This is a genomic window from Corynebacterium sp. HMSC08D02 (assembly GCF_001807505.1).
In the GTDB taxonomy this organism is placed as follows: Bacteria; Actinomycetota; Actinomycetes; order Mycobacteriales; family Mycobacteriaceae; genus Corynebacterium; species Corynebacterium pseudogenitalium.
Map to the genome: position 1 here is coordinate 1 of NZ_KV789238.1, position 113,775 is coordinate 113,775.

104 protein-coding genes and 6 tRNA genes (1 of these 110 only partly in view) are annotated in these 113,775 nt (G+C 63.6%); 37 read left to right on the forward strand and 73 right to left on the reverse strand.

Going from position 1 to position 113,775, the window contains the following annotated elements:
- Positions 1–57 precede the first annotated feature (57 nt).
- Both murA and ramA read right to left on the reverse strand, forming a co-directional pair.
- Complete coding sequence (gene murA / locus HMPREF3170_RS04370) at positions 58–1,314, reverse strand: UDP-N-acetylglucosamine 1-carboxyvinyltransferase (RefSeq protein WP_070478231.1); 1,257 nt, start codon at positions 1,312–1,314, stop codon at positions 58–60.
- A gap of 24 nt (positions 1,315–1,338) precedes the next feature.
- Positions 1,339–2,181, reverse strand: a complete 843-nt coding sequence (ramA, locus tag HMPREF3170_RS04375; RefSeq protein ID WP_070478053.1) for an acetate metabolism transcriptional regulator RamA — start codon at positions 2,179–2,181, stop codon at positions 1,339–1,341.
- 261 nt (positions 2,182–2,442) lie between these two features.
- On the opposite strand from ramA, the gene cysK reads away from it, so the two are divergent.
- Both cysK and epsC read left to right on the forward strand, forming a co-directional pair.
- Positions 2,443–3,378, forward strand: coding sequence for a cysteine synthase A (gene cysK, locus HMPREF3170_RS04380; protein ID WP_070478054.1), 936 nt, complete (start codon positions 2,443–2,445; stop codon positions 3,376–3,378).
- A 51-nt stretch (positions 3,379–3,429) separates the two neighbouring features.
- Positions 3,430–4,029, forward strand: coding sequence for a serine O-acetyltransferase EpsC (gene epsC, locus HMPREF3170_RS04385; protein WP_070478055.1), 600 nt, complete (start codon positions 3,430–3,432; stop codon positions 4,027–4,029).
- Between the two features lie 6 nt (positions 4,030–4,035).
- Here the strand turns inward: epsC and HMPREF3170_RS04390 are convergent, their stop codons facing one another.
- From HMPREF3170_RS04390 to HMPREF3170_RS04415, 6 genes are all read right to left on the reverse strand, one after another.
- Positions 4,036–4,431, reverse strand: a complete 396-nt coding sequence (locus HMPREF3170_RS04390) for a GNAT family N-acetyltransferase (protein WP_246814910.1) — start codon at positions 4,429–4,431, stop codon at positions 4,036–4,038.
- Positions 4,399–4,471, reverse strand: a tRNA-Phe gene (locus HMPREF3170_RS04395). The genes HMPREF3170_RS04390 and HMPREF3170_RS04395 overlap by 33 nt, the downstream gene beginning before the upstream one ends.
- 22 nt (positions 4,472–4,493) lie before the next feature.
- A tRNA-Asp gene (locus tag HMPREF3170_RS04400) sits at positions 4,494–4,567 on the reverse strand.
- A gap of 186 nt (positions 4,568–4,753) precedes the next feature.
- A tRNA-Asp gene (locus HMPREF3170_RS04405) sits at positions 4,754–4,830 on the reverse strand.
- A 33-nt stretch (positions 4,831–4,863) separates the two neighbouring features.
- Positions 4,864–4,936 (reverse strand) — tRNA-Glu (locus tag HMPREF3170_RS04410).
- 256 nt (positions 4,937–5,192) lie between these two features.
- Positions 5,193–5,265: transfer RNA gene (locus tag HMPREF3170_RS04415), tRNA-Lys, on the reverse strand.
- A 181-nt stretch (positions 5,266–5,446) separates the two neighbouring features.
- On the opposite strand from HMPREF3170_RS04415, the gene HMPREF3170_RS04420 reads away from it, so the two are divergent.
- The 4 genes from HMPREF3170_RS04420 to cydC are packed head-to-tail and all read left to right on the forward strand — an operon-like array spanning position 5,447 to position 11,121.
- Positions 5,447–7,009 (forward strand): cytochrome ubiquinol oxidase subunit I, encoded by a 1,563-nt coding sequence (locus HMPREF3170_RS04420; RefSeq protein WP_070361957.1) that lies wholly within the window; start codon positions 5,447–5,449, stop codon positions 7,007–7,009.
- A 3-nt stretch (positions 7,010–7,012) separates the two neighbouring features.
- Positions 7,013–8,017: a cytochrome d ubiquinol oxidase subunit II gene (gene cydB, locus HMPREF3170_RS04425; protein WP_070361956.1), complete on the forward strand. Its 1,005-nt coding sequence runs from the start codon at positions 7,013–7,015 to the stop codon at positions 8,015–8,017.
- Positions 8,018–8,020: 3 nt separating this feature from the next.
- Complete coding sequence (locus HMPREF3170_RS04430) at positions 8,021–9,562, forward strand: ABC transporter ATP-binding protein/permease (RefSeq protein ID WP_070478057.1); 1,542 nt, start codon at positions 8,021–8,023, stop codon at positions 9,560–9,562.
- Positions 9,559–11,121 carry a thiol reductant ABC exporter subunit CydC gene (gene cydC, locus HMPREF3170_RS04435; RefSeq protein ID WP_070478058.1) on the forward strand — a complete coding sequence of 521 codons (1,563 nt, stop codon included), beginning with the start codon at positions 9,559–9,561 and terminating at the stop codon, positions 11,119–11,121. Before HMPREF3170_RS04430 ends, cydC begins: the two co-directional genes overlap by 4 nt.
- Before the next feature lie 6 nt (positions 11,122–11,127).
- Here cydC and HMPREF3170_RS04440 read toward each other — a convergent pair whose 3' ends face one another.
- On the reverse strand, positions 11,128–12,630 hold the full coding sequence (locus tag HMPREF3170_RS04440) for an acetyl-CoA hydrolase/transferase family protein (RefSeq protein ID WP_070361953.1): 1,503 nt from the start codon (positions 12,628–12,630) through the stop codon (positions 11,128–11,130).
- 198 nt (positions 12,631–12,828) lie between these two features.
- Here HMPREF3170_RS04440 and dusB point away from each other — a divergent pair, with 198 nt between their 5' ends.
- Together dusB and HMPREF3170_RS04450 are read left to right on the forward strand one after the other, a co-directional pair.
- The gene (gene dusB, locus HMPREF3170_RS04445; RefSeq protein ID WP_070478060.1) at positions 12,829–13,980 is read left to right on the forward strand and encodes a tRNA dihydrouridine synthase DusB; all 1,152 of its coding nucleotides are present in this window, start codon (positions 12,829–12,831) and stop codon (positions 13,978–13,980) included.
- A gap of 43 nt (positions 13,981–14,023) precedes the next feature.
- Positions 14,024–14,752 (forward strand): phosphate signaling complex PhoU family protein, encoded by a 729-nt coding sequence (locus HMPREF3170_RS04450; protein WP_070478062.1) that lies wholly within the window; start codon positions 14,024–14,026, stop codon positions 14,750–14,752.
- A 3-nt stretch (positions 14,753–14,755) separates the two neighbouring features.
- Here HMPREF3170_RS04450 and pstB read toward each other — a convergent pair whose 3' ends face one another.
- From pstB to mshD, 5 genes are all read right to left on the reverse strand, one after another.
- Complete coding sequence (pstB, locus tag HMPREF3170_RS04455; RefSeq protein WP_070361951.1) at positions 14,756–15,529, reverse strand: phosphate ABC transporter ATP-binding protein PstB; 774 nt, start codon at positions 15,527–15,529, stop codon at positions 14,756–14,758.
- Positions 15,530–15,543: 14 nt separating this feature from the next.
- A complete protein-coding gene (gene pstA, locus HMPREF3170_RS04460) occupies positions 15,544–16,437 on the reverse strand; it encodes a phosphate ABC transporter permease PstA (RefSeq protein ID WP_070361950.1) in 894 nt (297 codons plus the stop codon).
- Positions 16,434–17,396: a phosphate ABC transporter permease subunit PstC gene (gene pstC / locus HMPREF3170_RS04465; RefSeq protein WP_070478064.1), complete on the reverse strand. Its 963-nt coding sequence runs from the start codon at positions 17,394–17,396 to the stop codon at positions 16,434–16,436. Before pstC ends, pstA begins: the two co-directional genes overlap by 4 nt.
- 2 nt (positions 17,397–17,398) lie before the next feature.
- The gene (pstS, locus tag HMPREF3170_RS04470; protein WP_070361948.1) at positions 17,399–18,520 is read right to left on the reverse strand and encodes a phosphate ABC transporter substrate-binding protein PstS; all 1,122 of its coding nucleotides are present in this window, start codon (positions 18,518–18,520) and stop codon (positions 17,399–17,401) included.
- Positions 18,521–18,641: 121 nt separating this feature from the next.
- Positions 18,642–19,556: a mycothiol synthase gene (gene mshD, locus HMPREF3170_RS04475; protein ID WP_070478066.1), complete on the reverse strand. Its 915-nt coding sequence runs from the start codon at positions 19,554–19,556 to the stop codon at positions 18,642–18,644.
- Between the two features lie 34 nt (positions 19,557–19,590).
- Here mshD and HMPREF3170_RS04480 point away from each other — a divergent pair, with 34 nt between their 5' ends.
- Both HMPREF3170_RS04480 and HMPREF3170_RS04485 read left to right on the forward strand, forming a co-directional pair.
- Positions 19,591–20,328, forward strand: a complete 738-nt coding sequence (locus tag HMPREF3170_RS04480) for an LmeA family phospholipid-binding protein (protein WP_070478068.1) — start codon at positions 19,591–19,593, stop codon at positions 20,326–20,328.
- Positions 20,329–20,348: 20 nt separating this feature from the next.
- Complete coding sequence (locus HMPREF3170_RS04485; protein ID WP_070478070.1) at positions 20,349–20,972, forward strand: heme-binding beta-barrel domain-containing protein; 624 nt, start codon at positions 20,349–20,351, stop codon at positions 20,970–20,972.
- Between the two features lie 20 nt (positions 20,973–20,992).
- Here HMPREF3170_RS04485 and HMPREF3170_RS04490 read toward each other — a convergent pair whose 3' ends face one another.
- Positions 20,993–21,916: an aminodeoxychorismate lyase gene (locus tag HMPREF3170_RS04490; RefSeq protein ID WP_070478072.1), complete on the reverse strand. Its 924-nt coding sequence runs from the start codon at positions 21,914–21,916 to the stop codon at positions 20,993–20,995.
- Positions 21,917–21,947: 31 nt separating this feature from the next.
- Between HMPREF3170_RS04490 and HMPREF3170_RS04495 the strand changes: the two genes are divergently transcribed.
- Complete coding sequence (locus HMPREF3170_RS04495; RefSeq protein WP_141742200.1) at positions 21,948–23,033, forward strand: CAF17-like 4Fe-4S cluster assembly/insertion protein YgfZ; 1,086 nt, start codon at positions 21,948–21,950, stop codon at positions 23,031–23,033.
- 189 nt (positions 23,034–23,222) lie between these two features.
- On the forward strand, positions 23,223–23,429 hold the full coding sequence (locus tag HMPREF3170_RS04500) for a DUF3073 domain-containing protein (protein ID WP_070478076.1): 207 nt from the start codon (positions 23,223–23,225) through the stop codon (positions 23,427–23,429).
- A gap of 377 nt (positions 23,430–23,806) precedes the next feature.
- On the opposite strand, the gene purM is transcribed toward HMPREF3170_RS04500, so the two are convergent.
- The 3 genes from purM to HMPREF3170_RS04515 are packed head-to-tail and all read right to left on the reverse strand — an operon-like array spanning position 23,807 to position 26,781.
- Positions 23,807–24,880, reverse strand: a complete 1,074-nt coding sequence (gene purM, locus HMPREF3170_RS04505; RefSeq protein WP_070478078.1) for a phosphoribosylformylglycinamidine cyclo-ligase — start codon at positions 24,878–24,880, stop codon at positions 23,807–23,809.
- The gene (gene purF, locus HMPREF3170_RS04510; RefSeq protein WP_246814911.1) at positions 24,877–26,370 is read right to left on the reverse strand and encodes an amidophosphoribosyltransferase; all 1,494 of its coding nucleotides are present in this window, start codon (positions 26,368–26,370) and stop codon (positions 24,877–24,879) included. Before purF ends, purM begins: the two co-directional genes overlap by 4 nt.
- Positions 26,371–26,391: 21 nt before the next feature.
- Positions 26,392–26,781 carry a sterol carrier family protein gene (locus HMPREF3170_RS04515; RefSeq protein WP_070478233.1) on the reverse strand — a complete coding sequence of 130 codons (390 nt, stop codon included), beginning with the start codon at positions 26,779–26,781 and terminating at the stop codon, positions 26,392–26,394.
- A gap of 46 nt (positions 26,782–26,827) precedes the next feature.
- Here HMPREF3170_RS04515 and HMPREF3170_RS04520 point away from each other — a divergent pair, with 46 nt between their 5' ends.
- Together HMPREF3170_RS04520 and HMPREF3170_RS04525 are read left to right on the forward strand one after the other, a co-directional pair.
- Positions 26,828–27,808: an acyl-CoA thioesterase gene (locus HMPREF3170_RS04520; protein ID WP_246814912.1), complete on the forward strand. Its 981-nt coding sequence runs from the start codon at positions 26,828–26,830 to the stop codon at positions 27,806–27,808.
- Positions 27,809–27,816: 8 nt separating this feature from the next.
- Positions 27,817–28,410 (forward strand): hypothetical protein, encoded by a 594-nt coding sequence (locus HMPREF3170_RS04525; RefSeq protein ID WP_070478084.1) that lies wholly within the window; start codon positions 27,817–27,819, stop codon positions 28,408–28,410.
- Between the two features lie 10 nt (positions 28,411–28,420).
- On the opposite strand, the gene purL is transcribed toward HMPREF3170_RS04525, so the two are convergent.
- The 7 genes from purL to purD form a co-directional block, all read right to left on the reverse strand.
- Positions 28,421–30,694, reverse strand: a complete 2,274-nt coding sequence (gene purL / locus HMPREF3170_RS04530) for a phosphoribosylformylglycinamidine synthase subunit PurL (protein WP_070478087.1) — start codon at positions 30,692–30,694, stop codon at positions 28,421–28,423.
- 7 nt (positions 30,695–30,701) lie between these two features.
- Positions 30,702–31,373 (reverse strand): phosphoribosylformylglycinamidine synthase subunit PurQ, encoded by a 672-nt coding sequence (gene purQ, locus HMPREF3170_RS04535; protein WP_070478088.1) that lies wholly within the window; start codon positions 31,371–31,373, stop codon positions 30,702–30,704.
- Positions 31,370–31,600, reverse strand: coding sequence for a phosphoribosylformylglycinamidine synthase subunit PurS (gene purS, locus HMPREF3170_RS04540; protein ID WP_070361934.1), 231 nt, complete (start codon positions 31,598–31,600; stop codon positions 31,370–31,372). The genes purQ and purS overlap by 4 nt, the downstream gene beginning before the upstream one ends.
- An 87-nt stretch (positions 31,601–31,687) precedes the next feature.
- Positions 31,688–33,808, reverse strand: coding sequence for a S9 family peptidase (locus HMPREF3170_RS04545; RefSeq protein WP_070478090.1), 2,121 nt, complete (start codon positions 33,806–33,808; stop codon positions 31,688–31,690).
- A gap of 30 nt (positions 33,809–33,838) precedes the next feature.
- Positions 33,839–34,735 carry a phosphoribosylaminoimidazolesuccinocarboxamide synthase gene (locus HMPREF3170_RS04550; protein ID WP_070363439.1) on the reverse strand — a complete coding sequence of 299 codons (897 nt, stop codon included), beginning with the start codon at positions 34,733–34,735 and terminating at the stop codon, positions 33,839–33,841.
- Between the two features lie 11 nt (positions 34,736–34,746).
- Positions 34,747–36,195 (reverse strand): adenylosuccinate lyase, encoded by a 1,449-nt coding sequence (gene purB / locus HMPREF3170_RS04555; RefSeq protein WP_070478235.1) that lies wholly within the window; start codon positions 36,193–36,195, stop codon positions 34,747–34,749.
- Positions 36,196–36,221: 26 nt separating this feature from the next.
- Positions 36,222–37,469 carry a phosphoribosylamine--glycine ligase gene (purD, locus tag HMPREF3170_RS04560; protein WP_070478092.1) on the reverse strand — a complete coding sequence of 416 codons (1,248 nt, stop codon included), beginning with the start codon at positions 37,467–37,469 and terminating at the stop codon, positions 36,222–36,224.
- Positions 37,470–37,499: 30 nt separating this feature from the next.
- Here purD and HMPREF3170_RS04565 point away from each other — a divergent pair, with 30 nt between their 5' ends.
- A complete protein-coding gene (locus HMPREF3170_RS04565; protein ID WP_070361932.1) occupies positions 37,500–37,904 on the forward strand; it encodes an HIT family protein in 405 nt (134 codons plus the stop codon).
- Here HMPREF3170_RS04565 and HMPREF3170_RS04570 read toward each other — a convergent pair.
- The 4 genes from HMPREF3170_RS04570 to HMPREF3170_RS04585 form a co-directional block, all read right to left on the reverse strand.
- Positions 37,901–39,295, reverse strand: coding sequence for a sensor histidine kinase (locus HMPREF3170_RS04570; protein ID WP_070478094.1), 1,395 nt, complete (start codon positions 39,293–39,295; stop codon positions 37,901–37,903). The two genes, HMPREF3170_RS04565 and HMPREF3170_RS04570, sit on opposite strands and share 4 nt — an antisense overlap.
- 14 nt (positions 39,296–39,309) lie before the next feature.
- Positions 39,310–40,017, reverse strand: a complete 708-nt coding sequence (locus HMPREF3170_RS04575) for a response regulator transcription factor (RefSeq protein WP_070361930.1) — start codon at positions 40,015–40,017, stop codon at positions 39,310–39,312.
- A gap of 478 nt (positions 40,018–40,495) precedes the next feature.
- Positions 40,496–40,568: transfer RNA gene (locus HMPREF3170_RS04580), tRNA-Thr, on the reverse strand.
- Positions 40,547–41,296: a DUF364 domain-containing protein gene (locus tag HMPREF3170_RS04585; RefSeq protein WP_083290865.1), complete on the reverse strand. Its 750-nt coding sequence runs from the start codon at positions 41,294–41,296 to the stop codon at positions 40,547–40,549. Before HMPREF3170_RS04585 ends, HMPREF3170_RS04580 begins: the two co-directional genes overlap by 22 nt.
- 45 nt (positions 41,297–41,341) lie before the next feature.
- Between HMPREF3170_RS04585 and HMPREF3170_RS04590 the strand changes: the two genes are divergently transcribed.
- From HMPREF3170_RS04590 to HMPREF3170_RS04625, 8 genes are read left to right on the forward strand one after another with little or no spacing between them, the layout of a single operon-like run.
- Positions 41,342–42,805, forward strand: coding sequence for a threonine/serine exporter ThrE (locus HMPREF3170_RS04590; RefSeq protein WP_246814913.1), 1,464 nt, complete (start codon positions 41,342–41,344; stop codon positions 42,803–42,805).
- 55 nt (positions 42,806–42,860) lie between these two features.
- A complete protein-coding gene (locus HMPREF3170_RS11705; RefSeq protein WP_070361929.1) occupies positions 42,861–43,223 on the forward strand; it encodes a hypothetical protein in 363 nt (120 codons plus the stop codon).
- A gap of 2 nt (positions 43,224–43,225) precedes the next feature.
- A complete protein-coding gene (locus HMPREF3170_RS04600; protein ID WP_070478096.1) occupies positions 43,226–44,509 on the forward strand; it encodes an alpha,alpha-trehalose-phosphate synthase (UDP-forming) in 1,284 nt (427 codons plus the stop codon).
- Positions 44,506–44,910: an META domain-containing protein gene (locus HMPREF3170_RS04605; RefSeq protein ID WP_070478098.1), complete on the forward strand. Its 405-nt coding sequence runs from the start codon at positions 44,506–44,508 to the stop codon at positions 44,908–44,910. The genes HMPREF3170_RS04600 and HMPREF3170_RS04605 overlap by 4 nt, the downstream gene beginning before the upstream one ends.
- Complete coding sequence (locus HMPREF3170_RS04610; RefSeq protein ID WP_070478100.1) at positions 44,907–45,590, forward strand: trehalose-phosphatase; 684 nt, start codon at positions 44,907–44,909, stop codon at positions 45,588–45,590. Before HMPREF3170_RS04605 ends, HMPREF3170_RS04610 begins: the two co-directional genes overlap by 4 nt.
- 33 nt (positions 45,591–45,623) lie before the next feature.
- A complete protein-coding gene (locus tag HMPREF3170_RS04615; protein ID WP_246814914.1) occupies positions 45,624–46,505 on the forward strand; it encodes a metal ABC transporter solute-binding protein, Zn/Mn family in 882 nt (293 codons plus the stop codon).
- A complete protein-coding gene (locus HMPREF3170_RS04620; protein ID WP_070478104.1) occupies positions 46,505–47,185 on the forward strand; it encodes a metal ABC transporter ATP-binding protein in 681 nt (226 codons plus the stop codon). Before HMPREF3170_RS04615 ends, HMPREF3170_RS04620 begins: the two co-directional genes overlap by 1 nt.
- Complete coding sequence (locus HMPREF3170_RS04625; RefSeq protein WP_070478106.1) at positions 47,186–47,998, forward strand: metal ABC transporter permease; 813 nt, start codon at positions 47,186–47,188, stop codon at positions 47,996–47,998.
- Here HMPREF3170_RS04625 and rlmB read toward each other — a convergent pair.
- From rlmB to HMPREF3170_RS04650, 5 genes are read right to left on the reverse strand one after another with little or no spacing between them, the layout of a single operon-like run.
- Positions 47,980–48,918 (reverse strand): 23S rRNA (guanosine(2251)-2'-O)-methyltransferase RlmB, encoded by a 939-nt coding sequence (gene rlmB, locus HMPREF3170_RS04630; RefSeq protein ID WP_070478108.1) that lies wholly within the window; start codon positions 48,916–48,918, stop codon positions 47,980–47,982. The genes HMPREF3170_RS04625 and rlmB overlap by 19 nt on opposite strands.
- Positions 48,918–50,312, reverse strand: a complete 1,395-nt coding sequence (cysS, locus tag HMPREF3170_RS04635; RefSeq protein WP_070361921.1) for a cysteine--tRNA ligase — start codon at positions 50,310–50,312, stop codon at positions 48,918–48,920. The genes rlmB and cysS overlap by 1 nt, the downstream gene beginning before the upstream one ends.
- Positions 50,313–50,317: 5 nt before the next feature.
- Positions 50,318–50,809 carry a 2-C-methyl-D-erythritol 2,4-cyclodiphosphate synthase gene (gene ispF, locus HMPREF3170_RS04640; RefSeq protein ID WP_070478110.1) on the reverse strand — a complete coding sequence of 164 codons (492 nt, stop codon included), beginning with the start codon at positions 50,807–50,809 and terminating at the stop codon, positions 50,318–50,320.
- A gap of 10 nt (positions 50,810–50,819) precedes the next feature.
- Entirely contained in the window at positions 50,820–51,545 is a 726-nt protein-coding gene (ispD, locus tag HMPREF3170_RS04645) for a 2-C-methyl-D-erythritol 4-phosphate cytidylyltransferase (protein ID WP_070478112.1), read from the reverse strand.
- A 14-nt stretch (positions 51,546–51,559) separates the two neighbouring features.
- Entirely contained in the window at positions 51,560–52,156 is a 597-nt protein-coding gene (locus tag HMPREF3170_RS04650; protein WP_070361918.1) for a CarD family transcriptional regulator, read from the reverse strand.
- Between the two features lie 210 nt (positions 52,157–52,366).
- Between HMPREF3170_RS04650 and HMPREF3170_RS04655 the strand changes: the two genes are divergently transcribed.
- The 3 genes from HMPREF3170_RS04655 to disA are packed head-to-tail and all read left to right on the forward strand — an operon-like array spanning position 52,367 to position 55,340.
- A complete protein-coding gene (locus HMPREF3170_RS04655; protein ID WP_070361917.1) occupies positions 52,367–52,906 on the forward strand; it encodes a hypothetical protein in 540 nt (179 codons plus the stop codon).
- 6 nt (positions 52,907–52,912) lie between these two features.
- Positions 52,913–54,301 carry a DNA repair protein RadA gene (radA, locus tag HMPREF3170_RS04660; RefSeq protein WP_071573134.1) on the forward strand — a complete coding sequence of 463 codons (1,389 nt, stop codon included), beginning with the start codon at positions 52,913–52,915 and terminating at the stop codon, positions 54,299–54,301.
- Positions 54,294–55,340 (forward strand): DNA integrity scanning diadenylate cyclase DisA, encoded by a 1,047-nt coding sequence (disA, locus tag HMPREF3170_RS04665; RefSeq protein WP_070361915.1) that lies wholly within the window; start codon positions 54,294–54,296, stop codon positions 55,338–55,340. Before radA ends, disA begins: the two co-directional genes overlap by 8 nt.
- On the opposite strand, the gene HMPREF3170_RS04670 is transcribed toward disA, so the two are convergent.
- Together HMPREF3170_RS04670 and HMPREF3170_RS04675 are read right to left on the reverse strand one after the other, a co-directional pair.
- Positions 55,337–56,029 (reverse strand): hypothetical protein, encoded by a 693-nt coding sequence (locus HMPREF3170_RS04670; RefSeq protein WP_070478114.1) that lies wholly within the window; start codon positions 56,027–56,029, stop codon positions 55,337–55,339. The genes disA and HMPREF3170_RS04670 overlap by 4 nt on opposite strands.
- A gap of 5 nt (positions 56,030–56,034) precedes the next feature.
- The gene (locus HMPREF3170_RS04675) at positions 56,035–56,643 is read right to left on the reverse strand and encodes a carbonic anhydrase (RefSeq protein ID WP_070478115.1); all 609 of its coding nucleotides are present in this window, start codon (positions 56,641–56,643) and stop codon (positions 56,035–56,037) included.
- 19 nt (positions 56,644–56,662) lie between these two features.
- Here HMPREF3170_RS04675 and HMPREF3170_RS04680 point away from each other — a divergent pair, with 19 nt between their 5' ends.
- Entirely contained in the window at positions 56,663–57,565 is a 903-nt protein-coding gene (locus HMPREF3170_RS04680; protein WP_246814915.1) for an HhH-GPD family protein, read from the forward strand.
- Here the strand turns inward: HMPREF3170_RS04680 and HMPREF3170_RS11270 are convergent.
- Complete coding sequence (locus HMPREF3170_RS11270; RefSeq protein WP_071565885.1) at positions 57,544–57,714, reverse strand: DUF4236 domain-containing protein; 171 nt, start codon at positions 57,712–57,714, stop codon at positions 57,544–57,546. The genes HMPREF3170_RS04680 and HMPREF3170_RS11270 overlap by 22 nt on opposite strands.
- Before the next feature lie 28 nt (positions 57,715–57,742).
- On the opposite strand from HMPREF3170_RS11270, the gene zupT reads away from it, so the two are divergent.
- The 4 genes from zupT to HMPREF3170_RS04705 all read left to right on the forward strand — a co-directional run bounded on the left by zupT (position 57,743) and on the right by HMPREF3170_RS04705 (position 61,315).
- Positions 57,743–58,510, forward strand: a complete 768-nt coding sequence (zupT, locus tag HMPREF3170_RS04685) for a zinc transporter ZupT (RefSeq protein WP_070361911.1) — start codon at positions 57,743–57,745, stop codon at positions 58,508–58,510.
- A 41-nt stretch (positions 58,511–58,551) separates the two neighbouring features.
- A complete protein-coding gene (locus tag HMPREF3170_RS04690) occupies positions 58,552–58,866 on the forward strand; it encodes a hypothetical protein (protein ID WP_141742201.1) in 315 nt (104 codons plus the stop codon).
- A gap of 66 nt (positions 58,867–58,932) precedes the next feature.
- Entirely contained in the window at positions 58,933–59,883 is a 951-nt protein-coding gene (locus tag HMPREF3170_RS11275) for a lipase family protein (protein ID WP_246814921.1), read from the forward strand.
- A 40-nt stretch (positions 59,884–59,923) separates the two neighbouring features.
- Positions 59,924–61,315 (forward strand): lipase family protein, encoded by a 1,392-nt coding sequence (locus HMPREF3170_RS04705; protein WP_070478123.1) that lies wholly within the window; start codon positions 59,924–59,926, stop codon positions 61,313–61,315.
- A 430-nt stretch (positions 61,316–61,745) separates the two neighbouring features.
- On the opposite strand, the gene HMPREF3170_RS04710 is transcribed toward HMPREF3170_RS04705, so the two are convergent.
- The 5 genes from HMPREF3170_RS04710 to HMPREF3170_RS04730 all read right to left on the reverse strand — a co-directional run bounded on the left by HMPREF3170_RS04710 (position 61,746) and on the right by HMPREF3170_RS04730 (position 70,621).
- A complete protein-coding gene (locus HMPREF3170_RS04710; protein ID WP_070361908.1) occupies positions 61,746–64,505 on the reverse strand; it encodes an ATP-dependent Clp protease ATP-binding subunit in 2,760 nt (919 codons plus the stop codon).
- Positions 64,506–64,692: 187 nt separating this feature from the next.
- Positions 64,693–66,384 (reverse strand): phosphoenolpyruvate--protein phosphotransferase, encoded by a 1,692-nt coding sequence (ptsP, locus tag HMPREF3170_RS04715; protein WP_070478125.1) that lies wholly within the window; start codon positions 66,382–66,384, stop codon positions 64,693–64,695.
- A gap of 33 nt (positions 66,385–66,417) precedes the next feature.
- On the reverse strand, positions 66,418–67,245 hold the full coding sequence (locus tag HMPREF3170_RS04720; protein WP_070478127.1) for a PRD domain-containing protein: 828 nt from the start codon (positions 67,243–67,245) through the stop codon (positions 66,418–66,420).
- A 10-nt stretch (positions 67,246–67,255) separates the two neighbouring features.
- Entirely contained in the window at positions 67,256–69,343 is a 2,088-nt protein-coding gene (locus HMPREF3170_RS04725; protein ID WP_070478130.1) for a glucose PTS transporter subunit IIA, read from the reverse strand.
- Positions 69,344–69,451: 108 nt separating this feature from the next.
- Entirely contained in the window at positions 69,452–70,621 is a 1,170-nt protein-coding gene (locus tag HMPREF3170_RS04730) for a glycosyltransferase 87 family protein (RefSeq protein ID WP_070478132.1), read from the reverse strand.
- A 132-nt stretch (positions 70,622–70,753) separates the two neighbouring features.
- Here HMPREF3170_RS04730 and HMPREF3170_RS04735 point away from each other — a divergent pair, with 132 nt between their 5' ends.
- Positions 70,754–71,209 (forward strand): NINE protein, encoded by a 456-nt coding sequence (locus tag HMPREF3170_RS04735; protein WP_070478133.1) that lies wholly within the window; start codon positions 70,754–70,756, stop codon positions 71,207–71,209.
- A gap of 254 nt (positions 71,210–71,463) precedes the next feature.
- Here the strand turns inward: HMPREF3170_RS04735 and lysS are convergent, their stop codons facing one another.
- The 15 genes from lysS to dacB all read right to left on the reverse strand — a co-directional run bounded on the left by lysS (position 71,464) and on the right by dacB (position 85,973).
- Positions 71,464–73,014 carry a lysine--tRNA ligase gene (gene lysS, locus HMPREF3170_RS04740; protein WP_070478134.1) on the reverse strand — a complete coding sequence of 517 codons (1,551 nt, stop codon included), beginning with the start codon at positions 73,012–73,014 and terminating at the stop codon, positions 71,464–71,466.
- Between the two features lie 25 nt (positions 73,015–73,039).
- Positions 73,040–74,434, reverse strand: coding sequence for a DHA2 family efflux MFS transporter permease subunit (locus HMPREF3170_RS04745; protein ID WP_070478135.1), 1,395 nt, complete (start codon positions 74,432–74,434; stop codon positions 73,040–73,042).
- 13 nt (positions 74,435–74,447) lie between these two features.
- A complete protein-coding gene (locus HMPREF3170_RS04750; protein ID WP_070478136.1) occupies positions 74,448–75,734 on the reverse strand; it encodes a hypothetical protein in 1,287 nt (428 codons plus the stop codon).
- Positions 75,735–75,791: 57 nt separating this feature from the next.
- Positions 75,792–76,598: a pantoate--beta-alanine ligase gene (locus HMPREF3170_RS04755; protein ID WP_070478137.1), complete on the reverse strand. Its 807-nt coding sequence runs from the start codon at positions 76,596–76,598 to the stop codon at positions 75,792–75,794.
- Complete coding sequence (locus HMPREF3170_RS04760; protein ID WP_070478139.1) at positions 76,595–77,230, reverse strand: hypothetical protein; 636 nt, start codon at positions 77,228–77,230, stop codon at positions 76,595–76,597. The genes HMPREF3170_RS04755 and HMPREF3170_RS04760 overlap by 4 nt, the downstream gene beginning before the upstream one ends.
- On the reverse strand, positions 77,227–78,066 hold the full coding sequence (locus HMPREF3170_RS11825) for a DUF6779 domain-containing protein (protein WP_070478141.1): 840 nt from the start codon (positions 78,064–78,066) through the stop codon (positions 77,227–77,229). Before HMPREF3170_RS11825 ends, HMPREF3170_RS04760 begins: the two co-directional genes overlap by 4 nt.
- A 10-nt stretch (positions 78,067–78,076) precedes the next feature.
- Positions 78,077–78,544: a DUF3180 domain-containing protein gene (locus HMPREF3170_RS04770; protein WP_070361896.1), complete on the reverse strand. Its 468-nt coding sequence runs from the start codon at positions 78,542–78,544 to the stop codon at positions 78,077–78,079.
- Complete coding sequence (folK, locus tag HMPREF3170_RS04775) at positions 78,541–79,002, reverse strand: 2-amino-4-hydroxy-6-hydroxymethyldihydropteridine diphosphokinase (protein WP_070361895.1); 462 nt, start codon at positions 79,000–79,002, stop codon at positions 78,541–78,543. Before folK ends, HMPREF3170_RS04770 begins: the two co-directional genes overlap by 4 nt.
- Positions 79,002–79,382 carry a dihydroneopterin aldolase gene (gene folB / locus HMPREF3170_RS04780; protein WP_070361894.1) on the reverse strand — a complete coding sequence of 127 codons (381 nt, stop codon included), beginning with the start codon at positions 79,380–79,382 and terminating at the stop codon, positions 79,002–79,004. Before folB ends, folK begins: the two co-directional genes overlap by 1 nt.
- Positions 79,375–80,226 carry a dihydropteroate synthase gene (gene folP, locus HMPREF3170_RS04785; RefSeq protein ID WP_070478143.1) on the reverse strand — a complete coding sequence of 284 codons (852 nt, stop codon included), beginning with the start codon at positions 80,224–80,226 and terminating at the stop codon, positions 79,375–79,377. The genes folB and folP overlap by 8 nt, the downstream gene beginning before the upstream one ends.
- A 2-nt stretch (positions 80,227–80,228) precedes the next feature.
- Entirely contained in the window at positions 80,229–80,801 is a 573-nt protein-coding gene (folE, locus tag HMPREF3170_RS04790) for a GTP cyclohydrolase I FolE (protein ID WP_070478144.1), read from the reverse strand.
- A complete protein-coding gene (gene ftsH, locus HMPREF3170_RS04795; protein WP_070478145.1) occupies positions 80,791–83,097 on the reverse strand; it encodes an ATP-dependent zinc metalloprotease FtsH in 2,307 nt (768 codons plus the stop codon). The genes folE and ftsH overlap by 11 nt, the downstream gene beginning before the upstream one ends.
- Positions 83,098–83,115: 18 nt before the next feature.
- Positions 83,116–83,724: a hypoxanthine phosphoribosyltransferase gene (hpt, locus tag HMPREF3170_RS04800; RefSeq protein WP_176754803.1), complete on the reverse strand. Its 609-nt coding sequence runs from the start codon at positions 83,722–83,724 to the stop codon at positions 83,116–83,118.
- A 78-nt stretch (positions 83,725–83,802) separates the two neighbouring features.
- Positions 83,803–84,708 (reverse strand): tRNA lysidine(34) synthetase TilS, encoded by a 906-nt coding sequence (gene tilS, locus HMPREF3170_RS04805; RefSeq protein WP_070478148.1) that lies wholly within the window; start codon positions 84,706–84,708, stop codon positions 83,803–83,805.
- Between the two features lie 2 nt (positions 84,709–84,710).
- Positions 84,711–85,973, reverse strand: coding sequence for a D-alanyl-D-alanine carboxypeptidase/D-alanyl-D-alanine endopeptidase (dacB, locus tag HMPREF3170_RS04810; protein ID WP_070478150.1), 1,263 nt, complete (start codon positions 85,971–85,973; stop codon positions 84,711–84,713).
- 89 nt (positions 85,974–86,062) lie between these two features.
- Here dacB and HMPREF3170_RS04815 point away from each other — a divergent pair, with 89 nt between their 5' ends.
- Positions 86,063–86,539, forward strand: coding sequence for an inorganic diphosphatase (locus tag HMPREF3170_RS04815; protein WP_070361888.1), 477 nt, complete (start codon positions 86,063–86,065; stop codon positions 86,537–86,539).
- A 228-nt stretch (positions 86,540–86,767) separates the two neighbouring features.
- On the opposite strand, the gene HMPREF3170_RS11555 is transcribed toward HMPREF3170_RS04815, so the two are convergent.
- The 3 genes from HMPREF3170_RS11555 to HMPREF3170_RS04845 all read right to left on the reverse strand — a co-directional run bounded on the left by HMPREF3170_RS11555 (position 86,768) and on the right by HMPREF3170_RS04845 (position 90,896).
- Complete coding sequence (locus tag HMPREF3170_RS11555) at positions 86,768–89,170, reverse strand: hypothetical protein (RefSeq protein WP_168161621.1); 2,403 nt, start codon at positions 89,168–89,170, stop codon at positions 86,768–86,770.
- A gap of 123 nt (positions 89,171–89,293) precedes the next feature.
- On the reverse strand, positions 89,294–90,091 hold the full coding sequence (locus HMPREF3170_RS04840; RefSeq protein WP_070478155.1) for a hypothetical protein: 798 nt from the start codon (positions 90,089–90,091) through the stop codon (positions 89,294–89,296).
- A gap of 106 nt (positions 90,092–90,197) precedes the next feature.
- Positions 90,198–90,896 (reverse strand): sortase, encoded by a 699-nt coding sequence (locus tag HMPREF3170_RS04845; RefSeq protein WP_246814916.1) that lies wholly within the window; start codon positions 90,894–90,896, stop codon positions 90,198–90,200.
- A gap of 49 nt (positions 90,897–90,945) precedes the next feature.
- Here HMPREF3170_RS04845 and HMPREF3170_RS04850 point away from each other — a divergent pair, with 49 nt between their 5' ends.
- Both HMPREF3170_RS04850 and HMPREF3170_RS04855 read left to right on the forward strand, forming a co-directional pair.
- Positions 90,946–91,236 (forward strand): rhodanese-like domain-containing protein, encoded by a 291-nt coding sequence (locus tag HMPREF3170_RS04850; RefSeq protein ID WP_070478242.1) that lies wholly within the window; start codon positions 90,946–90,948, stop codon positions 91,234–91,236.
- Positions 91,237–91,278: 42 nt separating this feature from the next.
- Entirely contained in the window at positions 91,279–91,704 is a 426-nt protein-coding gene (locus HMPREF3170_RS04855; RefSeq protein WP_070478157.1) for a MarR family winged helix-turn-helix transcriptional regulator, read from the forward strand.
- Between the two features lie 235 nt (positions 91,705–91,939).
- On the opposite strand, the gene HMPREF3170_RS04860 is transcribed toward HMPREF3170_RS04855, so the two are convergent.
- From HMPREF3170_RS04860 to HMPREF3170_RS11710, 8 genes are all read right to left on the reverse strand, one after another.
- On the reverse strand, positions 91,940–92,785 hold the full coding sequence (locus HMPREF3170_RS04860) for a class C sortase (RefSeq protein WP_246814917.1): 846 nt from the start codon (positions 92,783–92,785) through the stop codon (positions 91,940–91,942).
- Positions 92,782–94,020, reverse strand: coding sequence for an LPXTG cell wall anchor domain-containing protein (locus tag HMPREF3170_RS04865; RefSeq protein WP_141742203.1), 1,239 nt, complete (start codon positions 94,018–94,020; stop codon positions 92,782–92,784). Before HMPREF3170_RS04865 ends, HMPREF3170_RS04860 begins: the two co-directional genes overlap by 4 nt.
- A gap of 11 nt (positions 94,021–94,031) precedes the next feature.
- Complete coding sequence (locus tag HMPREF3170_RS04870) at positions 94,032–95,561, reverse strand: SpaH/EbpB family LPXTG-anchored major pilin (protein ID WP_070478162.1); 1,530 nt, start codon at positions 95,559–95,561, stop codon at positions 94,032–94,034.
- Between the two features lie 5 nt (positions 95,562–95,566).
- Complete coding sequence (locus HMPREF3170_RS04875; RefSeq protein ID WP_070478163.1) at positions 95,567–101,314, reverse strand: CshA/CshB family fibrillar adhesin-related protein; 5,748 nt, start codon at positions 101,312–101,314, stop codon at positions 95,567–95,569.
- A 172-nt stretch (positions 101,315–101,486) separates the two neighbouring features.
- Complete coding sequence (locus HMPREF3170_RS04880; protein ID WP_141742204.1) at positions 101,487–101,993, reverse strand: DUF2335 domain-containing protein; 507 nt, start codon at positions 101,991–101,993, stop codon at positions 101,487–101,489.
- An 845-nt stretch (positions 101,994–102,838) separates the two neighbouring features.
- Positions 102,839–103,738 (reverse strand): polyphosphate kinase 2, encoded by a 900-nt coding sequence (ppk2, locus tag HMPREF3170_RS04890; RefSeq protein WP_070478171.1) that lies wholly within the window; start codon positions 103,736–103,738, stop codon positions 102,839–102,841.
- A gap of 135 nt (positions 103,739–103,873) precedes the next feature.
- Positions 103,874–104,002 carry a hypothetical protein gene (locus HMPREF3170_RS12035; RefSeq protein WP_256365840.1) on the reverse strand — a complete coding sequence of 43 codons (129 nt, stop codon included), beginning with the start codon at positions 104,000–104,002 and terminating at the stop codon, positions 103,874–103,876.
- Positions 104,003–104,052: 50 nt separating this feature from the next.
- Positions 104,053–104,226, reverse strand: a complete 174-nt coding sequence (locus HMPREF3170_RS11710; protein ID WP_168161622.1) for a hypothetical protein — start codon at positions 104,224–104,226, stop codon at positions 104,053–104,055.
- A gap of 685 nt (positions 104,227–104,911) precedes the next feature.
- Between HMPREF3170_RS11710 and HMPREF3170_RS04895 the strand changes: the two genes are divergently transcribed.
- Together HMPREF3170_RS04895 and HMPREF3170_RS04900 are read left to right on the forward strand one after the other, a co-directional pair.
- On the forward strand, positions 104,912–105,220 hold the full coding sequence (locus HMPREF3170_RS04895) for a type II toxin-antitoxin system Phd/YefM family antitoxin (RefSeq protein ID WP_070478173.1): 309 nt from the start codon (positions 104,912–104,914) through the stop codon (positions 105,218–105,220).
- Positions 105,221–105,222: 2 nt separating this feature from the next.
- Complete coding sequence (locus tag HMPREF3170_RS04900; RefSeq protein WP_070478174.1) at positions 105,223–105,792, forward strand: type II toxin-antitoxin system RelE family toxin; 570 nt, start codon at positions 105,223–105,225, stop codon at positions 105,790–105,792.
- A 99-nt stretch (positions 105,793–105,891) separates the two neighbouring features.
- Here HMPREF3170_RS04900 and HMPREF3170_RS04905 read toward each other — a convergent pair whose 3' ends face one another.
- From HMPREF3170_RS04905 to HMPREF3170_RS04925, 5 genes are all read right to left on the reverse strand, one after another.
- Positions 105,892–106,401, reverse strand: a complete 510-nt coding sequence (locus HMPREF3170_RS04905; protein WP_070478176.1) for a GNAT family N-acetyltransferase — start codon at positions 106,399–106,401, stop codon at positions 105,892–105,894.
- Positions 106,391–106,675, reverse strand: coding sequence for a type II toxin-antitoxin system TacA family antitoxin (locus HMPREF3170_RS04910; protein ID WP_070361871.1), 285 nt, complete (start codon positions 106,673–106,675; stop codon positions 106,391–106,393). Before HMPREF3170_RS04910 ends, HMPREF3170_RS04905 begins: the two co-directional genes overlap by 11 nt.
- Positions 106,676–107,117: 442 nt before the next feature.
- Positions 107,118–107,726, reverse strand: coding sequence for a 5' nucleotidase, NT5C type (locus tag HMPREF3170_RS04915; RefSeq protein WP_070478182.1), 609 nt, complete (start codon positions 107,724–107,726; stop codon positions 107,118–107,120).
- Entirely contained in the window at positions 107,716–109,953 is a 2,238-nt protein-coding gene (locus HMPREF3170_RS04920; protein ID WP_070478185.1) for a hypothetical protein, read from the reverse strand. Before HMPREF3170_RS04920 ends, HMPREF3170_RS04915 begins: the two co-directional genes overlap by 11 nt.
- A gap of 291 nt (positions 109,954–110,244) precedes the next feature.
- A protein-coding gene (locus HMPREF3170_RS04925) for a VWA domain-containing protein (RefSeq protein ID WP_070478187.1) crosses the window boundary here: on the reverse strand, positions 110,245–113,775 show its 3' portion. The gene runs 45 nt beyond the window's last position; the window shows 3,531 of its 3,576 coding nt (coding positions 46–3,576); its start codon lies beyond the right edge, outside the window; the stop codon is at positions 110,245–110,247.

Below are 113,775 nucleotides of genomic sequence, written 5' to 3' on the forward strand. Positions count from 1 at the left end.
TAACCACGAACCAACAAACAACACAAATCGCCTGGGAGGGACCGGTTTTTAAGCGTTCTAATCGTTTGCTCGTTGCACCTTCGCACCGAGTTCATTGAGCTGCTCCACAAATCGCGGGTAACCACGGTCAATGTGGTAGACATCGTGCACCGTGGTCTGCCCTTCCGCGACAAGGCCAGCAAGGACAAGGCCAGCTCCGGCGCGAATGTCGGAGCTCCACACATCCGTGGAGGAGAGCGTCGAAACACCACGAAGAGCCACATGGTGGCCATCGATGTTGGCGTCAGCGCCGAGGCGCATCATTTCGTCGACAAATCGGAAGCGCGCTTCGAAAACGTTCTCCGTAATGACTGAAACGCCGTCGGCTACCGCGGAAAGTGCAATCGCCATCGGTTGCAGGTCTGTCGGGAAGCCGGGGAACGGCAGCGTCTGGTAGTCGACAGCCTTTGGACGCTGGTTCATGCGTACGCGGAAACCGTTGTCGTAAGTCTCCACTTGCGCGCCAGCCAGCTTGATCTTCTGCAAAGGAAGGTGCAGGTGACCAGGGGCGATGCCGGATACCGTGATATCGCCCTGAGTAATTGCAGCTGCGTAAGCCCAGGTTCCGGCAACAATCCGGTCGCCAACCACGGTGTGTTGCGTCGGCTCCAGCTTTTGGACGCCATCGATAACAATTGTCGACGTTCCCGCACCCTCGATCTTCGCCCCCATGGCCCGGAGCATGTCGCAAAGGTCGACGATCTCCGGTTCACGTGCCGCGTTGGAGAGAGTAGTACGCCCCTCAGCAAGTACTGCCGCGGTAATGATGTTCTCGGTCGCACCAACCGAGGGGAAATCGAGCGCGATGTCCGCGCCGTGCAGCTGCTGGGCGCGGGCAACAACGGCTCCGTGCTCAATGTGTGTCGTCGCCCCGAGCTTCTCAAGGCCAGACTGGTGCATATCTAGAGGTCGGGACCCAATCGCGTCGCCACCAGGAAGGGCAACATACGCCTCGCCGCAGCGGGCGACAAGCGGGCCAAGCACCGCAACGGAGGCGCGGAATTGCCGGACGGCTTCGAAGTCGGCGTGGGGAGAAACCTCGGCAGGAGCGTGGATGGTGACCACGGTGCCGTCGATATCTACGGAGCAGCCGAGTCCGACGAGGACGTCCCGCATGAGGGGGACGTCGAGAATTTCGGGGCAGTTAAATAGCGTTGTTGTACCTTCGGCGAGCAGCGCTGCCGCCATGAGCTTCAACACGCTGTTCTTGGCGCCGTCTACCTTTACGACGCCTTCAAGCCGGGTACCGCCAGAGACTAAAAATCGTTCTTTCACGGAACCCAGCGTACCCAACAACGGTTACGGCAACGCCCCGATGCGACGAGCTGCGTTAACGGCCTCGTAGCGGGTGTGTGCCCCAAGCTTGCGCATCACGCTGCGGAGGTAGGACTTCACCGTCTCGGCACCGATACCCATCTCGGCCGCGGCTTCAACATTGGTATGGCCGAGCGCAACACAGGAAAGAACGTCGAGTTCACGGGCAGAAAGCTTCGTCGTCTGCTTCACGCGCACCGGGGAAACCATCTGGTCACACAGTTGCTCGATTTCCTTGCGAAGATTCTCATCGCCCACACGATTTGCCAGCATGCGCAGCTTCGAGTGCGTGGAGCGAACCTGCTCCCACTCCGCACTGTTCATAACGCGACCCGTCTTCTGTCCGGCGCGCGCGCCGTCGCCCTGCCTCAGGGCGGTATTGACCGCGAGGTCCTGCTCGAGACAGCGAGCCGTCATAGCAACCTCTTCAATCACCTTGTCGCCCAAACGCACCGGCGAGTGCACACCCACGTAAAGGACGCCACGGATCTCGCGCTGGGTAATTACCGGGACTGCAACGATGGAGTGCAGGCCTTCGTCTTGAATCTGCTTGTCGTACTCGTGGGAGATGACATTCGCGCGTGTGTAGTCGGAAATACCCACCGCGCGGCGCGTAGCGACGACCCTTCCACCTACACCGGCACCTGACTCAATGACAAGCTCCTGCAGAGCTGGAGTGCGTAGTCCGATCCATTGCGTGATCTGCAAACGGTTATCTGCCAGAAGGGTGCCATACATGGCTACGGGGATACCGGTTGCGGTTTTCAGCGTGGTCAACGCTGCCCGGATGGCGTCGTCGTCTTCCTTAAGGCACTGTGCGTCGGTCAATGATCTCTCGCTTTCCACCCGTTCGAGTGTCCCCTGTTTAGGGACACTGCTTGTCGAACTTGACTCAAAGCCCTTTCATCATAACGCGTTTTCGGGGGTAGCCAAACTTTGCACTTGCCACACATTCACAGAAACACAACCCCGGAAGTAGGTGAACAAATCGGTCTATTTGACAAAGACTAGCTGGTTCATGTCGCGAGTGTATAATCGCGCAACAAGAACGCAACGTAAGCGAAACATACAGGTAAAGGAGTTATTTTCATGGCAAAGATCGCAAAGTCAGTATTGGACCTCATCGGCAATACGCCGCTCGTAGAGCTCAACGGCATCGCTGACGGGCTCAAGGCACGCGTCCTAGCAAAACTTGAGTTTTACAACCCGGCAAATTCCGTCAAGGACCGTATTGGTGACGCTATCGTCCGCGCGGCGGAAGCCTCCGGCGAACTGAAGCCAGGCGGCACCATCGTGGAAGCGACATCGGGCAACACCGGCATCGCACTCGCGCTCACCGGCGCTGCGAAGGGCTACAAAGTCATCCTGACCATGCCGGAGACAATGTCGCAGGAGCGTCGCGTGGTCCTTCGCGCGTACGGGGCAGAGATCGTATTGACGCCAGGCGCGGCAGGCATGAAGGGGGCCGTCGATAAGGCGAACGAGATCGTCGAGACGACGGAAAACGCAATCCTGGCCAGCCAGTTCGAAAATGAAGCCAACCCGCAGGTCCACTACGAGACCACCGGCCCCGAGATTTGGAACGACACTGATGGGGAGGTCGACATTGTGGTTGCCGGTGTCGGCACAGGTGGCACGATCTCTGGCTCCGCGAAGTACCTCAAAGAGCAGAAGGAATCCGTCAAGGCCGTCGCAGTCGAGCCAGCTGCTTCCCCACTGCTGTCCACCGGCGAGGCAGGCCCGCACAAGATTCAGGGCCTCGGTGCGAACTTCATCCCTGGCACGTTCGACCGCAACGTTATCGACGAGATTATTACAGTCTCAAACGAAGACGCCGTCGCCACCTCACGCGAACTTGCGCTGAAGGACGGTGTCCTCGGCGGCATCTCGGCGGGCGCAAACCTCAAGGCGGCGCTCGAACTCGCCGCCCGCGACGAGAACGAAGGCAAAACGATCGTCGTGATCATTCCGGACTTCGGCGAGCGCTACGTCTCCACCGTGCTCTACGAAGACATCCGCGACTAGACCAAACGGGCACGACGCCACCCCGCGGGTGGTCGTTGATAGGATCGCCACATGATCAAAACGGCCATCCGCGTGATTCAAATGATCCGCGAGGACCTTGCCAACGCGAGGGACCACGACCCGGCGGCGCGAGGCGACCTCGAGAACGCCATCGTCTACTCAGGGCTCCACGCCATTTGGACTCACCGCGTGTGCCACTGGATGTGGCAACGCAACCTGAAAGGGCCCGCGCGTGTGCTCGCCCAGGCCAACCGCTTCTTCACTGGCATCGAAATCCACCCAGGCGCCACCATCGGCCGACGCTTCTTCATCGACCACGGCATGGGCATCGTCATCGGTGAGACCACCGAAATCGGCGACGGCGTCATGCTCTACCACGGCGTAACGCTCGGCGGACAGGTGCTTACACAGACGAAGCGCCACCCCACCATCGGCAACAACGTCACCATCGGTGCCGGGGCGAAGGTCCTCGGCCCCATCACAATCGGAGACAACACAGCGGTTGGGGCGAATGCCGTCGTCACAAAGTCCATCCCTGCGAACTCCATCGCCGTCGGCATTCCTGCCAAGGTCAGGGAGCGCCAAGAGTGCGAAACAAAGCACCTCGTCGACCCCGACAAGTACTTCGACCCGGGCAGCTACGTCATCTAATCCACGCTACTTGACGAGGTCCGCGTACTCCGGGTTCTGCGCAATGTAGCGCGCCACAGCGGGGCACGTCGGAATAACGTTGAGACCCTCGGAGCGGGCGTCGTCAAGCGCGTACCGCATCAGCGGGCCCGAAAGGCCCTGCCCACGGAACTTCGGATCCACGAAGGTATGTGGCAACTCCCGCGCACCGTCGACGTCAGCGTACGTGGCAAACCCGGCCAATTGCCCGTCGACAAATATCTCGTAGCGGGACTCCTGGTCATTCCTCTTCAGCTCGGGCTGTACTGCGTCGTGCTCCGACAAATCAACGCTCCAATCCTCGGGGACAGAAACACAAAACCCCTCCACCGCAGTGAAGGGGTTGGAGTGTGGCCAGAGCCAGGATCGAACTGGCGACCCCACACTTTTCAGGCGTGTGCTCTACCGACTGAGCTATCTGGCCAGAACAACACAAGTGCTGTTCGCGACCCTGACGGGACTTGAACCCGCGACCTCCGCCGTGACAGGGCGGCGCGCTAACCAACTGCGCCACAGGGCCTTATTCAGTTTCGTACTCACGGCCGCTACACGGTCGCTTGCACGAGTTGATACTTTACACAGAGCTCTCGAACACAAGCAAATCGCCAGCACAAACCATATTTTTCGACGCCACTTCACCTCTTCATGTAGGCAGGTTGGACAAAATAAAAAGAGCCGGAACGTTTCCGTTCCGACTCTTCAAACATGGCGACCCTGACGGGACTTGAACCCGCGACCTCCGCCGTGACAGGGCGGCGCGCTAACCAACTGCGCCACAGGGCCATATGTTTTTGTGTTTCAACCTTGCGGCTGAAGTACCCCCAACGGGATTCGAACCCGTGTTGCCGCCGTGAAAGGGCGGAGTCCTAGGCCTCTAGACGATGGGGGCCCGCTGCGTTAACAGCTCGACCATCATAAGCCGATGCAGAATAACATCACAAATCACCAGTACATAGCAAGTTTTCAAGGGTGATTCGTTAGCCAAAATTTGCAAAGTGTAGTAACAGGATTGTAGTAATCCTCGAAACGGGAGTGCGGACAAGAGTTACTACAATCCTGTTACTACACTTTGAGCTTCGCGCCGACTCAAGCCACTCTGCATCCAACAAAAAGCGCCACCGACCGAAGTCGCGTGGCGCTGAATGTGGGCCCTGCGGGGATCGAACCCGCGACCTGCGGATTAAAAGTCCGTAGCTCTACCAACTGAGCTAAAGGCCCGTGCGCAACAACTTAGCACAACTCAGGGGTGGGCCGAAATCGTAAACCCACCCCGAAATGACCCTTCAGGACGCTACCCCCATATATGGTCATACTCCCTGGAAGTTAGGGGTTTTCGGTGCCTGCTACGGTAAATATATGACCATAACCTTTATTGGTTGTTTACGTTGAAGGAGTCACAATGCCGCTAGATTTAGTCGATCTGTCAAGGTGGCAGTTCGGCATTACGACGGTCTATCACTACCTTTTCGTCCCACTGACCATGGGACTCGCGCCGATGGTTGCGATCATGCAAAGCATCTGGCACAAGACTGGCGACGAGCGCTGGTACCGCGCGACCCGTTTCTTCGGAAACATCTTCCTCATTAACTTCGCAATGGGCGTTGTCACCGGCATCGTCCAGGAGTTCCAGTTCGGCTTGAACTGGTCTGAATACTCCTCGTTCGTGGGAGACGTGTTTGGTGCACCGCTCGCCTTCGAGGGCCTGACGGCATTCTTCTTTGAATCCGTCTTCCTCGGCGTCTGGATTTTCGGTTGGGGCAGGTTGCCGAAGTGGGCACACCTTGCGTCAATCTGGATTGTTTCGATCGCCGTGAACATCTCGGCGTTCTGGATTATTACCGCAAACTCGTTCATGCAGCACCCGGTGGGCGCTGTGTTCAACCCGGAAACGAACCGCGCTGAGCTGGTTTCCTTCAAGGCGTTGCTGACGAACCCGACGGTGCTGTGGGCATTCCCGCACGCGGTGTTCGGCGCTTGGATGCTCGCGGGCACCTTGGTGTGCGGCGTCGCTGGCTGGTGGATGATCCGCGAGGCCCGCAAGGGCGATCCGGATGGGGATGCCGCGACGGTGTGGCGTTCCTGCACCCGCTTCGGTGCGTGGGTCATCCTCGCTGCGACGGTGCTCATCACGCTGACTGGTGACGAGCTGGCCAAGCTGATGTTTACGCAGCAGCCGATGAAGATGGCGTCGGCAGAGGCGCTGTGCCACACTGAGCTGGATCCGCACTTCTCGGTGCTTTCTATCTCGACGTACAACGACTGCGAGTCCGCAACCCAGCTGATCGGCCTGCCATTTGTGCTTCCGTTCCTGGCACAGGGCAAGCTTTCTGGCGTTGAGCTGCAGGGCGTGCTGGATCTGCAGCAGTACTACGAGTCGCTGTACGGCCCGGGCAACTACACCCCGAACCTGTTCGTGACGTACTGGTCCTTCCGCATGATGATCTTCTTCATCGTCGTTTCCGTCGTGATGGCGCTGGTAGGCCTGTGGGTAACCCGCGGCAAGCGCGTGCCTACTGCGAAGTGGCTGGGCACCTTGTGCCTGGTGGCGCTGCCGGCTCCATGGCTGTCGAACATTTCGGGCTGGATCTTCACCGAGATGGGCCGCCAGCCGTGGATCGTCCACCCGAACCCTGCATTCCAGGGTGGGGACCACCCGGGTATGGAGCAGAACATTCACATGCTGCTGGACTTCGGTGTTTCTGACCACCAGCCGTGGCAGGTGCTGCTCTCTATGGTGCTGTTCACGGTGCTCTACGGCATCGGTGCGGTGCTGTGGGTATGGCTCATTCAGCGTCAGGTCCGCAAGGGCATGGACCAGCCTGGACTGCACGAGGGCGACTCCAAGCGCCTGAAGGATGTGCTCTATGGCCCGAACGCCGAGACCGAGTTGGAGCCGTTGAGCTTCAAGTCTTCGCAGGAGTCCGGCGCAACCACAACCACTGCGGACAACAAGGAGCTATAAATCATGGACTTGCAAGTGCTTTGGTTTGTGATCATCGGAGTGTTCTTCACCGGCTACTTCGTGTTGGAGGGCTTTGACTTCGGTGTTGGCATGTTGTTGCCGTTCATGAAGGGCGATGAAATCGAGAACGACCGTCGTCGCACGGCTGCGATCAGGACAATTGGCCCGATCTGGGACGGCAACGAGGTGTGGCTCATTACGGGCGGCGCTGCGATTTTCGCGGCGTTCCCTGAGTGGTACGCCACGCTGTTCTCCGGTTTTTACCTGCCGCTGGTGCTCATCCTTATGGGCCTGATTGTCCGCGGCGTGAGCTTGGAGTGGCGAGTCAAGGTGGACACGCTGAAGTGGCGCAGGCTTTGCGACGCCGGCACGGCGTTTGGCTCCTACCTGCCTACGCTGCTGTGGGGCGTTGGCTTCACGAACATCGTGATGGGCGTTCCGCTCAACGAGCAGGGCCGTCTGGACTCCTTCTACGACGGCTTCCTTGGCCTGCTCAACCCGCTCGGCCTGCTGGGCGGCGTGGCGTTCGTACTGCTGTTCATGCTGCACGGTGCGACGTTCCTTGGGTTTAAGTCCCACGATCCGCTGCGTGCTGAGATGCACGCGTTTGCAAAGAAGTTCATCGCTGGCCCGGCGATTGTGGTTGGCGCAGCGTACCTGCTGTGGATCCAGCTCACGCTGGGCGCTGGCTGGACCTGGATCCCGCTGGCACTCGCGGCGGTCGGCCTGATCGTTTCGGTGGTTGGCATCGCTGGCAACCGTGATGGATTGGCGTTCTGGATGACGGCGTTTGCCATTATCTGCTGCGCGATTGTCCTGTTCGGCTCGCTGTTCCCGGACGTGATGCCGTCGACAAGCGATCTGTTCGCTGGTTGGGATATCCGCAACGCGTCCTCTTCGCCGTACACCTTGAAGGTGATGACGTGGGCGGCTGTGTGCCTCACCCCGATCGTCCTGGCGGGTCAGATTTGGACCTACTGGGCGTTCCGGAAGAGGGTGTCGGTCTAGGCTATGGCCTCGCCGATTGACCCCCGGCTACTTCACCTCGTTCCGCCCGTGCGCCAACTCATTGTGCGCACGGGCGTTGCGCAAGCTACAGACACGTTGCTGCTGGTGGCCCGGGGTATTTTGATTGGGTTTGTCGCAGCGTCGGCGGTGACGGAGCGCGCGGTTCCGCGTGCCTCGTTGCTGTTGGCGCTTGCTGGCGTTGTTGTGGCCCACGGCGTGTTGTCGTGGGTAGCGCAGCGCTGGTCCGCCGATGCGGTCGGCGGCGTTGTAGAGGACTTGCGGACGAAGGCGCTGCGGGCGTTGGCGAAGCAGGACCCGCGCGTGGTGGAGCAGGATTCGGCGACGTGGCGCCATGTGCTCACGCGCGGAATTACGGACTTCCGCCCGTATCTCACGGAGTTCCTCCCCGCCCTCTTTTCGACGGCCATCGGCACCCCAATCGTGGTGGCCGTCATCTTCTACTTCGACTGGATCTCTGGCGTGTTTTGCCTGATTACGCTGCCGTTGATTCCGATGTTTATGGTGCTGATCGGCAAGTTGACGGCGGATCACACCAAACGCCGACTCGAGGTCACAGCTGGGCTGGGTGCTCAACTGTCGGACCTGTTGGCAGGTGCTCCGACACTGCGCGCTCTGCACGCCACGAAGCGTCCTGCGCAGCAGATCCGCCAAACGGGCCAAAAACACGCGGACTCCACGATGGGAGTGCTACGACTGGCATTCCTGTCCTCGTTCGCTTTGGAGTTCATCGCGACGTTGTCGGTGGCGTTGGTCGCGGTGAGCATCGGCCTGCGGCTGGTGACCGGTTCGATCACGCTGCTGGCCGGGCTGACGGTGCTCATCATCGTCCCGGAGGTTTTCGCACCGATCCGTAGGGTCGGCGCAAGCTACCACGCCGCAGCCGACGGCCTGAGCGCTGCCGAGCGCGTCCTCGAGCTTCTCGACGCCCCCTCCGCCGCCACCGGCTCCTACATCGCCGAGGAACCCGGTGTGCAGGTACGCAACCTGAGCGTGCGTGGACGAGACGGAGTCCGCCCGGATGGGCTCACCTTCGACGCCCCGCGCGGCCAGATCACGGCGCTTACCGGCGCGAATGGTTCCGGCAAGTCCACTACGTTGTTGGCGGTGTTGGGCCAGTTGCCGGATGCGATGGTGGGAGGCGAAGTGGGCGTCGAGAAGAAGGTGGCGTATCTGCCTGCGACCCCGGCGATGGAGCCTGGAACCGTGGGTTCGAACGTGGCACTGTTTGGCGCGCGCGGGGACGCCCGTGATGTCAGTCTGGTGGGCGTGTCCGAGGCACATGCTGTCGGCCCGTACGGGGACGGCATTTCCGCAGGCCAGCGACAGCGCGTCGGCATTGCGCGCACCTTCGCCGCGGATGCGGACGTGTTCGTGTTGGACGAGCCGACCGCGCACCTCTCCCCCGAGTTAGTTGACGAAGTGATACGAAGGATGCGCGGGCTGGCGCAGCGGGGCGCTGCGGTGCTGGTTGCGTCCCATGACCAGCGGGTACTCGACGCCGCGGACCAGGTGGTGCAGGTATGAGTGACTTGAAGTTTTTGCTGCGCATCGCGCAGGTGCGTCCCCGCGACCTGATCAGCCCGATCATCGCCGGTGCGATCACGCTGCTGGCGGCGCTGAGCCTGACGGTACTGTCAGGCTGGCTGATTACGCGCGCGTGGGAGATGCCGCCGGTGCTGGACCTCTCGGTGGCGGTGACGGCTGTGCGCGCGTTGGGTATTTCGCGAGCGGTGTTCCGCTACCTTGACCGGTTGGTGGCACACAAGCTGGGCCTGCGCGCGCTGACCACGCTGCGCGCAACCATGTACGACGCCCAGGCGGCCGCAGGTCGTGTGGGCCGTGGTGAGGGCCAGGCGCTGCTGGTGGCGGATACGGAGCGAGTGACGGATTACATCGTGCGCACGCTCGTCCCGCGTGGCGTCGCCGTAGTGCTCACGGTGGTAGCCATCGTGGGCGCGGCGCTGCTGCACCCACTGGCGGCGGTGATCATGGCGGGGGGGTTCGCGCTCACGGGCCTGCTCATCCCCTACTTAGCGACGCGCGCTTCGCGCAACACCTTCCTGGTCGAGGCAGAAAACGCTTTCACGCTGCAGCTCGACTCGGTGCTGCACGACAGGGTGGAGTACGCCGTCGCTGGCAAGGGCGACGCGCTGATAGAGCAAGCCGCGCAGGCCTCGGCGGATGCGAGCAAGGCGTGGGCTCAATCCACGCGCCCGGAGGCCACCGCGTCTGCGATCCAGGCGTGGGCCACGGGCATCTGCGCACTGCTCATCACGTGGTTGGCCGTCGAGACGTATACGGGCAACCCGGTGTGGCTGGGCATGCTGGTAATGCTGCCGCTGGCGGCCTTTGAGGCGCACGGCCCACTCGCGGGGGCTGCGGTGCACGCGGACCAGGCGAAGCGCAGTGCCCACCGCCTGCGCGAGGTCGCGGACCGCGCCGAAGAGGCAACGAAGCTCAGCGGCGGCCCCCTCCCCCACCCGGAGACCGGCGTGGCCGTGCGGGCGGAGGCGCTGCGCACCATCTACGGCGACCAAGCATGGGACTTCGAACTTGCCCCCGGCCAGCGGATGCTGGTGCGCGGGCCTTCCGGCTGTGGCAAGACCACGATGCTGGAGACGCTCGCCGGCCTGCTGCCCGTCGCCGGCGGGACGGCGGCCATCGCGGAAGGTGCGCGCCTGTTCGCGGAGGACGCCTGGGTATTCGCCACGACGGTGCGGGAGAACCTGCTGGTTGCCAACGGCAACGCCAGCGATGCCCGCATGGCGGAAGCGCTAGCGGCGACCGGCTTCGAGTTCGGCCTGGATTTCATGCTGGATAACGGCGCGGACTCACTGTCCTCCGGGCAGCGCCGCCGCCTGTTACTGGCGCGCGCGCTGGTCAGCGACGCCCCGATCCTGCTGCTGGACGAGCCAACCGAGCACCTCTCCATCGACGCCGCGGAGCACCTCCTCGACGTCCTGTTGCACGAACCGCTACCCGGCGCGCTGCCACAGCGCACGGTGATTGCAGTCGTACACGTCGACGGGCCCGTCGGCATCGAGGTTGCTGCCTCGCCGACGGGCCCGGACGTGGTGTCGTAGCTGACGCTACTTCTTCATCGTGCCGGTTTCCATGATGCGGGTATGGAAGTCGAACGCGTGACGCAGATCGTGTGGCGTCTGCTGGAACTTGCTCTTCGACGCCAGCTCCACGTACTCCTCGAGCAGTGGGCGGTAGTCGGGGTGGGCAATCGCGATCATCTTGGCCACACGGTCACGTGGAGCGAGGCCGCGCAGGTCAGCGACACCGAACTCGGTGATGAAGACCATCGCGTCGTGCTCGGTGTGGTCCACGTGGGACACCATCGGGACGATGGAGGAAATCGCTCCGTCCTTCGCGGTCGCCGGGGAGATGAACGAGGAGATGTAGGCGTTGCGGGTGAAGTCGCCAGAGCCGCCCAGAGCGTTCATGATGCGGGAGCCGTTGATGTGGGTGGAGTTCGCGTTGCCGTAAATGTCCGCCTCAATCATGCCGTTGGAGGCAATCAGGCCGGTGCGGCGGATGACCTCCGGGTGGTTCGAGATCTGCTGCGGGCGCAGGATGATGGACTCGCGGTAGCGCTTGGCTTCCGCGTTCATCTTGTCTGCGTACTCAGGGGACAGCGAGAAGGACGTTGCGGATGCGACGGACATCTTGCCGGCGTCGATAAGGTCGACCATGCCATCCTGGATAACCTCGGTGTACGCCTGGATGTTCTCAAACTTCGAGTCCATCAGGCCCGCCATCACGGCGTTCGGCACGTTGCCCACGCCGGACTGCATAACGTAGCCGTCGTAGGTGAGGCGGCCGTGGCGCACCTCGTGCTCGAGGAAGTCGAGGAAGTTCGCGGCGATGCGCTCAGAGGTCTCGTCCGGAGCCTTGAACGGCGCGTTGCGGTCCTCAGCGTTGGTCTTAACGACGGCGACGACCTTCTCCGGATCGATCTCGATGTAGGTGGTACCGATGCGGTCGCCAGCCTTGGTAATCGGGATCGGGATGCGGTTCGGCAGTGGTGGCACGAGCCAGATGTCGTGCATACCTTCAAGGTCGAGCGACTGCCACTCGTTGACCTCGATGATGATCTTCTTCGCCGCGTTGAGGTACTCAACCGAGTTGCCGACCGACGAGGAAGGCACGATGTTGCCCTCCTCGGTAATGCGGACCGCCTCAACGATCGCGACGTCCACGTCGCCGAAGAAACCCTGCTCAACCATCATGCCGGAGTGGGACAGGTGGATGTCCTGGAACTTCATCTCGCCGGCGTTGATCTTGTTACGCATCTGCGGGTCAGACTGGTACGGCATTCGGTAGCGCAGCGCATTTGCTTCCGCCAGGACGCCGTCGCACTCCGGTGCCGTCGAGGCGCCGGTGAACAGGTCGATTGCGTACTCCCGGCCAGCGTTGTGCTCGTCGGTTGCCTTGGCTGCGATCGCAGCAGGCATTGCCTTCGGGTAACCAGCGCCGGTGAATCCCGAGATACCGACCTTATCTCCATGGTTCACGAACTGGGCAGCTTCCTCTGCAGTCATGACCTTGGCGCGCAGCTTGTCACTCGCGATACGCTCGCTCATTAAAAACCTCACTTCGTGTTGATGATTCAGATATCACACCACCATAATTGTGACTTAGGTCTTACGGCAGAAAACTACGCAAACATCCAGAAAGGTCACCCTCACTGGATACCCCCTACCGGGCGAAGCGGGCGTCGACAAACAAAAGGGACATCCGAATTGGACTGCGCAGGCAGTGGCGGGAACAATGGGGGCACTATGAACCCACATCTGAGCATCGGCGGCCTGGAGCTGAACTCCCCCGTCCTCCTCGCGCCGATGGCCGGCGTGACCAACATGCCGTTCCGCGTGCTGTGCCGTGAAATTGAGCAGGAGCTCACCGGCACCACTTCCGGACTGTACGTCTGCGAGATGATCACTGCCCGCGCGATGGTCGAGCGCAACGAGAAAACGCTCAGGATGATCCGCTTCGCCGATGTGGAGCAGCCGCGCTCCATGCAGCTCTACACCGTGGACCCCGCCTACACGTACGAGGCGGTGCGCATGATCGTCGAGGAAAACATCGCCGACCATGTGGACATGAACTTCGGTTGCCCGGTGCCCAAGGTCACCCGGCGCGGCGGCGGGTCGGCCATCCCGTATAAGCGCAGGCTGTACGGCAATATCGTGGCTGCGGCTGTCCGCGCGGCGGAAGGTTCGGGGGTGCCAATTACGGTGAAGTTCCGCATCGGGATTGACGACGACCACCACACGCACATGGACGCGGGCCGGATCGCCGCCGAGGAGGGTGCGGCAGCCGTGGCGCTGCACGCGCGCACTGCCGCGGAGCGCTACTCCGGGGCGGCGCACTGGGATGAGATCGCCCGGCTGGTTGAGCACATGCGCGGCACGGGGCTGCCGGTGATCGGCAACGGGGACATCTTCGCTGCCAAGGATGCGACCGACATGATGGAGCAAACCGGCTGCCACGGCGTGGAGGTCGGCCGCGGGTGCTTGGGCAGGCCGTGGCTGTTCGCCCAGATCGGTGCACAGCTGCGCGGGGAGCCGATCCCGCCAGAGCCAACGCTGGGGCGCGTCAGCGGCATCATCGCCCGCCACGCGGAGCTGCTCGCGGAGCACGTCGGTGAGCAGCAGGCCTGCCGCGACATCCGCAAGCACACCGGCTGGTACCTACGCGGATTCCCGGTTGGCGGCGAATTCCGCAAGGACCTTGCCCGGGTGGAAACGCTCGATGAGCTCGGGGCGCTGCTGGCGACCATCGCGGACTCCGAAGAACTCGCCGAACACGCCGACGACGCCCGCGGCCGCCAGGGTTCCTCCTCCAAGGTTGCGCTACCTGAGGGCTGGCTCGACGATCCGGAAGACGCCACCGTGCCGGAGGGCGCGGAAATCGAGAACAACGGCGGCTAGCCCTAGCCTCGTTGATAAGGCCGTACCTATTACTATGGCGGGCATGCGTACCGCCTACCGTGAACACCTCGAAGCCTTCAACCGCGACCTGCTGCAGATGTGCGACACCGTGCGCGAAGTCATGCAGTTGGCGTCCACCGCGCTGCTGGAGCAGTCACTCGAGGACGCCGAGCATGCCCTCAACGCGTCCGACCCGCTCAAGGAGCTCAAGCTGCGCTGCGAGGAGCGCAGCATGAGCCTGCTCGCGCTGGAGAACCCGGTGGCGGGAGACCTGCGCCAGGTGCTGTCCTCTATCTATATCGTGGAGAACTTCTCGCGGATGGGCGCGATGGCGAAGCACATTGCGAAGCTGGCGCGGCTGCGCCACCCTTTCCCCGTGTTGCCGAACACGGAGCACGCCCCGATCGCTGAGATGGCCGCCCGCGTGGACGAAATGGTCAACATCACGCACGACCTGCTGCTCGACCCTGACGCGGACATCGCTGTTGAGCTCAACGCAATCGACGAAGGTGTCGACGACCTCCACGACTACCTCAACGCCATCACAACGTCCGACTCCTGGGAACACTCTGCCCGGGAGGCCGTCGACGTGGCGCTCGTCTCCCGCTACTACGAGCGCTACGCGGACCGCTGCGTGAACGTCGCCGGCCGCGTCGTCTTCCTGGTCACGGGCCTAAACCCGAAGGAGTACATGAAGCAGCGCGACGAGGACGCGTTTGACCGCCACTCGAAGCTGGCGGCAATCGAGCGGCGGTTCAGAGCCAAGAAGTAGCGGCTAGCCGAAGCGGCCTGCGATGTAGTCTTCGGTTTCCTGCCGTGACGGGTTCTCGAAGATCGTGGTGGTGTCGTCGAACTCGATGAGCTGGCCAGGCTTACCGGTTGCTTCCAGGGAGAAGAACGCCGTCTTGTCGGACACACGCGCGGCCTGCTGCATGTTGTGTGTCACGATCACGATGGTGTAGTTCTCCTTCAGCTCGTGGATGAGTTCCTCCACGGCCAGGGTCGAGATCGGGTCGAGGGCGGAGCAGGGCTCGTCCATAAGCAAGACCTCGGGGCGCACCGCGATGGCTCTCGCGATGCAGAGGCGCTGCTGCTGACCACCTGAAAGGCCACCACCCGGCTTGTCCAGGCGGTCCTTGACCTCGTCCCACAGGTTCGCCGCGCGCAGGGAGCGCTCCGCGACGTCCTTGAGCTCCTTCTTGTTCTTCACCCCTGCCAAGCGCAGGCCCGCCACGACGTTGTCCTCAATGGACATCGTCGGGAACGGGTTGGCCTTCTGGAACACCATGCCGACGGTGCTTCGCACCGACACCGGGTCCACATCCTTGCCGTAAATATTGTGGCCGTCCAGGATGATCTCGCCCTGCACGGAGGCGCCCGGGATCACCTCGTGCATGCGGTTGAGCGTGCGCAGCACGGTTGACTTGCCACAGCCCGAAGGGCCGATGAACGCAGTGACTGCCTGCGCGGGAATCTCCATGGTGACGTCCTGCACCGCGTGAAAATCACCGTAGTAAATGTTGACGTCACGCATCTGAAGCTTCGACATATTGCACGTAATCCTTATTTCTTCACTGAAAACTTCGCGGCAATCAACCGCGCGAGCGCGTTGAGCACAACAACAATGATGAGCAGCGTGAGCGCCGAGCCCCACAGCCTGTCGGCGGCCGCACCCGTGCCGCCTGCCTTCCACATGTCCAGCATGAACAGCGGCAGCGAGGACTGCGGCTGACCAAACATGCCGGCCCAGTTCACGATCGGCGTGGACCCAACCAGGATCAGCACCGGCGCGGACTCGCCCATCACGCGGGCAATCGCCAGCATGATGCCGGTGGTGATGCCGGAGAAGGCCGTCGGCACCACGACGCGCACGATGGTCTTCCACTTCGGCACGCCCAGGGCGTAGGACGCCTCGCGCAGATCCATCGGCACCACGCGCAGCATCTCCTCCGTATTGCGCACCACCACGGGCAGCATCAGCAGGATCAGCGACAGCGCGACCGCGAAACCGGAGCGCGCCTGCCCCAGCACCGTGATCCACAGCGCGTAGATGAACAGCGCGGCAACGATCGACGGCACACCTGACAGAATGTCCACCATGAACGTGGTCAGCTTGCCCAGCTTCCCGCCCTTGTCATACTCCACCAGGTAGATCGCTGTGGCCACGCCAATCGGGATCGCAATTATCGACGCCACCAACGTCTGCGCCAGCGTTCCTACAATCGCGTGCAGCGCACCGCCGCCCTCCTTGGTGGCGCGGATACCGACCATGTCGGTGGTCCACCAGGACACGTCGCTGATGGCGTCCCACCCGCGGCCGACCACCGTGACCAGCAGCCACAGCAGCGGCAGCATCGCCAGCACCATCGTGGCAGCCACGAGCGTGCCCATCACAGCGCTTTTGATCGTGCGCGACTTCGCCACGGGGGTAAATGGCGACATAGGCTTTGTTGTCATTTACTTCTCCTCACAATCGCGCGCGCTGCAGCGTTGACCGCAAACGTAATCACAAACAGGACCAAGCCCGCCGCAATGTAGGCGCCAGCGCTAATCGGGTTATTGAACTCCGCGGACGCATTCGCGATCGCGGTTGCGAAGGTGGTGCCGCCGTCGAAGAGCGAGCCGCGGAACAGCGGTGCCGGGGAAACCACCATGTACAGCGCCATCGTCTCGCCCAGCGCGCGGCCAAGACCCAGCATGGAACCTGCCACGAAGCCGGATTTACCGAACGGCAACACCGTCATCCGCACCACGTCCCAGCGCGTCGCGCCCAAGGCCATCGCAGACTCGATGAGACCGCGCGGCGTCTGCGTGAAGATCTCGCGGGCGGTGGCTGCGATGATCGGCAAGATCATGATGGCCAGCACGATGCCACCGGTCAGGATGTTGCGGCCCGTCGCGAACGACGGCGAGTTTTGGTAGTGCGCGAAGAGGAAGAAGTCGCCTCCCCAGGAATGCACCCACTCGTAGAACTTGCCGAGCGCGGGTCCCAGCACCTTCGCGCCCCAAATGCCGTAGACGATCGACGGCACCGCCGCCAGCAAGTCCACCAGCACCGCGAGCGGGCGCACCATGCGCTTCGGCGCGAAGCTCGAAAGGAACAGCGCCACGCCCAGAGCGACCGGCATCGCAATCAGCAGCGCGATGAGCGAGATCATCACCGTGGAGAAGAACAAGTTCGGGATACCGAAACGCATTGCGTCCAGGTTCGCCGTCTCCCACGGGCCCGAATACGTCAGGAACCCGAGGAAGCCGCCCTCGTTCCGCAGCAGGGGCGGCAACGCCTCCAGCAGGAGGAATGCGCCAATCGCAGAAATGATGAGCGTGATTAAAACCGAAGAGGACGTCGATACGCCCTCGAAGACGCGGTCCCCGGCTCGGCGCCGGGGGCGCGCCTCAACGTGAGCTGCAGCCATTGTTACTGAATCGCGTTGATAGCCTCGCGGAGACGCTCAGCGTGCGCGCCCGACACCGGGATGAAGCCCTCGGACTCCAGCTCGCTGTCCTGCGAGTCCAGCGCCACGTTCAGGAAGTCACGCACCATGCCAGCGGTTGCGGCATCGTAGCCAGCCGAGCACACAATCTCGTAGGTGGTCAGGATCAGCGGGTAGGAATCCGCATCCTTCGACGCGAACAGTGCCTCCGAGTCCACCACCATGTTGTGGCCCTCCGTGGAGAACTTCATGTGTGCCAGCGCGTTGCCCACGGTGGTGGAGTTCAGCTCAACCGGGCCGTTGCCGAAGTCAACCTTCGCTATCTTGTCTGCGAAGCCCGCCTCAACGTAGGTGATCGCGCCTGGGGTGTTTGCCACCTGGTCAGCGACACCCGTGGAGCCGTTAGCACCGGAGCCAACCTCCGTCGGGAACGCCTTGCCCTTCGACTCCCACTTGCCATCCGACGCTGCGATCAGGAACTTCTGGAAGTTGTCCGAGGTACCCGACTCATCCGCGCGGTAAACGACGTTGATCTTCTGGTCCGGCAGCTCCACACCCGGGTTGGACTCCGCAATCTTCGGGTCATTCCAGTTCTTGATGACGCCCTGGAAGATCTCCACGATGTTGTCGACGCTCAGCGTCAGCTCGTCGACGCCCTCCAGGTTGTATGCAACCGCGACAGGGCCAATCACGAACGGCAGGTGCCACGCCTCGTTGCCACCGCAGCGCTCCGCAGCCTTTGCGACTTCCTCTTCCTTCAGTGGCGAGTCGGAGCCTGCGAAGACCACCTGGTTATCCAGGAACTGCTTCACGCCAGCGCCGGAGCCGGTCGGGTTGTACGCAAGCGTTGCCCCCGGAACGTCTGCCTCGTACACGGTACGGAAGTAGTCCATCGCGTTCTGCTGCGAAGACGCGCCCTCCGCCAGCAGCTGCCCAGTTTCGCCGGAAAGTTCGTACTCCCCTGCGACTGCAGCATCGGAACCGGGGGTATCCGTTGCGGAGGTGTCCGCCGCATTGTCTGCACCGTTGCCACACGCAACCAACGCGGCCGACGCTACCGCCAATGCACCGAATACTGCTGCAGAACGCTGATTTTTGAAATTCACGTGGAATACCTTTCCAAGAAATAGTGACCTTTAATGTTCGAGGAGTAACGCTAAAGCGTGATGGTGAACACTAAAGGCCCCTATTCGTGAACTTCACATGAATGTTGCGTGACGGTTGGGTTTAATCACCCGCCGCTGCCCCCGCCGCTTTATAGACGACGTGGCGCTCCGCGACCTGGAATCCAAGCTCCTCGTAGCGCTTCACGGCCGGGGCATTGTCCGCCTCAACGTAGAGGATCACGGCCGGGCTTCCCTGCTCCGCGAGGTGAACCAGCCCCAGTTCCATCAATACGCCGCCAAGGCCGTGGCCGCGGAAGGCGTCCGCCAAGCCGACAACGTAGACCTCTCCGGTGCCGTCCGGGTGGCGCTTCGTCCAGTGGAAGCCCGCAAGCTCCTCGCCGCGGTAGAGCAGCCACACCCCGGCTGGGTCGAACCACTCCGCTTCCATCGCGCGGTGCAGGCGCTCGGTATCCCAGCCGCCTTGCTCCGGGTGCCAGGAAAATGCCTGGTTGTTGGCTTCCAGCCACGCCTTTTCGACGGCCCCACGGCCCCACTTTGCGCTCGCCTCGGTGAGGTTGAACGCCTCGTATCCCTCGGGCAGCTGCACGGGTTCAGCGCGCACCTCGTCCAGACGCATCACGAGCAGCTCGCGCACCGGGCGGAGCCCGAGGAGCAGCGCAACCTCGTGTGCGTCGGGCAGGTTGCCGTGGGCCCATAGGCCGGCGGCGGGGTTGTGGGCGAAGGTGGCGTCGACAAGGCTGCGGCCCATCCCCTGACCACGCGACTGCGGATCCACCGCGAGCTCCGCCGAACCGTCCGGGGCGAACCCCACGACTCCTACAACGTCGTCACCTTGGTTGACTACCAGGTGGTTGTGGCCCAGGCGGGCGTCGTGAAGCCCGTTGAGGAACTGCTCGGAAAAGGCTGCGATGCCGTCGTAGTCCGCGACGCGCTGCAGCATCGCCTCGACCTGTTTGGCCGTCTCCGGATGTTCCGGCAGCGTGAGCGGTTGGGGGTGAAAGCGAGTGTTCGTCATGCCCCAAGGCTAGCGTGTGTGTACAACTAGAGACGTGAAAAAACGGTCGATCGCACTCGGGCTCGTTGCGGTGCTGTGCATCGGTGGCACCGCCGACACCCTGTTTGCCTCCGGCGTGGAGCGCACGCTGTCGAGGCAGGCCGCGCAGCTCAACGGGCTCGAAGTCGCCCCCGAGGCCTACATCTCCGGGTTCCCGGTGGCGCTGGCTGCTGTGACCGGAGCTGTGTCAAGGGTGAGCCTGCACTCCGTAGACGTGCCGGTGGCGGGCGTCGGCGTGGGCAACGCCGGGGTGGAGCTGATCAACCTGGAACTGCCCGCAAACGCCGGACAACGCCTGCGCCGCGCGGACCTCACTGGCGCGCAAGCCGACGTCGTGCGCCGCACAGTACGCCTCGACGGCGTCGCGTTCGGCCAGCTCCTCGGCATGACCGACCTCGACATCGCGCACCCCTACGACATCTCACCCTCCGGCGGCACCGCGAGCGAAGCTCGCATGACCGGCACCGTCCCCGGCACGGACATTCCCACCACAGTCGTGGTCACCCTGCGCCTCGACGGCCCCACCTTCCGCATGCGGCCCAGCCAGCTTATCGACGTCCCCTCCGACCTCACCGACCGCGTCATCGACGCGTACACCCTGGACAGGGACACCCGCGACCTGCCGCTAGGCGGCCAGGCCGACAACGTGCAACTTTCCGGCGGCTCCATCGAATTTTCCCGCGACCGCATCAACACCGTCGTGGAAGCTGCCGACCTCGCACCGCTGGTGTAGGACGTTGTAGCCTGGTACGCATGAGTGAAAAGCTAAACGGAAACGAAGCAGTCAACCTCGCCGCTGAACAGTCGAAGGCGACCGCGCACCGCAACATCCCCGCCCTCGGGTTTGATGAGATGCCCCTGCCAGCGGACACGGCAAACCTGCGTGAAGGCCCTAGCCTCCACGACGGCCTCTTAGCACTTCTGCCGCTGGTCGGCGTGTGGCACGGCGAGGGCCAAGCCAACGATAACGGCGACGAGTACGCCTTTGGCCAGCAGCTGGTCATCTCCCACGACGGCGAGAATTACCTCCGCTTCGAGTCCCGCATCTGGCGCCTGGACAAGGACGGCAAACCCACCGGCGCGGACCAGCGCGAGGTCGGCTTCTGGCGCATTTCCCTGAAGGACGAAATCGAGGTCACCCTCACCAACTCCCGCGGGCTCACCGAGATCATGTACGGCACACTGCTCAACGAGCGCGCATGGCAGCTGACCAGCGCGTCGACCATCGTGACGGAAACGGGCCCTGAGAACCACGGCCCCGGCAAGCGCGTCTACGGCCTGATGCCAAACAACAACCTCGGTTGGGTTGACGAGCGCGCCGTCGACGGCGAGATGGTCCCCTACATGTCCGCCGAGCTCAAGCGCATCGCCGGCTAAGCACTAGGGTTTACCGGCTTTTACAGGCCAAGACTCGCGTCGAGCGCCTGCTGCACCAGCTCCTGGATCTCCCGAGCGTTCTCGGGGGCCGGGAGCTTTTTGTCATTCAGGCGCTTCACCCTCGTCGCCATCCGCGTGGAGCTCACCAGCCACACCGACTCAGCCTTGAACAGCTCATTGAGGTAGATGTCTTTCTGCTTGCACTTCCAGCCGCGCTCGGATGCGTACTCGAACAGCGCGGCCTGCGTCGTGCCCGGCAGGATGCCCGGCCCCGGCTTCGGCGTGCGGATCCGCCCGCCCTTCTTCACCACGATCACCGTCGAGTTCGCACCTTCCAGCACGCGCTCGGTGGTGGGGTCGATGTAGATGACGTCGTCGTGCCCGTGGCTCTTCGCCCAGCGCAGCGCAGCCATGTTCGCCGCATAGTTCAAGGTCTTCGCGCCTACCTGCATCCACGGCACTGCGTGCTCACCGGTGTCCAAGGAGTAGCCACGCGAGGTCGTCATCACCGACACCCCGCTCTTGCGCTGCTTCAGGGCAGTCTCGTCGATGGGGCGCACCGTCAGCCACGCCGTGGGCACCCCGGTGGTTTCGCGGCCGCGCGTCATCGTCCACACGCAGCGCGCGTCCACTTCCTCCGGCTCGCTGCCACGCTCGCGCACGTAGTCGGCCACCGCCTCATTCGTCGCCTTCACCCAGTGGTCCACCCCCGGGTCCGGCAGGTCGAGTGTGCGGGCGCTTCGCCGGAAACGCTCAATGTGGGCCTCAAGGTTGGCGGGCACCCCCTTCCGGATCAGGATGGTTTCGAAGATGCCGTCGCCACGCGTGACGGCGGCGTCGTCCCAAAACACGTGCGGCATGCTGGCGTTTTGGCGTCGAATAGAACCGCCGAACGGTTCCACAAGATAGATCACTGGAGCTGGTAACAAGTGCGACGAACCCATGCGTTCATAGTATCCCGCTACGATGGTGGATGTGTTGAACTCTTCTCCACTTTTGCAACGCCCTGGCGCCGCAGAGTTTGCGGGCACGACGCCGCTCGACGCGAAGGGGGTCGCCTGGCACTACGGGGAGCCGCTCGGCGAACAACGCGCCATGGACACCCAGCCCGTCATCATCGACCGCTCGCAGCGCCGCATCATCGCGGTCGCGGGGCCCGACGCACCAGAGTTCTTAAACAACCTCCTCTCACAAAAGCTTGACGACGCCCCCTCCGGCTTCGCAGCCTCCGCCCTCGACCTCGACGCACAGGGCAGGATCCTCCACCACGCCGACGTCTTCTACGACGGCGCCACGTTCTACCTCGACCTGCCAGCCGCGCAATACGAAACCTTCACCGCGTTCCTGCGCAAAATGGTGTTCTGGTCCGACGTCACCATCACCGACACCGACCTGGCGATCCTCACGCTCATCGGCCCAGCCGACGCCACGGAAGCCCTCGCGTCGATGGACGGCACGGCGTTTTCCCGGCGGGTGTCCCCGTGGACCGCGCACGCGCGCTTCGACATCGCGGTCGAACGCGATCGGATCGAAGAGGTCGTCGATACGCTGGTGGAACGCGGGGCCGCGCTCGGCGGACTCATGGCGTTTACCGCCGAGCGGGTGCGGGCCGGCGAGCCCGAACTCGGCGCCGACTGCGACGAAAAAACCATCCCGCACGAAGCCCCGCGCCTGATCAACCGCGGTGACCGCATCGCCGCCGTCCACCTGGAGAAGGGCTGCTACCGCGGGCAAGAGACCGTCGCGCGCGTGGAAAACATTGGCCGCTCCCCTCGGCTCATGGTGATGTTGCAGCTCGACGGCTCCGCACCCACCGAGCCAGAGATCGGTGCAACCATCCGGGCGGGCGGGCGCGCGGTTGGCACGCTGGGCACCGTCGTCCACGACGCCGACTACGGCCCCATCGCACTGGCCCGCCTGAAACGGTCCGCACTCAACGCCGGCACCGCCGTCGACCTTGACATCGATGGCGTTTCCGCCCGCATCGACCCCGATTCCCTCCCCACCGACGAGGGCGAGAAAGCCGGGCGCAAGGCACAACAACGGCTGCGCGGCAACTAGGTCTCAAATTGGGGCCCGGTGCGGGCTCTTGCCGGGGCCCGCTGGGCAAACACACAGGTCACCCCGTGGAGGGGAATTTTTGGAACGTTCGCGCTATTATGTCCTACAGGACAATTAACGAATCGAAAAGCATGAGGCCGCTCCCTGCCCGGGAGCCGCCCAGAAGAACCACCTCAAGGGGGTCACGCAATGGGTCGCGGACGCGCCAAAGCAAAGCAGACCAAGGTTGCTCGCCAACTGAAGTACAACTCTCCCGAAATGGACCTCGAGTCGCTCCAACGCGAGCTCGCAGGCAAAGCTCCGAAGAAGAGCTGGGAAGAGGACGACGACTACGAGGTAGATGACCAGTACGCCGATTACGCCGACTGGGATGCGTACGGCACCTCAGGCCGCTAAACGTCCAACGCTTACAAAGAACACCTGCTGCCCATCCGGGCCGCGGGTGTTCTTTTGGTGCCTTAACACTCGTTCAGAGGCTGCTGGCACCAAGGAGACACCAAATTCCTTGGTTTTAGGTAGAGGCCTGGCGTTTTCCCTAGTCGCTGGTCGGGCGGGAGAGAATTTGGTGCACGCACGGGAGCACGAGTGCCAAAGGACGCAATTCCAAAACAGGCCACTTACATATCCACAGGTCACAAAAGGGCTAGATAAAACTGGGTGCGTCCTTTGGCACTGAGGCCACTAAGGCGACACCACATTCCTGCACAGCCAATCAGCGACCTGAGCTTTTGTGAAGCCCGGTGATTGAAATTGCGGAATGTGGTGCGTGATTCCTAAGAATGCTGGCCCCGAAGTACCGCGCGGGCATCCTCGCCGGCATCTGCAGCGCGGACCTCGCCGAGGACCCAGCTGTCGATGCCGCGGTCCTTCAGCAGCGCCAACGCCTGGTCACGCGCTTCTGGCGCCACGACGGCCACCATGCCGATGCCCATGTTGAAGGTCTTCTCCATCTCCTCGACGGGGACGTCGCCGACGGATTGGATGGTCTGGAAGATCGGACCGGGGGTCCAGGTGGAGCGGTCCATGTCTGCGACCAGGCCTTCAGGGATGATGCGCTCCATGTTGCCGGCCAGGCCGCCGCCGGTGACGTGGCAGAACGTGCGCACGTCGCACTCCTTGGCAAGCGCCAGGCAGTCGAGGGCGTAGATCTTGGTTGGTTCCAAAAGCTCCTCGCCGAGGGTGCGGCCGAGGGCGTCGACGTGGCCGTCGAGAGGCCGGCCGGCGCGCTCGAGCAGCACGTAGCGTGCGAGTGAGTAGCCGTTGGAGTGCAGGCCGGAGGACGCCATCGCGATGATGGTGTCGCCCTCGCGGACCTTGTCCGGGCCGAGGAGCTCGGAAGCTTCGACGACGCCGATTGCGGTGGCGGAGACGTCGTAGTCGTTGACGTCCATGACGCCTGGGTGTTCAGCGGTCTCGCCGCCGAGCAGCGCGCAGCCCGCCTGGACGCAGCCCTCGGCGATGCCGGAAACAATGTCGGCTACCTTCTCGGGGACGACCTTGCCGATCGCGATGTAGTCCTGCAAGAAAAGTGGCTCCGCGCCGCAGACGACAAGGTCGTCGACGCACATGGCGACCAGGTCGATGCCGATGGTGTCGTGCTTGTCCATCGCCTGAGCGACGGCCAGCTTGGTACCGACGCCGTCGGACCCGGCCGCGAGCAGCGGCTCCTTGTACTTGCCCAAGGCGAACAGGCCGGCGAAGCCGCCGATGTCACCCTGGACCTCTGGGCGGGAGGCGCGCTTGGCAAGGGGCGCGAGCAACTCTACGGCCTTGTCGCCGGCTTCGATGGAGACACCTGCGGCCTCGTAGGACACGCCCGATTCAGCTGGGGTGTTGTGGTGGGTCATGATGCGTTTTCACCTTTCTGAAGACGACGAACAAGATCTGCGTTGTGGTTGCCCTCCGGGAGCCCGAGTGGGTACTCGCCGGTGAAGCAGGCCTCGCAGAGGTTGGAGGCTGGCTGGTTGGTGGAGGCGATCATGTCCTCGGTGGTGACGAACGCCAGGGAGTCCGCACCCACCATGGTCCTGATGGACTCGGCAACAACTTCTTCGTTGCCGCCGCGCCCGTGGTTGGCGATGAGCTCGCCGGGGCTGGCGAAGTCGATGCCGTAGAAGCACGGCCACTTCACCGGTGGCGAAGCGATGCGCACGTGCACTTCGGCGGCCCCGGCCTCGCGCAGCATACGGATCAGTTTGCGCTGGGTGTTGCCGCGCACGATGGAGTCATCCACGACGACGAGCTTCTTACCCTCGATGACTTCGCGCACCGGGTTGAGCTTCAGTCGCAGGCCCAACTGGCGCAGCGTGTCCGAGGGCTGGATGAAGGTGCGGCCCACGTAGGCGTTCTTCATCATGCCCTGCTTAAACGGGATGCCGGACTCCTCGGCGTAGCCGATTGCTGCCGGGGTGCCGGACTCTGGGACCGGCATGACCAGGTCGGCGTCGACGGGTGCGACGCGGGCCAGGCGGCGTCCGATATCGATGCGGGCGCTGTTGACGGATTGGCCGTCGACAACTGAGTCGGGCCGGGCGACGTAGACGTACTCGAACACGCAATGCGCGTGCGGTGCGTCGGCGAAGCGCTCGGAGTGGACGCCGGTCTCGTCGATGGCGATGAGCTCGCCCGGTTCAATGTCGCGGACGAAGGAGGCGCCCACGATGTCCAACGCACACGTTTCCGATGCGACGACCCAGCCGCGTTCCAGGCGGCCGAGGCACAGTGGGCGCACGCCGTGTGGGTCGCGGGCCGCGTAGAGGGTCTTACCGTCGGTCACCATGAAGCAGAACGCACCCTTGACGCGCGGCAGGAGTTGGCGCGCGGAGTCCAGGAGGGTGACGTCGTCGCGGATGGCGTCGGCGAGGAGGGCAGAGACGACCGCCGTGTCGGAGGAGGAGCCCTGGCCCTCTACCCCGTCGGCGGGGATAAGCTTGCGCTCCACGGCCTCGCGCTGCAGCTCCACGTAGTTGGTCAGGTTGCCGTTGTGCGCCAGCGCGACGTCGGTGCCGTTGGGGCTGACGCGGTACATCGGCTGCACGTTGTCCCACGAGTTGTTGCCCGCCGTGGAATACCGGGTGTGGCCGATGGCGACGTCGCCTTGCAGCGCGCCGAGCGTCGGCTCGTCAAAGATTTGGCTGACCAGCCCGATGTCTTTGAACACCACCACTTGGTCGTGGTCGCCCACAGCGATACCTGCGCCTTCTTGGCCGCGGTGCTGGAGGGCAAATAGTCCGAAATATGTCAGTTTTGATACGTCTTCACCGGGCGCCCAAACGCCGAACACACCGCATTCTTCGCGCGGAGTGTCATCCCCGATGTATTCCTCTTCGGTTCGCACGTGCTCTACTCTAACGAACACCTAGGGGTGAAGGGGTAGAACTGGCAGCCCTTTTTGGACTTCGTGGGCTCGGGAGCCGGAGGCGTCGATACGCCCGGCGCAAACTTCTTCCTCGAAAGTGGCACAACCTGTGGCGATTCGCAGCCAGGTGGTCGGGTCCATTTCCACGACGTTGGGCGGGGTGCCGCGGGTGTGGCGGGGGCCTTCGACGCACTGCACCGCAACAAACGGGGGTACTCGCAGCTCTACTGTGTGTCCGGGCATCTCGTGGGCGAGGGTGCGGGCGGTGCGTCGCACGGCGTCGGCAAGCAAAGCCCTGCCGGGCTTGTCGACGCCCTCTTCGTCCAACAGCCAGTCCTTGATTGCCAGGACGGCCGCTCGTGTCGCTGCCGGGTCCACCTCTGTCTTCATCGGTGCCTTCCTCTGTGCCATGGATTTCATATTATGCTGTGGTGCCATGAAGTCTCCTTCCATCACGCTGCGTTTCATGGCGGCTCCTACAGATGTTCTCCACGCGGGCGCCCAGGGTGTTTCGGGTGGCCGTGTGTTGCAGTGGATCGACAAGGCGGCATACGCGTGTGCCGCGCAGTGGTCTTCGACCTACTGCGTGACTGCCTACGTCGGCCACATCCACTTCACCCGACCGATTCCGTCGGGTCACATTGTGGAGGTCCGTTCCCGGATCGCGATGACTGGCCGCACTTCCATGCACATCGTCAACGAGGTGCTCTCGGCAGACCCCCGGGAAGGTGTTTTCACTCGCGCGTGCGACTGCCTGGTGATTTTCGTGGCAAAGGATACAGCTGGGCGCCCAACCCCGGTGCCGACATTTACGCCTGAGACCGATGAGGAGCGCCGCGTGGAAGCCGCCGCGATCTCCCGCATCGACCTGCGCAAGGCCATCGAGGCGTCCATGCTGGAACAGACCTACACGGACGACTCCACCGCGCCGCGCACGATCCACCGCTTCCTGGCGAAGCCGACCGACATCAACTGGGGCGGCGATGTGCACGGCGGCACCGCCATGGAGTGGATCGATGAGGCCGGCATCGCCTGCACGATGGAGTGGTCCGGGGAACGCACCGCAGCGGTGTACGCGGGCGGCATCCGCTTCTACAAGCCGATCCACATCGGTGACCTCATCGAGGTGGAAGCGCGCCTGACCAGGACGGATGCACGCTCGATGCACACCTCTATCTTTGTTCGATCGGGGGATCCGCGCGGCGGACGCGAGTCGCTCCAGAACGCGATTCACGCCACGGTGACCTACATCGGTATCGACATCGACGGCAACCCGCTGGCCGCGCGCAAGTTCACCCCAGTCACGGACGAGGACAAGCGCCTCTGGGAGCACACGCAGACGCTCAAGGACCTGCGGGCACAGTACGAGCCGGAGCCGCTGGTGCGCCCAGATGATGCGCAGCAGCGCGTCGATTAGTGGCGGCTATGTCAGTGCTGAAGCGAACCGCTGGGCTGCTGGCCGCGAGCGCCTGCCTCGCCGGGTCGATGGCGGGCTGCGCGGCGCCCCAGCCGAAGACGGCGACCGCGCTGCAGTTCCGCCAGTCCGCCGCCGTCACGCTCCTCGGCGATAAGGGCGGGGCGTACCACTTCCGGGCCCGCGTAGAGAACCCCCACGTCATCTCAGGGCAGGAGGCACGCAGCCGCGTCGGCGACTACACCAACGCCGACACCGCGCTCGCCGACGTGACCCAGCTACGGTGCTTCGACATCAGCTACGTCTACACCGGCAACACCGCAGGCGACAGCCCCGACGAAAGCGTAGCCAGCCCCGACATCACCATCGTCGGCGAAGGCAACGTGGCGGCGAACCGCGTGCGCAACTTTGCCACCCAGCTCTGCGACACCGTAGAGCTCCCTGGCCTACCGCGAAACCCGCAGGACCTCGTCCCCAACCAGACCTACAACCAGACCTTCGTCAGCTTCTCCGTCGACGATGCCTCCCAGCCCGGCGTTGAGGCAACAGGCCTGCGCATGGAAACGCCGCCAGGCACCATAATGACCTGGCGGCATAACCTCTAAATCGCGCTAACTACAGCGCGGCGTTCGGGGCCGTCGCGTTGCCGAACAGTGCCGGCAACGTATTCGCCCACGCGTCGGCCAGCGCGGCCACGGCGACGGAGTGCTCACCGAAGGTGATCTGGCCGTCGTCGGTGGTGGTGCCCAACACGTGCGCTGGGACGCCGGTGGCGTTTGCGCGCTCGATGGTGGCGTCGACAAGCGACGGATCCACCGCGACGAGCACGCGGGAGGCGGACTCGGAGAACAGCGCGGTGAACGCGTCCTCGTGGACCGCCGAAAGATCCAGCTTGGCGCCCTTGCCGGAGCCCAGCAGCATCTCGAAGACAGCCTGGGACAAGCCACCCTCAGACAGGTCGTGCGCGGCAAGAATATCCTTGTTCGCGTGAAGCAACTCGCCGAGGCGCTCCTCGTTCGCGAGGTCCACCTGCGGCGGCAGACCACTCAGGCTCTGGCCGGAGATGTCCTGCCACACCGAGCCGCCGAACTCCGCCTTCGTGTCACCCAGCACGAGCAAGGTCTGCTCGCCCTCGCCCTTCGGCAGGCGGTGCGGGATGGCGGCGTTGACGTCCTCGATCACGCCGAGCACGCCCACGACTGGGGTCGGCAGGATTGGGGTCTCGCCGGTCTGGTTGTAAAAGGACACGTTGCCGCCGGAGACCGGAATCTCCAGCTCAGCAGCGCCGTCGGCGAGGCCGTGGACGGCTTCGCGGAACTGCCACATTACGTCGGGGTTCTCAGGGGAACCGAAGTTGAGGCAGTTCGTCACCGCGACCGGCTTCGCGCCGGTGACCACAACATTGCGGTAGGCCTCCGCAAGCGCGAGGCGCACACCCATGTTCGGGTCCAGGTAGGCGTAGCGGCCGGACGCGTCAGCGGAAATCGCCACGCCGCGCGAGGTCTCCTCGTTGATGCGCAGCACGCCCGCATCCGAGTACTGGGCCTGCACGGTGTTGCCACGCACGTAGCGGTCGTACTGCTGCGTAATGAAGTCGCGGGAGCACAGCGCCGGGGAGGCAACCATCTTCAGCCAGGTAGCCTCCAGGTCCTCCGAAGTATCGACGTCCGCCTTCGCCTGCACGCCATCAAGCCATTCGGGGCGCGCGTACGGGCGGTCGTAGACCGGGCCTTCGTCGATCGATGACGGCGGCGCGTCCAGTACCAACTCGCCCTTGTGGTAGACGAGGTAGCGGTCCTTCTCATCGGTGACCTCACCAATCACGGCCGCACCGACCTCCCACTTCGCGCAGATCTCCATGAAGCGATCCACGTTCTCAGGGGTGACCACGGCGCACATGCGCTCCTGGGACTCAGACGCCAGGATCTCGGCGGCGCTCATATTCGCCGCGCGCAGTGGCACGTTGTCCAGGTTGACGGTCATGCCGCCGTCGCCCGCCGCAGCCAGCTCGGAGGTAGCACACGCCAAGCCGCCGCCACCGAGGTCCTGAATACCGACGACAACGCCGGCCTTGTACAGCTCCAGGCAGCACTCGATGAGGACCTTTTCCGCGAACGGGTCGCCAACCTGGACGGCTGGGAGCTTGCGCTCCTCGCCTTCCTCGAAGGTCGCAGAGCCCAGCACCGACACGCCGCCGATGCCGTCAAGGCCCGTGCGGGAGCCGAAGAGGACCACCTTGTTGCCCGTGCCGGAGGCGAACGCCAGCTTCAGGTCCTCGACCTTGAGCGTGCCCACGCACAGCGCGTTGACCAGCGGGTTACCCGCGTATGCCTCGTCGAAGACGGTCTCGCCGCCAATGTTCGGCAGGCCCAGCGAGTTGCCGTAGCCGCCAACGCCGTGCACCACGCCAGGCAGGACTCGCTTGGTGTCCGGTGCGTCAGCAGGGCCGAAGCGCAGCTGGTCCATCACCGCGATTGGGCGCGCGCCCATCGCCATGATGTCGCGCACAATGCCGCCCACACCCGTCGCGGCACCCTGGTAGGGCTCCACGAAGGACGGGTGGTTGTGGCTCTCCACGCGGAAGGTCACCGCGTCGCCGTCACCGATGTCGACGACGCCCGCGTTCTCGCCGATACCGGCCAGAATTTTCGACGCCATCTCCTCCGTCATCGTCTCCCCAAAGTAGCGCAGGTGCACCTTGGAGGACTTGTAGGAGCAGTGCTCGGACCACATGACGGAGTACACCGTCAGCTCCGCATCCGTCGGGCGGCGGCCCAGGATGCGCTTGATCTTTTCGTACTCGTCGGTCTTCAGGCCGAGTTCCGCGTAGGGCTGCTCCAGCTCAGGAGTCTGCGCGGCGTGCTCCACCGTGTCATTATGTACAGTCATTGTTTCCCTACGCTCCGATCGAAGAAATAGCGGACAAGAACAACCCGAGCCCGTCCGTCGACGGCCCCGTAAGCGCCTCAATCGCGTGCTCCGGGTGCGGCATGAGCCCAACGATGCGACCGTTTTCGCTCGTCACACCAGCAATCGCGTTGATGGAACCGTTGAAGTTATCCGTGTAGCGGAACACCACGCGGCCTTCCTTCTCCAGCTGCTCAATGGTCTCGGCGGACGCCTGGAAGCGGCCCTCGCCGTGCTTCGCCGGCACGAGGATCTTGTCCCCCTCGTTGAAGCGGTTCGTCCACGCGGTCTCCGCGTTGGCCACCTCAAGGTAGGTGTCCACGCAGTGGAAGTTCAGGTGCTGATTGCGGGTCAGCGCGCCCGGCAGCAGGCCAGCCTCGGTGAGGATCTGGAAACCGTTGCAGATGCCCAGCACCGGCATGCCCTTCTTCGCAGCCTCCACCACAGCGCCCATCATCGGGGCCTGTGCGGCGATGGCTCCGGAACGCAAATAGTCCCCGTAGGAAAACCCACCGGGGACCACGACGGCGTCAACACCCGTCAAATCTTCATCAGCGTGCCACAGCGACTTCGGCTGTGCGCCAGCCAGGCGGACGGCACGCAACGCATCGACGTCGTCGAGCGTGCCTGGGAACGTGATTACACCGATGGTTGCCGTCATCGAACAACCTCGAAGTCTTCAATCACCATATTTGCCAGGAGGGTTTCGGCGACGCGCTTGAGCTCATCGTCGGACACGGTGTCGTCGACTTCGATTTCAAAGCGCTTGCCCTGACGCACGTCCTCGACACCGTTCACCCCGATTCTGCCCAGCGCGCGCAGGACAGCTTGGCCCTGCGGATCCAAAATTTCAGCCTTAGGCATGACATTTACCACGACTTTTGCCATGAGAATCCTTCGTGTCTCGGAGGTCATTACGACGAAGACAGTATAACGAACGGATCCCTCCCGCGGGAGTCCTTTATTTTGCGGCTGCTAGACGGTGCACGCCCCCGAGTGTACGAGCGTCCAGGCGTACTCGAACGCGGTCTGCTTCCACTTCTCGTAGCGGCCGGACACACCGCCGTGGCCCGCGGACATCTCCGTCTTAAGCAGAATCTCCCCGCCCGTAGCTATCTCACGCAGCTTCGCCACCCACTTCGCGGGCTCCACGTACAGCACGCGCGTATCGTTCAGGCTGGTCACTGCAAGGATGTCCGGGTAGCGCTGGGCTGTGATGTTCTCGTACGGGGCGTAGGAGGCCATGTAGTCGTAGACCTCCGGGTCGTGGTACGGGTCGCCCCACTCCTCCCACTCCACCACGGTCAGTGGCAGCTCCGGCATGAGGATTGAGGTCAGCGGGTCCACAAACGGCACGATCGCCTGGATGCCCGCGAACTTCTCCGGGGCCATGTTCGCAATCGCGCCCATCAGCATCCCGCCCGCCGATCCGCCCTCGGCCACAAGCGTGTCGTAGGAGCTCACGCCCGCGCGCACCAGCTCGTCGGCGCACGCGATGAAGTCGGTGAACGTGTTCTTCTTCGTGAGCATCTTGCCATTGTCGTACCAGCCGCGGCCCATCTCACCGCCACCGCGCACGTGCGCGCACGCCCACACCATGCCGCGGTCCAGCAGCGACAGTCGCGCCACGGAAAAGCCTGGGTCCACGGAGGACTCGTAGGAGCCGTAGGCGTAGAGCAGCGTCGGGTGCGGATGGGTCATGTCCAGGTCCGCGCGGTGCACCACGGAGATCGGCACCTGGGTTCCGTCGTCGGCCGTAGCCCACATGCGGCTGGCAACGTAGTCGGCGGCGTCGTAGCCCCCGAGCACCTCCTGCTGCTTCAGCAACGTCACGCCGCGGGTGGCCACCTGGTAGTCGAACAGCTGGGCAGGCTGCGTAAACGAGGTGTAGGTCAGCCGCACCACCGGGGCGTCCCACTCGGGGTTACCGCCCAAGCCCACGGTGTAGAGCTCCTCGTCGAACTCGAGCTCGCGCAGCGCGCCGAAGCTGCCGCCCTCCACAGGCGCTACCGCAAGCCTGCTAATGCCGCCGGAGCGGTAGGCACAAAACAGGAAGTCCCGGTACGTATCGACGCCCTCTACGCGCACATCCGCGCTGTGCTCCACGAACGTCTCCAGCTCAGTCAGCGGCACCCGCGCATCCACCGGGCAGGTCCCCACTGCAAAGTTGGGGCCGGTGGCGTTGTGCGTGACCACCCAGTACCCGCGCCCGGCGAGCTCCGCGTAATCCAGGTCGTACTCCACGCCTTCCTCGCGCGGCCACAGCACCTCGAACTCGGCGGTCGGCGTCTCCAGGGGTACCGCGCGCCACTCGCTGGTCAGCTTCGAGCTGGCCACGATGTACAGGAACTGCTCGGCGCGGTCCCCGCCCACGCCGAGGTTGAAGCGCTCGTCGTCCTCCTGGTAGACCAGCACGTCCTCTGACGCCGCCGTGCCTACCTCGTGGCGCCACACCTGGTGCGGGCGCCACGCGTCATCAACGCGCAGGTAAAACAGGTACTGCTCCCCCGCCCACGTCGCGCCGTAAAAGGCACCTTCGATGGTATCCGGCAGCAGCTCGCCGGTCTCCAGGTCCTTGATGCGCAGGTCGAAGCGCTCGTCGCCGGAGGTATCCGTCGAAAAGGCGAGCAAGCGCCCCGACGTAGATACCGCTGACGCGCCGAGTGAGAAGAACTCATGGCCCTCGGCCATCTCGTTGAGGTCAAGCAGCACCTGCTCCCCCGGCAGCGGCGAGCCGTCCTCCGGCAGCGTCGGCGGCGTCCACGGGTCGTCGCCGACCCGCACGCGGCAGGACACGCCGTAGCTCTTACCCTCGATGGTGCGGCCGTAGTACCACCAGTCGCCGTTGCGCTGCGGCACGGACATATCAGTCTCCTTGATGCGAGACTTCATCTCCTGGTAAACCTGCTCAGCGAGCGGGGCAAACGGGGCGGTCGCCTCCGCGGTATACGCGTTCTCCGCCTCCAAATAGGCAATGGTCTCCGGGGACTGCTTGTCCCGGAGCCACTCATAATTATCGACGAACTCGCGTCCATGAAACACGCGAGTCGTAGGGTGTTGTGCTGCCACTGGCGGTTGCGCGCTGAAATTCGTCATAGGCGACGAGTCTACGCGCAACCTCACGCCTTAGGCACGCGCCCCCGGCCAGTCCCCAAACTTCTCGCCGCTGAGGCGCTCGTACGCCTCGATGTAGCGGTCGCGGGTCGCCTCCACCACGGAACCAGGCAGCTCCGGTGGCTGCGTGTTCTCCGCAGGGTCCCAGCCGGACTTCGGGCCGGTGAGCCAGTTGCGCACGTACTGCTTATCGAAGCTCGGCTGCACCTTGCCTTCCTCGTACGTATCGGCTGGCCAGTAGCGGGACGAATCAGGCGTGAGTACCTCGTCCGCAAGGACCAGGTTGCCTTCCTCGTCGACGCCGAACTCCAGCTTCGTATCCGCGAGGATGATGCCCTTGGTCTCCGCGTACTCCGCAGCCTTGGTGTACACCTCCAAGGTGAGGTCGCGCAGCTGGGCAGCGAGCTTCGCGCCCACCTTCTCCTCCACATACTCGAACGTCACGTTCTCATCGTGGTCGCCCTGCGCGGCCTTCGTCGCCGGGGTGAAAATCGGCTCCGGTAACTTCGAGGCCTCAACCAGGCCCTCGGGCAGCTTCACGCCGCAGACCATACCGGTGCGGTCGTACTCTTTCTTGCCCGAACCAGTCAGGTAACCGCGAGCGACACACTCGAACGGAATCATCTTCAGCTTCTTCACCACGTACGAGCGGCCGAGGACCTCCTCCGGAATCCGGGGATCATCAACCGGGCCCGCCAGGTGATTGCGCACACCCGAAAGCAGGTCGAAGAAGAACATGGACGTGGCAGTCAGAATCCGGCCCTTATCCGGGATCGCCGGCTCCAGCGAGAAGTCGAACGCCGAAATGCGGTCGGACGCCACCATCAATAACGTTTCGTCATCCACCTCGTAAATCTCGCGGACTTTGCCGCCAGCCAGGTGGGTATAGTCAGAAAGCTCTGGACGCATGGACATAAAGGTTACAGAATCTCCCCTGGTTTGTACGCAGCGGCGTCCGGGTGGGCGTCGATAAGCTGTTGGATACGAGCGCACACGTTGCTGACCTGCGACTCCGCCGAGCCAATGAACGCGTGGCGGTCAGCCAACGCATCCTGCAGCTGCTCTTTGTCGAGCGGGAGGCGCTCATCAGCGGCGAGGCGCTCAATGAGGTTTTGTTCAGCGCCATTTTCGCGCATATCAAGCGCCATCGCAACCGCGTGCTCCTTGATAATCTCGTGCGCTGTCTCACGGCCCACACCCGCGCGTACCGACGCCATCAAGATCCTCGTCGTGGCCAAGAACGGCAGGTAACGGTCCAGCTCACGGTTGAGCATCGCCGGGAACGCACCGAACTCATCCAGCACAGTGAGAAATGTCTCAAACTGGCCGTCGATAGCGAAGAACGCGTCAGGCAGGGCCACGCGGCGCACCACCGAGCAGAACACATCGCCCTCGTTCCACTGCTGCCCAGCAAGGTCAGCGACCATGGTGAGGTAGCCGCGCAGGATCACCTGGAAGCCGCCGACGCGCTCGCAGGAACGCGCGTTCATCTTGTGCGGCATCGCCGAAGAACCAACCTGGCCCTCCTTGAAGCCCTCCGTGACCGTCTCGTTGCCGGCCATCAGGCGGATCGTGGTCGCGAGCGACGACGGACCCGCTCCCAGCTGCACGATCGCCGAGATAGCGTCGAAGTCCAGGGAGCGCGGGTAGACCTGGCCGACCGAGTCAAAGGTGCGCTCGAAGCCGAGGTGGCGCGCCACCGACTGCTCCAGCTGGCGCAGCTTCGCTTCGTCGCCGCCCATCAGGTCCAGCATGTCCTGTGCAGTACCCATCGGGCCCTTGATGCCGCGCAGCGGATAGGCCGCCAGCAGCGTCTCGATGCGCTCAACCGCTACCAGCATCTCATCCGCCGCCGATGCGAAACGCTTGCCCAGCGTCGTGGCCTGCGCCGCAACGTTGTGCGAACGCCCCGCCATCACCAGGGTGGAGTACTGATCCGCCCGGTTCCCGATCGCCTTGAGTACCGCAACCGACTTGTCGCGAATCAGCTCCAGCGAGCGGTAAATCTGCAACTGCTCGACGTTCTCGGTCAGGTCACGGCTGGTCATCCCCTTATGGATGTGCTCGTACCCGGCCAGCGCGTTGAACTCCTCAATGCGCGCCTTCACGTCATGTCGCGTGACCTTCTCACGCTCAGCGATAGAGCCCAGGTCCACCTTGTCGACGACCGCCTCGTACGCAGCGATCGCCTCCTCGGGAATCTCGACTCCCAGCTCACGCTGCGCCTTCATCACGGCGATCCAGAGCTGACGCTCCAGAATGATCTTGTGTTCTGCGCTCCACAGCGTCGCCATCTCCGGCGACGCGTAGCGGTTCGACAGGACGTTGCTATTGTTCGGTTTCAACAGTTTCTCAGCCACGACGCTGATTATCGCACAACGTCCCGACACGCGCGCTAGATACGGATTTCTCCCTCAATCGCGCGCCGCCCAATGTCCTTGCGGTAGAAGGAACCCTCGAGCGAAATCTGCTCAATCACCTGGTAGGCAGCGTCCACCGCATCCTGCAGCGTTACGCCCTTACCCAGCACGTTGAGCACGCGCCCACCGGCCGAGACGTACTCCCCATCCTTGGTCGCGGTACCTGCGTGCAACACCACGTCGGGGTTGTCCAGGTCGGCGCCTGCAATGACGTCCCCGGTCTTGGGGTGCTCCGGGTAATCCTTCGCCGCCAGCACCACCGTCGCAGCGTAGCCGTCCTCCCACTCCAACGGCGGGAGCGTATCGAGGCTGCCCGTTGCTACGGCGTAGAGGACGTCGACAAGCGGGGTACGCAGCAGGCTAAGCACCGGCTGAGTCTCCGGGTCGCCGAAGCGAGCGTTGAACTCCACCACCGACGGGCCCTCCGGCCCCCACGCCGCGCCAACGTACAACAGACCCTGGTACGGGATACCGCGAGCGACCATCTCACGCGCAACCGGGCGCGCAATCTCGTCCACGATGCGGTCCACGCCGCCCTCCGGCAGCCACGGAAGCGGCGTGTACGCGCCCATCCCACCAGTGTTCGGGCCCTCGTCATTGTCGTAGGCGCGCTTGTGGTCCTGCGCTGGCAGCAGCGGCACCACGGTCTCGCCGTCAACGAGGCAGAACAGTGACACCTCCGGGCCCTCCAGGAAGGACTCGAACAGCACGGGGTTGCCGGCCTCAATCACCGCGCGAGCGTGCGCGCGGGCCTCGGCAGCATCGAGCGTGACGACGACCCCCTTGCCGCCAGCCAGCCCATCATCCTTGACCACGTAGTGCGGGCCAAACGCCTCGATAGCGGCGTCGATATCCTCGATGTGCTCAACGCGCTGCGCCCGAGCCGTCGCCACACCCGCGGCGGCCATGACGTCCTTCGCGAATGCCTTCGACCCCTCCAGCTGCGCCGCGGCCTTCGTCGGGCCGAACGCCGGAATGCCCGCGGCCTGCAGTGCGTCAACCGCTCCCGCAACCAACGGCACCTCAGGGCCAATCACGACAAGCTCAGCGTCAACGTCTTTCGCCAGCTCGACGACTGCCTCAGGCGAAGCGACGTCGACACTCCTCACCTCAGCAAGTGGTGCCATGCCGGCGTTTCCCGGCGCGACAGTGAGCTCGTGTCCTGCAAGACCTTTCAACAGGGCGTGTTCGCGGCCGCCCGAACCGATAACAAGGATGCGCATGCCCACTAACTTACCGGTAACCTAGGCGCTATGAGCACTGTGTTTACAAAGATTATTCAAGGTGAAATTCCAGGCCGCTTCGTGTACAAGGACGAGGACGTCGCCGCGTTCCTCACCATCGAGCCGATCGCGTACGGTCACACGCTGGTCGTTCCCGTCAAGGAGATCGATAAGTGGACCGACATCGAGCCAGCGCTGTGGGCAAAAATGAATGACGTTGCCCAGCGAGTAGGCAACGCCATCATCGAGGCATTTGGCAGCGAGCGCGCCGGCTACCTCATCGCCGGCTTCGAAGTGCCGCACGCACACATCCACGTCTTCCCCGCCAACGACATGTCCGGCTACGACCTGTCCACCGTGATGAAGATGGACGAAACCGATCCGGCGAAGATGGACGAGGCCGCGGAGAAGCTGCGCGCAGCACTCGAGGCTTAATCCTTCGGGCCCTTCTCCATCGGGAGGGAAATGGTGAACGTGGAGCCCTCACCCGGCGCGCTTTTCACGGTGATAGTGCCGTCGTGCTGCTCGATGAGGGACTTCGCGATCGCCAACCCCAACCCCGAACCACCGCCGGAGGCGCGGTTCCTGGAGTTGTCCGCGCGGTAGAACCGCTCGAAGATGTGCTCCGCGTCCTTCTCCTCCATACCGCAGCCGTCGTCAATGACTTCGATGATGATGCGGTCCAGGTTCTCCCGCAACGCCACCGTGACCGACGCATCCTTGCCCGCGTGCTTGAACGCGTTCACAATCAGGTTCAGCAACACCTGGTGCAGCCGCGAGGGGTCACCGTTGACCGTCGGCACGCAGGAGGCGTTGTTCTCAATCGTGAGTGAACGCTCCGGGAACGCCGCATGCGCAGAGCTCACCGCCGAAGTCACCATCTCCAACACATCCACCTGGCGCTTATCCAGGCGAGTGCCCTCCGCACGAGTCAACGCGAGGAGATCCTCCACCAGCAACTGCATCCTGGCGGACTCCTCCTCAATCTTGCCGATGACCATGTCCGCATCCGGCGCCATACCCTTGCGGTACAGCTCCGCATACCCGCGCACACTCGTCAGCGGAGTACGCAGCTCATGAGAAGCGTCACCCACAAAGCGACGCATCTGCTCCTCCTTCAGCTGCGCATCCTCCACGGACTCCTGCAGCTGCTGCACCATCGTGTTCATCGCGTACGACAACTTGCCGACCTCAGTCTCCCTCGACCACACCGGCACCCGGCGCTTCGTATCGCCGTCGGCAATTGCAAGCGCAGTGTTCTCTACCTCACGCAACGGGGCCAACGCCTTACGAATATAGGTGCGCCCCGCGCACGCAATCCCCACCACGGCAAGGAGCCCAAATGTCGTTTCCACAATCGCAAGCCAACGCAGCACGCGCTGCTCCGCGTCAAGCTCTTTCGCAACATACTTCACAGTGCCGTCCGGCATCTCACGTGACATCGCGCGCCACTTCACGCCCGGCGCCACGCCTGTCGACGGCACCGTCACCGCCTTATCTTGCTGCTTGACCCTCGAAAGGTCCGGCGGTGTATCCACATACACCGGGCTCCACGACGTCCCGAACTGCGGATACCACGTCTCCTGATAAAAATCGCTCGGCGCACCCGACGACGGCACCCACGTCACCTGACCAACCCACGTGTCCAACCCCTCGCTGAGCTGGTCGTCGACACGCTGATACAAAATGCTGCGCATGAAGATATACACCGCAGAGAAGCTCACCACCAGCGCCAGCGTAGCAATCGCCAACACCAACGCCACCAGTTGCTTCTGCAGCGGCTTCGTCCTCGAGTACGCAAGCGCATGAAGCCGACGCCTACTCATCGGTCACCTACGCCTTACTTACGAGGTGTACGCAGCACATAGCCGACGCCACGCACCGTGTGAATCAACGGCACATCACCGTTATCCACCTTGCGTCGCAGATACGAAATGTACGACTCAACCACGTTGCCGTCGCCACCAAAGTCGTAGTGCCACACGTTATCCAGAATCTTCGCCTTCGACAGCACCACCTCAGCATTCAGCATCAAGTAGCGCAGCAGGTTGAACTCAGTCGGCGACAGCTCAATGATCTCGCCGGCCTTCGTCACCTCGTGCGTCTCATCATTCAACGTCAGATCGGCGTAGCGCAGCGTCGTATCCTCATCTGCGTCCTCCGTCACCTTGCCACGACGCAGAATCACACGCAGACGAGTAATCACTTCCTCCAAGGAGAACGGCTTCGTCACATAATCATCGGCGCCAATAGTCAGGCCGTGGATCCGGTCCTCCACCGCGTCCTTCGCCGTCAGGAACAACACCGGGCCGTCAATGCCCTCGCTGCGCAGCTTGCCCAACAGCTCAAAGCCATCCATCCCCGGCATCATCACGTCAAGGATGAACGCGTCCGGACGGAAGTCCTTCACCTTCTCCAGCGCCTCCTGGCCAGACCCCGCACTCTCAACCTCAAAGCCCTGGAACTTCAAAGAAACCGTCAACAACTCAACGATATTCGGCTCATCGTCAACAACGAGCACCTTTACAGGCTTCGTAGCCTCAGACATGTACAGTTCACTCCTTCATAGACCAGGGCATTCCACGCCTCCTGTTACTTCTCTCAGGAAACGCGTCGGCGCCACGAATGGCTTCCACGCCCGCGAACATAACTGTCTCTATCTAACGCCGTTTCTCTGAACGTTTCCTGTACACCCCCTGCACGTGGGTGAGTAAAACAGGGATAGTCCGCCGGGAGAGGCGGGGTTGGGGCCGGTTGGATTTCGTTCCGGTCGACCTCTTAGCGTCGACCAATGCAGGTCGTCGGGAATGACTGTGCATTGCCTGGGCACCAGATCTCACCGCCATCAAACGCTGAACTGGGGAAACGTCGCTTGGCCTTGGCGAGAATGGGGAAATTGGTGCACCGGGGCGATTGCGGGGCGTCGGGCATCAAAATAGTTCCCTGAGCCGGGGAATTTTTCGGGCGCTCCCCCAACGCAAACACCCCCTCCCCGGCGTTAGGTACGTCCCGGGAGGGGGTTTCAGAGCTAGAGACGAGACTTGAACTCGCAACCTACGCATTACAAGTGCGTTGCGCTACCGATTGCGCCACTCTAGCAGCGCTGAAGAGTCTACACTAACGTTCACTCGTTTACCGAAATCCCACTTCCTACCTCCACCGATGCCCTTCAGCGTCCCGACGAGCCCGGCAGGGTCGGTGGGGATGAACCCGGAAAGGGTGGTGGCGCCGGCATCGAAAAGCGTGGGTGTCATTGGGGTTGATGGACCGACAATGATGGTGTCCAGCCCGGATGCGAGCTCCAAGAGGCGGGGCATCGTTTTGTTCACGAGGGCAGAGGCGGTGATGAAGACTGCATCCAGATTCGGGGCGAGGTATTCGAAGGCGGAGTCCGGATAGTCGCCGGGACGTTGGACTCGCTCGAAGACGTAGAGGTCGGCGACGTCGCGGAGGGTGCGCTCCAGGCCTGGGAAGTGCCCGACGACGCCAACGCGCTTGCCGGCGTAGTGGGAGGCGTAGGCGACGAATGCGTCCGGAGCTTCGGCGAAGTGGGATGCGTCGCGGTTCACCCAAGCATTGATGGCGGCGAGGCCGACGCCGGCTTCGGCGAAGTTCCACGATGTGACCATGGAGGCGGCGTCGATAAGAGGGCGTCCGATTGGGGACTCGGAGAGGACGGGGCGGCCGTCGCCGGAGTAGACGGCGGCGATGCCGACGTGGCCGTCGGAGGTGCGGAGCCAGGCCCAGTGGGGTGCGATGCCGAAGTCGGTGACGGTGATGGTGGTCGGGGTGGCGTCGATAAGTTGCTCGTAGAGTTGCCAGGTCATGTGGCCATTCTAGGCGTGTCGGGGTGGCTTGCTAGGGTCGAATACGTGAACTTGAATTCGCTGTGGGAGTTTGTCCGCGGGTCGCGCCAACATGTGGCAACGATTGACGCGGCGCGAACGTCGCCACCGCCGTCCGTGCTTGCCCCGATCGATCTGACGGATACCGCGCAGGTAGCCGGGGTGATGAATATTGCTGCGCGCATTGGGGAGATCCTGATCGCGAATGGCACGACGTCTTCGGATGCGATTGCGCAGATTCACACAGTGACGTCTTCGTATGGGCTGCACTACTGTCATGTGGACATCACCGTGAACACGATCATGATTAACACGATTATTGGGGTGCACAAGCGTACCCCGGTCAACGTGTTCCGCGTGGTCACGATGATGAGCGAAAACTACCACAAGCTGCAGGAGGCGGACCGGCTGATTCGCTCGATTCGTTCGGGTGCCACGCCACCGGAGCTTGCGGAGAAAATCCTCGACGATATTGATAACTCCCCTATCCCGTGGCGCAATACGCGGTACCTGGCGGGTTGGCTGGTGATGGGCGCGGCCGTCGCGATTTTGCTGGGCGGGGACTTGTTCATGTCAGCGATCGGCGGCCTGACGTCGTTTCTCATCATGGGATTTAACAAGATTCTGTCCCGCAACTCCCTGCCTTACTTCTTCCACTGCGCCATCGGCGGCTTCTTGACGACGATCCCGGCGGCGCTGTTCTACGAGGTCGCGCCGATGATCGGCAAGACGATTGTGCCCAGCCAAGTGATCGCGGTGGGCATCGTGGTCCTGTTGGCGGGTCTGACCTTGGTGCAGTCGCTGCTTGACGGGGTGACGGGCTCGCCGGTGACGGCCTCGGCGCGATTCTTCCAGACACTGCTCTTTACCGGCGGCATCGTGGCTGGTGTCGCGATTGGGTTGAACACGTGGGAGCTCATGGGCCTGGGCTTGCCTCCGCTGGAGACAATGCTGGGGACCCCAACGTTTAGTGGTGCGGCGGCGCGTATTGCGGGGAGTACGTTGGCGTCGGCGTCATTCGCGGTGACGTGCTTCGCGGAGCGCCCCGCGGTGGTGGTGGCGGCGTTTACGGCCGCCGCCGGTTCGAGTATGTATTACCTGTTTTTGATCCCAATCGGCTCCGGTGCGTTGATGGCGACGGCGGCGTTGGCGTTCGTCGTCGGCCTTGCGGGTGGTTTGATTGCCCGCCGTTTCCTGATCAACCCGGTGATCACCGCGGTGGCTGGTGTGACCCCGTTCCTGCCTGGCTCTGGTGTGTATCGCGGGATGTACGCCATGATGAACGAGCAGATCGTGGTGGGCCTGACCAACCTGTTCATGGCGGTCGGCACCTGTATGGCGCTGGCTGGCGGTGTGGTGTTTGGCGAGTGGGTGGCGCGCCGTCTGCGTGCCCCGCAGCACTACATTCCGTACGAGGCTTTCAAGCGGGCCGGGCGCTTCACGTTCCAGCAGATCCGACGACGGAGGCCCCCAGGCGGGCTTCGTCACTAATATTGGCGTAGAATCGTTGTGCTAGTAATGCGCGTCATACAAGGAGGAACCCGTAGTGCCACCCAAGATCACCGACTCTCGCCCCTCGCCTGAGGCGCTCCACGCCGTTGAGGAGCAGACAGCATCTGGTGCTCGCAGGATTGTTGCTACCTACGCCGAGGACTTTTTTGATGGCGTGACCTTGATGTCCATGCTCGGTGTCGAGCCACAGGGCTTCGTGTACAAGAAGTACGCGGAGGAAGTCCTGGGCGCTGAGGAAGAGGAAGAGCCGAAGAAGGCGACCAAGAAGAAGGCTACGAAGAAGAAAGCCACCAAGAAGAAGGCTTCTAAGAAGAAGGCCACGAAGAAAAAGGCCACCAAGAAGAAAGCAACAAAGAAAAAGGCCACCAAAAAGAAGACTGTAAAGAAGAAGTCGTAGTTGTGAATGAGTTCGTAGTGGTGGCTAACCGCCTGCCCGTCGACCGTGTCGAGGGCGGGTGGAAGGCGTCACCCGGCGGGCTCGTGGCTGCGCTCGCACCCGTGTTGCGGGCACGCGCCGGTTGCTGGGTGGGGTGGTCCGGCGCGGTGGATGAACCGGTCGCGCCGTTTCGCTTTGATGGCATTGACCTGCACCCGGTGACGTTGGACGCCCAGGACTACGAGGAGTTCTACGAAGGTTTCTCCAACTCGACGTTGTGGCCGCTCTACCATGACTTGATCGTGGCCCCGCAGTACAACGAGCAGTGGTGGCGGCGCTACCGCGACGTTAACGTCCGCTTCGCGCGCGCGACCGCCGAGGTGGCGGCGCAGGGCGCGACGGTGTGGGTGCAGGACTACCAGTTGCAGCTGGTGCCGGGCCTGCTGCGCGAGATGCGCCCCGACCTGACCATCGGGTTCTTCCTGCATATTCCATTCCCCTCCCCCGACCTGTTCCGTCAGCTCCCGTGGCGCGAGGAACTCATCGGCGGACTCAACGGCTGCGACCTGGTGGGGTTTCAGCGCGAGGCGGATGAGCGCAACTTCCGCGCGCTCGTCGGCGACGATAACAACAGCCCGCGCAGTGGAACGTTCCCGATCTCGATTGACCCGGCGGCGGTGCAGGTTGGCTCGCCGGAAGCGGTGGCGAAGCTGCGGGCGTCGGTAGGGAATCCTGCGGCCCTGATGCTGGGGGTGGACCGCATGGATTACACGAAGGGCATCCTGCAGCGTTTGCTCGCGTTTGAGCAACTGCTCGAGGAAGGTGTCGACGCCACCCTGATCCAGCTGGCCACTCCGTCGCGGGAGCGCATCGAGCACTACCGCGAGACCCGCCGCCAGGTCGAAGAGGCCGTGGGCAGGATTAACGGCCGCTTCGGCTCGGTGGGTCGCCCTGTGATCCACTACATGCATCGCGGTGTATCCAAGCAGGAGCTGGGCACGTTCTATGCGGCTGCGGACGTGATGTTGGTGACGCCGTTTAAGGACGGCATGAACCTGGTGGCAAAGGAGTACGTGGCCTGCCACCCGGACGGGGACGGCGCGTTGGTGCTGTCCGAGTTCGCCGGCGCGGCCGTGGAGCTGCACGATGCGTATTTGTGCAATCCGTTCGAGGGGGCGTCGATACTTCGGGCGATGCGGGAGGCACTTGACCCGGATCCGGAGCGGATGCGGCGGATGTATGCGCGCGTGTTGGGGCACGATGTGCACCGGTGGGCCGCGGAGTTTTTGCAGGAGGTTGCGCGATGAAACGGCTGGTTGTTGCAGGTGCAGCACTGGGGCTGGCGGCGTGTTCGCCGGCGCCGCCGGTGTGGCAGGTCGTTGCGGTGTACACGGCTCCGGACACGCCGGGGGATGTGCCGGATCGGGCGAATGTGAGCATCGACGGTTCGAAGCTGACGGGCTCGACGGGATGCGGCAAGGTTGAAGGCGACGTCACGGTCACTGAAGACACGCTGACGGTCAACGAGATTTCTTTCGCCGACACGGCGGGCTGCGAGGGGGCGGCGCGCTACACGCACGATCAACTGGCGTCGCTGGTGGTGCCGGAGGCCACGTTCCGAATCAACAATGTCAGTGACACCGAGAAGGTACTCACGCTCGAGGGCGACGACGTGAACGAACCGAGCATACGGGTGATGATGCTGTGAGTTCCATCGCCTACTTATCGACGGCCCCTTCGCTCCTTGTCTGCCTCGATTTCGACGGCACGATCAGCGAGCTGAACCCGGACCCTTATGCGGTGAAACCGCACCCGGTGGCGCTGGAGGCGATTGAGCGCCTGGCGCACGCCCCGAATACGGAGGTGGCGATGCTGTCCGGCCGCCACCTGGAGGGCCTGCGCAGGGTGTTCCCGCTGCGGAACCCGGTGGTGTTGGTGGGTTCGCACGGCGCGGAGCCTGGCCCGGAGCTTACGCCGGAGGATGTCGAGTATTTGGACGCAATCGAAAAGCAGCTGGAGGCGATCGCGGTCCCGCCGGCGTACGTGGAGGTCAAGCCGTACCAGCGGGTGCTGCACGTCGCGCCGGTGGAGGACGCGGCGGAGCGCGAGCGCATGCTGGCGGAGGCGCTGCGGATTCAAACGCCTCGCCCTGTCACCCCGGGTAATAACGTGGTTGAGTTTTCCGCGGTGGATGTGTCGAAGGGCTCGTGGCTGCGGGCCCACAAGCAGCGCTTTGCTGCGACGCTCTTCGCTGGTGATGACGTCACGGACGACACAGCGCTAGCGGTGCTGGGGCCTGCGGATGTGGGGATCAAGGTAGGGGTCGACGTCGCAGGCGTGGACGAGATGGCGGCCTTCCTGAAGGCGCTCGCCGACGCTCGTTGTTGATATTCATTTTCAATACCACGTACAATGGCGGCCATGTTTTCACGACGCTTCATTGGCATCCTTGCTGCATCGACGCTCGCACTGAGCGCCTGCAGCAGCACTGACAGCACCGGCGACACCGCAGCTGATGCCGCCGACGGCCAGATCGTGGCCACGACGCAGGTGTGGGCGGACGTCGCGAGCCTGGTGACGGGCCAGGACGTCCCCGCGATCATCTCGAATACCTCGGTGGACCCGCACGACTACGAGCCGACGGCCGCCGACCTGGCGCAGGTGGCGAAGGCAGTGCTCGTGGTGGCCAACGGCGGCGCATACGACGCCCGCATCTACGACGCGGCGGAGGACGCGAACGTGATCTCCGCACTGCCGCTGACGGAGGCGCACGAGCACGAGCACGGTGAGCATGGCCATGACGACCACGACCATGAGGGCCACGACCATGACCACGCCCACGAGGAAAACGAGCACATCTGGTACTCCACCGCGGCGATCGCGAAGGTGGGCGCGGACCTCGCGCAGCGCACTGATGGCAGCACGGACGCGCTCGACGGGAAGCTCGAGCAGCTGCAGACGAAGCTGGACAGCCTCAAGGCAGCCCGCGTGGCGCAGACGCACCCAATCGCGGACGCGATCATCGAGGAGTCCGCGCTCGAGGACGTCACTCCGGAGTCGTTCCGGCACGCAACGCTGAACCACTCGGAGCCGTCCTCGGCGGCGCTCGCGGAGTTCATCGCTGCACTCGAGTCCGGCGAAATCGACATCCTGATTAACAACCCGCAGAGCCCGAACGGTGTCTCCGACAAGCTGGTTGAGGTGGCGAAGGCCAACAACGTGAAGGTCGTCGACATTTACGAGACCCCGCCGAACGGCGAGAACTTCTTCGACTACTTTGCCAAGGCGCTTGACGAGCTCTAATGCTGCACCTGACCAACGCCTCTTGTGATCCCCTGTGGCACGACATCAACCTCGATGTCGCCGCGGGGGAATTTGTCGCTGTGCTGGGCCCGAACGGCAGCGGCAAGTCCACGCTGCTCGGCACGATCCTGGGTACACGCAAGCTCAGCTCGGGCACCATCACGGCGCCGAAGAACATCGGGTTCATCCCGCAGCAGCGCATGTTCCCGCCGGAACTGCCGGTGCGGGTTCGCGATCTGGTGTCGCTCTCGCTTGAGCACCGTCCGCTGCGTCGGCCGAGGAAGGGGGACGTCGATAAACTGCTGGACAGCGTGGGCGCGCTCCACCTTGCCGACGCCCGCGTGGGCACCCTGTCGGGCGGCCAGCAGCAGCTGGTGCGACAGGCGCAGGCCTTTGCGAAGCAGCCCGATCTCATCCTTGCCGACGAGCCCCTGCTCTCCCTGGACGTGGCGCGCCAGCGCGACTTCGTGTCCCGGCTGCACGCCGCGAAGGTCGCGGTGGTGATGGTGACGCACTCCATCGATCCGGTGATCGACATCGTGGACACGGTGCTCTACCTGGGCCCGCACGGGCACGTGGTCGGCAGTGCCGACGAGGTGCTGCGCTCCGAGGTGCTCAGCGAGCTGTACGGCGCTCCGGTGGAGGTCGTGCGTGTGGGTGGGAAGACGGTGATCCTGTAAATGCTGGAGCAAACGCAGTACCTGCTCGGGTTCGATTTCGTGATCGTTGCGCTGATTGCCTGCGCGATGCTGGGCGTGCTCTCGGGTGTGATCGCGCCGCTGATCGTGATGCGGAAAATGTCATTCGCGGTGCACGCTACTTCTGAGTTGGCGTTGATGGGTGCCGCGGTTGCGCTCGTGACGGGCCTGAACCTCAGCTTGGGGGCCGTCGTCGGCTCGATTGTGGCGGCGATCGTGCTCGTGCTTTTGGGGCTTCGCAGCGATACGGATTCGTCTGTGGGCGTGGTGATGAGCTTCGGCATGGGTATCTCCGTGCTGTGCATCCACCTCTACCCCGGCAACTCCACCACGGCGATGGCGCTGCTCACCGGCCAGATCGTCGGGGTGAGCAGGGAGAACCTCGGGGTGCTGACTGCCACCACGCTGCTAGTCGTGGTGGCCGTGATGGTGCTGTGGCGGCCGCTGCTGTTCGCCTCCGTAGACCCGGAGATGGCGGCCGCCAGCGGGGTACGCGTGAAGATGCTGGCCACGCTGTTCGCCATCCTGCTCGGCATGGCGGCCGCCCAGACCGTGCAGATCGTGGGCGTGCTGCTGGTGATGGCGCTGCTGATCACGCCCGGCGCGTCCGCGGTGGCCATTACGGCGCGGCCCGCGGCGGCGGTGGCGTGGTCTGTGCTCTTCGCGGAGCTCGCCGCCGTGGGCGGCATGCTGCTCTCGCTGGCGCCCGGCCTGCCGGTGAGTGTGATGGTGGCGTTCGTGTCCTTCGCCATCTACCTCGTGTGCCGGGCGGTGGGCTACTTCACGCGGCGCTGACGTGCGAACTCGCTGAGCACCACGCCGGCCGCGACGGAGGCGTTCAGGGACTCTACCCAGTCGGTCGTCGGGATGGACATGATCACGTCGCAGTTTTCCCGCACGAGCCTGGAGATGCCCTTGCCCTCCGAGCCGACGACGATGACTACCGGGTCGGTGGCGCCCTCGAAAGTGTCCAGTGTGTGCTCGCCGCCCGCGTCGAGGCCCACGACCATGTAGCCGTTGTCCTTGAACTGCTTGACAGTACGGGTCACGTTGGTCACACGCGCGACAGGCAGGCGAGCCGCTGTGCCCGCCGAGGTACGCCACGCCACGCCCGTCACCTGCGCGGAGCGGCGCTCCGGGATGATCACGCCGTGGCCGCCGAACGCGGCCGTCGAGCGGATCACCGCGCCAAGGTTGCGCGGGTCGGTGATGTTGTCCAGGATGACGAACATGCCGGTCTCCCCGCGGTCCGCCACACCCGCGACCAGGTCGAAGACGTCCGCGTACTTGTACGGCTGGATCTTCAGCCCGATACCCTGGTGCATGCCGTTGCCGGTCATCATGTCCAAGTCGTGGCGGTCCACCTCCTGCACCGGGATGTTGCGGGAGTTCGCCAGGGTGACGGCCTCGCTGAGGCGGTCGTCGTGCCCGGTGCCGCGTGCCACGAACAGCGCCTCGGCTGGCACCTTGGCGTGCAGGCACTCCACGACGGGGTTGCGGCCAACAACCATGTCCGGCAGCTCGCGCTCGTGGCGGCCCTGGTCGCGGCGCTTGCGCTCCAGCTTGCGCTTGTGCGCCGCGTGGTAGACGCGGTCCTCGGCCTTCGGGGTTGCGCCCTTGCCGCGCAGCCCGCGGCGACGCTGCCCGCCCGAGCCCTTCGTGGCGGTCTTCTTGTTCTTCTTCTGCTTATCGGGGCGGTGGTATGGCTTGGCCATTAGTTCTCCTTCAGTTGCCACTGCGCGCCGTCGGCGGTGTCGGTGACCTCGATGCCTGCGGCGGCAAGGCGGTCACGCACGGCATCGGCCGCGGCCCAGTCCTTCTCGGCACGCGCGGCGGCCCGGCGCTCAAGCTCGGCACCAACCAACACATCAAGTGCCTCGGTTACTCCATTATTTTTCGACGCCCCATCGTCCCACACACCGGGGTCCACCCCCAACACCGCGGCCATCGCACGCACCTGAGCAGCCAACTCGGCTGCCTTGGCGGTATCGTGCGCGGCGAGCGCCTTGTTGCCTTCACGGACCACGTTGTGGATTTCGGCGAGCGCGCGGGGCACGGAGAAGTCGTCGTCTAGCGCCTGGGCGAAGCCTTCGGTCCAGGTGGTCGACTCGGGCGTGCCGGCGCGATGCACGAAGTCCTCGATGCGGCGGTAGCCCGCCGCGGCCTCCTGCAGCGCCTCCGGCGAATACTCCAGCACGCTGCGGTAGTGCGCGGATCCCAGGTAGTAGCGCAGCTCCACCGGGCGCACGGCGTCCAGCATGTTGTCGATGCTCAGCACGTTACCCAGCGACTTCGACATCTTCTCGCCCGCCATGGTCACCCAGTGGTTGTGCATCCAGTACTGGGCGAAGCCATCACCCGCGGCGTGGGACTGCGCCTGCTCGTTTTCGTGATGCGGGAACTGCAGGTCCAGACCGCCGCCGTGAATGTCGAACTCGGCGCCCAGGTACCAAGTGGACATGGCGGAGCACTCCAGGTGCCAGCCGGGGCGGCCGTCGCCCCACGGGGTCGGCCAGCTCGGCTCGCCCGGCTTGGCGGCCTTCCACAGTGCAAAGTCGTGGCTGCCACGCTTGCCGTGCACGTCGCTCTCGCCCTGGTTCATCTCCTCGACACGGTTGCCGGACAGGGAACCGTAGTCGTCGCTCGCCTTCGTCCAGGCGGCCACGTCGAAGTAGACGGAGCCCTCGGAGGCGTAGGCGAAGCCGGCGTCGATAAGCCGCTGCATGTAGTCGACCATCTGGGTGACGTGGCCCGTGGCGCGCGGCTCGACAGACGGCGGCAACACGCCGAGGGTGTTGTAGGCGCGCGTGAACTCGCGCTCGTACGTGCTGACCCACTCCCACCACGGCCGATCGTGCTCGGCGGCCTTGTTTAAGATCTTGTCATCGATGTCGGTGACGTTGCGCACGAACGCGACGTCGTAGCCCTTGGCCGCGAACCAGCGGCGCACGATGTCGAACGCCACCCCCGAGCGCAAGTGCCCGATATGCGGGGCGGACTGTGGCGTGGCCCCGCACAAGTAGATGGAAACGTGGCCCTCACGCAGCGGGCGGAATGGACGCAGCGTGCGCGTCGCGGTGTCAAAAATCTGTTGGGTCTCGGCAGTCACGGCCCTTAGCTTAGTGCAACCAGCGCAGTAGCGACGGCAGCGCGCCCCTCACCCGAACCGGTGAAACCCATGTGGTCCGTCGTAGTCGCCGTCACCGACACAGGGGCGCCGAGCGCCTCCGAGAGCACGCGCTGCGCTTCCTCGCGCACCGGGCCCATCTTCGGGGTCTGGCCAATCATCTGCACCGACACGTTGATCACCTGGTGCCCATGCTGCTCGAGCAACTCCCGCAGCTCCTTGAGCAGCTGCGTGCCCCGCACCCCGTCATACTCCGGCCTACCCACCCCGACGAAGGACCCCAGGTCCCCCAGGCCCGTCGCCGAAAGCACCGCATCCACCACGGCGTGGCTGACAACATCGCCGTCCGAGTGCCCCTCGCAGCCGTCTTGGCCCTCGTGGAGGATGCCCGCGATCCAGCACGGCTTCCCGGCCTCGATCTGGTGCGCGTCCAACGCGGTACCGACTCTGAACTGTGGAAAATCTGTGTGCGACGTCATGCGCGCAAGCCTACCGCGTGCTCCCCGACGGCACCTCGAAGATTGTCGGCTCCGCCTCGTCCGTAATGCTCTGCGCCAGGCGCATGTCAATCGGCGTGGTGATCTTAAACGCCATCGGGTCCCCCTGCACCGTGTGCACGTCCACGCCGAACCACTCCATCAGGCTCGCGTCATCCGTGGCGACGAAGTCTGGCGTCCCTTCGTAGTACGCGCGGTTCGCGGCGAGCAGAGAACGCAGGTCAAAGCCCTGCGGCGTCTGCACCGCCCGCAGCGTCGAGCGATCCGGGGTGCCGACGACGCGCCCAGCTGCGTCGATCTCCTTAATGGTGTCGACGACCGGCAGCACCGGCACCACCGCGTCCGCGCCCTCGAGCACGGCGCGGGCGACGCGCGCGATCATACCGGGCGGGGTCAGGGCCCGGGCGGCGTCGTGAATGAGCACGCAGGCGTCCTCGTGCTCGATCGCCTTGAGGCCCTCGTAGATAGAATCGGCGCGCTCCGCGCCCCCGTGCACGAAGCGGACGTCGTGGCCTCGCAGCGTGGTGCGCGCGATCTCCTCCATCTCGGGGCTGACCACCACGATGATCGAGTCCACCACCTCGGCGGTCTCCATCGCGGTCACCGAGCGCTCCAACAGGCTGCGCCCACGCAGCGGCACGAACGCCTTCGGCACGCTCGCGCCGAGCCGCGTGCCCTGGCCTGCCGCAGCGACGACGGCCACTACCCTGCGAGACATTTGGCTACGTCCCGCTACTTCTCGTCGTCCTCATCGTCGTCGAAGCTGAGGTCATCCAGGTCGATGTCATCCTCGTCCTCAACCACCACGTCAGGCGCGAAGGAAATACCGGCCTTGACCTGCTCCTCAATAATCTTGCGGACGCCCTCTTCCAGCTCCTCGACCTTCTTCTCGTCGACTGGCTCCGCCAGCGCGAGTTCGCCGACGAGGATCTGGCGCGCCTTGCCCAGCATGCGCTTCTCGCCCGCAGACAGGCCCTTGCCCTGGTCACGGCGCCACAGGTCGCGGACAACCTCCGCCACCTTATTAATGTCACCGGACGCGAGGCGCTCCTGGTTCGCCTTGTAGCGGCGGGACCAGTTGCCGGCCTCCTCGACGTCGGTCTCGCGCAGCACCGAGAAGACCTTCTCCAGGCCCTCCTTGCCGACGACGTCGCGCACACCGACAAGCTCGGTGTTCTTTACAGGAACGCGGACCTCAAGGTCCGACTGGAGGATTTGCAGTACGAGAAAGTCGAGCGTTTCTCCGCCAATTTCGCGCTGCTCGATGTCGGCGATGCGTGCCGCACCATGATGCGGATAGACAACCACTTCTCCGACTTTGAATTCCATGAACACTCCTTGAGGATGACAACCGGCTCAGTAACCTCACCACCCTACCATTACGGGCCGTAATGGGGACGCGCACCCGCGATGCGCCGAACTCAACTAAAGTTTAACCCCACCCGCGCCGCCTGGGCCTGGTACGCGTGAGGAAACTGTGAAAAGTCTAGGTCCAGGCGCTAGGGTTGTGCGGAGAAACATATATGTGAAACAAGAACGATGGAGGACACCCACGTGAAGTCCCTGAAGCCGGTTTTCGCACTCGCAACCGCACTGCTCATGGCCGGATGCTCCGCAGGCCAAATCACTCAGACCTCTGACCAGGTGGCTGCAGTTGACGGCGCCAACGTCGAAACCGAGAACGGCGAGCTGGCCGTACAGGACGTCACCGTCGTCCTCGACGAGACCGGCTCCGCAGCACTGAAGTTCAGCGCGCTGAACCAGGACACGTCGATGACGTCGCACTCGCTGCGTTCCGTTTCCGTTGACGGCACCCCGGTCAGCATCGAATCCTCGAAGGAAATCGGCTACAACTGCGTGCTTGTTGGTGACTCCGCTGCAGGCTTGGACCGCATGCCGCAGGATGACGGCAAGAACTGCATCGAGTACATCCGCACCGCCCTGCCGAACGACAGCTTCGCGTACGGCGGCACCGTGCCTGTGACCTTCACGTTCGACACCGGCACCCTCGAGGTCAACGCCCCGGTTTCCGCTCCGCTGCTGCCTTCCGGCCAGGTCCACCGCGACCTGAACAAGTAAGGCTCTATGGCGAAGAAGCCTCGGGTGATCCACACCTGTTCCGAGTGTGGATACTCCTCTCCTAAGTGGCTTGGCCGCTGCCCTGAATGCGGCTCTTGGGGGACATTGCAAGAATCAGCGCCGGTGGTTACCGCCACCCGCGCGACGGGGGTCTCCAGTGCGCCGCGTGCCGCTGCACTCACGCCGCAAACGCCTGCGCGCCCAATCACAACTATCGACGCCGCCGCGACCAAGACGGTGCGCTCCGGCATCGGCGAGCTTGACCGGGTGTTGGGCAACGGCGTCGTGCCTGGGTCGGTGGTGCTCATGGCGGGCGAGCCGGGCGTCGGCAAGTCGACGCTGCTGCTTGAGGTGGCCTCGCGCTGGGCGGCGATCGATGGGCGCAAGGCGCTCTACGTCACCGCCGAAGAGTCGGCGGGGCAGGTCCGCGGGCGCGCCGAACGCACCGGCGCACTGCGGGAGCGCCTCTACCTGGCGGCCGAGTCCAACCTGGACATCGTGTTTGGTCACGTGGAGCAGATCAAGCCCTCGCTGCTCATCGTGGACTCGGTACAGACGATGCACGCTCCCGGTGTGGAGGGCGTGCCGGGCGGCGTGGCGCAGTCCCGCGCGGTCACGGCCGCGCTGACCACGCTGGCGAAGACCACTCACCTGCCGATTCTGCTGGTAGGGCACGTGACCAAGGACGGCAACGTCGCGGGCCCGCGAGTGCTCGAGCACCTGGTGGACGTGGTGCTGAACTTCGAGGGCGACCGGCAATCAAGCCTGCGTATGCTGCGCGGCATCAAGAACCGATTTGGCGCGACCGATGAGGTGGGCTGCTTCGAGCAGACCGCCGAGGGGATCCGCGAAGTACCGGACCCGTCCGGGCTGTTCCTCTCCCACCGCGGCCGCACCCCGGATGGTTCCGCGGTGACCGTGGCGATGGACGGGGTGCGCCCAATGCTCGCGGAGGTGCAGGCGCTCACCGTGGACCCGGTGAACAAGTCGCCCCGGCGCGTGGTCACGGGCCTGGACGGCAACCGCGTGCCGATGGTGCTGGCGGTCCTGCAGGCGCGCTGCGGGCAGCGCACGAACGACAAGGACGCCTACGTGGCAACCGTGGGTGGGGTGCGCATCACGGAGACCGCGACCGACCTAGCGGTGGCGCTGGCGACCTGGTCGAGCCTGCACGAGACACCGCTGCCACCAAAGACGGTGGTGATCGGGGAGGTCGGCTTGGCCGGCGAGATCCGGCGGGTGCCAAACCTGGGCCGTCGCCTGCAAGAGGCAGCACGCCTGGGATACGAGCACGCAATCGTGCCCGCGGGCGAGTCACTGCAGGTCCCGGGCCTGCGAATTGAGCAGGTGGCCACGGTTGGCCAGGCTATCGCTACACTTGCACAGCATGAGTGATGACACGATGCGCGCCGCCCTCGAGCGCCTCGCCCCCGGCACCGCACTTCGCGACGGCCTCGAGCGAATCCAACGTGGCCACACCGGTGGCCTCATCGTCCTCGGCGACGGGCCGGAGGTCGTCGAGATTTGCGACGGCGGCATCGCCTTCGACGTCGCCTTCCAGCCACCGCTGCTGCGCGAGCTGTGCAAGATGGACGGCGCCGTCGTTTTATCCGCCGACGGCTCCCGCATCACCCACGCCAACGTGCAGCTCGTGCCCAGCCCGCACTTCCCCACCAGTGAGTCCGGCACCCGCCACCGCTCCGCGGAACGCACCGCGCTGCAGACCGGCAGGCCGGTCATCTCGGTGTCGGCGTCGATGAATACGGTGACGGTGTACGCGGGTGGGCGTCGCCACCGCTTGGAGGAGCCGGCGGTCCTGATGGGCCGGGCGAACCAGGCACTGTCCACGGTGGAGCGCTATCGCCAGCGCCTCGACATGTCGAACCACCGCCTGTTCGTGGCAGAGATGAACAACTATGCCACCGTCGCCGACGTGCTCAACGTGCTGCAGCGCCAGCTGATGCTCGAGCGCGCCGTCACCGATCTGGAGCTGAGCATTGTGGAGTTGGGTGTCGACGCCCGCCAGCTCAGCCTGCAGCTTTCCGAGCTGGAGGGCAACAACGCCCACGACGTTGAGATGCTGGTGCGCGACTACATCGCGACGACCACCGTGCCCACGGACGAGCAGGTCCACCAGGCCCTCGATGCCTTGGACACCCTGCCGGATTCGGAGCTGCTGAACACGACCACGTTGGCGCGCCAGCTGGGGCTGCCCGCGAACGAGGAGAACCTCGTGCAAGCGCTGATCCCACGTGGCTACCGGGCGCTTGCGCGCGTGCCTCGCGTGCAGAAGTTCTTGATGGATCAGATCGTGGCCGTCTTCGGCACGCTGCCCGCCATTTTGGAGGCGCAGCCGGAAGACTTGAGCTCCGCAGACCACGTGACCAGCCTGTGGGCGCGCCACATCTACGAGGGGTTGCGCCGCCTCAGCTAAGTCAGGTTGAACGGGACTGCGTCGGAGGCGTTGTCGCCGATCACGGTGTGCAGGTAGTAGGACCCAGCTGGTACCGGCTGGCGGTCGGTGCACACGTTCGACTGCGAGCTGGTACCCGACCAGCGGGCTTCAAAGCCACGCTTCGAGTCACGCGGGAACGTCTCCTGACCAGCAAAGACAGGGTCAAAGCAGTCGACGTCGGACCACACGCGGTTGTTGGTAGCCATGTCGTAGACTTCAAAACGCATGATGTTGGTGTCCAGGTCGATGACGCAGTCCGCGTCCGTCGGGTTCTGCACTTCCATGTAGAACACCGGCTGCTCCCCTACCGCGTACGACGGCTGGTTTGTCGACGCCACCACACGCAAATCCTTCAGCTCACATGTGCCTGATGGGGCAGCCTGCGTGTGCTCTGCTGACGAGGTCGGCTCGGTCGGCTCACCGGATGCGCTTTCCTTTGCAGTTTCGGACTCACTCGGCGTCGCGGCACCCGGTTCCGGCACCGTCGGCTCCGTGACAGGCGTGGTGGTGGGCGAAGTGGACGTCGATACGTCGGCGTCGCCGCCGCCTGAGCGCGCCATAGCGCTCAACCCCCACACCAGGAACACCACGAGCACCAACAACGCAACGAGCGCCGCAACGCGGCGGCGCCGGTAGATCTCGGGAGGAAGCGGATGCTGGTTAGTCATGCCCCTTACTCTATACCGAAGTTTTCCATGGTCGGGTGAACCTGGCCATCGGCAAGTTGGTAGCGTGCCGCAACTACGCCGACAGTGCCGTTCGCCAAACGCTCCGCGAGCACCGGCACGCGCTCAATGAGGTGCTGCGCGCTCAAGTTCGCGTGGGTGACCTCAACATCCTTCGGGTCACGCGTGGGCGACTGAAGCACCGACGGCACGATCTTCTCCACGAACACGCGCACCAACCCGTCCGGGACTTCCTCCGTCTCCACCGCGTTGAGCGCCGTACCGACCGCGCCACAGGACTCATGCGACAGGAACATCACCAGCGGCACATTCAGCCCTTCCACCGCGTACTCGACGGAGGCGGACACCGCGGCGTCGACGCAACCGCCCGCTGTGCGGATGACGAAAATGTCGCCGAAGCCGACGTCGAAAAGCAGCTCAACTGGGACACGCGAATCCGAGCAAGCGACGACGGCGGCGATGGGGTTCTGGCCGTCTCGGAGCTGTTCGCGCCACGTGGGGTCGCGGTGCGGGTGCGTCTCCTGGCTTGCAACGAATCGTTCATTTCCTGCCCTGAGGAGTTCCCACACCTCACGAGGCGTCTTTTCTGTACTCATAGGCTATATTTTGGCAGAGATGACTGAGGATATGGCCAAAATTCGAACAAACCTCCAACCCGCCGAGATTAACCCGTGGTACCGCGCCAACGCGCGTGAGCTTCCGTGGCGCGCACCAGGCACAAGCGCGTGGGGCGTGCTACTCAGCGAGGTGATGAGCCACCAGACACAGGTGGCGCGCGTCGCCCCCATCTGGGAGGAGTGGATGCGGCGCTGGCCCACCCCGGAAGCCTTCGCAGCCGCCGGCGCCGACGAGGTGTTGCGCGCCTGGGGCAGCCTCGGCTACCCGCGCCGCGCGCTGCGTCTGCTGGAGTGCGCGCGAGTGATCACTGAGCTTCATGACGGCCACGTCCCCCGCAGCGTGGAGGAGCTGCTGGCACTGCCCGGCATCGGCGATTACACGGCCCGCGCCGTGGCCTGCTTCGCGTACAGGGAAAACGTGCCGGTGGTGGACACGAACGTGCGCCGGGTGGTCGCGCGCGCCGAGCGCGGGCGGCCCGTCGCACACCCGCGCAAGGCGGAGCTCCAGGAGGTGGCGGCACTGCTGCCCGCCGACGATTTGGAGTGGGACGGCCCGACCTTTTCGGTCGGCCTGATGGAGCTCGGCGCCCTCGTGTGCACCGCCACAAACCCGGACTGCGGGGCGTGCCCGGTCAGCCGCTGCGCGTGGGTGGCAGCGGGCAAGCCAGAGCCGAACCCGGAGGAGCAGCGCAAGAAGAAGACACAGCGCTTCGCCGGCACCGACCGGCAGGTGCGCGGCAAGATCATGCGGGTGTTGCGCGGCGCGTCCGCACCCGTGCCACAACGCGACATCGACGTGGTGTGGCCCGATGCAGCGCAACGCTCCCGCGCCCTATTTTCACTCCTTGAGGACGGCCTCGCCGTCCAAGACGACGCCGGCTACTTCCACCTACCGCGGTAATTAAACCCACCGGGCAGCTTCACCCACACGCCGCCGCGCGAGTTGAACGTGACAGGGCCGACCTTCGTGGAAGCCGAAGCACCAGACTTAGAGAAGTTCAGCCACGAGTTCTTACTCACCTTGTGCTTCTTGCGATAATAAATTCCCATGCGCTCAGACTACACATAGACTGTCCGCATGACTTCGAGCGTTTTGATCGCATTCGCGATGACCCTGTTGGCCGGCATCTCCACCGGCATCGGCGGGGTGGTCGTGGCGCTCAAGTCCACCATTGGCGACAGGTTCCTCGCCGGCAGCCTCGGGTTCTCCGCTGGAGTGATGGTCTACATCTCACTCGCGGAGCTGCTCCCCGCGGGCATTGACGCCCTCGACCAGGGCCGCGCGATCCTCGGGTTCTTCGGCGGGGTGGCGCTGATCGCGGTGATCGACAAGCTGGTGCCGCACGACATCAACCCGCACGAAAGCATCCAGGGCGACGAGGACAAACGCGCCCAAGCGATGCGGCGCGCCGGCGTGATCACCGGCGTGGCAATCGCCCTGCACAACTTCCCCGAGGGCTTCGCCACCTTCATGTCCGCGCTCGCCGACCCGTACCTGGCCATCCCGATCGCCGTCGCGATCGCGCTGCACAACATCCCAGAAGGCGTCGCCGTGGCAGTCCCGCTACGCGAAGCCACCGGCCGACGTTGGTGGGCCGCCGGGTGGGCCACCCTCTCAGGGCTTGCTGAACCGCTCGGAGCGCTCGTCGGGTACCTCATCCTCGCGCCCTTTATGGGGCCGACCACGATGGGCTACTCCTTCGCGGTGATCGCCGGAATCATGGTGTTCATCAGCTTCGACAAGCTGCTGCCGAACGCGATTGCTACCGGGCACCACCACTACAGCGTCTACGGCGTCATGGGTGGCATGGCGATTATGGCCGTGAGCCTCATGCTGCTGCCCTGACAATTGTACGTCACAGACATTTGTACGTTAAACTCCCGACCATGAAACATCATTGGTCAAAAATTTCCCTGACCATAGCCTGCGCTATGGCCCTCGGCGCCACGACAGCGCCCATCGTTGACGCCACCCCACTTTCATCCGAGAGCGCCACCTCCCAGCGCTTCACGCAACGTGTGAAGCCACAGCTCGTCCGCTACGAAACCACCACCGAGGACGGCTCCCGCGCCCCCGTCACCGCCACCCTCTACGACACCCCCGACGCCAAAGGTCTCGTCGCCTTCGCCCCCGGCACGCGCGGCCTCGGAGACCACTGCGCCCCGAGCAACAGCCCCGCTATTCTGCGCACAGCCAACTAAAAATCAGTCAATATTGACTACGAGCGCGGCATCGTACGCAAGCTTGTCGACGCCGGCTACCGCGTCATCGTCACCGACTACGTCGGCCTCGGCACCCCAGGCACGCACACCTACCTCAACCGCATCGACCAAGGCCACGCCGTCATCGACGCTGCCCGCACCGCCGCACACGACGGCGAAAAAATCGCTTTCTGGGGCTACTCCCAAGGCGGTGGCGCCTCCGCCGCAGCAGCCGAACTCGTCGCCGACTACGCACCCGAACTCAACGTCGTCGCCGCATTCGTCGGCGCCCCACCCGCCGATCCGCTCGCAGTCCTGGAACAAGCAACCAGCAAGCAGATCAGCGCCGTCGTCGGCTTCGCCGCTGTCAGCTTCGCGTCCACCTACCCTGACTTCCGCGAAGCCCTCTACGCCGAACTCAACGAAGAAGGCGTCGATACGCTCGAGGCGCTCTCCAATGCCTGCATGGCGGAGGCACCCCGCGTCGCGCCGAAACCCTTCACCGAGTACACCAAGAGCGGCGAAAGCCTCGCCGAACTCGCCCAGGCCAACGCGACCCTGCGGGCGCGCCTCGACCAGAACAAACTCGGCCGCGTGCCCACGAGCATGCCGACCCTCGTGCTCACCAACCCTGACGACGACCTGGTCCCTTCTCCACAAGTGACCCAGCTCGCCCGCGACTACTGCAGCGTGGGCGCACCGGTGGAGTACCGAGCAGTTGCCATGCAAGGTGTCCGCCCCGAAGCCCCCTTCGCCAACGTCGACGGCTCCGCCCACACCCTGCCCCTCTACCTAGAAAGCTCCAACGCCATCACCTGGCTCGACGAGCGCTTCGACCCCGACGCGGCCGCATTCACCGCAACCTGCCCCATCCCCGACACTCCCCCAATCCAGTCTGACCATCTCATCCTGCAGTACACCAACGAAACCATCGGCGCGATCTTCCTCGGCATCCTCGGCGTGCTCAGCGCCGTTGGGATGGGTGCCTGGATGGTCGGCACGGGGCTGATGCGCTGACCTAGTTCGGGCAGAGGGGCGTCGTTTACAATGACCGACTATGCACATTCGGTCTACACTTTCAGCGCTGTGCGCCCTCGCACTCGCCGCTCCCCTCGCCCCCTCCGCCGCCGCGAGCTCGCTCGACCCGTTGAGCTCCGTGGCGGAGGTGGGCTCCTCCGCCATCAAATCCGCCTTCCGCCCCGCGCCGAAAGTCGTGCGCTACGAAACCACCACTGAGTCCGGCACGCGCGCGCCAGTCACCGCCACCCTCTACGACAGGGACAACGCGAAGGGGCTCGTCGTCATCGCGCCCGGCACCCGCGGTATGGCCGACCACTGCGCACCCAGCAAGAACACCTCGCTGATCTCCTCCGACTCAGGGACCTCCTTCAGCGTCGACTACGAGCGCCCCATGGCCCACATGCTTCTCGACGCCGGCTACCGCGTCATCGTCACCGACTACGTCGGCCTCGGCACCCCAGGTACGCACACGTATCTCAACCGCGTCGACCAGGGACACGCCGTCATCGACGCCGCCCGCTACGCCGCACACGACGGCGAAAAAGTCGCGTTCTGGGGCTACTCCCAAGGCGGCGGCGCATCCGCCGCAGCAGCCGAACTCGTCGCCGACTACGCACCCGAACTCAACGTGGTCGCCGCATTCGTCGGCGCCCCACCCGCCGACCCACTGGCCGTACTCGAACAGTCCCGCGGGACTCTGATCACCCCAGTCGCCGGTTTCGCCGCCGTCTCCTACTCCTCCACCTACCCCGACTTCCGCGAAGCCCTCTACGCCGAACTCAACGCGGAAGGCGTGCGCACCCTCGACGCCCTATCCAAGGCGTGCATCCTCGACGCCGTCCGAATCGCCCCCAAGGAATTCAAGGCCTACACGAAACGTGGCGTCAACCTGGCCGAACTCGCCCACGACAACCCCGTCCTGCGAGCCCGCCTCGACCAGAACAAGCTCGGCCGCGTCCCCACCAAAGTCCCAACACTCGTGCTCACCAACCCCGACGACGACATGGTCCCCGCCCCACAAGCCGTCCAACTCGCCCGCGACTACTGCACGCTCGGCTCACCCGTGGAGTACCGCAGCGTCTCTATCCCCGGCACCCGATCCACGCCACTCGACTCCGGGTCCTCCACCACCCCATTCGCAAACCTCGCCGGTGCTGGCCACGCCCTGCCAATCGTCCTCGAGACCGCCCACGTGATCACCTGGCTCGACGAGCGCTTCGACCCACACGCGCCAGCCTTCACCCCGAACTGCAACATCCCCGACAACACCTCCATCAACACCGCCTCGAACTACCAGTACACCGGACCAGTCGCCGACGCCATCCTCTTCGGCATCTTCGCTGTACTCAGCGCTGTAGGTTTAGGCACCTGGCTCGTTGGCTCCGGCCTGCCGAACCCGGCTTTGGTGTGGGCGCACCAAATTCGCTGATTTGGGAGCGCGTTTTTTGCGTTTCCCCCAGGTCGCTGCCACCGCGCGAGGGAATTTGGTGCATCTTTGGATGCGCTGAGTGCCAAAGGACGCAATTCTAAAATCCACGGCCTCCATTCTTGCAGGTCAGAAACGTGCTAGACGTATAAGGTTGCGTCTATTGGCACTGGACCGGCTACGATCGCACCAAATTCGCTGATTTAGGAGCGCGTTTTTGCGTTTCCCCAGGTCGCTAACGCCGCGCGAGGGAATTTGGTGCATCTTTGGATGCGCTGAGTGCCAAAGGACGCAATTCTAAAATCCACGGCCTCCATTCTTGCAGGTCAGAAAAGCACTAGACGTATATGGGTGCGTCTATTGGCACCAATACCCACCCCACCAAGACAAAAAGAAAGCCGCACCACCAGGGTGCGGCTTTCCAACCTATTGATTAGACCGGTTCAGGTCCCCGACCGTCGGAATCGGAGTCGGAGTCAGGCTCAGGACCAGACTCTGCGCGCTCGTCCGGGAACTGGGAGGCCTCGGTCTCCGGGGTGCCCTCGGAAGGGGCGATGTCACGCACGGCTTTCTCCTCAGGTTCGTCGGACGCGGCGTCCTCACCGAACGTCTCCGCTGGCAGCGGGCGTGGGCGCGGAGTGAACGTGAAGGTCGCGTCCGGCGCTGCCTTGCCGCGGGTGTTGCGGGCGGCTTCGACGTCGCCGTCCCAGCCTTCGACGTCGACGGTAATGATCTCGCCGGCGCCGATCTCGCCGAACAGGATCTTCTCCGAAAGCAGGTCCTCGATCTCGCGCTGGATGGTGCGACGCAGCGGGCGCGCACCGAGCACTGGGTCGAAGCCGCGGATGGCCAGGAGGTTCTTGGCCTTCTCGGTAAGCTCGATGCCCATGTCCTGCGCGGCCAGGTTGGTGTCCACGCGGCTGATGAGCAGGTCCACCATCTGCACGATTTCTTCCTGGGTCAGCTGGCGGAAGACCACGATTTCGTCGATGCGGTTGAGGAACTCTGGTCGGAAGTGCTTCTTCAGCTCGTCGTGAACCTTGTTCTTCATGCGCTCGTACTGGGCATCGGCGTCGGTGGCGGTGTTGCCGGTGAAGCCGAGGCCGACTGGCTTGGAGATGTCGCCGGTACCCAGGTTGGAGGTGAAGATGAGCACGGTGTTCTTGAAGTCCACCATGCGGCCCTGGCCGTCAGTGACGTGGCCTTCCTCGAGCACCTGGAGCAGCGTGTTGTAAATCTCCTTGTGCGCCTTCTCGATCTCGTCGAAGAGGACCACGGAGAACGGCTTGCGGCGGACCTTCTCGGTGAGCTGGCCGCCCTCCTCGTAGCCGACGTATCCCGGAGGGGCACCGAAGAGGCGGGAAGCGGTGAAGCGGTCGTGGAACTCGCCCATGTCGACCTGGATGAGGGAGTCCTCGTCGCCGAAGAGGAACTCGGCAAGTGCCTTGGACAGCTCCGTCTTACCAACGCCGGACGGGCCGGCGAAGATGAAGGAGCCGGATGGTCGCTTCGGGTCCTTGAGCCCGGCGCGGGTGCGTCGGATGGAGCGCGACAGGGCGCGGACGGCTTCGTCCTGGCCGATGATGCGCTTGTGCAGCTCGGACTCCATGTTGAGCAGGCGCGAGGACTCGGACTCGGTGAGTTTGAAGACTGGGATGCCGGTCCAGTGCGCGAGCACATCGGCGATCTGGTCTTCACCGACCTCGGCGATTTCCTCGAGGTCGTCAGAGCGCCACTTCTTTTCCTTTTCCTTGCGCTCCTCGCCGAGCTTGCGTTCGGTATCGCGCAGGCCAGCCGCCTTCTCGAAGTCCTGGGCGTCGATGGCGGCTTCCTTCTCACGGCGGACGTCGGCGATGCGCTCGTCGACTTCGCGCAGCTCGGAAGGGGCGGTCATGCGCTTGATGCGCATGCGGGCGCCGGCCTCGTCGAGGAGGTCGACGGCCTTGTCCGGCAGGAAGCGGTCGTTGATGTAGCGGTCCGCGAGGGTGGCGGCGGCCTTGAGGGCGTCGTCGGTGTAGGAGACGCGGTGGTGCGCCTCGTAGCGGTCGCGCAGGCCACGCAGGATGGTGACGGTGTCCTCGACGGAGGGCTCGTCGACCTGGACGGGCTGGAAGCGGCGCTCGAGGGCGGCGTCCTTCTCAATGTGCTTGCGGTACTCGTCGAGCGTCGTCGCGCCGATGGTCTGGAGTTCGCCGCGTGCCAGCTTCGGCTTGAGCAGCGAAGCAGCGTCGATGGCGCCTTCGGCAGCGCCGGCGCCGACGAGGGTGTGGATCTCGTCGATAAACAGGATGATGTCGCCGCGCTGGTTGATCTCCTTGAGCACCTTCTTCAGGCGCTCCTCGAAGTCACCGCGGTAGCGTGAGCCTGCAACCAGAGAGCCCAGGTCGAGGGAGTAGACCTGCTTGTCCTTGAGCGTTTCGGGGACGTTGCCGTTCGCAATGTCGAGCGCGAGGCCCTCCACGACGGCAGTCTTGCCGACGCCCGGCTCACCAATGAGCACCGGGTTGTTCTTGGTGCGGCGCGAGAGCACCTGCATGATGCGCTCGATTTCCTTGTCGCGTCCGACCACCGGGTCGAGCTTGCCCTCGCGGGCTGCTGCGGTGAGGTTGCGGCCGAACTGGTCGAGCACGAGCGAGTTGGAACGCTCGCCCTGCTGGCCCGGGCGCGGCCCACCCATGATGCCTGGGCCCTGGCCGGCGCCCGCGAAGCCCGGACCGCCGCCCTGCGGGGTCTCCGGGTTCTGTGCTTCGCCGCCCTCGTAGCCGGAGAGCAGCTGGATGACCTGCTGGCGCACGCGTGGCAGGTCGGCGCCGAGCTTAATCAGCACCTGGGCTGCGACGCCATCACCCTCCCGGATGAGGCCGAGCAGCAGGAACTCGGTGCCGATGTACTTGTGCCCCATCTGCAGGCCTTCGCGCAGGGAGAGCTCCAGTACCTTCTTGGCGCGTGGGGTAAATGGGATCTGGTCAGTGACCGGCTGCGTGCCGTGCCCGATGATCTCGATGACTTCGGAGCGGACGTCGTCAAGATTGATACCCATGGACTCGAGCGCCTTTGCTGCGACGCCTTCGCCTTCTTTAATAAGTCCGAGCAGGATGTGTTCGGTACCCATGAAGTTATGGTTCAGCTCGCGCGCCTCCTCCTGGGCTAAGACGATGACGCGGCGGGCCCTATCGGTAAACCTCTCAAACAACTGGCTGACCCCTTACTAATAACGGTTTTTAAAGAGTTGTCACCAACCATAACGCCCCCGGCGGACACATCGTCCCGCCGAGGGCGTCACTTCATGGCTTCAGGGGCCATTACACCAGCTCAGGTCGGGTGTTCGCTCGTAGCGAACAGAGGCTTTTCGACGCCTCCTCCGGCCCCAACCGGCCAGTTTAGAGCAGGTCGCGCAGCACCGGATCCGCGATCTTGAGCACGTTCTCGCGTGCTTCCTTCGCGGTCGGGGCGTCGACGGCAAAGTTCGCCATCTGGCGGCAGGTGTCACGGTCGTGCAGGCGCAGCGCGGCGCGCACCGCGTTGACCTTGCCCGGCGCCATGGACAGGGAGCTCACGCCCAGGCCGACGAGGACGAGCGCCATGAGCGGGTCGCCGCCTGCCTCGCCGCACACGCCGATGGACTTGCCGGTGGCTTCGCCGCCGCGGCAGGTCTCACGGATCATGGCCAGCGTTGCCGGCTGCCACGGGGTGAGCAGCTCTGCCAGCTCGCCCTGCATGCGGTCGGCAGCCATGGTGTACTGCGACAGGTCATTGGTGCCGATGGATGCGAAGTCCGCGATGTCCAGGATGTGGGAGGAGCGGATCGCGGCCGCGGGAGTCTCCACCATCACGCCGACCTTCGGCAGGCCGTGGGCGCGTGCGCGCTCCGTGAACCAGCGGGTCTCCTCGACCGTGGCCACCATTGGGGCCATCACCCACAGTTCAGCCTCCGGGACAGCCTTGTGTGCTGCGGCCAGCGCCTTGAGCTGGTCGTCGAGGAGGTCTTCGCGGGCCATGGACAGGCGCAGGCCGCGACGGCCCAGTGCCGGATTCTCTTCCTCGCCGAGGTCGGCGAAGGACAGCGGCTTGTCGGCGCCTGCGTCCAGGGTGCGCACGACGACGCGGCGGTCACCGAATGCGCGCAGCACCTTGGTGTACGTCTCGGTCTGCTCCTCGACGCTCGGGGCAGAGTCGCGGTCCAGGAAGAGGAACTCGGTGCGGAACAGGCCGGAACCTTCCAGGTCGTAGCCGGAGGCCTTTGCGGCGTCGTCCGCGGTGCCGATGTTGGCCAGCAGCTTCACGCGGTAGCCGTCGCGGGTGGCACCCTCACCGGAGGAACCAGCCAGCGCAGCGGCGCGGCGGCGGGACCGCTCTTCGAGTTCGGCGACGTCCGACTCGTTCGGGGCGACGATCACTTCGCCGACGCCGCCGTCGAGGGCGATCGCTGGGGCGTCGACAAGCGCTTCGCTAATGCCCTTGACCTGCACCGCTGCGGGGATGCCGAGCTGCGCGGCGAGGATCGCCGTATGCGATGTCGCGCCGCCGGCCTCCGTCACGATGCCGACGACCAACTCCGGATCCAGCGTGGCCGTCTCAGCAGGTGCAAGGTCGTTCGCGACGAGCACGGACGGCTCGGTCAGCGCTGGAACGCCCGGCTCCGGCAGCCCGCGCAGGCGCGCGGTGGCGCGGTCGCGGATGTCGTAGAGGTCGGTGACGCGCTCAGCCATGTAGCCGCCGAGCTTGCGGAACTTCGCCGCGTAGGCCTCCACCGCGTCGTGGACCGCCTTGGTCACGCCGCTGCCCTTCTTCAGCTCTTTCTTAATGCCGCGCACCAGGCCACGGTCCTTCGCCAAGGCGGCGGTGGCCTCAAGGACAGCCTTGGATGTTTCGGAGTTTGCGTGCTCTGCGCGCGCCGTCAGGGACGCGGAGACTTCTTCCAGGACCGCGACGACACGCTCGCCGTCAGCGTCTGGGTCGGTGCATGGTTGTTCGTGCTCGTCGATACCAACGGCGGGTGTAACAACTGCGACCGGGCCAGAGGCGGTACCTGAGGAAACCCCGATCCCATACAAGACGGTGCGGTCAGTCATGAGTGTGTCCTTTCAGCAATCAAGCTAATGGTATTACATTTGATGGTACGCGCTGAGGCGCGCAATGTGCAGAGCAAGGTACGCAATTTCATCTTCTGTCAACGCTGTATCGAAGCGAAGCTCCACTACAGCGGCCACTTTTCGGGCGCACTCAACTTCCCGCGGGTAACTGCGCGTCAACTCACGCGCCAGCGGAGAATTTCCGCGCTCGAGTTGTTTCCCCTGCTCAAGGCGAACAAACAAATAACGAATGTGTGTAATAAACCGGGCCACATTTATCGACGCCGCTTCGAACTCCACCCCAAACTCAGCCGCAATGATCTGCATCATCTGCTGAATCAACCCCGTCATCCGGTACGTATGCGCCAGGTCACCGGTGTTGAAACCGGCGTTGACCAGGTGCATCGCAAGCGCGGTGGCTTCGGTGGTGGGCAGGGTGGCGTCGAAAAGAATGTTGATGTGCTCCAGCAGGCGTTCGCCCTGTGCATACTCTGCTGGGTACAAGTGCTGGACCTCGGCGCGCAACGGGTAGGCGATCTCTTCGCCGCGGGAGGCCCGCTCAAGTGCATTAATAATGTGGTCCGTCACCGCGGTGACCAGCGTGATGCTGGGCTTTGCGCCCACGGCCTCCAACGCTGCGGTCACACGGTGTATATCTTCGGCGGGAAGCCCGGCAATCATTTGGCCGGAGTGGTCCGGGTCCCGACCATCCGCCGGAACAAATACTCGCTGCACCTTCGACTCGTCGAGGACGTCGCCTTTCTTTGCCCCAAAGGCGATGCCTCGACCGGTCACCACAACATCCTCCGACCCGCGGCGGGCCAGGACGACGTTGTTGTTAAAGATGCGCAGTATTTGCATGTGTTCGACCCTACTTGGTTACCCCCAACAGTGGCTGGCCGACCTCGGCCTCACCAGTGGCGATATCTTCCACAGCGGCCAGCGACTTGGAGTTGACCACGGTCATAATCACCGTGGTGTCCACGCCGTGACCTGCGATTGCGCCGAAGTCGACGTCCGCGAGGGCGTCGCCAATCTCGACGCGCTGCTTCTTCTCCACGAGCGGGGTGAAGCCTTCGCCCTTCAGCTTGACGGTGTCAATGCCGATGTGGACGAGGACCTCGACGCCGTCGTCAGTCTTGATGCCGTAGGCGTGCCCCGTCTTCGCAACAGAGATCACCTTGCCAGCAACCGGCGCCACAACCTTCTCGACGCCACCTTCCGGCAGCACACCAATCGCCTGGCCGAGCGCACCGGATGCGAACGCGGCGTCCTGGATCTGATCCATCGGGACAACCTTGCCTGCGATCGGCGCGGTGACCTCGCGGGTGTCCGCTGCTGGGGTCGCCGCAGCTGCAGGCGCGTCGGCATCTGCTGCTGCAGCGGCTGGAGCGGCCGCCGCTGGGACCGCCGCCGGAGCTGCTGCAACTGCCGGAGCTTCCTCCTGCTCTTTTTCCTCCTGTGCCGCGCGTGCGCGAGCCAGGGCCTCTTCACGCTCCTCCGGCGTGCGGTAGTCGGTGAAGTAAATGACAAAGAAGGAAGTGAAGAACGCAACCGCAATCGCGATGACGTAGACCCACATCGGGCTGAAGACCACGGTGGTCAAAAGCGAGGTGAACACGAACGCGTTGGTCTGCACACCACCGAACGGGGTGCCCAGGATCGCGATGGTCAGGCCACCGGTGAAGCAGCCCACCAGCATGCGCGGGTAGATCCTCTTGTAGCGCAGGTGAATACCGTAGAGGGACGGCTCCGAAATACCACCGAACAGACCAGCTGCCAGCGCCGACCCGGAGGTCTGGCGCATGACTGGATCCTTATCGCGCAGCGAGAGCGCGAACACAGCCGCGGTTGCACCGAAGCAGGCGAAGTTCCAGGCACCCATTGGGCCCTGGATGAAGTCGTAGCCCAGGGTCTGGATGTTGACCAGCATGAGGGCGTTGAGCGGCCAGTGCAGGCCGAGCGGCACCAGGAACGGGTACAGCATCGGGATCAAGATTGCGAACACGAACGGCGCGTTGCCATTGAGCCATGCAAGGCCAACACCGATCCACGCGCCGAGCGCGTAGCCGAGCGGGCCAATCACGATCGCGGTAACCGGGATCATCACCAAGAGGGTGAGGAACGGCACGAACACCATGTGGACCGCGGATGGAATAATCTTCTGGAAGCCCTTGTACACCAGGGCCGCCACGACCGCCATGATCAGCGGCACGAACACGTTGCCGCCGTAGTCAGGCAGCACCATCGGCAAGCCCATCACCGTCACGCGGCTGACCTCGGTGCCGAGCAGGTTGTTGACCTCAGTCACAGCATCCGGGTGGTCCGCCAGCCCCATGAACTCGGGGGTGAACAGCGCCAGGATGACAGCGGCAGGCACCCACGGCTCAATGTTGAGCTTCTTGCCCGCGTTGTACGCCACCATCACCGGCAGGAAGTAGAACACCGAGCGCCACATCGCGTCGACGAACTGCCAACCCGGCGTCTTGACCTCCGCACGGAAGTCAACAAAGCCCAGCGCGTCCATCACCGCAGCAAACGCAATAATTAGCGACGCCCCAAGCAACACACCCAGAATCGGCCTAAAGGAGTCCGAGAGGTACTCGAAGAAGGCGTCCATCCACGGCACCTTGCCCTGCGCCTTCGCGCGCTGGGCCGCCTTCACGTCGTCGTTGCTCTGGCTACCACGCGACTGCATCTCCGGCAGGTTATTCATCGCGTTGTACACCGTCGCGACGTCCCCGCCAACAATCACCTGGTAGTGCGACCCGCCCTGCGGCACCGCACCCATCACCTTCGGGTTCGCCTCAAGACGCTCCTTGTCAGCCAGGGAGGCGTCGTTGAGCTCAAAACGCAAACGGGTCGCGCAGTGCGTAAAGGACGCAATGTTGTCCGCACCGCCAATCCCCGCAAGGATATCCGCCGCCTGCTCCTGCAAGCCGGCCTGCTTGGTTGCCATGTTCACTCCTTTTCTTCAAAGAACCAGGGATGAAAAAAGACCCGGGACGCGAAAACGTCCCAGGTCTTGCCCCGCCGAACCCGGCAGGTAACAACCCTGTGGTTGGTATTACGTTCCACTATATGCCGGAACGTTTTGGTGTGCAATAAGTTTGCTCTCAGCTGGGAACCATCGCTCCAGCAGCAGCGCTGCCCACATCGCCAGCGACGCCAACCCGATCAGGTTGCCCATGTACCAAAGGGGCGTCGAGAAGCTGTAGGCATCAACCTCCGGGTAGAGCTGGTACGACGGCACAAACAGCACCGCGACGTAGAGCACGTACGCGAGCTTCCACACCGACGGCACCGCCGCAAAAATCAGCGGGACCGCCAACATCACGCAGGAGAAGTGGTGCGACACCGCGTAGGGTCCCCCCACGCTGATACCCAGCGCGACGAAGAACAGCGCATGCACATCCAGGCCGCGACGCAGCAGGTACCACGCGCCCAAACCGGTAAGCAGGGCGAACACCAGGAAGATGACACCAGTCGGGGCCTCCAGCCCCGCACGCGCGAACAGGCCGGACAGCGCCTGGTTCGGCGGGTACATCGCGTTGCCGCCGCGGTCGGTGTTGAAGAACTCGTCGGTGAAGTAGTACCAGGTCTCCGCCGGACGCATCAGCACACCAATCAGAATCGTGCCCACAAACGTCCCGGCCGCACGCGCCACCGACGCCCAATCTTTCTTCACCAAGAACAAAATCGCGAACGCCGCCGGCGTGATCTTAATCCCGGCCGCAATACCCACACCTACACCGCGCAACTGCCTCGGCAACAGGCCCAGCACATCCACCACGACCAGCGCGAACAGGAACACGTTAATCTGACCGAAGAAGAAATTCGCCTGCAATGGATCAATCGCCAAGGACCACGCAATCACCCCCCCCAGCACCAGCGGGGTCACCTTCACGTCTAGCCTGCGTAGCGCCAACCACGAAATGAGCGCCACGCACGCCATCGTCGCCAACGTCCACACCATGTCCATCACCGGCTCGGGCATCCACGTCAGCGGAACAAACAGCAAGGCCGCGAACGGCGGGTAGATGAAGCGGAATCCGCTACGAGTCGGGAAGTCGTCGTACAGGTCGGCGCCGCTGATCAGGGCGTTGCCGGCGTCGCGAAACACGCCGACGTCCAGCAACTCGCCGCGCGCCGCACTGCCAAAAACCTCACTGAGCCCACTCGCGGCCGCGAGCACACCAACGAGCACCCACACCCACAACGAAACCTGCTTCACCATCGAATCGCCTTACGCCCATCACTGTTGACTAACTCTGCTGCCTAACTCTGCGCATCATACCGATACAAAGGGACACGAATGAACTACACTACGGAATACACCTTTCCCGACTGCTTTAAACGAAGGAAGCGCATGAACAACCAGCAGCCCATATATGACAAAGACGGCCTCCCCATCACGCAGCCAACCAGCCAGTTCCAAGGGTTCGGGCAGTACGGGCAAGCCGGGCAGTTTGGGCAGGGTTCACCGTACGGGCAACCGCAGATGCAACAGTTCGCACCTGCACAAATGCAGTCAGCATACGGGTACGCCGTACCCCAAAAGAACAAGTTCCTCGCGGCGGCGTTGTTCTTCTTCCTTGGCTCGTTTGGCATCGGCAACTTCTACCTTGGGCAGAACTTCCGGGGAGTCACCAAAGTGGGGCTCTTCCTGACCGGCAGCCTCTTCAGCCTGATCCCATTCGTCGGCTGGATCGTTTCCACCCCGATCTTCTTCGCACTGTGGGTGTGGTGCATCATCGAGATGATCATGGTGCTCGTCGGCGGCGGAGGCTACGACACCGACGCCAATGGGATCCCGCTGAAGTAGGACACAAGCAGAAAGTTCACGGCCGCCAAGCTGAACTGCGCACCAGATCCCCGAATTTTAAAAAGTGCTATCAGAATAACAGCTGGTCAACAAAGGGCTAGCGTTTTAATAGGCGGGAATTTGGTGCGCGCCCAGCCAAGCCACGGGGAACTTTTCCACAGCAGCACGCGAACGTGGCCAAGCAAAAAGCCCGGCGGCCTGGGAAAACACAAAATCCCAAGCGCCGGGCCCATCTAAACCCAAGCGAACTAGCCCTACGCCTCCGGCTTCACCAGCGGGAACAGGACTGTCTCGCGGATGCCCAGGCCGGTCAGGGCCATCAACAGGCGGTCGATGCCCATACCGCAACCGGCGGTTGGCGGCATGCCCTGCTCCATCGCGGCGAGGAAGTCCTCGTCGAGGACCATGGCTTCGTCGTCGCCGTGTGCGGCGAGGCGGGCCTGGTCTTCGAAGCGTTCGCGCTGGATGACGGGGTCGACAAGTTCGGAGTAGCCGGTGGCCAGCTCGAAGCCGCGGACGTAGAGGTCGAACTTCTCGGTGACGCCGGGCTGCTCGCGGTGGTCGCGGGTCAGCGGGGACGTCTCGACTGGGAAGTTGATCACGAAGGTCGGCTCGTACAGCTGGTCGGAGCAGAGGTGCTCCCAGATCTCCTCGACGAGCTTGCCGTGCAGCCAGCCCTCATCCTTCGGCACCTTCAGGCCGATGACGTCAGCGATGCCCTTCAGTTCCTCCACGGAGGACTCGATGGTGACCTCAGGCTGGCCCGGGAACTTGCGCTGCAGCGCCTCGTTGAGGGAAGGGTACATCTCCATGACCTTCCACTCGCCGCCGAAGTCGTACTCGGTGCCGTCTGGAAGGGTGACGGTGGTGGAGCCGAAGACTTCCTTCGCGCAGAACTGCACGAGTTCCTGCATGGTCTTCGCGCCGTCCTTGTAGGTGCCCCACGCTTGGTAAGTCTCGAGCATGGTGAACTCGGGCGAGTGGGAAGAGTCGACGCCCTCGTTGCGGAAGTTGCGGTTGAGTTCGAAGACGCGCTCAATGCCGCCGACGACGCAGCGCTTGAGGTAGAGCTCCGGCGCAATGCGCAGGTAGAGATCCATGTCGAGCGCGTTGGAGCGGGTAATGAACGGGCGGGCTGCGGCGCCGCCGTGCAGGGTCTGCAGCATCGGTGTCTCAACCTCGACGAAGTCGTGGCCGGTGAGGAACTTACGCACAGCTGCGATGACCTTGATGCGGGTCATGGCGTTCTTGCGGGCGTCCTCGCGCATGATGAGGTCGGTGTAGCGGTGGCGGACGCGCTGCTCCTCGTTCATGTCAGCGAACGCGACCGGAAGTGGGCGTAGCGCCTTGGACGCCATGTGCCAGGACTGCGCCTGGACGGAGAGCTCGCCGCGGCGGGAAGCGATGACGCGGCCACGCACGGAGACGATGTCGCCGAGGTCGGTGTCGGCCTTCCAGGACGCGAGCGCCTCCTCCCCTACCTCTGCGAGGGAAAGCATGACCTGCAGCTGGGTGCCGTCGCCCTCCTGGAGGGTGGCGAAGCAGAGCTTGCCGGTGTTGCGCTGGAACATAATGCGGCCCGCGACGGCGACGACGTCCTGGGTCTCTTCGCCCGGCGCGAGGTTGAACTTGCCGTCGCCTTCGCCCTCGGGCACGGCACGGTACTTCTGGCGCAGCTCGCGCAAGGAGGTCGTGCGGTCGACGACGACTGGGTAGGCGTCGCGGCCTTCGCTCAGAAGCTTTTCGCGCTTCGCACGACGGAACTGTTGCTGTTCGGAGAGGTCCTGCGTTGTTTGATTCTTCACGCTGACCTAGCCTAGTCGGTCCGGGTCAGCCGTGGTCAATTAGTCGTGTATTCGGCTTGCCTCCCACGAAGCACACGGCTACAACGACGAGCAGCATGCCGACGCCTCCAACGATGAAGGCGCGCGCCGTCCCGTCGGAGGCGCTGCCGGTGGCCTGGGTGCCCATGGTCATCGTTGCGATGAACACCGCGGTGCCCGCCGCCCCGCCGAGCTGCTGCAGCGTGTTGAGCGCCGCGGAGCCGTGGGCGTAGAGCTGCGACGGCAGCGAGGACAGTGACACGGTCATGAGCGGGGTCATGATCATGGACATCGCCACGTTGACGAGGATCAGCACGGCGACGAGCTGCCACTGTGGGGTGTCATCGGCGAGGATGGCCACGAGGATCCACTGGGAGGCCAACATCAGCACCGCACCCGGGATGGCCAGGGGGCGTGGGCCGTAGGCGTCGTAGCAGCGCCCCGCAATTGGGGACGCGACGCCCTGCGCGATACCGCCGGGCAGGAGAATCAGGCCGGTGGCAACGGTGGAGATACCAAGGCCGACCTGCATGTAGACGGGCAGGATGTTCACGGTGCCCAGCAGGATGCCGAAGGCGATGAACACGCCCACAACGGAGAAGGCGAAGTTGCGGTGGGCAAACACACTCAGGTCAAGCAGCGCGCGCCCGGTTGGCGCCAGTCGCAGCTGCCTGCGCACGAACAGCACCAGGAACACCGCGCCGACCGCCAGGGCAACAAGAGGGGTCCAGGAATCGCCGGTGAGCAGGGAGGTGATCGTCGATAAGCCGTAGACGAGGCCGCCGAACGCGAGTGCTGAAAGGAGCACCGACAGGATGTCGAGTGGGGCGTCGTGGCGCTCGCCGACGTTCGGGAGGGCGAACACCGCGAGCAGCACCGCCACGGCTGGGATGGGCACCATCACCCAGAAGATGTGGTGCCAGGTAAACGCGCCGAGCACGAATCCGGCGAGCGTGGGCCCAAGGGCGGGCGCCACCGACATCACCACCGCGTTGAGCCCCATCACCGTGCCGCGGCGCTGCGGGGCGACCACCGTCACGGTGACCGTCATGAGCAGCGGCAACATCGCCGCCGTGCCGAGTGCCTGCACCACGCGCGCGGCGAGCAACACCCCGAACGAGGGCGCGGTGGCCGCCATGACGCAGCCGACGATGAACAGCGCCATCGAGGCGAAGTAGACGGTGCGGGTGCTCAGGCGTTGGATGACGAAGCCGGAGGCCGGGATCGCGACGGACATGGTGAGCAGGAAGCCGGTCATCAGCCACTGGGCTGTGTCGGCGGGTACGCCGAAGTCCGCCATGATTGCGGGCAGGGCAACAGCGACGGTGGTCTCGTTGAAGATCATCATCATCGCGGAGACCACCAGCACTCCAATAAGCAGTACTGGGTTCGTTGATTTCATAGCCCGGCTTAGGCTACTCCTCGTCGGTCGCTGGGGCACACAGTGGCAGGTCGAGGCGCTGTGCCTCGGCATCATCGCCGTTGATGACCACCATGTACTCACGCTCAGTGCGCGGGGTCAGCACGAAGGCTGGCGGGGTGGCGTCGGGAAGCTGGTAGTCGTAGATGAGGCACTCGCCGGAGCCCAGCACGACGGCTTCCTTCGGGTCCGGCAGGACGCGATCGAGCGCATCAGAGGACACATACTTTGCGACGGAGACCCCCAACGTCTCGTTCGCGCAGCGGATCTTGCCCTCCTGGCCCTCGTCTGGCGTGGCGGAGTCACAGATCAGGCCGTGCCAACCCTTCTGCCCAGCCTTGTCGGACACGATGCCAGGGTAAGTCTCGGCGATTTCGGCCTCGACGCCGACCCACTCCTCACCGCGGTGCTGCATCCAGTACCAGATGCCGCCTGCGGCGATGAGCAGCAGCGCCACGATGGCCGCGATCAACGGCCAGAGCTTGAACTTCTTCTCGTCTTCTGGGCGCACGTACTCGCCGGTCGGCCCATACGGGTAGGGCTGCGGTGGCTGGCGGTAGCCGTCGGTGGCGCCCGGCGCGACCGGGGACACCTCCGGCTCATCGAGGGGTTCACCGGCGACGGCGTTGAGGTAGCCGACGCAGCCGGTGGCGGCGTTGGCGGCGTCCTCGTCAACGTCGAGGCCGGTCATGGAGTTAAAAAGGTCGATAAAGCTTGCGACGTTCGCCGCGTGTTGCTCCTCGGCGTGCTCGGGTGCGGTGGCCGTCGGGCCAACCAGGGTGAGCTTGACGGGGACGCTGGACCAGGCTGGCTGCACCAGCATCCGGGAGGCGTCCACGGAGCGGGCCACGAACGCGCCGAGGCCCTGGGCGTCGTAGTCATCGATGGCTTCGGCCACGCCGATGAGCAGCTCGCGGGCCTCGGCGGGGGTGAATACGCCGCCGTCGGCGTGCTTGTCGGCGATCAGACGGGCGAGCGAAGCGCCGGTCGGGGCTTCGCGCAGTACGTAGAGGTGGCCGTCGTCGGTGTAGCCGGCGCTGCGCGGCTGGAACGCGCCCGGGTGGTTCGAGGCGGCAAGCGCCCGGTTCAGGCCTGCGATGTCGCGGCGTTGGTTCTCGGGCTGGGTGGCGTCGAAAAGCTCGACTTCGACGGCCTGGCCTGCATCATTGCTGGCGACGAAGAGCTGTGAGTCTTCGGTGCGCCCTGTGGCTTGGACTTGCTCGGGGGTGAAGTCCATGCCGAAGCGCTCGTTCAGGATTCCAGCAATCAGGTCTATAGGCATGCCAAAGAGTGTAGCGAATAACTCGCCGTTTCTCGCTATGGCCCTCGTCTTTCCGCCCTAGTCCTCGATGTGTTTGAAGCCGATGCCGAGCGGCAGACCAACGTTGTCGTGGAGGCGCACCGTGCCGCCGTCGGTGGCGGGCAGGTCGATCGCGGCGAGCAGCCGGGCGTCGCCCTGGGCGGGGGCCTCGCGCATGGCCAGGTCGCGCACGGCGAGGTAGGCAGGCGTGACCCCTGCGGCTTCGAGCACGCCGCGCACGGTGTCCAGGACGGTCTCGGCGCCGTGTTCGGCGGCGTGCGCCCCCGCGGTCAGGGCGGCGGACAGCGCAAGCGCCTGGTCGTGGGCGTCTTCAGCGACGCGCTCGTTGCGCAGCGAAAGCGCCAGCCCGTCAGGCATGCGCACGGTGGGCACGCTGTGCAGCTTGACCTCCATGCGCAGGCCCGCCACGGCCAGCTGGGTGGCCACGAGCAGCTCGAAGTCCTTCTCCCCCATGACCAGGTCGGTGGCGTGGGTGGCGTTAAGCACCGCCAGGATGCGGGCAACGTCGCGCGCCATGGCGTCGGCGTCGTCGAGGTGCTCCATTCCGCTGCGCACGCTCACGGCGGTGCGCAGCTCGCCGTGGAAGACCACGTCCACGCCCTCGTTACGGAAGGTCTCGGGCACTTCCTCGCCGGAGTAGGTGACGAACACGTATGCGCCGAGCAGGGACTTCGCCGCCCGGATCAGCTCGATGTGCCCGGCGTGCACGTCGGCGCCCAGCGGCACGACCGCAATCGTCTTGCCGATCTTGCGAAACGCCCGCCCGTAGGTGGCCAGCAGCTGCTCATCACGCACGACGACCGCGTTGCCCGGTTGAAAAGTCACAGGTTTTCCTCTCGTTGCTGCGCCGCGCGGCGCTCCAATACTTCTACTAATCGACGCACCCCGTCTCCCCCAACCGGTGCCCGGTCAAGCGGGCGCAGCGGCGGCAGCTCGGCGCTGTCGAAGACGTCCGCGACCGCCTCGAAGTTGGGGTTGGCCTGCCGCAGCAGCGCGAGTGCGTCCTCCCGGACGACGCGCTGCAGGGCGCGAAGGTGCTGGGCGGTGGCCACCAGTGGGCGATCCGCATCCGTGATCGGCATCGTGACCTGCCCGAGCTCCCCGAGCAGCAGCGCGATCACGGTCTCCCCCAGCTCGTCGGCTGCGGAGGTGACCCACACGTTGTCCACGATGTTGTGCGCGCACATGACGACGGCCCCTGCGACCTCCACCTCGTCGAGGAGCTGGGCGCCGTGGTCCAGGTTGGTGTGCCAGAACATCTGCCTCGGGCGCACGAACGGCGCGCACTCGGCGGCGGCACGTTCGATGAAGTCAGCGGAGCCCTCGAGGAGCACCAGGTCGGCGGCGGCGATGTCCGCGGCCACGCGCGGGTACGTCACGCGGTGCCCGGCGCGCGCGAGCTGATCACTCAGCGCACTGGGGCCGCGCCAGGCGGCGATAGTCAGCGTTGGGCTCATTTGTTGCGGCGCGCTAGCAGCTCGGCGACGGAAACAGCGTTCTCGCCAGCCGCGTCACGGCGGCGGCGTCCCCCAACACGCGGGGCTGGTTCCGGCACGGCCTCGATGACCTCAGTGACTGGCTGCTCGTGGCGGCCGTGCTCAGGCTCAGGCTCTGGTTCCGGTTCGGGCTCCGGCTCAGACACTGGCTCGGGTACGGGCTCAGGCTCCGGGATTGGTGTCGGTTCAGGCGCCGACTTCTGCGCTTCTTGTGCTTCTTGTGCTTCTTGTGCTTCTTGTGCTTCCTGCGCTTCTTGCTTCGCCTGGTGCTCGCTAATCAGCGCCGTGAGCGGGTTCTGCGTCTCCCGGCTCGGCTGGCTGCCAATGCGCCCGGCGATCGCGTCGGAGGACGGCGCCCCGGCCGGGCGGTCGTCGGACGGTTCGTAGGTGGGCTGTGTGAAGGACTCAATCTCCTGGATGCGGCGCGCCGCGGCGTGCACGGCAGCAGGCTCGTACTCGAAGACGTGCCCGCTCATCTCCTCAATCGTGGAGCGCAGGGAGCGCAGCTCCTCCTGGATGTCGCGCAGCAATTCCTCGGAGGGGGCGTCGACACCCGAGGGTGCGCCAGCGCGCGCGGCCTCGAGCTCGGCGGCGAACGTCTTCTCCCGCTCCTCCTGCAGGCGCGTGGCCTCCTCGTTGTCGCGGCGCAGGCGGTAGATCACGATGAGGCCCGCGACGGCCGCCCACAACGCCAAGATCAGCGAAAGCTTGAGTATGTTCGCGGAGTTGGTAAACAACATCACCACTGTGCCTGCAAGCGCAGCCACAAATGGAACAATCACCCAAGTATTTTTCATGCCCACTACCTTAGCTAACCTGTTCTCCACTTGAGGGTGGCGACACCTCACACACCCGTTCCAGCACGACACCGGCCACCGCCAGCGTGACGCCGCCCAACGCCCCGGAGACCAAGGGCGGCACGTCCTGCGCCGCGGCCATCAGCACGTGCATCCGGGGCAGCACGAAGAGCAGGCACCCCGCGTACAGCCCGCCGCTGACCGCTCCTGCCCAGGTGCAGGCCTTGCCAAACAGCATGAAGTTCGCCGCCATCATCGGGTTGAGCTGGCTGCGATCCAGGCCAACCTTGCCCTCATCACGGCGCTTGTGCACCATGAACGCAACGTAGAAGCACACCGCGGCGACGATCCAGAGGCTCAGCGGCACCACCATGTTCAGCGACTCAAGCAGGCCGAACAGGCGGCGCACCACAATGAACGCCGCGGCGGTACAAAACCCGAACACGGCGATCACTCCGGACAGCGGCGTGCGTTTCACAGCTTGCGAACCCCCTGCGGTTCCAGCTCCGCGAGAATCTCGCTGACCGGGCGATCGAGCAGCTTGGCGTGCGGGTCAATCTCCAGCCAGGGAACCAGCACGAACTCGCGCAAGTGCGCGCGTGGGTGCGGCAGCGTCAGCTCAGGGTCGTCGCTACGGTAGCCCTCGAAGTCGATGATGTCCACGTCCAGCGTGCGCGGGCCCCAGCGCACGTCGCGCACCCGGTTCGCCTGCTGCTCCAGGCGCTGGCAGCGGGCAAGGAGGCTGTAGGGGTCGTCGCTGTCGGTTTCGATAAGAAAGCTCTGGTTGAGAAAGTCTGGCTGCTCCACCCCGCCCCAGGGCGCGGTGGCGTAAATCGAGCTTGCGTCGAGGAGCTCGGCGGCGAACTCGTCGGCGACCGACTGCAGGTGGGCGCGCGAGTCCTCCATGTTGGAGCCTGCCGAAATCACCGCGCGCATCAGCGGGCCCCCATCCGTTTGCGGGAGCGGCGTGCCACCACGGCGACGTCCTCGAAGGGAAGCGGGATCGGCGCGTGCGGCTTGTGCAGCGTGACCTCAACCGCGTGCAGGATGTCGAAGCGCTCCATGGCGGCCTCGGCGATCTCGGTGGCCACCGTCTCGATGAGCTGGCGCGGCGTGCCCGAGGCGATGTCGCTGGCCAGCTGGGCTAGCTCCGCGTAGTTCATCGTCTGGGTCAGGTCGTCGGTGGCTGCGGCGCCTGCGAAGTCGAGCCAGCAGGTGATGTCCAGCAGGAAGCGCTGCCCGTGCTCGCGCTCGTGCGGCAGCACGCCGTGGTGTGCGTAGACGGACAGCCCCTTGAGCTCAATGCGGTCAGCCAAGGTTGCCCGCTTTCCACGCGGCGGCCACGTCGACGGCGTCCCGGGAGACGGCCACCTCGTGCACGCGCACGCACCAGGCGCCGGCCTGGGCACACAGGGCGGTGACGGCGGCGGTGGCTGGGTCCGCATCGACCGGGCCGTGCTCGAGCCCGCGGGCGGCGCGCACCCCGGTGAGGAAGCGCTTGCGGCTGGCGCCCACTAGCAGCGGGTAGCCGCAGTCCATCAGCGCGGGCAGCGCCTGGAGCAGCTGCCAGTTCTCCTGCGGAGTCTTGGCAAAGCCGAGGCCCGGGTCCAGCGTGATCTGCTCGGGGCGCACCCCGGCGGCCGTGGCGTTGGCAACCAGCTCGTCGAAGAGGCCGAGCACATCGGCCACCACGTCCCCGCCGTGGTCGGCGGCACCGGAGGCGTTCACGAACTGCTGGGCACGCCAGTGCATCAGGCACACCGGCAGATCCGTGCGCGCCATCGTGGCGTACATGTCCGGGTCCGCGAGCCCGCCGGAAACGTCGTTGATGAGGTCCACGCCGGCCTCGGCGGCGGCCTCCGCGGTGGCGGCGCGCATCGTGTCCACGGAGGTGCGGATGCCGTCCTCGTGAAGGGCCCGGATCACCGGGGCCACGCGCGCCGCCTCGACCTCGGCGGGCACACGCGTCGCGCCCGGCCTGGTCGACTCCGCACCCACGTCGATGATGTCCGCGCCCAGGCGGACCAGCTCGTGGGCGTGCGAGAGGGCGTCGTCAACTGCGAGCCACTTCCCGCCGTCCGAAAACGAATCTTCCGTGACGTTGACGATGCCCATCACCGTCGTGCGCCCCGGCGCGGTGAGATCCTGCACACTGACCATTGCTAGCTCCTTATCAGGCTCAAGACCTCGGCGCGGGAGGCGGCGTTCTTCTGGAAGCCGCCGCGCACCGCGGAGGTCGTCGTCACGGCACCAGGCTTGCGGATGCCCCGCATCGCCATACACAGGTGCTCACATTCCAGCACCTCGATCACGGCGGAAGCCCCCAGCTTATCGACGATCGCGTCCGCAATCTGCGCCGTCAACCGCTCCTGCACCTGTGGCCGCTTCGCGTACATATCGGCCAGGCGGGCGAGCTTCGACAGGCCCGTGACCTTGCCTTCCTTGCCCGGGATGTAGCCGACGTGCGCCTTGCCAAAGAATGGCACCAGGTGGTGCTCACACGTGGAGTACACCGGGATGTCGCGCACCAGCACCAGCTCTCGGTAGTCCTCCGCGAACGTCTTCTCGAGTACCTCGGTCGGGTCCTGGTGCAGCCCCGCGAACACTTCCTCGTACGCCTTCGCGACCCGCGCCGGGGTTTCCTTCAGGCCCTCGCGGTCCGGGTCTTCGCCGACTGCGATGAGGAGTTCGCGCACCGCGGCTTCGGCGCGGGCGCGGTCGAACTTACTGGTCATCCTCGTTGCTCCTGTGTCGTGGCAGCTGTTTGGTTTCTTCCTCTGACGGTCGGTCGGGCCGGTCGGGCCGCTCGTGCTCCGGCAGGCGGAACCCGATTTCCTCGTCCGGACGGTAGTTGTCCATGCCCGGGTGCGTATCCGGCTCAGGCTTCGGCGCAGGCTCAGGCGCTGGCGCGGGCTCAGGTTTCGCCTTCGGCGCGCCCGGGTACGTCCAATCGCTCGGCGGCTTCGGTCCGCCGTAGGTCGGGGTGCCTCCCGCAGGCGGCGGTGGCAGCGGAGCGCCGTGCTCCTTCTCCCGTTCTTTTCGACGCCGCTCCCGCGTCTCACGCGACGCCTCAAGGATGGAGAAGCGCTTTGGTGGCTCCTCGCCACGCTCTTCGGCCAGTTCAACAGGGGTCTTGACGGGCTCGCGGCCGATCTGGCGGCCGAAGCGGATGTCGTAGGCAGGCAGCTCCGGCCGGTGGGGCTCCACGCCTTCGAGGAGCGCTTCGAGGTCTTGGCGGCGCAGCGTTTCCTTCTCCAGCAGCTTGGACACCATGGTGTCGAGCTGGTCGCGGTACTGCTCCAGGATGCCGTAGGCGGTGGCGTGGGCGGCGTCGATAAGCGTGTGTACCTCCTTATCGATCGTGGCCGCAACCTCCGGCGAGGACTCCATCTTGGCGCCGGCCCCCATGCCGGAGAAGGCGTCGCCCTGCGCCTGGCCGTACTTCACCGTGCCCAGCGCCGACGTCATGCCGTACTCGGTGACCATCGCGCGCGCGATCTTGGTGGCCTGCTCAATGTCGTTGGACGCCCCCGTGGTCGGCTCGCCGAAGACGAGCTCCTCCGCGGAGCGCCCACCCATGGCGAAGACGAGCTGGGCGAAGAGCTCGTCGCGGTTGTACATGCCCTTGTCGTCCTCGTCGGCCGTCATGGCGAACCCGCCGGTGCGGCCGCGGGCGAGGATGGTGACCTTGTAGACGCGTTCGATGTCCTTGAGCGCCCACGCCGAGAGCGTGTGCCCACCCTCGTGGTAGGCGGTGACCTTCTTCTCCTTCTCCGAAATCACCTTCGAGGAGCGGCGCGGCCCGCCGATCACGCGGTCCGTGGCCTCCTCCAGCGCGTCCGGGGTGATCACGTTGCCGCCGATGCGGGCGGTGAGCAGCGCGGCCTCGTTGAGCACGTTGGCCAGGTCCGCACCGCTCATGCCGGCGGTGCGCTTCGCCAGCGCATCCAGGTCCACATCCTTGGACAACGGCTTGCCCTTCGCGTGCACCTTCAGGATCTGGGCGCGGCCCGCGATGTCCGGGTTGGTCACCGGGATCTGGCGGTCGAAGCGGCCCGGGCGCAAAAGCGCCGGGTCCAGGATGTCCGGGCGGTTCGTCGCCGCGATCAGGATTACGCCCTCGCGGTCGCCGAAGCCGTCCATCTCCACGAGCAGCTGGTTGAGGGTTTGCTCGCGCTCGTCGTGGCCGCCGCCCATGCCGGAGCCGCGCTGGCGGCCGACGGCGTCGATCTCGTCGATAAAGATGATGCAGGGCGAGTTCTCCCGTGCCTGCTTGAACAGGTCGCGAACGCGGGAGGCGCCCACGCCGACGAACATCTCCACGAAGTCGGAGCCAGAGATGGTGTAGAACGGCACTCCGGCCTCGCCCGCAACTGCGCGCGCGAGCAGCGTCTTACCCGTGCCGGGCGGGCCGTACAGCAGCACGCCACGCGGGATCTTCGCGCCGAGCGACTCGTAAATCTTCGGGTCAATGAGGAAGTCCACGACCTCCTGCAGCTCATCGACGGCCTCGTCCGCACCCGCGACGTCCGCGAACGTGTTCGTCGGATTGTCCTTCGACAGCTGCTTCGCCTTCGACGACCCAATCCCGAACATGCCGCCACCGGCCTGCATGCGGTACATGAAGAAGAACAGCAGGCCGAAGATCAGCACCATCGGCAGCATGAAGCCGAGCATCGACATCAGGAAGGACTCCTGCGTCACGTTCGTCTTGTACTTGTCCGGGGCGGCTTCCTTCACCGCGCCGAAGATCTCCGGTGTGGTGCGCGCCGGGTACTGGGCGCTGATCTGCTCGACGCCGTCGCGCTCTTCGACCTTGATCGGCTCCCGCAGGTCAATGCGGACGCGCTGCTCGCGGTCGTCGATCTGGACTTCCTTGGCGTTCTTGTTCTGTAGCTGCTCCATCGCGATCGACGTGTCCACGCGCTGGTAGCCGCGGGTGTCATCCCCGATGAGGGTGAGCAGGTACAAAACAATAAGCACGGTGGCGCCGATCAGGCCCCACCGCAACACGTTTTTATTCTTGGTCATACAGCTCTTCTGTGTGTATTAGATGTCCTCAGGCGCGTCGGAATAGACGCGAGGGTGCAACGTGCCCACGTACGGCAGGTCGCGGTAGCGCTCGGCGTAGTCCAGGCCGTAGCCGATGACGAACTCGTTGGGGATGTCGAAGCCGACGTCGAGAAGATCAATCTTGGCCTTCTGCACCTCAGGTTTACGCAGCAGCGTGATCACCTCGAGGCTCTTCGGGTTACGCCCCGACAGGTTCTTCAGCAGCCACGACAGGGTCAAACCGGAGTCGATGATGTCCTCGACCACGAGCACGTCGCGGCCTTCGATCTCCTTGTCCAGGTCCTTCAGAATGCGCACCACGCCCGAAGACGTGGTGGAGCTGCCGTAGGAGGACACCGCCATGAACTCCATCTCGCACGGGATGGAAAGCTTGCGGGCGAAGTCCGTCAAGAAGAACACCGCGCCCTTGAGCACGCACACGAGCACCAGGTCCTGCTCGGAGTCACGGTACTTCTCGGAGACCATGTCAGCCAGCTCTTGGATGCGCCGCTGCAGGTCTTCCTCGGGGATCAACACCGCCTCCACGTCGTCTCCGTAGCGGTGTGGCGCAACGTTGAAATCCTTCTTGTCATACAGCTCGGTCATCGGGTGCCCTTTCTCAAGCCCTTCTCGGTTGGCATCAGTTCATCATCTTGCCACTTTCACGCCACCTTGGACAACCATTTAGACGAACACGAGCGTTCCGTCGCGCCGTGCCACCCGCACCCCGCCGCCGAGCTGCACCGCGCCCTGCCCCCGCCAGTTCGTCACCAGCGCCTCAATCGCCGCAAGGTGGGCCCCCTTGACCTCTCCCCGCTTTTCGACGACCCACTCCGCCACCACCGCCCTCCTCACCACCGGCGGCAGTGTTGCGAGCTCCGCACAGTCCAGCGTGTCTTCGTTCGCGGCCGGGGTGATGTGCTGGAGCTGCGCCGCGGCTTGCGCGATCCGGTCCGCCGTGCCCGCCAACGCCGGGACCACCTCCCCACCGACGATCTCCTCCAGCAGCGGGATCACCCGGGTGCGCAGCGCCACCCGCCGGTAACGCTCGTTCTTATTCATCGGGTCCTGCCAGGGTGTGACGCCCAGTTCGGCGCAGGCGCCTTCGGTGTCCGCGCGGCGGACATGCAGCAGGGGGCGCACCAGCCGGTCCGCGCGCGGGGACATCCCCGCCGGGTTGCCGCGCAGCGCCCCCAACAGCAACGTTTCGGCCTGGTCGTCGGCGGTGTGGGCCGTCCACACGTCCCGGTCGGGGCCGGCGTGCTCGAACAAGGCCGCGTAGCGGGCCTGGCGGGCGTCGGCCTCCGTGCCCTTACCTGTGTGTGTGATTTGGATGGTCGCGATTTCCGCGGGCACCCCAAACGCGCGCGCCTGCTCCGCCGCACGCCAGGCCACCTCCGCCGACCCCTCCTGCAGCCCGTGGTCCACCACCAGCGCCGTCACGTCCAACCGTTCCGCCGCGGCCGCCGCCACCAGCGCCAACGAGTCCGCCCCGCCCGACAGCCCAATTACCGCAGGCTCCGTCCACCCGCGCACCGCGCGGCGGCACGCCAAAAAGTGGGGGCTGCGCCGGGGCCAGAACGGCTCCATCGCTAGAACTCCCGCAACGCCGAGGCAAACATGTCCATCGCCCGGCGCGCCTCCAGAATGTCCGAATCGTTCGAGAGCAGCGCGAACGTGTACACGTTGCCGCTTTCCGCAGTCACCGTGCCGGCCAGCCCGGACGTCTCGTCCAGGGTGCCCGTCTTCGCGCGGACCCAGCCGCGCCCGGCCAGGTCCCCGTAGCGGGTGGCCAAGGTGCCGTCGCCGGCCGCGACCGGCAGCGCGTCCAGCATCGGGCGCAGCTGCTCGTGTTGGGTGGCATCACTCAGGATGCTGTCCAACATGCGCGGAGTGATCCGGTTGTCCACCGACAGGCCGGAGCTGTCCACCAGCGTGATGCCGCCCGTGTCAAAGCCGTGCTCAGCCAGGACGTGCAGGGTGGCGGAGGGGGCGTCGATACCTACATGATCCGCCACCTCCCTGCCGATGGCCTCCGCGTAGACGTTGTCGGACTCTTTCATCATCATGTGCAGGCGCTGCACCAGATCCGGCGACTCCACGCTTGCCAGCGTGTCCGTCTCCGCGGGCGCCGGGCCGAGACCGACCGTCTGCGCACCCACGCGATCCGCCAACGCCTGCGCCACATCCAACGCCGGAGTATGCGAGCGCGGCACGTCCCCCTCGGTCTCCCCGTTCAGGCGACCGCCCGAGAGCATCGCCGGCTCCAGGGGCGCGACGAAGCCGCCATCGATGTCCACGGGGTCCCAGCCCGGCATCATGGTCGGCTGCTCTTCCCACGCCTTCGTGTCGATGAAGACAGCAGTGACCTGCTGGTTTTTGAGCTGCTCGGCGAGCTGGTCGATGGCCTCCGCATCCAGCCACACGTCACCGTTCGCCTTGATCACGACCGAGCCCGGCTGCTCCCCCCTCACCACCTGCGTCTCGATCCTGTCATCCGCCCCCAACTCCAACACCGCCGCCGCAGCCGTCAGAATCTTCGTCGTCGACGCCGGGCGCAACGCCTCCCCCGCCAACCGATCAAACAGCACCTCACCCGTCGAACCGTCCGACACGCGCGCGTGGAACGTGCCCAACGCAGGGTCCTCCGCAAGCTCCGCCAGACGCGCCTGCAGCGCCTGGACATCCACCGGGCGTGGCACCGCCGGCACCAACACCGGCTCCGCCTGCGGCAACTGATACGCCGGGGCGTGTTCAATGCGCGCCAACTCTTGCTGCGCCGCCACACCGAAGCCAGCCGCGCCACCCACCGCGACCAACGCAACCCCGCCAACAATCCAAGTCCAAAGCTTCACGGCGCATAAGCGTAGCCCAAACCCACTGGGCGACGCAGCCCCGTATGATAAGTACCGGTATTATCAACGCGACTACAAAAGGAGCGCACATGGCTGTCGAAGTCACCATCGAAATCCCCAAGGGTTCCCGCAACAAGTACGAACTCGACCACGAAACAGGCAAGGTCTACCTCGACCGCCACCTGTTCACCCCGATGGCCTACCCACTCGACTACGGCTTCATCGACGAAACCCTCGCCGACGACGGCGACCCAATGGACGCCCTCGTCATCCTCCCTGAGTCCGTCTTCCCAGGCGTCATCGTCAAGGCACGCCCAATCGGCGTCTTCAAGATGACCGACGAAGCCGGCGGCGACGACAAACTCCTCTGCGTCATCGACGACGTCCGCTACGACCACTACCAGGACATCGACGACGTCTCCCAGTTCCTCAAGGACGAAATCGAGCACTTCTTCGTCCACTACAAGGATCTCGAGCCGAACAAGGAAGTTTCCGGCTCCGGCTGGGGCAACAAGGCAGAGGCAGAAAAGATCCTGCAGGCCTCCATCGACAACTACAAGAAGTAGGTCGCTGCTTCTAAGTGTTTGCCGCCTGGGTTGTACCTGGGCGGCTTTTTGCTTGGGCCTCTACCAAATTCCTGGTTTTGGCGTCGGCTCAGCAGGCCCGAGTCGGCCTGAGTGACAAAACACGCAACCCAATACATCCAGCCCTTTTCCTACCAGCGGAAATAAGGATGCGCTTTTGCAGGGTTGCGTCCTTTGTCACTGGCTGCCCAATCTGCACACCACGAGCGTCTAGAACTTGAGGTGATCTTTCGCCCAGAACGCCGCCGCGCCCAGCAGCGCAAGCAGCGGCACCAGGATCGCCGCGATGATGCCGCCCTTCGAGCTGCCTTCGCAATTCTCGGAGGATCCACTTGAAGAACCATCCTTCGCGCAGGTCGCAGGCGCCGGAACGCTCGGCTCGGGTGCCGGCTCACTTGTCGACGTCCCCACCTCCGGCTCTGGGACTTCCTCAGTTGTCCGCGCGGCGGACTCGGACGTGGTAGTCGACTCGGACGTGGTAGTCGACTCGGTCGTCGAAGAGGATGCCGTCGTAGTCAGCGTTGTTGAAGACTCTGGTGCGGGCTCAACCAGCGTAGTCGTTGGCGTAGTTGTCCGCGGAGCGGACGCTTTCGACGTCTCCGAGGTCGAAGGTTCGATGGTTTGGGTTGTCCGCGGGGCGGACACTTTCGGCGCCTCCGAGGTCGAAGGCTCCGTGGAAGGCTCCGCCGTAGTCGTTTCGGTTGTCCGCGGCGCGGACACCTTCGGCGCCTCGGAAGTCGAAGGCTCCGTGGAAGGCTCCGCCGTAGTCGTTTCGGTTGTCCGCGGCGCGGACGCTTTCGGTGCTTCCGAGGACGCGGACGAAGACGTGGACGAGGTCGCGGACGAGGATGTGGTCGTCGAAACCTCTGACGTGGTCGGAGACGGTGTGACCGAAGTAGTCACCGACGATGGCGCAGCAGAAGAAGTGACGTCCGTGGTTGTTGGCGTCGGCTCCTTTGCCAGCAGCTCGTCCAGGTTTTCCTGCGCCTCGACGACGCGGAAGAACGTGCGGTCAAGCTCGGCTTGCGCCTTGTTGATTTCTGGTGCGTAACCGGTGCGGCGCACAACCTTCATGAGCGCTTCGGCGATTTTGTGTTCTTGCTTGGCGGTCGCCAGCGCCGCGCGGGCTTCCTCAACGCTCTTTGGTTTCACTGCGGGCGCGTAGCTCGGGGCTTCGTACTGCGGTGTTGTGGCTCCACAGTTCGGGCAGCAACGAGGCGATGACGTGGAGGTCTCCCCGCTTGTCGACGGCCCCACCGTCGGCGTTGTCCGCGTAGCGGAAGTCGTAGACGTAGTTGGCGTTGCCGACACGCTCGGGGCCGCCGAAGTGGTTGTCCGCGGCGCGGACGTGGTCGACGTGGTCGGAGTTGGCGTAACCGACGTAGTCGACGTGGTCGGAGTTGGCGTAACGGACGTAATCGACGTGGTCGGAGTTGGCGTAACGGACGTAATCGACGTGGTCGGAGTTGGCGCAACCGACGTAGTCGCGGTTGTCCGCGGCGCGGACGTGGTCGACGTGGTAGGCGTTGTGGACGTGGTCGTTGAGGTCTCGCTGGCGAGCTGCTCGCGCAGCTTCCCGAGGTTTGCCTTGGCTTCCGCGAGGGCACGCTCCGCATTCTCCACGTGCAGGCGCGCCAAGATGCGGTCCTTCGTACTCCGAGCGTTCTTCTCAGCCTGCTCGGCCTTCTTCAACGTGGCTTCTGCGTCGGCGACGATGCGTTCGCCCTCTTCGACCGTGGAAGGCTTTGGCGGGGCGACGTATTCCGGCGCAACGATGTAGTCGGTGCTCGGTACCTGCGAAGACGTCGAGGACGGCTTAGAGGTAGAAGGCTTAGAGGTAGCAGTCGTCGAGGTAGACGGCGTGGTCTCCGGAGCGATCGTCACAGTGACGGAGGGCGCTTCAGAAGTCGTCGAGCTCGTCGAGGTCGTTGGCAGCGGTAGGGCGCTCGGGATCGTCGGCATCGGCAACGGTGGCAGGTCCGGGAGGGACGGCTGGCTCGACGACGAAGACGAAGAAGACGATGTCGTCGGCTTTGGCTTCGGACGCTCGGAAGTCGTCGGCGTCACCACCGGTGGCAAAGGCGAAGGCTCAGGCGAAGGCTCCGGTGTAGGAGTCGGCTTCTGGCGCAGGTTGTTGCGCTGGATGAGGATTTCGGCGTCGAGAGGCTGGGGTACCAGGCCGGGTTTACGGGAGCCTCCGACGACCATAAGGAGGTCGTCGCAGCTGTGCGCGAGTGCCATCGCGTGGCCCATTTCGTGCGCGATGGTCATAATGCGGCTTTTCGCCTCAACATAGCGCCCAAACATCCTGGGACTAATCCGCACGGTCAGTGTCGGCCCGCCGCCGGTCACGCGCCCCAGCGGCCGCAGGCTTGGGTCCACGATCACGCTGACGGCCTCGGGCGTCTTGTGGTCGATGAACTTGATATCCAGGTATCCACCTCGGTCGCGCACGGCCTTGACCCACAGGTCGGCGGCGCGCTGGATGTCGGCGCGGTGGCCGGTGGTGTCGTAAAGGTAGAGGGTGTTGTTGCGGATGCCCGTATTGCGGTCACCCGCGAACGTAAACCGCGAAATGTCCAGTTGCTGCCCCCGCTTGAACTGCGACTTCAACGCTTTGCATTCGGACCCGTTGGGCCTCACGTCGACGTGCGCGGAAGCGGGCGTCGTACCCCCTAGTACCAGGGAGAAAGCACAAACAGCAGCAAGAACATTTCGAGTTTTCACAAAGGTTTACTATATGAGGAACCGGCGCCCGTATGCAAAGACGGCTGCACCAATTATCGACGCCACCACCAACGCAAACAGCGCCCGCACCAGGGTGTTCGACCCGGTCTCAGCCGCGATACCGCGCTGCTCTGCCACCGGGGACTGTGCCGAGGCAGCCTGTGCCGGGGCAGCCTGCTGCTGCGCCTCAACAGGCGCCTGACCTGCAGCCTTGGAGGTTGCCAGGCCCTGGCGTGCCACCTCAGCGGCGTTCTCCGCGAGCAGCGCGTTGGAGTCCTTCACCTCGGCGTCGGTTGGAGGCTCGTTGATGCGGGCCAGGTCGGTGACGTAGGTCTTGCCGTCAGCGTTGAGGTAGTACGTCAGACCACCAATCGCGAGCACTGCCGGAAGCGCGATCAGGCCAGCTGCAGCCGGTGCCGGGTTGTTCGGGTCGACGTCTTCGGCGGTGAATGGGACGTCCTGGTGGTCGCCGGTCGGGGCTGGCTGCTCGACAGGGGTCGTCGCTTCGGTTGCGGGAGCTGCAGGGGCTGCGGTTTCGGCAGCGGGGGCGTCGATAAGCCCGGCGACGGCCGCCTTGGCCACGTCCACTGCGCGCTCGCGGTCAGCCGCCGAGAGCTGGTCAAACGCGATGTTGACCAGGTTGCGGTCCGGCACGTAGTGGGTGCCGTCCTGGGTGAGGAAGTACTCGGCACCGTTGATGTCGTGGGTCACGGCCGGCAGCGGAATGTCCTGCGCCTGGGCCATGGGAACGATGGCGGTTGCGAGCGCGCCGGTCATGACGGCGGCCAGTACGGTGTTGCGCTTCATTAGGGGCTCCTTTGCTCAACATGAAGTCTCAAGTCTTACTTCATGGTTTAGCCCCACTGTAGACGCACTTCACCCCAGTCACAAGTGTTTACACAAAAAACTTCAGTTACTTTGCGCCGGTATCGGTCGGTGGCGCATCCAGCACGGACGAAAATTGCCACCCAATGACCGCGTTGCGAACCGAGTCCGCCAAAATATTGCGCGGCTGAATACAGGAGATCGTCAGCAGCCGGCCCGGGCGTGGCCCATCACCCCAAATATCAACATCGCTGGCCATGACCTCTTTCACCGGATCGTGCAGGTCAGTCGCGCGGTACGACAACCACTTCCCACCAGCTGCCTCGGAGTCGGCGGTGCGCAGGTACAGCATGTCCCCCACCCGGATGGTGTGCTGGTCGGAGGAGCCGTCGAAAAGCTGGTCAAAGACCCCGTGCACCCCTGCACCCGTGTGACCAGCGACGACCACCAGATCCTCAGCACCCGGCCCCGGCAGCGAATACGGCTTCTCCGGCGCCGTATACACACATGCCTTATCTAATGTGGCCGGATCCAAGGCGTCCGCGCGCACGCGGCACGGGCCCTCCTCGAAGTGCGCGCGAAGCCCGACCGAGGGAATAAACATCTCGAGCGGCTGCGACTGACCAAGCGCTGCAGGAACCTCTGCTGGAGGCTCGGGCGCAGGCGCAGGCTCCTCCTTGCCACACCGTACCGACAGCGAGACGAGCGCCATGAGCAGCAGCAACGCCACTATTCGGCGCACCCAAAACACCCACTGCGGGGGTCGAGTTCGAGGAGGCGTACGCATAGTGGAAATCGTAGCCGACGCACCCGACACTTCCGCTACAATCGCGCACATGCAATCCATCAACGTCAAAGAAGTCCCCGAAAACGCCCAGCTTATCGACGTCCGCGAACCCGAAGAGTACGCCGAAGTCCACGCCGTCGGCGCCACCAACCTTCCACTGAGCGAACTGACCACCCTCACCGACAAAATCGACCCCGACCAGGACATCTACGTCATCTGCCGCTCCGGCGGACGCTCCTCCCGCGCATGCGAATACCTCGAGCAGGTACACGGCTGGGAACCCATCAACGTCGAGGGCGGCACCATGGAGTGGATCGCCAACGGGCTGCCCACCGAGTAGCACGGTTTCATTCCTGGCCAGCAGCCCGATACTCTGGGACTTATGGCCACGATTGAACTCCCAGAGGCGCTGACTACTTCGCCATCGTTCCAGATCGAACGCGTGCGCAGGCACACCAAAGACGAGGTGGAGCGCACCCTGGCGAAGCACGACTCCTCCATGCGCGAGTTCTGGGTACTCAGCTGCGTATCCGAGCAAGCACGCTCCCAATCGCAACTCTCCGAGCTCCTCGCCATCGACGCCTCCGACATGGTCCGCCTCATCGACTGCCTGGAGAAGCACGCGTGGGTCAAACGCGAACGCGACCCGAAGGACCGCCGCCGCCAAATCGTGACCGCCACCAAGAAGGGCGGCAAGGCCCTGACCAAACTCGCCGAAGAAGTGGCCGCCGCAGAGGAACGCGCCCTCGACGCCGCCAACCACAAGCAGCTCAAGAACCTCCGGAAGCTGTCGCAGGCGATTTTGTAGTTTTTGCCTGGCCTGCTCGGGGTCACCTTCGGACCGCAGTGCCAAAAGACGCACTCCCATTTGGGCTAGCCGTTCATACCCACAGGTTAGAAAAGTGCTAGAGGTTTGAGATTGTCACATTTGGCATTCCCTCCACTTTCAAAGCACCACATTTCCGGTTTTCAGCAGACCCGCGCAGCATTTCCCCAGGTCGCCAGCCCGTCGCCGTGGATCGTGGTGCCCAGCTAACTCCCAGCTACTCCTCGGCAGCGTCCCGCCGACGCTTCCACCGCCTGTACAGAATCAGTAGCAACACCACCAGCACGATCAGTGCTACGAGGATCATCCACCAGCTGATGCCCAGGCCGGTGACGCGCGGTTCGGGGGCGTCGGGATCGAGTGGCACGCGAATAGCGTGGACGAGCAGCCTGTCGGTGTTGAGTCCGTAGGGGGTGCAGGTGATGAGCGTGAGGCGGTCCTCCCCTGGTTGGTAGCGTACGGCCTGGTACTGGTCCGGTTTCACGACTTCGCGGTCGACCATTTGGTAGCGCAGCCGCTGCCCCATCACGTCTATATAGATGTCTTGGCCTGCTTTGAGGGTTGGGAGGGCGTCGAACATGGCGGCGTTGACCATGCCGGTGTGGGCAGTGATGACGGCGTTGGTGCCGTCGCCGCCGACGGGGAGGGTGGAGCCAAACATGTGGCCTGCGCCGTCGTAGAGGACGTGGGGTGCGGTGGTGTGGTAGACGGGCAGATCGACGCCGATGTCGGGGATGCGGATGCGCGTCATGATGCCCCCGGAGCCTGGCAGGTTGAGTTGTGCCATGTAGTCGGGCATGTCGGGGTCGTTTGGGGCGGGTGGGCGTGCGTGCGTGCCTGTAGCGAGGAGGCGTTGGTTGTAGTCGCGGGCGCGGGCGAGTTGGGCGTCGCGTTCTTCGGCGCTGAGGTTGGTGGTGTGTTCGCTGTAGGCGTCGGCTTGGCGGCGGAGTTGTTCGTTGGTGGCGAGTGTGGCCACGATTGGGTAGAGCAGCAGGAGCGCGCCGAGGATCAGCCCGATGAGCGAGATGAGGTTCCCGGCGCGTTTGCGGTTGGGTTGGCTCACTGTTCGTTCTCGTCTTCTTTTCGACGCGCCAGCAACCATCCCGCAACGATCAAGGCGAGGGCGAGCAGTGCGAGCCAGATGACGTTGGCGCCTGTGTAGGCGAGGACTTGGTCGACGCGGCCGCGCGGCCCGTCCTGCGAGGGCTGCCCCTCAGTTGTTGGTGTTGGTGTCTTCGGCGAGGTCCCCTGCGGGCCCGCAGGCGACGGTCCAGCCGGGCCCGATGAGCCTGCTTGCTCTGGCAACCCTGGCAGCAGCGGTATCAGCGGCAACAGGCCAAGCAGGCCCCACAGCCAGCGGCGGTCCCCCTTGGAGGAGCCCTGCTGCGCGGGTGCCTCGATGAGCACGTCGGCGTGGGTGGCCTCCACGGTGACGTGGTTGCGTTCGGGGTCCATGCCGTTGGTGGTCAGGGTGGCGTCGGCACCTGCGGTGCCTGCCGCGGTGGCGCGTGCGTGTTGCTCCAGCGTGACGGTGGTGCTGGCGTCAGTGGCGCGGGCGCGCGCGAGTTTGGCCAGGCCAGACTTGGTCAAGACTGCGCGCAGGCGGTTGCCCTCGCGGTGGAAGGTGACATCGCCCGGGCCGAGCGCCACCCCGTTGATGCGCACCGCGGGCTCCGCAGAGAACTCCAGGTTTCCGGCGAGCGTGAGGATGAGCTCGTAGTGGCTGATGGTGCCGTCGTCAGACGGGTTGGGCGCCACCCCGCGCACGGTAAAGGTGACGTCCTCATCGGGGTGGACGCGCTGGCGGTTGGCCTCAAGCACCACGCTCAAATGCTGGGCTTTCGGCTCCACGGTGCGTGCGGACCCCTCCGTCACGGGTACCACGAAGGGCGCGAAGAAGACGTGCGACGCCGCCTTCGCCTCACTGTCGCCCAGCGTGAACAGGTACGCGCCGGGTTGCAGGCCGTCGAGGGTGACGCGGCCGCCGCTGGTGCGCGCGGTGGCCACTTCGACGAACGCGTCGGGCTGCGTGCGCAGCAGTCGTGGCACGTCGAGGGAGGCCAGCGCCTCGCGCCCGGCCTGGGTGCTCATGTCGACCGTGGTGATGCGGGAGGCGGTGACGGTGCGCTCCCCGATGGTGTCCAGGCCGTCGACGCCTGCGGCGGCGCGTAGGTCCACCGTGACGCTGCCCGGTGACGCAGCCACCGCAGCGGGCGGCCCGAAAACGGGCATGCCGACGCCGGCAACGCCGACCGTTACGGCCAGCGCCACCGCCATCGCAGTCCCTGGGTTGCTCACCGCTGTCCTACTTATGCCTTGCGGGAGCGCAGCTGGTAAACAGCGCCGCCGCCGAAGAGCACCACGCCGAGCGCCAGGATGATGAGCATGGTGCGCTCACCGGTTGCTGGCAGGCGGCCGAACAGGTTGTCCTTCACGTTGTTGACGCTGCCGGTGAGTGTCTTCGTGGCTTCGTCGTAGGTGAGTGGCTGTGGCTCTGGGTTGTTCAGGTAACCGGGCACGCCCTTGGTTTCTACTGCGCAGTAGTCGGCGAACGTGTTGTTCTTCTTGGTCAGGTTGAGGCCCTTGGCCTTCGCCAGGGCGGCACCGGCGTGCTCGCCGTCGGCGACGGTCTGGTTGGCGGTCAGGGTCGTTCCGGGCTTGCCGTCAATGACGACGCGCTGCGCGGTGGTGCCTTGTTCGACCTTCCAGGAGCCGTCGTTCTGCTTGGTGCAGGTAAAGATCTGGAACTGGGCGCCGGCGCCGTTCTTTTCGCCGTCCTTGGCCTGCTTGTTCAGCAGCTTGGTCACCTCAACATTGGCGAAGTTCAGCGTCGTTGCGCCGCCGTCCGGGTCGTCGGTTGGGGTGGTGTTGTGCGGCTTCTCGTCGTTGGAGTAGTACACCTGCGCGGTGTTGTCGATCGTGCCGTTCGCGGGCAGGTCGACCAGCGTCGCGTCGAACTCGGTGCGCACGGTCAGGCCGGGGTGCGCGGCGCGCAGGTCGCGCAGCTTCTGCAGGCCTTTCTCGGTGAACGTCACGTCAATGGTGTTTCCGCCTGCGTCGGCCACGGTGTAGTGCGTGCCCGCAGCCAGCGTCTCCGGGGCCTTGTCGTTGGCGGACTTCAGCACCTGCACCTGCACGGGGTGCTCGGCCTGGCTCCACTTGAGGTTCGCCGACAGCGTATCGACGACCCTCAGCTGGTCACCTTCCGGGTTCGGGCCGAATGCTGGGATGGGGGCGTCGATACGGTAGCGGGCCTTGTCACCAAGGGTGGTGTTTTCGCTGATGAGCGACTTCTTCGGCTCGAGGATCTGGTTCTTCGGGCTGATGGTGCGCTCGTACTTCGCCTCGCCGTTCTCGAATACTGGGAGGGTGAGCAGGAACGGGGTTGCCACGGAGTGCTTCGCGCCTTCGGCGCGCAGCTCGGTGACGCGGAAGAGACCCACGCCGAGGTCCGTGAACACGGCCTCGCCGTCAGCGTTCGTGGCGACTTCCTTCGCCGTGAACTTCGGGTCCGCCGACAGATCGGCAACCTTCTTCTCGCCGGCAGTGGCGACGTCTTCCCAGCCCTGCGCGGTGTTCAGCGGCGCGATATCAGCGATACGCTCGACCTTGAAGGTGACGTCCTTGATCGTCTTCATGCCGTCGAGGCTGCCGCCCTCACCGATCGGCTCGCCCTCGTACTTCTTGATGGTCAGCTTGGTGGCGTGGTTGACGTCGACCTGCGCCTGGGCGACGGCGGCTGGCATCGTCGCAACGATGGAGGCGCCCACCGGCCCGACGAACGCGACCGCGGCCGCGGTTGATACTGCAAGTGCTGTGCGAGAAATGATGTGTTTCATGGTGTCTAACTTTCTGTTGTTGGAGTTGTTGAGGTTGAAGTCTGTGTAAGGAAGCGTCGGGCGCTGAAGCCGAAGATCAGCAGCCCAAGGAGCAGAATCCACACGAGTGTAGTGCTGCCGGTATCGGGCAACAACCAGCCGATGGTCGACGGCACGCGCAGCGCCCCGTACGTGGATTCGGCGCTAACCATCCCGAGGGTGCCCGTAGCCGCCTGCAGCGTTGCGGTGCCGCGGTGACGGAACGTGCCCTCCGCAGGGATGTCCACTGTGATGGTGCACGTGGCGGTCTGGCCCGGGGCCAGCGCGGCGCGTGTTGCCTCGCACGCGGCGGCGGGGATGGTGCCCTGCTCCCCAATGGTCTGCGGGCCCGCGGGGGTGTGCACCGTCATGCCTGCCAGGGCTGGGTCGCGAAGCACCATGTTGGACAGGTCGAACTGGCCGGAGTTGGTCAGCTCGTACGTGATGTCCATGGTGGTCGCGTTGTCGGGCAGCAGGGCGGTGTCAGCAACGCTGGTGACGCTGGACAGCGGGGTGCCCGCGATGCGCTTGCTCAGGGCCACGCTGGCGAACTTGTTCAGTGCGGTCGCGGTCCAGGCGTCACCGGCGCGGCGGGTGTCGGTGGCATCGGGGGCGAGCACCTTGAATCCGACCGCTGGCATACCCAGCTCGGTGAGGTAGCCCTCCCCCAGCTTGGCGCCCTGGGAGGTCAACGCGAACGTGTATGTGCCTTCCGCCTGTTGTTCCTCCACGGTGCACTCGCTGTTGACGGGCACCCCACGCAGCAAGTGGGTCTGACCACTGCGGAGATCGAAGGGGTCGCGCTGGCCGTCGCCGCAGTTCGCGGTGAACGTATAGACGCCGTCGGCCTCCGGGGCGCCCGCGGCCCGCTTGATGAAGGCAACGTCCACCGTGGCGCGCGGGTGGTGCGCCTGCACGCCAACGACCACCGCCGGGTCCACCGCCGCGTCGGCATCCGGTGCGTCCGCGGGGACGGCCACGGAGTACTCGTACTCCTTTGCGCGCACGTCCTGCGGCGCGACCTCGTCGACTGTGGCCGCAGGGCCCTTGTATGCGCCCCGCTCCCAGGCAGCAAAGCCCAGGTATGGGCGCCGGTCACCAGCGGCAACCTCCACCTCACCGCGGGCGCTCAAGGCTCCTGCGGAATCCATGGTCAGGCTGCAGGAAGTGCCCGCAGGCACCTCGAAGGTGCGAAGCCCGGTGACCGGGACGGCATCCTCGCGCGGCAGTGGGCGCTCAGGCACGTCCGCCAGGCCGAACTGCACACGCCCGGTGGACAAAGTGGCGTCGCCGTCCTTGCACACCAGCTGGCCGGTATAGCCTGCGGGGTCCGCGCCGTCGAGGTACCCGGTTTGGCGCATCGCTACCTGCAGGTTGGTGGTGCGGCGGCTCACCTGGTTCACCAGGTGCAGCTGTGCGCCGTTCGCCGTGACGTCCGCTTCGGCGCTGGGCTGCGCGGTGGTCACGCTCAGTTGCGCGGGCACGTTCTCCATCGCGATTTCGCGCAGGCTGCAGTGCGCGCCGACGGGCACCGCAGCGCCCGCGCTCCCGGCAGAGACGTAGCGCAGCCCGCCGTCCACCGCGGTGAAGTCAGCCGGCGTCAGATGCAGGGGCACGCCGGGGACGTCGGTTAGCTCGGTGCCAAGCGCCCGGCACTGCAGCGCGAAGCGCATCGTATTCGCCTCGCTGAGCAGCCGCAGGTCCGCGGGTGCGCCCTCGACGTCCTTGCGCAGGGTCAGCGGCGCGGTCTGGTAGGCGTAGCGGCTCGTCGCACGCACCGCGTTCTGCGCGGCGTCTTCCTCCACCACAAACGCTGGCGACAGCGCCACGGCGTTGGACTGCTCGAGTGGCTTGCCGGTGGCGAGCGTCGCGTCACCCCGGCTCACCGACCAGTCCACCGACTCCGGCACCACCGTCGCCTGCAGCGGACCGTCCTGCGTATCCGCCTGCAGATGCAGCGGCGCATACCCACCGAGCTCCACTGTGCAGGCCGCACCCACAGGCACGCCGTGAACGGTAACCGTGCCCTCTCCGTCCACGGTGGCGCTGCGCCGTAGCAGCTCGGCGTCGCCGTCGCGGCACACCACCGTCACCGGGTGTGCGGGTAGTACCGCGTCGAGCGTGTTGCCCGCGGCCTCGTACGCCGCACGCGCCTGACCAGGCAACTCGACCCCCGTCTGCACCGTGGCATCAGTGACGTGGCGGGAGAACGTATTCACGAACTCCACCTTGTTGCCCGCCTTCGCGATAGTAAACGTGTTGCCCGCCTTGCCATCAACGGTGGTGGTGGCCGCCATGTGGATGCCCGGCTCCGGGGTCAGCGGGTTCTCGGCAACGGTGCAGCTACTGCCAACCACCAGGTCATCCTGGGTAATCACCACGCCGTTGCGCACCGACGCCTGCAAGGAAGCGCCCGGGGTGCCGTCGGGCAGCACACAGCGTAGCGACGCCGGATACTCCCTCTGCAGCCACGCCTCCTGCTTCGCGGGCGCGATGAGGTGCTTCGTCGCCGGATCGAACTGGACGTTCTTCACGCCGGTGATGGTGGCCCGCTGGTAGGCGAACTCGTCCTCCATCGCCAGGGTGGCGCGCTCCCCGACCGTGAACGCTACGCCCGGCGCCAGCTCGGTGGCCTGCTCGCCGCCCGGCGCGTAGTGGCCCACGGTGGTGTGCGTGATCGGGTATCGAACGCCCTGGCTGTTGGTGCGCTCAGTGTCCAGCAGGGTGCGTCGTTCCAGGGTGCACTGGGTGCCCGCCGGGATCTCGGCGGCGGTGAAGGAGCGCTGGGCGCCGTCGACAAGCTGGAAGGCTGCCTGGAACGTACCGCACGTCAATTGATAATCGACGCCCACCTTCGGGTACAGCGCCTGCTCCCCGGTGTAGCGCTGCGTGATGGTCAGCCCGTTGCCGGTCGGGGTGAACGTGTTGTTCACCGTAGCCGTGTTGGTCGGGGCGGTGATGGTCAGCGTCGCGTTGTCCACGTCGGTGTCCCAGTTCACGCCGCCGGGCAGCTGCGGGCGATCCTCAGTGAAGGTACAGGTGTTGCCGTAGGGGACGCGCATGGTGCCGCCGGGGCCGTCGTCGACACGCGGGTCCCCGACCTTCAGCGTGACCGGCGCGCCGGGGGCGACCGTTGCGGCGCCCTCGAGCTTGACCGCTGTGACCTGCCCATTGGCGACGACGTTTCGGCTACCGCACGCGAAGTTGAACGTGTAATTCCCCGGCAGACCGCGCACGCCGTTCGCGGTGACCGCCTTAGCGAGCTGCGCGGTGCCGTACTTGTAGTCGTAGGCACGGTTGATGGTGAACGCCTCTGCCTTGCCGTCACCGACGGTCAGCGTCTGCGGTTCCACGGACGTGTTCTGCAGCTCATAGGTCTGATTCGGTCCGTCTTCAGGTGCGGGCGTCGGCGTCTGTGGAGTGAGCGTACAGGTTGACCCCACCGGGATGTCCCGGATCAGGGCGTGCCCATCCTGCACGGTGAGGGTGCCTTCGCGCTTAGTGGCGTCGGGGGCCGTGCAGGTGTAGGCGGCGGCGAAGCCCTGCCGCGTCACGGCCGGGAGCGTCGCCGCGGGGCCAGTGAGCACCTGGTGTACCTCTACCTGTTCGGTGCGGTAGTCGTAGGTGCTGCGGATCTCCACGGGAACGGTCGGCTGCGTGCCATCTGCTGGCAGTCGGAGCGTCAACCCGTCCTGCTGCTGGGTCGCACCGGTGGCGTCCCTGCTGGTCAGTGTGAGGTACTTCTGCTGCTCAGCCGTGAGCCCTTCGACGGGGCGCAGCACGCAGTCCTGCCCGCGTGGCACGTTGTCCAGGGTTGCCGGGGCGTCGCCACGCACGGTCACCCGGCGCGCGGGCGCGTTCGTGGCTGGGCAGCTGAGCTCAAACGTGAACGCTTGGTTCTGCAGCGCAGGCGTCGCCGCCGGGCCCTGCACCAGGTGGCGCAGCTGCAGCGTCGCTGTCCGCGCGGTGTACTGGTTGTCCGCCTCAACAGGCAGCTTGTCAGCCAGCGTCACCTTCTTCTCGACGCCCCCTTGATTCGGCACACCGTGCTGCACACCATCCCACTGCAGGTCTAGGTCAGCGCCAGACACCACAGGAGGCGCGGTTTCCTTCAGGGTGCACGTGGCGCCGGCTGGCAGGCCGTCGACAAGCTGGGGGCTGCCGGGTGTGACCTCTCGGGACCCGCTGAGCTTCACGTCCGGGTACGCGACCTGGAACCCTGCCGGGGCCGCGCACGCGTAGGCGATGGTGAACTTCTTGCCGGCGAGCTCCGCGTAGTTGCTCGCCGTGCCGGTGACGCGCTTGTTCAGCTCCAGCGATGCCGGTGCGAAATGGGACTTCCAGTGCACGTTGCAGTTAATTTCGCGGTTCTGCTTGTTCGTGAACTGCACCTCCGCGCTGCCCTCGGCGCGGTTCTCCTTAAACCAGATGCCCAGGCTCTCCGCCTCCGCCCGGCTTAGCGGCGCACCGTCGTGGGTCAGGCGCGTCGGCGCGTCCCCGGCCTTGGCACCGGGCTCGTAGATGAAGGTATCCGTATCACCGTCGGCGGAAATCGCGCTGCAGGTCCACTCCGGCGAGTAGCGCAGGAACGCCAGCTCCTTGCCACTCATCGTCGACTGCAACCCGACCGTATCTTCGGGCACGCCGTCCGCGTTCAGGCGGCGCAGCACCGGCGTGGTGCTCGAACCACCGACGGGCTCAATCCAGTTGCGATGCTGCCCGTCCTGGGTGAAAATCCTGGTCACCGGCTTGTCCGCAGCGCCGGTGAATGCCTGCTGCGCCACCGTGTCCGCGGTGCCCAGCTCCTTGCCGGTCTGAGTAGAGATGCGGTTCAGCGCAATCGCCATCGCGAACGCCTGGTTGCCGCGCGGGTCCGGGTTTCTCGCGTTGCCACCCGAGTTCGACGCAATGCCGATCTCAAACTCCGTCGGCGAATCCAACCCCACCAGGAAGGTGCCGTAGGTGCCGCCGGCATCGTTATCGCAAATGAAGTCGCGCTTCTTGCCGCCCATGTTGGCCCACTGCCACTGATTCCTCTCGACGCCCGCCCCGAACGTCTTACGGCACGCCTCGTAACTGCCCTTCGGCGTCAGCTTAATTGGCGGGTTCACCGTGCCCGTGCCGCCCGAGTTCGAGATGTCCACACTGATCATCTCGCCACCAAGCACACTGCCTGTGGACTCGGCGTCCGCGACCATCATGCGAAACGACGGCAGCGGCTGCCCACGGTACGTAAACTTCACGTCCCGAAACGACAACCTCACGAAGCGGTTCCTCTCCGTCTGGAAGATGTCATTCGCGGTAGCGCCCGCCTCAGCGACGAAGAATGACTGGCCCGCAATCTGGTTACCGAACGCCGCACGGTTCCACGGCGGCTGCTGCCCCGCCGACAAGCTCCCCTTGTTCGACCCGGCCCCCGTATCCGAGGCCTCCACCGTAACGGTGTACGTCAGGGTGTAATCCCCGAAGTGCTTCGTCACATTGTGTGTGCCCGGCTTCGCGATATCCGACGCATCAATCCAGCACATCTGGTTCGCCCACTTCTTGGCGTCCCCATCCGCCTTACGGAAGGAGCAGTCCCCAATGTTGACGCGACTGTTGGCGTCAGCTGCACTCGCGGTACTTTGGCCTCCGAGCACCGTCACCAGCGCGAGCAGCATGAACACGATTACTGCCGCTGTGGCTCGTCGCAGCCGAGGCGGTTCGCCAAGTACTGGCCAACCCGCTGTTGTCATGAAACCGCCCTTTTGCTGCCCTAGCTTCCATTGAAGCTTTTATGGATGTAAAACACCGCAATGGTACCGCCCGCAAGGAGAGAACAGCAATACTTACCGGAGTGTAAGAAACCCCAGGTTAATAGGGGTGGACATTTGCTTTTGGAGTGGGCACACTATGAGGCACTCCACTCTACCTTGCTGAGCTTTCTTCCCCTTTTCCTGAAGGACCCCATTGGGTCTTCCTCTTGGGAATAAACATACTGCCCAACAGGCTCAAGAACCCGAGAATCCCCATGCCCGTTGCAAATGGAGTTCGATCAAGCAGCTCAAGAATTACTGCCACAGCCAAAAACAAAACCGCTAGGCAGACAAACATCCACTGTCCTCTTCTCACCGCTCTGCCCTCTTCACGGATTGATTCGGCTAGAGCGTAGTTGACTGCGGCGTTGGACCTTGTCGCTTCATTCGCCGCGCCAGCAGAGTCCTCTGCCATTGCGACAATTCTGTGTGCTAAACCAGCTTCGACCTCTTCGTAAGCTTGAAGCTCACTAGGATGAGGCAAAGGAGCAACTCGCATCACGCTCACGAGATCATGCGTGACCCCGTTACTAACCTGATCTAGCACCTCGGCTTCTAAAACATCATCTTGTTTTGAGCGTCTATCGCCTGCCGCAGTGCCTGCCCCGTTTGCTTCCACGCTTTCTCCAGGTTTTCCGCTGGATCGTCGATACGTGCTTCCCGAATTATCCGACCGTCGCTGGAGCGAGCTATCACCCTGCCATGGGCCATGTTATTCATCGTTCGAGTGCTCATTAGCCATCCCCCTCCTTCTCCTGGTAAAGAACGTTTATTGTCCCATAGCCGTTACACTATGAGAATTATGCCATCAGCATCCCGTTTTGACAGGTAAGCACAGGCGACATCAGCCTCCACCGTCCACGCACCAAATTCCTCAATTTGCCCCATCAAGGCCGACGTTTCACCAGCTCACAATACTCGAGGCACATACGGAATGTGGCCCTAGACCAGCTTCCTCCCGCAGGCTCGAGGCACCTCAACGATTAACTCTCAAACCGCCGGTCCGCCCGCTTTAGCCATTAATCCCACAGCTACTCCGCGCAGAAGCCGCCTTCTGCATTATTTTGTTAGCAGCGCGGCTTTGCCTAACCAACTTTGGCTAACGGACGGGCTACCCATGCTAAAGTGTTCGCCTAGCGGGCACATGCCAGGCGCATGTGCATCCATCCTTGAGGCCCCCATTCTTTGGGGGCCTCTTGCGTTACACCTTTATTGAAAGCCCGGCTTAGGGGCATTACTCCCATCTGCAATTCTGTTCACAAAATCTCGACTCCGCGCGTGATGACTATCCTTACCCCAGGAATTGAGCCCTAGGAGCCTTAAGGCACATCGCGCTGAAATCCCGCCAATCCACGCCCCCATGGTGCCCAGCCAACTCACAGATCCCCCACAAACGCACCCAACAGAAAAGCAGCAACGGAAAGTCCTCCCTTTCCGTTGCTGCCTCCCAGATAGGCCTACTCCCTAGTCCCCGATCTGATCACGACCACGCTTCACGATCAGCGGATCCGGCGTCCCCACTACGTCATGATCCTTGTTCGTGTATTCGAACTTGCTCAGGATGTAGCGCATCGCGTTAAGGCGAGCGCGCTTCTTGTCGTTCGACTTGATGGTGATCCACGGCGACTCGTCGGTGTCCGTGTAGCGGAACTGCTCTTCCTTCGCGTTGGTGTAGTCGTCCCACTTGTCCAGGGATGCGAGGTCCATCGGCGAGAGCTTCCACTGGCGAACCGGGTCCACCTGGCGGATGGCGAAGCGGGTGCGCTGCTCCTTCTGTGTCACGGAGAACCAGAACTTGGTCAGCGAGATGCCGGAGCCCAGGATCATGTTCTCGAGCATCGGCACTTCGCGGAGGAACTCAGCGTGTTGGGATTCGGTGCAGAACCCCATGACGCGTTCGACGCCGGAGCGGTTGTACCAGGAGCGGTCGAAGAACACGATTTCGCCGGCGGCCGGGAAGTGTTGGATGTAGCGCTGGAAGTACCAGGAGGTGGATTCGCGCGGGCTCGGCTTTTCAAGGGCGACGGTGCGCGCACCACGCGGGTTGAGGTGCTCGTTGAAGCGCTTGATGGTGCCGCCCTTACCTGCTGCGTCACGACCCTCAAAAATAATGATGTGGCGCTGACCAGTGTCTTTGGTCCAGTTCTGCCACTTCAATAGCTCGATTTGGAGGGCACGCTTTTGCTCTTCGTATTCGTGCCTGCTGAGGCGTTCTTCGTAGGGGTAGTTTTCGCGCCAGGTTTCGATTGGCGTCCCGTCCGGCATGAGCAGCGCCGGGTCATCTTCATCAGTGTCGTCGACGATCCAGCCTTCTACGGCGGCGAGGTCGATCATTGGGAGTTCGTCATCCTTGTGGTCAGCCATGTATTTAGCTTAACCCCATTGCCCCCGTATCGGCGCTGTTTGTTGGTTTTTATTTATCGACGCCACCCCCGTTTTCCCACGCCCTCCTAACGAGAAAACCCCGCCACGTTTGTGGCGGGGTTTGTATCAGGGGTCTTAGGAAACCAGACCGATCAGCTTGACGATAGCGTCGGCAGCGTCGCCGAGCTTGCCCAGAATGGTGAGCAGAGCGCCTGCGATGTGGTTATCGGAAGAAAGCAGCTCCCAGTTCTCCAAAGCCTTCATGGATTTATCTCCTCTGTAAGTATTTCGATCAGATTGAAAAGGTGGATGTGCTACTTAGCGTTCTTGATGGCAGCAGCCTGCTCGAAGGTCCTGCCGACCTTGTCGGGATCGCCGAGGTTGCCAAAGCGAATCAGGATGTCCGGCACAACGCGGAACAGCTTAACGATTGCGGATGCGAAGGTGTTGAAGTCCTTCAGCGCGTCGGTGATGACTGCGAGATCCATACTTACCCCTTACAGGTTGTGACACGGTGGGCGTTCGCCCGAGTATCTGAATTTCTTATTCTCGACCCCCTGCTGGGGTGTCTTAGTGGCTAATTTTGCACGTATTTTTAGCTCACGTCAAGGCTTTGAAAATGATTCACCTCACATTAGGGGCACCCGCTGCATGTACCTTACATGCATAACACATCCACAAACTTTCAAGTAAGTTTCCCCAGCACATTCCCCAAAAGTATAAATACTACTTAAGCTGCAGAAACACGTTTATACAGGTGACTGCGAACTATTCTTCTACCGTTTCTTTGAGTTTCCTGCATAAAAGCGACACTCGGACCTTTGTTTCGCGGTCCCGTATTTCTGAAAGTTTGCTGAGCGTGGTCCGTTGCGGCTAAAGCGCTCACCCACCAATAAGAAGCGTTCGGCATTAGCGAACGTTCGGTAAAGCCGAACGCCCCCCCGGCTAACGGACAACGGACCTGCGCAACGTGCCACGCACTCTAGCTTTCAAATGACGACACCAGTGCTTCCATCATGAGCCCTGTACCGCGCTACGAGAGTGGCAGCACTATTCGTTTCGAGGTACCTAATGAGTGCGACGCTGGACGGCGGAGACCAGCCCGGAACACCCAAACCGAGCCCCGCAAACACCCACCTTGAAACTACACAGATTTCTATATAGTTTTTAGGTATGGAGACTTTATCTATCACTGAAGCGTCCCGCCGCGGCATCTCGGGGCTTGTTTCTTCTGTTGAGGAGCACACCCGCGTTGCCCTGTCACGTCACGGAAAGGTCGTGGCCGAACTTGTTGACGCCAACGAGCTGGAACAGCTTTTCCGCGACCGCGAAACACTTCAGGACGCAACATTGGCGCTGGTTCGCGTCGCCACCGACACAGGCAACCGCACAGATCTCGACGAAGTCATCGAGCAATTAGGGTTTTCTCGCTCGGAGCTAGAGGCCGAGCTAGAGGCCGAACTTCGCAGCCACAAAGCGTAGCTATGCAGCACAATTTACCTCGTGCAAGAGTCCGTCTCATTGACGACGCCATCAACGATTTGGAAACCCTCCAGCGCAAAGATCCGCAAATTGTCCGCGAGGTTTTGAAAAAGATGTTGCTGCTGGAACGAGCGCCTGATGCAGGTGAACCATTACTCGGCGGTCTAGTCGGATTTCGCAAGCTCATAGTGGGTAACAGACATTACCGCATCGTATGGCGTGTTTGTACTGACAACAACCACGTGCCAGTTCTCGAAATCGCTGAAGTGTGGGCTGCCGGTGCCCGCGCAGATAGTGCTGTGTACGAAGAAGTGACGAAGCGTTTCAAACAACTGAAGCACTCCGAGAAGCTTTCCACTCACCCGCTGAACGAAGTTGTTGCAATCTTGGGACGACGCTACACCGACGTGGAGCCCCACCCAGAGCCAAATCCCCCAGAGGAGCTTCCCAAGTGGCTGTCACAGGCCCTCGCAACTGAACTCCACTTTCCCCAGGAAGAGATATCTGCGCTGGACAAGGAACAGGCCCAGCGACTGCTCACAGAACACTGGTCAAAGCCAAAAGAGAGTTAACGCCCCAATCCTGTCAAGGCCTCAAAGGAGTGCGACATTGGTCAGCGAGGACCCGTCCTAGAGATCCCAAACGCTCAAATAGCACAGCCCCACCCCCCATCACGCCATATACCGCTCAATCCCCTTCACCAATAACAGAAGATGCAACGGCTGCCCCGGCATCTCCTGAAAACCAGCGTGCTGCATGTAGAACTTCTTCGCCCGCTCGTCCAGCGCGTGCACAACTACCGCCACGGCACCGACCTTAACGGCAACGGTAAAACAGCGCTCCAACGCATCACGCAGCAGCGCCTTGCCGACACCTTTCCCCTGAGCATCCTGGTCAACCGCAAGCCGTGCGAGGATGATCACCGGGATGGGATCGAGCCGTCCTTTCGCAAAACGCTCCGGCGCAGCCTTAGCGACGATACCCCCAGTACACACCGCGTAGAAGCCAGCGACCCGCTCATTCCACGTCGATATATACACCGCACAGTTGTTGGCACGCTGGTTTTGCATCGCGTAGCGGTGAAACCACGTATCAAGCGACGCCTCCCCGCACCGAAACTCGGACCGATTATCCGACTTCTCCAACCGACGGGGCGGCTGCAGAATCCCTTCAGCTTCCAAAGCTGAACTCCTTGCCAAAAGGAGTCTCCTCAGCGAAAAGCGTACCTAGCCGTGAAAAGTCGGCAGGCTGAGCAAGCAACTCCTCCACACGAGAAAAATCATCCATTCCCAACACGAAGAGCCTCTGATCAGCAAGCACCCTGGCAGCGCGCTCAACAGCGCTCTCCAGCACGAACTGCGACACCGAGGAATTCGTCACCTCCGCCGCACGCCGCAGGCACTCCTCCTGCACTGACGATGTGCGCAGATTCAGCCGTCTATCCTTCACAGCCATTTCAACCTCCCAAAAACCTTGTACCCACAATGTACACACACAAGAAGATGAGGACAAGACTCAGAACTTCGGAGTCGGCATCGCCATGGGTGCAGGGCAAGCTAATTGACGACGCCACCACCGCCCTTATGCGGTGCAGTTAGTCCGAACCAGAAAGGTCCAACACCACCATCCCGAAGAACACAATCGCTTCAGAGCGTGGCCTCCCATAAGCCCTTAAAAGGCATGTTCAGACTCCCCGATGTCTCCCTTAAAAACAAGCACCCCGAGGGACCTTGACGCAGCTAAAAGCAATCCTTTTAGCGCCGGTAGCCTCGGGGCTAACGTCCTTTGATAATACCAGAGCCTCAAGCAATTGCTGATTGAAACCACACACGCACGTATGCCATTCGCAGAGAATTGGATGCCCGTCTACTCAGTAAGCTCGCTGACCACACCCAGATCAAGAATCCAACTGACTGATGCTTCTGAGGTATTCGATGATTTGGTCAGCACCGTCTTCCCAGTTCTGGATTCGGGGGCCAGGGACGTCCCGGTTGTAGCGTTGGTTGTAAATGAAGGTGTGGAAGCCCATGCGTTCGAGGCTTTCGATGTTGTCGGGCGAGTCGTCGACGTAGCAGTGGGCACCGACGGAGTCTTTGAGTCCTGTGAAGCAGAGGGACATGTATGGAATGCCGGCGTCGTCAAGCCAGGCTGCAGTGTCCGAGACGATCTTGCTGTGGCTGGACCCGAAGATGAGGCGGTGGGTGACTACCCTGATGTGTGCTCCGGCGTCGGAGATCTTCTTCATTGCTTCTGAAACGCCCGGGATCACGGGCAAATCGCGGTAAAGCCCTGCCTTCACAGCGCGCTGGTGTGCATCCAAGTAATCGCGGGTGGATTCAAAGCCCCATCCGGCTTTGCCCAGGTTATATACCTCGGGTTCGGGCAGCGTTGCGGGATCAATACCCCGCTCTTCCGCGAGGAATCTCCGGAGGCCGGCAGTGTAGTCGGCGCATACGCCGTCGAGATCGAGCCCGACGATTGCTCTGCCTGTAAAACTATTGGTCATCGTTTTCTAGTTCTTTCTGTAGTGTGCTTTTCGACGCAATTTCTTCAGCCTGTTTCTGCAGGTCTTTCAGGTACTCTTTCGTATCAAATCTGTGCCCGTGGAACCAAGCGTACCGATCCGTGAGGTACTCGCAGTCCCAAGCGCCGGTCTCCATCACCGAGACCGACTCCCTCATAAGGGTTTCTTCTTTCCGCACGGAACGGATAATGGTGTCTACGTTCTTGTACTCCTGGGAGCAAAACTTCGTATACCTGTAAACCCATTGGGTCGAGGCCGCCAAATAGTACGCTACAGGCAGAAGGAAGAGTGCCTGCACCCAAATCGCATGATCCGGCATCACGGCTTGGACGCCCGGGGAAATCAGTAATACGAGCGACATGGCCGCAGACCAAGCGACGTGCACCTTGGGAATTGACCACATGTGTTTGGATACTTGGTGGGTACCAGTTGTAAACCACAAAACACCAAAAAGCGCCAAAAGAATTGCGTAACTGTCCAATGCAATACCTACTGCACTGAACAAGCTTGCATCGTCTTCATCGTTGTTCGACGCCGCCACGTGCCAGGTAAAGAAGAAGCTCAGAAGCAAACTGATCCATACAAGGATATTCGCCAAAAGCGGCGACAACCCTGGCTGAGGAGCGAGCCAGACCTGCAAGTACGCAAGTGTGCGCTGCGGAGACGTATTCGACAAATGGACCCGGGACTGTGACGTACGCGAAGTACCGTGGGGAGATTCCTTGCCCATCCGGCTGTAGAATTCATCAACGGGCCGCGGATCGTTGTGGCACGCCCCACCGCCTAGATTGACGCCTTTCACGCAAGGACTGTTCACCTCAACCTGTCCCGTAGCTTCCTCAACGCGAGCTGCAGTTCCGCCGTCATCGCTGTGTTCCACGAGCGACGCGTTGACGAGTCCAATCAGGCGCACCACCGTTGAATTCTCGGGAGGCTCGATTTCAATGTGTGTGCTTCTAGCAGACAGCGTGGAATACGCCAGCGTAACCTTGGTCACCCACTGTATTCTCTTGAGCGAATATGGCCACAGGGTTCGCTGTGGGAGCCTGTCTGGTGAAACTTCTACACAATCTTCTTCTTCCCACACTTTGTAAACGTCATGGAAGATTGCAGGCTTTCTGCCGTTCGTATCTCCAACGTCGCCGTCTTCTTCTGGGTTGAAGCTAGATTCTTCGGCATCGCACACCAGTTTTGCGGTGCAACGCTTTGGGGTGAAGGCGTTCTTGCTATCCGATCGCTCCCAAAGCTTCTCTGCCGGTGCGACTACCGTGAACAGATACGAAAGCGAGGTCGTCGACAAGAGGCAGCCGAGGAGCTCGATTTGCTCGAGCACAACACTGTTTTGCCGATTGTTTTCGATCGCCAGCATTAACGCGAGGGCTAGGCAGTGAACGCCCAGCGACGAATCCAAAACATCGGTGGATTCCCCCTGCTCGCTCTCGACGACTTTTCCTCCAACGGTAATTTGGCCCGCATTTAACCGCCATAGTGAGAGTTGCACCGGCTCCAGGGATGACTGGTTGCGGATCAATGACGCTGATAAGGCGAGTGTCGCAAAAAGGTGATGCCGGTGGGTATCTTGAACCCTTCGCACGGTATCGGTGAAGTACGCCGTTCGGTCCGTTCTTGAGCTGTAGATGATGTCCGCGATGCCGTGGTTGATGAGTCGTTTAAGCTCACCTAGCCCAAGGTGTCCCACAACGGGCTTAAGGTAGTCCGAAAGGTTCAATTCCTGAGCCACCAGGCGCATTGCCTGATACGTGAGCCCTCCGTTCGGACCAAACTCGAGGGACGAAACGGGCTCTCCCGCCAGCGAAATATCCAAGTTGATCAGCATCCCTTTACGCAAGAACGTTAAAGGCACGACTGCTTGCTCGGTCGAATCACCGTAGTACATCGCTTTTGAATGAGGGAGCTCAAAGTCAAAGCTCAGGCGGCGACGGGTTTGGCCATTGGTGATGAGCTGCATGGTTTCCACCCGGCGCTTGACCCAATTCCAGTCCGTGATCAGTGGGAGAATTGCAGCACCCAACGCGTCGTCGTCGGCCGGGGGCTCATACACAGAGCTCGCCCGAGGGCCTGTTTTCTGGTCGGTCGACTGGTTGAGCTCGTGGTTCGTTACCGCTGCGGTCTTTCGCACCTGATCATCAATGATCGACTGCAGAAAAGTTATGGATTCGTCTTTGTTGGCGGTACCCGAGGGATGCATTGTCTGGTATCTCTATCTGTCCGTTTCGTGGCAATACGTCAAATAGATTAGCAGTGCTGTGAGAGGAATTTTCGGCGATTGCGCAGCACTTTCTGACGGAGTACCACAACACGAAGCTGCTCCTCAGCGATCGCAGCGTTCCGCGCAAAGCCCGCAGGTTGTGTCGGCGCTCTCCTGGACAACCTCCAGGTTTGGAAATGGATATAGCCATTCACGAAAAAACGAAAGCGACGCAGGTTACGGTGATACCTGCGCCGCTATTGAGGAGAAACTTGGCGTAACGCCTTACACCTACATCATCTGGCGCCTACCCAACGCAGCACCGAGGAGTATCAGCATACTGCTCAGCACAAGCGGCGCCTGCAAACCGTAGCCTCCAGTCTTGGGCAGGTTGCCCTGACGAACGTTTGCGACCTGAAGGTACGCGGTTGCATCTGCTGGTTGGTTTGGCCGCTTTGTCCAAAGGCCGGCGTCAGCAAGTTCAGAGGTCCAGGTGTCACCTCGAGCTACTTGTACAACATAGCCACGTTCGTCATTAACGATCTTGAACCTGACCGGAGCGGCCAGCAGCGTGTAGGGTTGTCCGTCCTCGGCAATCGGAGACTGTGTCTCCACGAGATAATACTCCGTACCCGGTACCAACTGTGTGTCCGTCCGGTAGGACTTGGTCGATTCATCCCACTCGACGGGCAGTGTCGTCGGACCTGTCGGCGTTTCACGGACCACAAACTTGGCACCTTTCAGTGCAGTGGCGGTGTCAGAGGCATCCACTTTTTGGAGCTGGAGACGAACCATTTCCTCCACCTCCTCAGTGTTACTTACGGTACAGGTCACGGTGGCCAGGTGGCCGTCTTCCGTTGCCGGAATTCCAACCTTAAAGCCGGTTTCACCGTCGTTTTTCACATCCGCAGCCTTGGCCTCTTCACCTTTCAGCTTCTGCGTACACACCGCGTTCTTGCCACCACGCTGGTACAAACGGTACGGCTCTTGCTGGGTCTCGGCGATTGCGACCTCCACTGGACGCTCTGAGTGAATCGGCCATACGGCATTCGCCTGATCATCGGGGACGTTACCTTCGGAGGTTGCACCTTCCTTGACGGAAGTGAGCTGCTGATCCGCAAAGCGTGTGCGGCCATCCTGCAAACCGACGACAGGTGCGTCGCTGGAAATTGAAAACTCCCAGTCCTTCACATTGTTGCGCAGCGGATTTCCGGAGGCATCGACAATCTGCTTCTTCACGATAACTTTGCCCTCACACAGCTGGGATACCTCCTCGCCGAGCTTTTTGAGCTCACCTGTCAACTGACCGTAGCTGTTCAGACGGACCGTGTCGTTAGGGCCCGAAATATCTTCGCCCATCGACTTCACGGTGCGGAGACCATGCGTGAGGTTTTCGATTCCCCACTGTGTATCATTCACGTATTCTTTGCCGTCCAGTCGCGGAGGCCTTTCTTTTCCGCTCTTTTCCCGGCCATCATCAAGATTGTGCATAAACCGGAACAGCCGTTGGTCTGAGTTTCCCTGCTTGAGCCCTTCCTCAATGTTGACCAAGATGTCTTGGTTGGGGTATTTTGCAGTGCTTCCGACTTGCAACCCCGTAGCAGTCCTGTATGAGTATCGATTCTTAGCAGTTTCTGCGTAATCCTTGAGGTTCTTAAGTACGTAGTCTCGCTCAACCACAAATTCTCGGTTCTTACCGAGCCGCAGGTCGACCATCAGAGGCACTACCCGGGTACCGTTACTTTTCAGTTCATCTGCAGCAATCACTGCCCTGTTCAGCGAAGTCTCCTGAACAAACGCGCCGTAGTTTTTTCCGTCACGCTTGTGCTCCAGGAGCGAATTCTGCCAGTCCGAATTGTCACTGGTTGGCATGCCGTCGGTGATGAAGTAGACGACGTCATAGTTGCCGTCTTTAACAGCTCGAAGACCTGCTTCCCAGTTGGTCGCAGCACCAACCGACCCCGACCTCCAGCTATCAATAGCAGTCGTGATTTGGGGGTTCAGTTCGCCGTTGGGTCCATCGACAGGTTGCGGCCCACCGCTATTGTTCGCAGCGCGGTCGGCGAAAGAATAGATACCGACCTCAGTCGGTGTACCCTGCAAGGACTTCGCCAGTTGCTTGGCTGCGCTCTTGCTGGCGTCAAAGCCGTTGTAATCTGCGTAGCTCAGCGATGTCGAAAGGTCTGCCACGATTGCGATCTTGAGGCCGCATTTCTTCGGCATCGGCGGATTGGGGTATGTCGAAGAGATCAGCTGCCCTTTGGGCGCTTCACTAGGAACGGTTGGCTTTGGCGCGTCTTCTGCAGGCGATCCGAAAACCGTGACTGTTGATTCAACGGCTCGCGGTCTTGAAGGGTACTTGGCAGTCGCTGCAATCTTGGCGTCCTTCGGCACCTTCGCCGACGGTAGGCGCTTCCCCGTAGCCACTGATACCGGGTACACCTCATAAACCACTTCATCAGCGGTCGCTGAGATGACGCGCTTCTCCAGCTTGACGCCATCTTCGATGCGGTCGACGGTCACGTCGTAGCGCTCGATCGCTAGGGGACTATTCGGTGCACGTACCCGCACGTACGCACGCTCAAAGTTAGAATCCTGGAGGAACTCTCCGGTTGACACAAAGGGATTATCCCCTGTGACACCCAGGTCCTTGACCAGGACGCCTTCGCCTTCAAGCCGGAATTTATCCGACGGAGCAGGCGTAAATATACCCTGCCCCCAGACCTGGACGCCGTATTGACCGTTGGGCGGGCCGGTGAGAGTCAGCTTGATGGTGTCGCCACTCTTGATCTTCAGATCATCCACTTCGGGTACGAGGCGGAATTCGGTGTCGTACGACTTCTCTTGCGCATTTTTGTTCCAGAACCGCTGGTTCAGAACATCTGGGTTCGCGCCTTTACCGACGGTCGTGAAGTTATAGGTCTTGGACACCACCTCACCGCCGTCGCGAATGACCCGAATGGTTACAGGACCTTCGATGTTTTTAGTGTTCGAGTCATTGCGCGTTTTCTTTACAGCAAAACGAGTCAGACGGTAGATCTTTTCCGTCCCACCAACCTTAAACGTCAGTTGCGGATTGTTGTTGACCCATTCGGTATTCAGGCCACTAACGTTTAGCAATGTGTCTGGGTAACCAGGAATCGTGGCTACTGCACGGTTCTGCCCCACTGACTGATCCGGAGCCTCCTCCGCCGGGCGCCCCTTGCCATAACCAGACTCCGCAAGCTGCGCCTCAGACGGCACCTCATTGCTATTAGCGATCGCGTACTCGCCAACACCCACTGTGCGGACCTCGATCTCGACAACCATCGGCGGAATCGTGTGCAGGGCGTTCAGGTTGAACGCGACAAAACCGCCGTCAACGGAGTTCACGAAGCCGTAGTCGTAAGGCTCGAGTTTGCGGCCGTCAGCGGTCACGGACAGGACTTCCTTGATCTCGCCCTTGCCCTCACGCTGCAGCGCGAAAATGTTTTCCTTCGACGCCTTGCCGCCGAACTCCCATGCGTCGCCCTCGGGGTCGTTGACCACGATGCGGTCAATGTCGCCCTTGCGCTCGACGGTCACGGGGTTCGCGGTGGCCGGGGCCTCTGCTGGTTTCGAAGCAGATGCAGAGGCCGAATTAGAGGCCGACGCTGCGGCCGGCGCCGAAGGCGTGGCGGAGGACGACGGTGTGTCGTCGTCCATCCACGAGTAGGTGGGCAGGCCGGCGTCGTCGGTAGTGATGTCGGAGACCGCCGTGGTCTCCTCCGCCTGCACGGCCGGGTACGCCCCCAAGCCGGCGGCCAACGCCACCGAGGCAACTACGGCAGCAAGTCCACGGGC

Excerpts from the sequence above, each read along its gene's own strand:
- disA (WP_070361915.1), top strand. The coding sequence starts at position 54,294 with ATGAGTGATGACACGATGCGCGCCGCCCTCGAGCGCCTCGCCCCCGGC.
- purQ (WP_070478088.1), bottom strand. The coding sequence starts at position 31,373 with ATGACGGCAACCATCGGTGTAATCACGTTCCCAGGCACGCTCGACGAC.
- cydC (WP_070478058.1), top strand. The coding sequence starts at position 9,559 with ATGAGTGACTTGAAGTTTTTGCTGCGCATCGCGCAGGTGCGTCCCCGC.
- ispD (WP_070478112.1), bottom strand. The coding sequence starts at position 51,545 with ATGTCTCGCAGGGTAGTGGCCGTCGTCGCTGCGGCAGGCCAGGGCACG.
- HMPREF3170_RS04615 (WP_246814914.1), top strand. The coding sequence starts at position 45,624 with ATGTTTTCACGACGCTTCATTGGCATCCTTGCTGCATCGACGCTCGCA.
- folE (WP_070478144.1), bottom strand. The coding sequence starts at position 80,801 with ATGACCAGTAAGTTCGACCGCGCCCGCGCCGAAGCCGCGGTGCGCGAA.
- HMPREF3170_RS04450 (WP_070478062.1), top strand. The coding sequence starts at position 14,024 with ATGCGTACCGCCTACCGTGAACACCTCGAAGCCTTCAACCGCGACCTG.
- HMPREF3170_RS04840 (WP_070478155.1), bottom strand. The coding sequence starts at position 90,091 with ATGAAGCGCAACACCGTACTGGCCGCCGTCATGACCGGCGCGCTCGCA.
- HMPREF3170_RS04735 (WP_070478133.1), top strand. The coding sequence starts at position 70,754 with ATGAACAACCAGCAGCCCATATATGACAAAGACGGCCTCCCCATCACG.
- HMPREF3170_RS04760 (WP_070478139.1), bottom strand. The coding sequence starts at position 77,230 with ATGAGCCCAACGCTGACTATCGCCGCCTGGCGCGGCCCCAGTGCGCTG.
- HMPREF3170_RS04440 (WP_070361953.1), bottom strand. The coding sequence starts at position 12,630 with ATGAGCGAGCGTATCGCGAGTGACAAGCTGCGCGCCAAGGTCATGACT.
- ppk2 (WP_070478171.1), bottom strand. The coding sequence starts at position 103,738 with ATGGCTGACCACAAGGATGACGAACTCCCAATGATCGACCTCGCCGCC.
- hpt (WP_176754803.1), bottom strand. The coding sequence starts at position 83,724 with ATGACCGAGCTGTATGACAAGAAGGATTTCAACGTTGCGCCACACCGC.
- radA (WP_071573134.1), top strand. The coding sequence starts at position 52,913 with ATGGCGAAGAAGCCTCGGGTGATCCACACCTGTTCCGAGTGTGGATAC.
- HMPREF3170_RS04545 (WP_070478090.1), bottom strand. The coding sequence starts at position 33,808 with ATGACGAATTTCAGCGCGCAACCGCCAGTGGCAGCACAACACCCTACG.
- HMPREF3170_RS04605 (WP_070478098.1), top strand. The coding sequence starts at position 44,506 with ATGAAACGGCTGGTTGTTGCAGGTGCAGCACTGGGGCTGGCGGCGTGT.
- HMPREF3170_RS11710 (WP_168161622.1), bottom strand. The coding sequence starts at position 104,226 with ATGGATCTCGCAGTCATCACCGACGCGCTGAAGGACTTCAACACCTTC.
- HMPREF3170_RS04915 (WP_070478182.1), bottom strand. The coding sequence starts at position 107,726 with ATGACCAATAGTTTTACAGGCAGAGCAATCGTCGGGCTCGATCTCGAC.
- purL (WP_070478087.1), bottom strand. The coding sequence starts at position 30,694 with ATGACTGTACATAATGACACGGTGGAGCACGCCGCGCAGACTCCTGAG.
- folK (WP_070361895.1), bottom strand. The coding sequence starts at position 79,002 with ATGCGCGCGGTGATTTCGGCAGGCTCCAACATGGAGGACTCGCGCGCC.
- ptsP (WP_070478125.1), bottom strand. The coding sequence starts at position 66,384 with ATGACTGACCGCACCGTCTTGTATGGGATCGGGGTTTCCTCAGGTACC.
- HMPREF3170_RS04870 (WP_070478162.1), bottom strand. The coding sequence starts at position 95,561 with ATGAAACACATCATTTCTCGCACAGCACTTGCAGTATCAACCGCGGCC.
- HMPREF3170_RS04725 (WP_070478130.1), bottom strand. The coding sequence starts at position 69,343 with ATGGCAACCAAGCAGGCCGGCTTGCAGGAGCAGGCGGCGGATATCCTT.
- HMPREF3170_RS12035 (WP_256365840.1), bottom strand. The coding sequence starts at position 104,002 with ATGAAGGCTTTGGAGAACTGGGAGCTGCTTTCTTCCGATAACCACATC.
- purD (WP_070478092.1), bottom strand. The coding sequence starts at position 37,469 with ATGCGCATCCTTGTTATCGGTTCGGGCGGCCGCGAACACGCCCTGTTG.
- HMPREF3170_RS04745 (WP_070478135.1), bottom strand. The coding sequence starts at position 74,434 with ATGAAATCAACGAACCCAGTACTGCTTATTGGAGTGCTGGTGGTCTCC.
- HMPREF3170_RS04900 (WP_070478174.1), top strand. The coding sequence starts at position 105,223 with ATGCAGCACAATTTACCTCGTGCAAGAGTCCGTCTCATTGACGACGCC.
- epsC (WP_070478055.1), top strand. The coding sequence starts at position 3,430 with ATGATCAAAACGGCCATCCGCGTGATTCAAATGATCCGCGAGGACCTT.
- HMPREF3170_RS11270 (WP_071565885.1), bottom strand. The coding sequence starts at position 57,714 with ATGGGAATTTATTATCGCAAGAAGCACAAGGTGAGTAAGAACTCGTGG.
- HMPREF3170_RS04500 (WP_070478076.1), top strand. The coding sequence starts at position 23,223 with ATGGGTCGCGGACGCGCCAAAGCAAAGCAGACCAAGGTTGCTCGCCAA.
- folP (WP_070478143.1), bottom strand. The coding sequence starts at position 80,226 with ATGGTCAGTGTGCAGGATCTCACCGCGCCGGGGCGCACGACGGTGATG.
- pstA (WP_070361950.1), bottom strand. The coding sequence starts at position 16,437 with ATGACAACAAAGCCTATGTCGCCATTTACCCCCGTGGCGAAGTCGCGC.
- HMPREF3170_RS04655 (WP_070361917.1), top strand. The coding sequence starts at position 52,367 with ATGGAGGACACCCACGTGAAGTCCCTGAAGCCGGTTTTCGCACTCGCA.
- HMPREF3170_RS04845 (WP_246814916.1), bottom strand. The coding sequence starts at position 90,896 with ATGCGTACGCCTCCTCGAACTCGACCCCCGCAGTGGGTGTTTTGGGTG.
- HMPREF3170_RS04730 (WP_070478132.1), bottom strand. The coding sequence starts at position 70,621 with ATGGTGAAGCAGGTTTCGTTGTGGGTGTGGGTGCTCGTTGGTGTGCTC.
- HMPREF3170_RS04585 (WP_083290865.1), bottom strand. The coding sequence starts at position 41,296 with ATGACCTGGCAACTCTACGAGCAACTTATCGACGCCACCCCGACCACC.
- ftsH (WP_070478145.1), bottom strand. The coding sequence starts at position 83,097 with ATGACCAAGAATAAAAACGTGTTGCGGTGGGGCCTGATCGGCGCCACC.
- HMPREF3170_RS04680 (WP_246814915.1), top strand. The coding sequence starts at position 56,663 with ATGACTGAGGATATGGCCAAAATTCGAACAAACCTCCAACCCGCCGAG.
- HMPREF3170_RS04490 (WP_070478072.1), bottom strand. The coding sequence starts at position 21,916 with ATGGGTTCGTCGCACTTGTTACCAGCTCCAGTGATCTATCTTGTGGAA.
- HMPREF3170_RS04910 (WP_070361871.1), bottom strand. The coding sequence starts at position 106,675 with ATGGCTGTGAAGGATAGACGGCTGAATCTGCGCACATCGTCAGTGCAG.
- HMPREF3170_RS04920 (WP_070478185.1), bottom strand. The coding sequence starts at position 109,953 with ATGCATCCCTCGGGTACCGCCAACAAAGACGAATCCATAACTTTTCTG.
- HMPREF3170_RS04565 (WP_070361932.1), top strand. The coding sequence starts at position 37,500 with ATGAGCACTGTGTTTACAAAGATTATTCAAGGTGAAATTCCAGGCCGC.
- pstC (WP_070478064.1), bottom strand. The coding sequence starts at position 17,396 with ATGGCTGCAGCTCACGTTGAGGCGCGCCCCCGGCGCCGAGCCGGGGAC.
- HMPREF3170_RS04850 (WP_070478242.1), top strand. The coding sequence starts at position 90,946 with ATGCAATCCATCAACGTCAAAGAAGTCCCCGAAAACGCCCAGCTTATC.
- dusB (WP_070478060.1), top strand. The coding sequence starts at position 12,829 with ATGAACCCACATCTGAGCATCGGCGGCCTGGAGCTGAACTCCCCCGTC.
- HMPREF3170_RS04895 (WP_070478173.1), top strand. The coding sequence starts at position 104,912 with ATGGAGACTTTATCTATCACTGAAGCGTCCCGCCGCGGCATCTCGGGG.
- rlmB (WP_070478108.1), bottom strand. The coding sequence starts at position 48,918 with ATGGCCAAGCCATACCACCGCCCCGATAAGCAGAAGAAGAACAAGAAG.
- HMPREF3170_RS04815 (WP_070361888.1), top strand. The coding sequence starts at position 86,063 with ATGGCTGTCGAAGTCACCATCGAAATCCCCAAGGGTTCCCGCAACAAG.
- HMPREF3170_RS04875 (WP_070478163.1), bottom strand. The coding sequence starts at position 101,314 with ATGACAACAGCGGGTTGGCCAGTACTTGGCGAACCGCCTCGGCTGCGA.
- HMPREF3170_RS04855 (WP_070478157.1), top strand. The coding sequence starts at position 91,279 with ATGGCCACGATTGAACTCCCAGAGGCGCTGACTACTTCGCCATCGTTC.
- HMPREF3170_RS04515 (WP_070478233.1), bottom strand. The coding sequence starts at position 26,781 with ATGAAGACAGAGGTGGACCCGGCAGCGACACGAGCGGCCGTCCTGGCA.
- tilS (WP_070478148.1), bottom strand. The coding sequence starts at position 84,708 with ATGGAGCCGTTCTGGCCCCGGCGCAGCCCCCACTTTTTGGCGTGCCGC.
- HMPREF3170_RS04650 (WP_070361918.1), bottom strand. The coding sequence starts at position 52,156 with ATGGAATTCAAAGTCGGAGAAGTGGTTGTCTATCCGCATCATGGTGCG.
- HMPREF3170_RS11825 (WP_070478141.1), bottom strand. The coding sequence starts at position 78,066 with ATGAAAAATACTTGGGTGATTGTTCCATTTGTGGCTGCGCTTGCAGGC.
- cysK (WP_070478054.1), top strand. The coding sequence starts at position 2,443 with ATGGCAAAGATCGCAAAGTCAGTATTGGACCTCATCGGCAATACGCCG.
- cydB (WP_070361956.1), top strand. The coding sequence starts at position 7,013 with ATGGACTTGCAAGTGCTTTGGTTTGTGATCATCGGAGTGTTCTTCACC.
- HMPREF3170_RS04550 (WP_070363439.1), bottom strand. The coding sequence starts at position 34,735 with ATGCGTCCAGAGCTTTCTGACTATACCCACCTGGCTGGCGGCAAAGTC.
- HMPREF3170_RS04720 (WP_070478127.1), bottom strand. The coding sequence starts at position 67,245 with ATGCAAATACTGCGCATCTTTAACAACAACGTCGTCCTGGCCCGCCGC.
- HMPREF3170_RS04570 (WP_070478094.1), bottom strand. The coding sequence starts at position 39,295 with ATGAGTAGGCGTCGGCTTCATGCGCTTGCGTACTCGAGGACGAAGCCG.
- HMPREF3170_RS04690 (WP_141742201.1), top strand. The coding sequence starts at position 58,552 with ATGAAACATCATTGGTCAAAAATTTCCCTGACCATAGCCTGCGCTATG.
- HMPREF3170_RS04625 (WP_070478106.1), top strand. The coding sequence starts at position 47,186 with ATGCTGGAGCAAACGCAGTACCTGCTCGGGTTCGATTTCGTGATCGTT.
- purS (WP_070361934.1), bottom strand. The coding sequence starts at position 31,600 with ATGGCAAAAGTCGTGGTAAATGTCATGCCTAAGGCTGAAATTTTGGAT.
- HMPREF3170_RS04705 (WP_070478123.1), top strand. The coding sequence starts at position 59,924 with ATGCACATTCGGTCTACACTTTCAGCGCTGTGCGCCCTCGCACTCGCC.
- HMPREF3170_RS04675 (WP_070478115.1), bottom strand. The coding sequence starts at position 56,643 with ATGAGTACAGAAAAGACGCCTCGTGAGGTGTGGGAACTCCTCAGGGCA.
- ispF (WP_070478110.1), bottom strand. The coding sequence starts at position 50,809 with ATGACGTCGCACACAGATTTTCCACAGTTCAGAGTCGGTACCGCGTTG.
- HMPREF3170_RS04670 (WP_070478114.1), bottom strand. The coding sequence starts at position 56,029 with ATGACTAACCAGCATCCGCTTCCTCCCGAGATCTACCGGCGCCGCCGC.
- mshD (WP_070478066.1), bottom strand. The coding sequence starts at position 19,556 with ATGACGAACACTCGCTTTCACCCCCAACCGCTCACGCTGCCGGAACAT.
- HMPREF3170_RS04575 (WP_070361930.1), bottom strand. The coding sequence starts at position 40,017 with ATGTCTGAGGCTACGAAGCCTGTAAAGGTGCTCGTTGTTGACGATGAG.
- HMPREF3170_RS04420 (WP_070361957.1), top strand. The coding sequence starts at position 5,447 with ATGCCGCTAGATTTAGTCGATCTGTCAAGGTGGCAGTTCGGCATTACG.
- pstB (WP_070361951.1), bottom strand. The coding sequence starts at position 15,529 with ATGTCGAAGCTTCAGATGCGTGACGTCAACATTTACTACGGTGATTTT.
- HMPREF3170_RS04430 (WP_070478057.1), top strand. The coding sequence starts at position 8,021 with ATGGCCTCGCCGATTGACCCCCGGCTACTTCACCTCGTTCCGCCCGTG.
- HMPREF3170_RS04620 (WP_070478104.1), top strand. The coding sequence starts at position 46,505 with ATGCTGCACCTGACCAACGCCTCTTGTGATCCCCTGTGGCACGACATC.
- HMPREF3170_RS04750 (WP_070478136.1), bottom strand. The coding sequence starts at position 75,734 with ATGCCTATAGACCTGATTGCTGGAATCCTGAACGAGCGCTTCGGCATG.
- purM (WP_070478078.1), bottom strand. The coding sequence starts at position 24,880 with ATGACCCACCACAACACCCCAGCTGAATCGGGCGTGTCCTACGAGGCC.
- zupT (WP_070361911.1), top strand. The coding sequence starts at position 57,743 with ATGACTTCGAGCGTTTTGATCGCATTCGCGATGACCCTGTTGGCCGGC.
- HMPREF3170_RS04520 (WP_246814912.1), top strand. The coding sequence starts at position 26,828 with ATGAAGTCTCCTTCCATCACGCTGCGTTTCATGGCGGCTCCTACAGAT.
- HMPREF3170_RS04525 (WP_070478084.1), top strand. The coding sequence starts at position 27,817 with ATGTCAGTGCTGAAGCGAACCGCTGGGCTGCTGGCCGCGAGCGCCTGC.
- HMPREF3170_RS04485 (WP_070478070.1), top strand. The coding sequence starts at position 20,349 with ATGAGTGAAAAGCTAAACGGAAACGAAGCAGTCAACCTCGCCGCTGAA.